84 protein-coding genes, 5 tRNA genes and 2 pseudogenes (1 of these 91 only partly in view) are annotated in these 115,343 nt (G+C 70.0%); 53 read left to right on the top strand and 38 right to left on the bottom strand.

The annotated features are described in order from the left end of the window. Positions 1-181: 181 nt before the first annotated feature. The 4 genes from OHA30_RS15400 (at position 182) to OHA30_RS15385 (ending at position 4,947) form a co-directional block, all read left to right on the top strand. Positions 182-1,483, top strand: a complete 1,302-nt coding sequence (locus OHA30_RS15400) for an aspartate kinase (protein ID WP_328914405.1) — start codon at positions 182-184, stop codon at positions 1,481-1,483. Positions 1,484-1,871: 388 nt separating this feature from the next. Beyond that, the gene (locus OHA30_RS15395) at positions 1,872-2,546 is read left to right on the top strand and encodes a SigE family RNA polymerase sigma factor (protein ID WP_405785578.1); all 675 of its coding nucleotides are present in this window, start codon (positions 1,872-1,874) and stop codon (positions 2,544-2,546) included. After that, positions 2,543-3,850, top strand: a complete 1,308-nt coding sequence (locus OHA30_RS15390; protein ID WP_328914404.1) for a hypothetical protein — start codon at positions 2,543-2,545, stop codon at positions 3,848-3,850. Before OHA30_RS15395 ends, OHA30_RS15390 begins: the two co-directional genes overlap by 4 nt. Before the next feature lie 98 nt (positions 3,851-3,948). Continuing rightward, the gene (locus tag OHA30_RS15385; RefSeq protein WP_328914403.1) at positions 3,949-4,947 is read left to right on the top strand and encodes an SURF1 family protein; all 999 of its coding nucleotides are present in this window, start codon (positions 3,949-3,951) and stop codon (positions 4,945-4,947) included. A 79-nt stretch (positions 4,948-5,026) separates the two neighbouring features. On the opposite strand, the gene OHA30_RS15380 is transcribed toward OHA30_RS15385, so the two are convergent. The 4 genes from OHA30_RS15380 to OHA30_RS15365 form a co-directional block, all read right to left on the bottom strand. Beyond that, positions 5,027-6,826 carry a S9 family peptidase gene (locus tag OHA30_RS15380; RefSeq protein ID WP_328917872.1) on the bottom strand — a complete coding sequence of 600 codons (1,800 nt, stop codon included), beginning with the start codon at positions 6,824-6,826 and terminating at the stop codon, positions 5,027-5,029. A 240-nt stretch (positions 6,827-7,066) separates the two neighbouring features. Further along, a complete protein-coding gene (locus OHA30_RS15375) occupies positions 7,067-7,564 on the bottom strand; it encodes a universal stress protein (protein WP_328914402.1) in 498 nt (165 codons plus the stop codon). Positions 7,565-7,747: 183 nt separating this feature from the next. Beyond that, positions 7,748-8,314: a TetR/AcrR family transcriptional regulator gene (locus OHA30_RS15370; RefSeq protein WP_328917871.1), complete on the bottom strand. Its 567-nt coding sequence runs from the start codon at positions 8,312-8,314 to the stop codon at positions 7,748-7,750. 240 nt (positions 8,315-8,554) lie between these two features. Next, positions 8,555-9,184 (bottom strand): GNAT family N-acetyltransferase, encoded by a 630-nt coding sequence (locus tag OHA30_RS15365; protein WP_328914401.1) that lies wholly within the window; start codon positions 9,182-9,184, stop codon positions 8,555-8,557. 60 nt (positions 9,185-9,244) lie between these two features. On the opposite strand from OHA30_RS15365, the gene OHA30_RS15360 reads away from it, so the two are divergent. The 3 genes from OHA30_RS15360 (at position 9,245) to OHA30_RS15350 (ending at position 11,403) form a co-directional block, all read left to right on the top strand. Continuing rightward, the gene (locus OHA30_RS15360) at positions 9,245-10,129 is read left to right on the top strand and encodes an NAD(P)-dependent oxidoreductase (protein ID WP_405786098.1); all 885 of its coding nucleotides are present in this window, start codon (positions 9,245-9,247) and stop codon (positions 10,127-10,129) included. A 136-nt stretch (positions 10,130-10,265) separates the two neighbouring features. Then, positions 10,266-10,868: a GNAT family N-acetyltransferase gene (locus OHA30_RS15355; RefSeq protein ID WP_328914400.1), complete on the top strand. Its 603-nt coding sequence runs from the start codon at positions 10,266-10,268 to the stop codon at positions 10,866-10,868. A gap of 199 nt (positions 10,869-11,067) precedes the next feature. Next, on the top strand, positions 11,068-11,403 hold the full coding sequence (locus OHA30_RS15350; protein ID WP_328914399.1) for a DUF952 domain-containing protein: 336 nt from the start codon (positions 11,068-11,070) through the stop codon (positions 11,401-11,403). 54 nt (positions 11,404-11,457) lie between these two features. Here the strand turns inward: OHA30_RS15350 and OHA30_RS15345 are convergent, their stop codons facing one another. Together OHA30_RS15345 and OHA30_RS15340 are read right to left on the bottom strand one after the other, a co-directional pair. Next, on the bottom strand, positions 11,458-12,012 hold the full coding sequence (locus OHA30_RS15345) for an SMI1/KNR4 family protein (RefSeq protein WP_328914398.1): 555 nt from the start codon (positions 12,010-12,012) through the stop codon (positions 11,458-11,460). 278 nt (positions 12,013-12,290) lie between these two features. Next, positions 12,291-13,301, bottom strand: a complete 1,011-nt coding sequence (locus OHA30_RS15340; RefSeq protein WP_328914397.1) for an ADP-ribosylglycohydrolase family protein — start codon at positions 13,299-13,301, stop codon at positions 12,291-12,293. 205 nt (positions 13,302-13,506) lie between these two features. Here OHA30_RS15340 and OHA30_RS15335 point away from each other — a divergent pair, with 205 nt between their 5' ends. Beyond that, a complete protein-coding gene (locus OHA30_RS15335) occupies positions 13,507-16,614 on the top strand; it encodes a DEAD/DEAH box helicase (RefSeq protein WP_405785579.1) in 3,108 nt (1,035 codons plus the stop codon). A 213-nt stretch (positions 16,615-16,827) separates the two neighbouring features. After that, positions 16,828-17,466, top strand: coding sequence for a hypothetical protein (locus OHA30_RS15330; RefSeq protein WP_328914396.1), 639 nt, complete (start codon positions 16,828-16,830; stop codon positions 17,464-17,466). A 376-nt stretch (positions 17,467-17,842) separates the two neighbouring features. Here the strand turns inward: OHA30_RS15330 and OHA30_RS15325 are convergent. Beyond that, a pseudogene (locus tag OHA30_RS15325) lies at positions 17,843-18,392 on the bottom strand (YciI family protein). Positions 18,393-18,552: 160 nt separating this feature from the next. On the opposite strand from OHA30_RS15325, the pseudogene OHA30_RS15320 reads away from it, so the two are divergent. The 3 genes and pseudogenes from OHA30_RS15320 to OHA30_RS15310 form a co-directional block, all read left to right on the top strand. Beyond that, positions 18,553-18,726, top strand: a pseudogene (locus OHA30_RS15320) (LacI family transcriptional regulator); the annotation flags it as partial. Positions 18,727-19,312: 586 nt separating this feature from the next. After that, positions 19,313-20,635 (top strand): hypothetical protein, encoded by a 1,323-nt coding sequence (locus tag OHA30_RS15315; protein ID WP_328914395.1) that lies wholly within the window; start codon positions 19,313-19,315, stop codon positions 20,633-20,635. 323 nt (positions 20,636-20,958) lie between these two features. Further along, complete coding sequence (locus OHA30_RS15310) at positions 20,959-24,246, top strand: type ISP restriction/modification enzyme (RefSeq protein WP_328914394.1); 3,288 nt, start codon at positions 20,959-20,961, stop codon at positions 24,244-24,246. Between the two features lie 12 nt (positions 24,247-24,258). Here OHA30_RS15310 and OHA30_RS15305 read toward each other — a convergent pair whose 3' ends face one another. Continuing rightward, complete coding sequence (locus OHA30_RS15305) at positions 24,259-24,486, bottom strand: hypothetical protein (RefSeq protein ID WP_328914393.1); 228 nt, start codon at positions 24,484-24,486, stop codon at positions 24,259-24,261. A gap of 354 nt (positions 24,487-24,840) precedes the next feature. Here OHA30_RS15305 and OHA30_RS15300 point away from each other — a divergent pair, with 354 nt between their 5' ends. Next, on the top strand, positions 24,841-26,496 hold the full coding sequence (locus OHA30_RS15300) for an N-6 DNA methylase (RefSeq protein WP_328914392.1): 1,656 nt from the start codon (positions 24,841-24,843) through the stop codon (positions 26,494-26,496). Positions 26,497-26,540: 44 nt separating this feature from the next. Here the strand turns inward: OHA30_RS15300 and OHA30_RS15295 are convergent, their stop codons facing one another. Genes OHA30_RS15295 through OHA30_RS15285 form a run of 3 tightly spaced genes read right to left on the bottom strand, consistent with a single transcriptional unit; the run spans position 26,541 to position 31,774 of the window. Further along, positions 26,541-28,676: a UvrD-helicase domain-containing protein gene (locus OHA30_RS15295; protein WP_328914391.1), complete on the bottom strand. Its 2,136-nt coding sequence runs from the start codon at positions 28,674-28,676 to the stop codon at positions 26,541-26,543. Positions 28,677-28,712: 36 nt separating this feature from the next. Beyond that, positions 28,713-29,963: an McrC family protein gene (locus tag OHA30_RS15290; RefSeq protein ID WP_328914390.1), complete on the bottom strand. Its 1,251-nt coding sequence runs from the start codon at positions 29,961-29,963 to the stop codon at positions 28,713-28,715. Continuing rightward, positions 29,960-31,774, bottom strand: a complete 1,815-nt coding sequence (locus OHA30_RS15285) for a DUF4357 domain-containing protein (RefSeq protein ID WP_328914389.1) — start codon at positions 31,772-31,774, stop codon at positions 29,960-29,962. Before OHA30_RS15285 ends, OHA30_RS15290 begins: the two co-directional genes overlap by 4 nt. An 826-nt stretch (positions 31,775-32,600) precedes the next feature. On the opposite strand from OHA30_RS15285, the gene OHA30_RS15280 reads away from it, so the two are divergent. The 6 genes from OHA30_RS15280 (at position 32,601) to OHA30_RS15255 (ending at position 41,252) form a co-directional block, all read left to right on the top strand. After that, positions 32,601-33,518: a sigma-70 family RNA polymerase sigma factor gene (locus OHA30_RS15280; RefSeq protein WP_328914388.1), complete on the top strand. Its 918-nt coding sequence runs from the start codon at positions 32,601-32,603 to the stop codon at positions 33,516-33,518. Between the two features lie 58 nt (positions 33,519-33,576). Next, a complete protein-coding gene (locus OHA30_RS15275; RefSeq protein ID WP_328914387.1) occupies positions 33,577-36,720 on the top strand; it encodes a helicase-related protein in 3,144 nt (1,047 codons plus the stop codon). Further along, positions 36,717-38,600, top strand: a complete 1,884-nt coding sequence (locus OHA30_RS15270) for a DUF1998 domain-containing protein (protein ID WP_328914386.1) — start codon at positions 36,717-36,719, stop codon at positions 38,598-38,600. Before OHA30_RS15275 ends, OHA30_RS15270 begins: the two co-directional genes overlap by 4 nt. Beyond that, a complete protein-coding gene (locus OHA30_RS15265; protein WP_328914385.1) occupies positions 38,597-39,709 on the top strand; it encodes an AAA family ATPase in 1,113 nt (370 codons plus the stop codon). The genes OHA30_RS15270 and OHA30_RS15265 overlap by 4 nt, the downstream gene beginning before the upstream one ends. A gap of 354 nt (positions 39,710-40,063) precedes the next feature. Continuing rightward, positions 40,064-40,762: a hypothetical protein gene (locus tag OHA30_RS15260; protein WP_328914384.1), complete on the top strand. Its 699-nt coding sequence runs from the start codon at positions 40,064-40,066 to the stop codon at positions 40,760-40,762. A gap of 205 nt (positions 40,763-40,967) precedes the next feature. Further along, positions 40,968-41,252 carry a DUF397 domain-containing protein gene (locus OHA30_RS15255; protein WP_328914383.1) on the top strand — a complete coding sequence of 95 codons (285 nt, stop codon included), beginning with the start codon at positions 40,968-40,970 and terminating at the stop codon, positions 41,250-41,252. Here the strand turns inward: OHA30_RS15255 and OHA30_RS15250 are convergent. From OHA30_RS15250 to OHA30_RS15235, 4 genes are all read right to left on the bottom strand, one after another. Then, a complete protein-coding gene (locus tag OHA30_RS15250; RefSeq protein WP_328914382.1) occupies positions 41,228-41,734 on the bottom strand; it encodes a hypothetical protein in 507 nt (168 codons plus the stop codon). The genes OHA30_RS15255 and OHA30_RS15250 overlap by 25 nt on opposite strands. Positions 41,735-41,803: 69 nt before the next feature. After that, positions 41,804-45,925 (bottom strand): Eco57I restriction-modification methylase domain-containing protein, encoded by a 4,122-nt coding sequence (locus tag OHA30_RS15245; protein WP_328914381.1) that lies wholly within the window; start codon positions 45,923-45,925, stop codon positions 41,804-41,806. Then, the gene (locus tag OHA30_RS15240; protein ID WP_328914380.1) at positions 45,925-48,879 is read right to left on the bottom strand and encodes a DEAD/DEAH box helicase; all 2,955 of its coding nucleotides are present in this window, start codon (positions 48,877-48,879) and stop codon (positions 45,925-45,927) included. The genes OHA30_RS15245 and OHA30_RS15240 overlap by 1 nt, the downstream gene beginning before the upstream one ends. Positions 48,880-48,919: 40 nt before the next feature. Further along, positions 48,920-55,276, bottom strand: coding sequence for a protein kinase domain-containing protein (locus OHA30_RS15235; RefSeq protein ID WP_328914379.1), 6,357 nt, complete (start codon positions 55,274-55,276; stop codon positions 48,920-48,922). A gap of 515 nt (positions 55,277-55,791) precedes the next feature. On the opposite strand from OHA30_RS15235, the gene OHA30_RS15230 reads away from it, so the two are divergent. The 5 genes from OHA30_RS15230 (at position 55,792) to OHA30_RS15210 (ending at position 61,109) form a co-directional block, all read left to right on the top strand. Beyond that, positions 55,792-57,054, top strand: coding sequence for a hypothetical protein (locus OHA30_RS15230; RefSeq protein ID WP_328914378.1), 1,263 nt, complete (start codon positions 55,792-55,794; stop codon positions 57,052-57,054). 175 nt (positions 57,055-57,229) lie between these two features. Next, positions 57,230-59,266: a nuclease-related domain-containing DEAD/DEAH box helicase gene (locus OHA30_RS15225; protein ID WP_328914377.1), complete on the top strand. Its 2,037-nt coding sequence runs from the start codon at positions 57,230-57,232 to the stop codon at positions 59,264-59,266. Between the two features lie 613 nt (positions 59,267-59,879). Beyond that, complete coding sequence (locus tag OHA30_RS15220) at positions 59,880-60,149, top strand: hypothetical protein (RefSeq protein WP_328914376.1); 270 nt, start codon at positions 59,880-59,882, stop codon at positions 60,147-60,149. 50 nt (positions 60,150-60,199) lie between these two features. Beyond that, positions 60,200-60,535 carry a hypothetical protein gene (locus OHA30_RS15215; protein ID WP_328914375.1) on the top strand — a complete coding sequence of 112 codons (336 nt, stop codon included), beginning with the start codon at positions 60,200-60,202 and terminating at the stop codon, positions 60,533-60,535. 307 nt (positions 60,536-60,842) lie between these two features. Further along, entirely contained in the window at positions 60,843-61,109 is a 267-nt protein-coding gene (locus OHA30_RS15210; protein ID WP_328914374.1) for a hypothetical protein, read from the top strand. 169 nt (positions 61,110-61,278) lie between these two features. Here the strand turns inward: OHA30_RS15210 and OHA30_RS15205 are convergent, their stop codons facing one another. The 3 genes from OHA30_RS15205 to OHA30_RS15195 form a co-directional block, all read right to left on the bottom strand. Then, positions 61,279-62,652, bottom strand: coding sequence for a hypothetical protein (locus tag OHA30_RS15205; protein WP_328914373.1), 1,374 nt, complete (start codon positions 62,650-62,652; stop codon positions 61,279-61,281). A 739-nt stretch (positions 62,653-63,391) separates the two neighbouring features. Continuing rightward, a tRNA-Pro gene (locus OHA30_RS15200) sits at positions 63,392-63,465 on the bottom strand. Between the two features lie 12 nt (positions 63,466-63,477). Continuing rightward, the gene (locus tag OHA30_RS15195) at positions 63,478-64,449 is read right to left on the bottom strand and encodes a metallophosphoesterase (RefSeq protein WP_328914372.1); all 972 of its coding nucleotides are present in this window, start codon (positions 64,447-64,449) and stop codon (positions 63,478-63,480) included. A 209-nt stretch (positions 64,450-64,658) separates the two neighbouring features. On the opposite strand from OHA30_RS15195, the gene OHA30_RS15190 reads away from it, so the two are divergent. After that, positions 64,659-65,117, top strand: a complete 459-nt coding sequence (locus OHA30_RS15190) for a GatB/YqeY domain-containing protein (RefSeq protein WP_328914371.1) — start codon at positions 64,659-64,661, stop codon at positions 65,115-65,117. A gap of 222 nt (positions 65,118-65,339) precedes the next feature. Here the strand turns inward: OHA30_RS15190 and OHA30_RS15185 are convergent, their stop codons facing one another. Beyond that, positions 65,340-67,703 (bottom strand): transglycosylase domain-containing protein, encoded by a 2,364-nt coding sequence (locus tag OHA30_RS15185; protein ID WP_328914370.1) that lies wholly within the window; start codon positions 67,701-67,703, stop codon positions 65,340-65,342. 384 nt (positions 67,704-68,087) lie between these two features. On the opposite strand from OHA30_RS15185, the gene OHA30_RS15180 reads away from it, so the two are divergent. Continuing rightward, positions 68,088-68,420: a WhiB family transcriptional regulator gene (locus OHA30_RS15180; RefSeq protein ID WP_033175459.1), complete on the top strand. Its 333-nt coding sequence runs from the start codon at positions 68,088-68,090 to the stop codon at positions 68,418-68,420. On the opposite strand, the gene OHA30_RS15175 is transcribed toward OHA30_RS15180, so the two are convergent. Then, on the bottom strand, positions 68,402-69,778 hold the full coding sequence (locus OHA30_RS15175) for an ArsA family ATPase (RefSeq protein ID WP_328914369.1): 1,377 nt from the start codon (positions 69,776-69,778) through the stop codon (positions 68,402-68,404). The two genes, OHA30_RS15180 and OHA30_RS15175, sit on opposite strands and share 19 nt — an antisense overlap. Before the next feature lies 1 nt (position 69,779). Beyond that, a complete protein-coding gene (locus tag OHA30_RS15170; RefSeq protein WP_328914368.1) occupies positions 69,780-70,949 on the bottom strand; it encodes an ArsA-related P-loop ATPase in 1,170 nt (389 codons plus the stop codon). Between the two features lie 116 nt (positions 70,950-71,065). Here OHA30_RS15170 and OHA30_RS15165 point away from each other — a divergent pair, with 116 nt between their 5' ends. From OHA30_RS15165 to OHA30_RS15145, 5 genes are all read left to right on the top strand, one after another. Next, the gene (locus OHA30_RS15165) at positions 71,066-71,230 is read left to right on the top strand and encodes a DUF4177 domain-containing protein (protein ID WP_328914367.1); all 165 of its coding nucleotides are present in this window, start codon (positions 71,066-71,068) and stop codon (positions 71,228-71,230) included. Next, entirely contained in the window at positions 71,227-71,694 is a 468-nt protein-coding gene (locus OHA30_RS15160) for a RidA family protein (protein ID WP_328914366.1), read from the top strand. Before OHA30_RS15165 ends, OHA30_RS15160 begins: the two co-directional genes overlap by 4 nt. A 1,170-nt stretch (positions 71,695-72,864) precedes the next feature. Continuing rightward, positions 72,865-73,716 carry an NUDIX hydrolase gene (locus OHA30_RS15155; protein ID WP_328914365.1) on the top strand — a complete coding sequence of 284 codons (852 nt, stop codon included), beginning with the start codon at positions 72,865-72,867 and terminating at the stop codon, positions 73,714-73,716. Further along, a complete protein-coding gene (locus OHA30_RS15150; RefSeq protein WP_328914364.1) occupies positions 73,713-74,546 on the top strand; it encodes an MBL fold metallo-hydrolase in 834 nt (277 codons plus the stop codon). The genes OHA30_RS15155 and OHA30_RS15150 overlap by 4 nt, the downstream gene beginning before the upstream one ends. Before the next feature lie 14 nt (positions 74,547-74,560). Continuing rightward, positions 74,561-75,814, top strand: coding sequence for a cytochrome P450 (locus tag OHA30_RS15145; RefSeq protein WP_328917868.1), 1,254 nt, complete (start codon positions 74,561-74,563; stop codon positions 75,812-75,814). 72 nt (positions 75,815-75,886) lie between these two features. Here OHA30_RS15145 and OHA30_RS15140 read toward each other — a convergent pair whose 3' ends face one another. After that, on the bottom strand, positions 75,887-76,678 hold the full coding sequence (locus OHA30_RS15140; RefSeq protein ID WP_328914363.1) for a diacylglycerol kinase: 792 nt from the start codon (positions 76,676-76,678) through the stop codon (positions 75,887-75,889). 194 nt (positions 76,679-76,872) lie between these two features. Between OHA30_RS15140 and OHA30_RS15135 the strand changes: the two genes are divergently transcribed. Next, on the top strand, positions 76,873-78,156 hold the full coding sequence (locus OHA30_RS15135) for an adenylosuccinate synthase (protein WP_328914362.1): 1,284 nt from the start codon (positions 76,873-76,875) through the stop codon (positions 78,154-78,156). A 99-nt stretch (positions 78,157-78,255) separates the two neighbouring features. On the opposite strand, the gene OHA30_RS15130 is transcribed toward OHA30_RS15135, so the two are convergent. Further along, positions 78,256-80,001 carry a serine/threonine-protein kinase gene (locus tag OHA30_RS15130; RefSeq protein ID WP_405786100.1) on the bottom strand — a complete coding sequence of 582 codons (1,746 nt, stop codon included), beginning with the start codon at positions 79,999-80,001 and terminating at the stop codon, positions 78,256-78,258. Positions 80,002-80,196: 195 nt separating this feature from the next. Between OHA30_RS15130 and OHA30_RS15125 the strand changes: the two genes are divergently transcribed. Genes OHA30_RS15125 through OHA30_RS15115 form a run of 3 tightly spaced genes read left to right on the top strand, consistent with a single transcriptional unit; the run spans position 80,197 to position 81,721 of the window. Continuing rightward, on the top strand, positions 80,197-80,322 hold the full coding sequence (locus tag OHA30_RS15125; protein WP_328914360.1) for a hypothetical protein: 126 nt from the start codon (positions 80,197-80,199) through the stop codon (positions 80,320-80,322). 14 nt (positions 80,323-80,336) lie between these two features. Continuing rightward, complete coding sequence (locus tag OHA30_RS15120) at positions 80,337-81,023, top strand: GntR family transcriptional regulator (RefSeq protein WP_328914359.1); 687 nt, start codon at positions 80,337-80,339, stop codon at positions 81,021-81,023. A gap of 53 nt (positions 81,024-81,076) precedes the next feature. Then, a complete protein-coding gene (locus OHA30_RS15115; RefSeq protein WP_328914358.1) occupies positions 81,077-81,721 on the top strand; it encodes a hypothetical protein in 645 nt (214 codons plus the stop codon). 46 nt (positions 81,722-81,767) lie between these two features. On the opposite strand, the gene OHA30_RS15110 is transcribed toward OHA30_RS15115, so the two are convergent. Then, positions 81,768-82,514: an SLATT domain-containing protein gene (locus OHA30_RS15110; RefSeq protein WP_328914357.1), complete on the bottom strand. Its 747-nt coding sequence runs from the start codon at positions 82,512-82,514 to the stop codon at positions 81,768-81,770. A 213-nt stretch (positions 82,515-82,727) separates the two neighbouring features. Here OHA30_RS15110 and purD point away from each other — a divergent pair, with 213 nt between their 5' ends. The 4 genes from purD to OHA30_RS15090 all read left to right on the top strand — a co-directional run bounded on the left by purD (position 82,728) and on the right by OHA30_RS15090 (position 89,647). Next, positions 82,728-83,984: a phosphoribosylamine--glycine ligase gene (gene purD, locus OHA30_RS15105; RefSeq protein WP_328914356.1), complete on the top strand. Its 1,257-nt coding sequence runs from the start codon at positions 82,728-82,730 to the stop codon at positions 83,982-83,984. A 1,108-nt stretch (positions 83,985-85,092) separates the two neighbouring features. After that, entirely contained in the window at positions 85,093-86,739 is a 1,647-nt protein-coding gene (locus tag OHA30_RS15100; protein WP_328914355.1) for a hypothetical protein, read from the top strand. A 370-nt stretch (positions 86,740-87,109) separates the two neighbouring features. Beyond that, on the top strand, positions 87,110-88,597 hold the full coding sequence (locus OHA30_RS15095; protein WP_328914354.1) for a N,N-dimethylformamidase beta subunit family domain-containing protein: 1,488 nt from the start codon (positions 87,110-87,112) through the stop codon (positions 88,595-88,597). 138 nt (positions 88,598-88,735) lie between these two features. Continuing rightward, complete coding sequence (locus tag OHA30_RS15090; RefSeq protein ID WP_328914353.1) at positions 88,736-89,647, top strand: phosphoribosylaminoimidazolesuccinocarboxamide synthase; 912 nt, start codon at positions 88,736-88,738, stop codon at positions 89,645-89,647. Positions 89,648-89,714: 67 nt separating this feature from the next. On the opposite strand, the gene OHA30_RS15085 is transcribed toward OHA30_RS15090, so the two are convergent. From OHA30_RS15085 to OHA30_RS15070, 4 genes are all read right to left on the bottom strand, one after another. Next, positions 89,715-89,790 (bottom strand) — tRNA-Gly (locus OHA30_RS15085). Positions 89,791-89,934: 144 nt separating this feature from the next. Then, a tRNA-Gly gene (locus tag OHA30_RS15080) sits at positions 89,935-90,010 on the bottom strand. Positions 90,011-90,069: 59 nt separating this feature from the next. After that, positions 90,070-90,141 (bottom strand) — tRNA-Gly (locus OHA30_RS15075). A 154-nt stretch (positions 90,142-90,295) separates the two neighbouring features. Beyond that, positions 90,296-90,613: a histone-like nucleoid-structuring protein Lsr2 gene (locus tag OHA30_RS15070; protein WP_328914352.1), complete on the bottom strand. Its 318-nt coding sequence runs from the start codon at positions 90,611-90,613 to the stop codon at positions 90,296-90,298. Positions 90,614-91,034: 421 nt separating this feature from the next. On the opposite strand from OHA30_RS15070, the gene purS reads away from it, so the two are divergent. The 3 genes from purS (at position 91,035) to purL (ending at position 94,298) form a co-directional block, all read left to right on the top strand. Beyond that, positions 91,035-91,280 (top strand): phosphoribosylformylglycinamidine synthase subunit PurS, encoded by a 246-nt coding sequence (purS, locus tag OHA30_RS15065; RefSeq protein WP_328914351.1) that lies wholly within the window; start codon positions 91,035-91,037, stop codon positions 91,278-91,280. Beyond that, positions 91,277-91,960 (top strand): phosphoribosylformylglycinamidine synthase subunit PurQ, encoded by a 684-nt coding sequence (purQ, locus tag OHA30_RS15060; protein ID WP_328914350.1) that lies wholly within the window; start codon positions 91,277-91,279, stop codon positions 91,958-91,960. The genes purS and purQ overlap by 4 nt, the downstream gene beginning before the upstream one ends. Positions 91,961-92,045: 85 nt before the next feature. Next, the gene (purL, locus tag OHA30_RS15055; protein WP_328914349.1) at positions 92,046-94,298 is read left to right on the top strand and encodes a phosphoribosylformylglycinamidine synthase subunit PurL; all 2,253 of its coding nucleotides are present in this window, start codon (positions 92,046-92,048) and stop codon (positions 94,296-94,298) included. A gap of 129 nt (positions 94,299-94,427) precedes the next feature. On the opposite strand, the gene OHA30_RS15050 is transcribed toward purL, so the two are convergent. The 5 genes from OHA30_RS15050 to OHA30_RS15030 all read right to left on the bottom strand — a co-directional run bounded on the left by OHA30_RS15050 (position 94,428) and on the right by OHA30_RS15030 (position 99,501). After that, positions 94,428-96,248: a hypothetical protein gene (locus OHA30_RS15050; protein WP_328914348.1), complete on the bottom strand. Its 1,821-nt coding sequence runs from the start codon at positions 96,246-96,248 to the stop codon at positions 94,428-94,430. Positions 96,249-96,419: 171 nt separating this feature from the next. Then, on the bottom strand, positions 96,420-97,880 hold the full coding sequence (locus OHA30_RS15045; protein WP_328917867.1) for an ATP-binding protein: 1,461 nt from the start codon (positions 97,878-97,880) through the stop codon (positions 96,420-96,422). Positions 97,881-98,046: 166 nt separating this feature from the next. Continuing rightward, entirely contained in the window at positions 98,047-98,265 is a 219-nt protein-coding gene (locus tag OHA30_RS15040) for a hypothetical protein (RefSeq protein ID WP_328914347.1), read from the bottom strand. A 190-nt stretch (positions 98,266-98,455) separates the two neighbouring features. Next, positions 98,456-98,671, bottom strand: coding sequence for a DUF397 domain-containing protein (locus OHA30_RS15035; protein ID WP_328914346.1), 216 nt, complete (start codon positions 98,669-98,671; stop codon positions 98,456-98,458). After that, positions 98,668-99,501 carry a helix-turn-helix domain-containing protein gene (locus tag OHA30_RS15030; protein ID WP_328914345.1) on the bottom strand — a complete coding sequence of 278 codons (834 nt, stop codon included), beginning with the start codon at positions 99,499-99,501 and terminating at the stop codon, positions 98,668-98,670. Before OHA30_RS15030 ends, OHA30_RS15035 begins: the two co-directional genes overlap by 4 nt. Before the next feature lie 438 nt (positions 99,502-99,939). Between OHA30_RS15030 and OHA30_RS15025 the strand changes: the two genes are divergently transcribed. From OHA30_RS15025 to OHA30_RS15010, 4 genes are all read left to right on the top strand, one after another. Beyond that, positions 99,940-100,875, top strand: coding sequence for a methyltransferase domain-containing protein (locus OHA30_RS15025; RefSeq protein WP_328914344.1), 936 nt, complete (start codon positions 99,940-99,942; stop codon positions 100,873-100,875). After that, complete coding sequence (locus tag OHA30_RS15020) at positions 100,872-101,156, top strand: hypothetical protein (protein WP_328914343.1); 285 nt, start codon at positions 100,872-100,874, stop codon at positions 101,154-101,156. Before OHA30_RS15025 ends, OHA30_RS15020 begins: the two co-directional genes overlap by 4 nt. A gap of 104 nt (positions 101,157-101,260) precedes the next feature. Beyond that, positions 101,261-101,800 carry a DinB family protein gene (locus tag OHA30_RS15015; RefSeq protein ID WP_405785580.1) on the top strand — a complete coding sequence of 180 codons (540 nt, stop codon included), beginning with the start codon at positions 101,261-101,263 and terminating at the stop codon, positions 101,798-101,800. Beyond that, a complete protein-coding gene (locus tag OHA30_RS15010) occupies positions 101,797-102,585 on the top strand; it encodes a hypothetical protein (RefSeq protein ID WP_328914341.1) in 789 nt (262 codons plus the stop codon). The genes OHA30_RS15015 and OHA30_RS15010 overlap by 4 nt, the downstream gene beginning before the upstream one ends. Before the next feature lie 183 nt (positions 102,586-102,768). On the opposite strand, the gene OHA30_RS15005 is transcribed toward OHA30_RS15010, so the two are convergent. Then, a complete protein-coding gene (locus OHA30_RS15005; RefSeq protein ID WP_328914340.1) occupies positions 102,769-104,289 on the bottom strand; it encodes an AAA family ATPase in 1,521 nt (506 codons plus the stop codon). A gap of 231 nt (positions 104,290-104,520) precedes the next feature. On the opposite strand from OHA30_RS15005, the gene OHA30_RS15000 reads away from it, so the two are divergent. From OHA30_RS15000 to purM, 5 genes are all read left to right on the top strand, one after another. After that, positions 104,521-104,724 (top strand): DUF4177 domain-containing protein, encoded by a 204-nt coding sequence (locus OHA30_RS15000; RefSeq protein WP_328914339.1) that lies wholly within the window; start codon positions 104,521-104,523, stop codon positions 104,722-104,724. Positions 104,725-104,828: 104 nt separating this feature from the next. After that, entirely contained in the window at positions 104,829-105,647 is an 819-nt protein-coding gene (locus tag OHA30_RS14995) for a maleylpyruvate isomerase family mycothiol-dependent enzyme (protein WP_328914338.1), read from the top strand. Positions 105,648-105,740: 93 nt separating this feature from the next. After that, the gene (locus OHA30_RS14990) at positions 105,741-106,091 is read left to right on the top strand and encodes a PH domain-containing protein (RefSeq protein WP_328914337.1); all 351 of its coding nucleotides are present in this window, start codon (positions 105,741-105,743) and stop codon (positions 106,089-106,091) included. Between the two features lie 115 nt (positions 106,092-106,206). Then, positions 106,207-107,724, top strand: a complete 1,518-nt coding sequence (gene purF / locus OHA30_RS14985) for an amidophosphoribosyltransferase (protein ID WP_328914336.1) — start codon at positions 106,207-106,209, stop codon at positions 107,722-107,724. Between the two features lie 61 nt (positions 107,725-107,785). Next, positions 107,786-108,853, top strand: a complete 1,068-nt coding sequence (purM, locus tag OHA30_RS14980) for a phosphoribosylformylglycinamidine cyclo-ligase (protein WP_328914335.1) — start codon at positions 107,786-107,788, stop codon at positions 108,851-108,853. Positions 108,854-108,951: 98 nt separating this feature from the next. On the opposite strand, the gene OHA30_RS14975 is transcribed toward purM, so the two are convergent. Further along, on the bottom strand, positions 108,952-109,218 hold the full coding sequence (locus OHA30_RS14975; protein WP_328914334.1) for a DUF3073 domain-containing protein: 267 nt from the start codon (positions 109,216-109,218) through the stop codon (positions 108,952-108,954). Positions 109,219-109,584: 366 nt separating this feature from the next. Then, entirely contained in the window at positions 109,585-110,727 is a 1,143-nt protein-coding gene (locus OHA30_RS14970) for a Leu/Phe/Val dehydrogenase (protein ID WP_328914333.1), read from the bottom strand. Positions 110,728-110,934: 207 nt separating this feature from the next. Between OHA30_RS14970 and OHA30_RS14965 the strand changes: the two genes are divergently transcribed. Together OHA30_RS14965 and bldC are read left to right on the top strand one after the other, a co-directional pair. After that, positions 110,935-111,780, top strand: a complete 846-nt coding sequence (locus OHA30_RS14965; RefSeq protein ID WP_328914332.1) for a hypothetical protein — start codon at positions 110,935-110,937, stop codon at positions 111,778-111,780. A gap of 586 nt (positions 111,781-112,366) precedes the next feature. Next, positions 112,367-112,573 carry a developmental transcriptional regulator BldC gene (bldC, locus tag OHA30_RS14960; protein WP_003949541.1) on the top strand — a complete coding sequence of 69 codons (207 nt, stop codon included), beginning with the start codon at positions 112,367-112,369 and terminating at the stop codon, positions 112,571-112,573. Positions 112,574-113,347: 774 nt separating this feature from the next. Here bldC and OHA30_RS14955 read toward each other — a convergent pair. Further along, positions 113,348-113,422, bottom strand: a tRNA-Asp gene (locus tag OHA30_RS14955). 149 nt (positions 113,423-113,571) lie between these two features. Beyond that, positions 113,572-115,343, bottom strand: the 3' end of a protein-coding gene (gene hrpA / locus OHA30_RS14950) for an ATP-dependent RNA helicase HrpA (protein WP_328914331.1). 2,224 nt of this gene lie beyond the right edge of the window; the window shows 1,772 of its 3,996 coding nt (coding positions 2,225-3,996); its start codon lies off the right edge, out of view; the stop codon is at positions 113,572-113,574.

The following is a 115,343-nucleotide window of genomic DNA, read 5'->3' as shown; positions in this document are numbered from 1 at the left end:
GGGCTCGTGCGGTGGGCCCGCCGCCGGGCGCAGGTGCTCCCGGTTCCGGGCGGGCGGCCCGCTCAGGGCCCCGCATGATCACCTTCTGAACCCCGCGTCTCACCATACGATACGACCAGGGCGTATCCGGACTGCTCGTTAAACTGGGCCGACCGCATCAACCCCTGAGCGAGGAGCGCACGTGGGCCTTGTCGTGCAGAAGTACGGCGGCTCCTCCGTCGCCGATGCCGAAGGCATCAAGCGCGTCGCCCGGCGAATCGTCGACACCAAGAAGGCCGGCCACCAGGTCGTCGTCGTGGTGTCCGCGATGGGCGACACGACGGATGAGCTGATCGATCTCGCGGAGCAGGTGTCGCCGATCCCGTCCGGTCGCGAGTTCGACATGCTGCTGACCGCGGGAGAGCGGATCTCCATGGCGCTGCTGGCGATGGCGATCAAAAACCTCGGCCACGAGGCGCAGTCGTTCACGGGCAGCCAGGCCGGCGTGATCACGGACTCGGTGCACAACAAGGCGCGCATCATCGATGTGACGCCCGGCCGGATCCGTACGGCGCTCGACGAGGGCAACATCGCGATCGTCGCCGGGTTCCAGGGTGTGTCGCAGGACAAGAAGGACATCACCACGCTGGGGCGGGGCGGCTCGGACACCACCGCGGTGGCGCTGGCCGCGGCGCTCGAAGCCGAGGTGTGCGAGATCTACACGGACGTCGACGGGGTCTTCACCGCCGACCCGCGGGTGGTCAAGAAGGCCCGCAAGATGGACTGGATCGCCTTCGAGGACATGCTGGAGCTGGCCAGTTCCGGTTCGAAGGTGCTGCTCCACCGCTGTGTGGAGTACGCCCGCCGTTACAACATCCCGATCCACGTGCGCTCGTCGTTCTCCGGACTGCCGGGCACCTGGGTCAGCAGCGAACCCCCGCGGGGACTCGAATCAGCCCAATCAGCACAAGGGGACAGGCCGATGGAGCAGGCGATCATCTCCGGAGTCTCGCACGACACGTCCGAGGCCAAGATCACGGTCGTCGGGGTGCCGGACAAGCCGGGCGAGGCGGCGACGATCTTCCGGGCCATCGCGGACGCCGAGATCAACATCGACATGGTGGTGCAGAACGTGTCGGCCGCCGCCACCGCGCTCACCGACATCTCCTTCACGCTGCCGAAGGCCGAGGGGCACAAGGCGATGGAGGCGCTGACCAAGGCGCAGCCGGTGATCGGCTTCGACTCGCTGCGGTACGACGACCAGATCGGCAAGATCTCGCTGGTCGGGGCCGGGATGAAGACGAACCCGGGCGTCACCGCGACCTTCTTCGAGGCGCTGTCGAACGCGGGCGTGAACATCGAGCTGATCTCGACATCCGAGATCCGGATCTCCGTGGTCACCCGGATCGACGACGTGAAGCCGGCCGTCCAGGCGGTGCACTCGGCCTTCGGGCTGGACAGCGACAGCGACGAGGCGGTCGTGTACGGCGGCACCGGGCGCTGAGCCCGGTGTGCCGGGGGGCCGCGGGGCGGATGTCCGGATGCTGAGCCCCCCGGACAGGGGTTCGGACCGGGGGCCGGGCTGGGGTCCGGCGGGGCTTTCGTGGGCCCGCCCAGGTGAACCGGGTCGGACAAGAGGTCTGGACCGCTTGATTCCGACTACTGGAACGTTGGACAATTTCGCTCCCCCGCGGCTGCAACCGACCGTCGCGCGGGAGCGTCTTTGTGTCAGCGCACTGCCCTATGGTGCTGCACACCGAACGTGACTCGGGGGAGCGTCGGTGCGAATGGGGCGTTGAGGAAGAGTTGGTACGCATGGCGATATGTGACGCTCCGCTGGGCGAAGCGTCTTGCGCGTACAACCCTGACGGGGGGACGGGTGTCCAACAGGCGTGGCGGAGGCATTGGGCATCGAGACGACATTCGGACGCCGGGGCGGCACGGTCCTGCCCCCGCGGGTCCCACGACCTCGTACGACCGGCGGCGCCCAGGGTGGTATCCCGGTGATCGCTCCCTGGCCGGTCAGGGTGGCCACCGTTTCCGACAGCGAGGGCACTGATCCCGTGCGGGCAGTCGGCACGACGGTCGACCACCTCACCGAGACCTATCGCGCCCACTACCGCTCACTGCTGGGGCTGGCCGCGCTGCTGCTGGACGACACGGCCTCGTGCGAGGACGTGGTCCAGGAGGCGTTCATACGGGTGCACTCGGCGCGCAGCCGGGTGCGTGACCCCGACAAGACCCTCGCCTATCTGCGGCAGACGGTGGTCAACCTCTCGCGGTCGGCTTTGCGCCGCCGCATCCTGGGCCTCAAACTCCTCTCCAAGCCCATGCCCGACATGGCGAGCGCGGAGGAGGGGGCCTACGAGATCCTGGAACGCGATCAGCTCAAGGCCGCCATGCGCGGCCTCCAGCGCAGACAGCGCGAGGTACTCGTCCTGCGGTACTTCGCCGACATGACCGAGGCGCAGGTCGCCGAGACCCTGGGGATATCCCTCGGCTCGGTGAAGGCATACGGTTCGCGAGGCCTCGCGGCGCTGCGCGTCGCGATGGAGGCGACGACATGACCACCCCCAACACCCCCGACGACGCACACGGTATGGACAAGCAGAACCCAGTCGACTCCCGCTCCGACGCCGCCCCGCTCGACGGCCCGGCTCCCGGTGACGCGACATCCGGTGACGCGATGCCCGGTGACCACACCCCGGGCGACGGCGCCGGTGCGCCCGGCAGCGCCGAAGCGCGCGGCTCGCGGGCGGACGGCCAGGACCCCGGCGACCCCGTCATCCCTGCCGGCCCCGTCGACGCTGACGACTTCGCCGACCTCGACGACGCCTACGCCGCAGGGCTGTACGGCGAGAGCGCCGAAGAGGCGGCGCTGCGCTCGCTCATGCGGGACGCCGTCCAGGGCATCCAGGCGTCCCCCACCGCGCTCGACCACCTCCGGCACGCCATTCCGCTGCGCCGGCAACGCCGCAAGCAGGCGCTGCTCGGCACCGCCGCGGCCCTGCTGCTCGCGGGCATGGCCATCCCCGCGGTGATCCGCGCCGCGGGCAGCCCGGGCCAGACGACCGCCGCGCCGGTCAACGTGGCCAGCTCCCACGCCACCCGGCCCGGCGAGGACGGCCACACCGGCCCCTGGGGCGACTCCGGCGCCCCCTCCGGCAGTACGTCCACCCCCGAGGCCGGGGCCGTGCCAACCGTCACCGGGGACATCAGCGGTCCGACGGGTACGCCCACCACGCTGCCCGACACACCGCCGCCGGTCCCCGACTGCTCCAGCGCCCAGCTCGGCCAGGGAGCGAGCCGGGCCGCCGCTCCGGACTCCGGCGGCCGGATCTACGGCTGGTTCCGCGTCGCCAACGTCTCCGACACCCCCTGTACGGTGCCCAGCGGCGGGGTGGTGCAGGCCGTGGCGCTCGGTGCGGCCGACCAGTCCCGGATCCAGGTCGTCGGCCACGTCGCGGGCGACCCCGCAGCCGGGCTTCCGCCTTCCGCCACGGAGAGTCCCGTGCTCCTGAGCCCCGGCCAGGAGTACGAGGTCGACTGGGCGTGGGTTCCCGCCCAGGCCGGGCCCGGCGGCTGCCCAGTTCCCACCAGCCCGCCCGCCTCGGCGACGCCGACGACCACCGCGACGGCGACCGGCGGCACGGACCAGGACGGCACCGACCCCGGATCCGTCACCGGAGCCGACACCCCGCAGTCGGGCGGCGCCACCTCCCCTCCACCGCAGCCGCCGAGCGTCGCCCTCAACCACACGCCGGCCGCGGGCGCGCCCGAGGTCGTCGGTCCGGTCATCGAGGACGCGTGCGCCGGGACCGTCTACACCGCGGCTCCGATGGCGGCGTCCAACAGCACACCGCGGCCGTAGCCGGCGCCGGGCGCCCGTCCGTGCCCGTCAGGTCGCGCGGGTCCGCCCGCACGGGTCCCGGTTGCGGAGTCCGAGAGCCGTCCCCGTACCGTTGAGGCGTGTACCGGTTCCTGCTCACCCCTCGCTGGCTGGCGGTCAGCGTGCTCGCGCTGCTCGCCGTGCCGTTCTGCGTGTTCATGGGGAGCTGGCAGCTGAGCAGATTCGAGGTACGCGTCGACCAGCACAAGGCCGCCAAGCACGACGAGCGCGAGAACGCCGTGGCCACGCCGGTGCCGCTGAGCCGCGTGCTGCCCGACACCCGGGCCCAGGTCGGCGCGGACGACTCCGGCCGACTGGTCAGCGCCACCGGCCGCTACGACGCCGGGCGTCAACTCCTGATCCCCGACCGCACACTCGACGGCCGTGACGGCTTCTACGTCCTCACCCCCTTGCGGGTCGGCGGCGGCGCCGCGCTTCCCGTGGTCCGTGGCTGGCTGCCCGGCGACGCCTCCGCCGCCGCGCACTCCGGTTCCGTGCCCGCCGTGCCGACCGGGCAGGTCACCGTCACCGGGGCCCTGCAGTACCCCGAGACCACGGACACCAGCGGTGTGAACGCCCGCGGCGCGCTGCCCTCCGGTCAGCTCGGCATGATCAGTGCCGCTTCTCTCGTCAATGTCCTCCCTTACTCCGTCTACAGCGGCTGGATCACCGCCGCCCATCCTCTGGCGCCACTCAAGGCGGTGCCTCCGGCGGCGGCGCCCAACAGCGGCCTGGACGTCAAGGCGTTCCAGAACCTCGGCTACACCGGGCAGTGGTTCGTCTTCGCTGGCTTCGTCGTCTTCATGTGGTTCCGCCTCGCCCGGCGGGAAGCCGAGGCGCGGGCCGACGCCGCGCTCGGTCTCCTACCGGAGGACGGCCCCGCCGGGGGCGCCGCGGCCGACGCGGACGCCGGAGCCAGCATCGGCGCCGATCAGGACGGGGGCCCCGAGGGCGGGGTCGGTCCTGAGCCGGAGTCGGGCGATGACTCCGGCACCGAGGCCGACCCGGGGGCCGATCCCGCTACCGACCCCGGGGCCGATCCCGGCCGGGAGGTCGGCCCGCCCGCTCGCGTGAGCTAGCCGATCGCGCCGCGCTGCCCGTGGCGCTTCCGGCCGCCCGCGCCATGCCGCCCGTGCCGCCGGCCTCCCCTCGTGGCGGCTAGTCCGCGATCGCCGCTCCCACGTGACGCAGCGCGAACGCCAGCTCCAGCCGGACCTGCTTGATCCGTTCCTCCACGACGAGCGAGCCGTGGCCCGCGTCGTACCGGTACACCTCGTGCGGCTTGTCCAGGGCGCGGAGCCGCTCGACGTAGTTGTCGATCTGGCGTATCGGGCAGCGCGGGTCGTTCATACCCGCGCTGATGTAGACGGGGGCCTTGACCTGCTCGACGTAGGTGATCGGTGAGGACGCCTCGTAGCGGTCCGGGACCTCCTGCGGTGAGCCGCCGAAGAAGGTGCGGTCCAGGGACTTGAGCGCCTCCATCTCGTCGGCGTAGGAGGCGACATAGTCCGCGACAGGGACCGCGGCTATGCCCACCGTCCACGCGTCCGGCTGGGTGCCGAGGCCGAGCAGGGTCAGATAGCCGCCCCACGAACCCCCGGTGAGCACCAGCTTGGCCGGATCGGCCAGACCGGACGAGACGGCCCACTCCCGCACCGCCGCGATGTCCTCCAGCTCGATCAGACCCACCCGGTGCTTGAGGGCGTCCGTCCATTCGCGGCCGTAACCGGTCGAGCCCCGGTAGTTGACCCGGACGACCGCGAAGCCGTGGTCGAGCCAGGCGGCGGGCCCGGCGGCGAATGCGTCCGAGTCGTGCCAGGTCGGGCCGCCGTGGATCTCGAAGACGGTGGGGAAGGGACCGCTCCCGTCCGCCTCGTGACCCGCCGGCCGCTGTACCAGGGCGTGTATCCGCCCTCCCGGGCCGTCCACCCACACGTCCTCCACCGGCACCGAGTCCGGGGCCCGCAGCCCGGGGGCCTCCAGCACGACGACGCCGGTCGTGGACCGTACGACAGGGGGACGTTCGGCCGACGACCACAGGTACTCCACGCTGCCGTCCGGCCGCGCGGTCGCCCCGCCCACCGATCCCGGCGGGGTGTCCAGCGGGGTCAGCGTGCCGTCCGCCAGGTCGTAGCGGAACATCTCGCCGCGGGCGTGGAAGTCGTGCACCACGAGCAGCGCGGAGCCGTCCGGATACCACTCGGCGTGCACGTCCCCCGGCAGGTCCACCGCCAGCGCGGTCTCCTCGCCGGTCGCCACGTCCCAGATCATCGGCAGCCAGCGGTCCGTGCGCTGGTGGCCGACGAGCAGGCGCGTGTCGCCCACGACGGGTGCGAAGCCGAGGCAGTCCAGGCCCAGTTCGCGTTCGCCGCCCTCGGTGTCGTCCAACTCGGCGACCGTCGAGCCGTCCTCGACCCGGACGACCCGCAGCGCGCTGTGCATCGCGTCGCCGTGCTCGGTGTGCTCGATGACGACCAGCGTGCCGTCCTCCGAGATGTCACTGACCCCCGCGGACTCCGCGTGCCGGTAGATCTCGTACGGAGTGCCGCCGTCGGGCGGCACGACGTGCACGGACGTGCCCTCGTCGTCCGTCGAGCGGCCGATCACCGCGAGCCCGCCGACGCCCAGTACCAGTCCGGCCGGGTAGGAGGGGGCGAGGCCGGGCGCCGCCGGTATGTCCTGACCGCCCGCGAACGGCTGCCTCATCCAGACCCCGAACTCGTCCCCGTCGGTGTCCGAGAACCACCACACCCATGTGCCGTCCCGGCTCAGGGTGCCGTCCGTCGTCCCGTTCGGCCGGTCGGTGACCTGTCGCCGCCCGCCCGTCGTCCGGTCCCACGCGTACAGCTCGTACGTGCCCGTCACGTTCGACACGAACAGGCTGTGGTCCGGCGCGTCCTCCGCCCACTCCGGCAGCCCGACGCGAGGCGCGCGGAACCTCTTCTCCCACTCCGGCATGGCGCCGGTCTCCCGCATGGACCCGTCGGCGGGTCCGGTGATCTCGTTCATGCCCCCATGATGCTCCGCCGCACGCACATTCGGTGAGGTGTGCTGTGCAGCCTGTGGATAACTTCTCGAAGTCGCAGGTCACACCAGCCCCGATGCCCGCCCGGTCCCGGTTCGGCCTCGATCCCGGATCGGCCCGCCGGCCCCGGCCCCGGGCTCAGCGGCCCCGGCCCAGGGCTCAACCGCCCGCTTTCAGCCCTCGACCTGGTCCGACTGCTCCGCCGTTCCGCGCACGACCACGACCGGGCACGTCGCGTGCACGGTGACCGTATGACTGACCGACCCGAGCAGCGTCGCGCGGAACGTGCCGCGGCCGCGTACGCCCACCACGATCAGCTCCGCTCCCTCGCCGCGGTCGAGGATCGCCTGGGCCGCGTTGCCCATGACGACCACTTCGGTGACGGCCTTGGCCTGCTCCGGCGGCAGCGTGGCCTGGACCGCGTCGGACAGCGCCTGGGCCGCGGGCGCGCCCAGGTCGACGTCCTGGGGAAGGCCGGGCATTCCGCCCCAGCCGTATGCGCTCGGGAGTTCCCAGGCGATGACCGTTTCGAGCGCGGCGCCGGTGAGTTGGGCCTGGCGGGCGGCCCAGCGCAAGGCGTGCAGCGACGGCTCGGAACCGTCGACGCCGACCACGATCCTCCCGTGCTCCATCGCCGATTCGCTCGTCGGTGCGGAGGTGGGGTCGGTCATGGCGCTCTCCCTGCGGTTCGAGGTGCGTACGGCGTTCCGTACGCGAAGGTCCGCGCGCGGAACCTTCCACGGGTCCGCTCGACGGTCCTTCGTGGTTCGGCTGCCCTCGGGTTCGCGGCGCAAACCCGCAGATGAACGACCCCAGATGCCTCCCCAGGGCCTGCCCGCTCGGCAGCCCGCCTTCTAGCCGTGAGGAACGACCGCGCCCCCGTCCAGCAGCGGGCCCAGCTCCGCCGCCACCGTTGTCAGGGCGCGTACGTCCTGCTCGGACCGGGAGATGAGGATGGCCCCCTCCAGCGTGCTGATCATGAGCGTGGCGAGCGCCGGGGCCTTGGCCTCCGGCACGCCCATGCCGGTCAGAGCCTGGGCGACCGGCTCGTTCCAGGTGGCGAACGCGGCGGCCGCCGCCGCCCTGGTCGAGCCGGCGGATTCCGCGCAGTCCACAGTCGCGGCGGCGACCGGGCACCCCGCGCCGTATCCCAGCGTCCGGAACTCGTCGCTCCACTGGCGCACCATGGCGGCGAACAACCCGCTCGGCGTCGGCTCGGGCATCTCGGCGACGAACCGGGCGACGCGCTTGGCGGCGTAGCGGCCGGCCCAGCCGACGGCCTCGTTGACCAACTGTTCCTTGCCACCGGGGAAGTAGTGCTGGAGCGATCCGCGCGGCGCCTTGGCGTGTGCGGCGACATTCCGCATACCGGTCGCGGTCACCCCGTCGCGCCGGATGAGCTGGGCCGCGCTGAAGACCATGCGCTCGCGGGGGCCGTAGGTACGGGGCTCGGGACCGGGATCGGGCTCGGACCCGGGCTCGGGTGATCTTTCGCCGCCGGCCCGGTGCTCGCGCGTCCCGCTGCTGCGCGTCCCGCCGGCGAGCGCCGCAACCTCGTCCGACGTGCCGACGAGCGCCGCGTCATCCGCCCCGCTCTCGCGTGGTTCCCGCTCGGAAGCGGTCATCACCCACCTCCTCCTAGCCCATGCGATCGGCTTTTCCTACGGGCTCGGACGCGTGGTTCCGCGGCTCGCGTCGCCGCCCTGTGCCAGCCTATAGATCCCGGTCAGGCCGTCCCGGGTACCGGAGGAACTCTCCAGTTCCAGACGGCGGGACAGCGTGGCCAGCAGCCCGGACCTGCCCGGCAGTACGCATGCCGACACCCGTACGATCCCGCGTTCACGGGCCCGGGTGAGCAGCGTGTCGACCATGGCGGCGCCCGCCCCTTGCCGCTGCCAGGTGTCGGTGACGAGCACCCCGAGCTCGGCGACGCCCGGATTCTCGTCGGACTCCGCCACGAGCCCCGCCAGTCCGACGAGGTGCGACCGGTCGTCGCGGTACGCGACCACGGCGTCGTGCACATCCGGCCGGCCCGCCAGCACGCTGTCCAGGTACTCACGGGGGAACGCGCGGAGCCGTCCGAAGAAGCGCAGCCGGACGGTCTCCTGGGAGCAGCCCGAGAACAGGGAACCCAGGGCCGCGCGGTCGGACGGCAGGGCAGTGCTGATACGCCAGGGGCCGATTGCTTCGGCCGTGGCCTGAGCGGCCTCCGGCACCGGCCCGGTCACAGGCCCCGGTCCTGGCGCCAGCCTGCCCACCAGTTCCGACGTACTCACTATGACGGTGGTCATAGCTCCATTATTATGACGACTGTCATAGACGGCAAGGTCAACGATGGTGGTGGCGTGCGCATGCTGGATGTCGGGTTTCTGGGTCTCGGCGTCATGGGACAGCCCATGGCACTCAATCTGGCCCGCGCCGGGACGCCCCTCGTCGTCTGGAACCGGACCCCGGGCCGGTGTGAGCCGGTCCGCGCGGTCGGCGCGAAGGTGGCGAAGAGTCCCGCCGAGGTCTTTGACCAGGCCCGCGTCGTCGTCCTCATGCTGGCCGACGGCGAGGCCGTCGACTCCGTGCTCGGCCGCGGCACCCCGGACTTCGACGCCTTTGTCGCGAACCACACGCTCGTCTCCATGGGAACGACCTCGCCCGCCTACTCGCGCGGTCTCGAAGCCGATGTCCGCGCGGCGGGCGGCGCTTACGTCGAGGCCCCTGTCTCCGGTTCGCGCCGGCCCGCGCAGGACGGGCAGTTGGTGGCCATGCTCGCCGGGGAGGAATCGGCGGTGGAGGACATACGGCCGCTGCTGCGCCCGATGTGCCGGGAGACGTTCGTCTGCGGAACGGCCCCGAACGCGCTGCTGATGAAGCTCGCGGTGAACCTCTTCCTGATCACGATGGTCACCGGCCTCACCGAGGCGTTCCACTTCGCCGATCGGCAGAAGTTGGACCTGCGGCAGTTCCTGGCCGTGCTCGACGCCGGACCGATGGCCAGCGCGGTGTCCCGGATGAAGGCCCCCAAGCTGCTGGCGGGCGACCTCTCCGTCCAGGCATCGGTCGTGGACGTACTGAAGAACAACCGGCTGATCGCCGAAGCCGCCAGGGAATCCGGCCTCGCGTCCCCTCTGCTGGACATCTGCCACACGCTCTTCGCCGAGACGGTGGCGCGGGGCCACGGCCGGTCCGACATGGTGGCGGTGCTCCGCGCGATCGAGGCCCGTACGGACGGCGGTGGCCGCTGAGTTCGCGGCGCGGGTTGTCCACAGCCGGAGTTATCCACAGGCTGTGGCCTCCGCCCGAGCGGCCCGGACCGCGTACGCAATAAGCTGCAAGCGCCGTACGGGCAGGATCACTTGAATCGGAAGGGCGGGCAGGGCGATGGGCGTGGCAATTCGCAGGGCCGGGCAGGACGACCGGGAGGCCGTGACCGGGCTGCTTGACGAGGCGTTCTTTCCGGACCAGGTCAGCAGTTGGGTCTTCCCCGACGAGGCGGACCGGCGGCGCGCCCACGCGGGCCTGATGGGGGCGTTCGTCGACGCGGCCCTCGCCGAGGGACACGTCGACATGGCGGAGGACGGTACGGCGGTGGCGCTGTGGCTGAGCGTGCCCGCGGGGCACGCCCCGGACCCCGACGGTCCCGCGCAGTTCCGGGAGGCGATCGACCCGGGGAACGAGCGCGTCGAGCAGATCACCCGGATTCTGGACGAGGCCCACCCCAAAGACCGGGCGCACGAGTACTTGATGATGATAGGTGTGTCCGCGGAGCGGCGAAGCCAGGGTGTCGGCACGGAGTTGATGAACCCCGTCCTCGCGCGCTGCGACCGGGAAGGGCTCTCGGCCTACCTGGAGGCGAGCAGCGAGCGCAGCCGGGCGCTGTACGAGCGCCTCGGCTTCACCTACCTCGGCCGTACGATCGACCTCCCGGACGGCCCCCACATGTGGCCCATGTGGCGTGACCCGCAGCCGGGTTCGGCGCTCTGACCTCTCGGCGGACGAACTGTCAGGGCCCGGGTACGGGGCCGCGTACGTCGCGGGGCCGGCGGGGCCGGAGGTCGGGGTCGGCGTACCGCTCCGGGGGAGTCGGCCGACGTACGGCCGGTGCCGTCACCCGCTACGGCACCGGTCGGTGTACGCCACGGCCGTGACCCCGCCACGGCACCGCCAGCCGTACCGTGGGGCCATGGCCGAACTCCTGCACCTCACCGAACGCGCCCTGTGGGATGCGGCTCGCGCGAGCGGACAGTACGAGATGTCCACGCGCGGCCGCACCCTCCAGGACGTGGGCTTCATCCACTGCTCGCTGCGCCACCAACTGCCGGGCGTGGCGGAGTTCCTCTACGGCACGTACACGGGCCCGGACGACCTGGTGGTCCTCGTCATCGACGAGAACCGCCTCTCCGCTCCGGTCTGTTACGAGCCGTCCGCCCCGGGCGCCGAGGACTTCCCCCACATCTACGGCCCTCTCCCGATCGAGGCCGTGATCGCCGTGGAGCCCTGGCCGAAGGCGAACGCGTAGGGCGGCTCAGCCGTTCGCGGCCCGGACCTCCACCGGACGCGACCCGGTATGGGCTCAGTTCCGCGCCGCGAGCCGTTCGGCGGCTTCCGGCCAGGGGACGGGACCGGTGGAGCCCTCGGCCGAGGCGGCTTCCTGGTCCCACCAACCGGTGCCGTCCAGCCAGGAGTCGAGCCATTCGGCGAGCGACGGCGCGTCCCGGAACCAGGCGTGGGTCCAGTCGTCCTCGACGGCGTTGGGTTCGAAGAGGAGGACGGGGGCGTGCGGCTGGAGGCAGTCCACGGCCGCGTACATTCCGCAGCCCCAGTCCAGGATCGGCAGCACACCTCGCGGCCAGTGCGGTGCCGGTTCCGCCGGGGGCGCGGGGCACTCGCTTGCGTAGTCGGACACCGCGGTCCGCCCCTCCCCGACGAGGGGGAACACTTCGTAGTCGGGGCCGAAGCCGCCGTTGGCGACTTCGCGGTAGAGCCGCACCAGCAGCGGCGGCAGGGTGAAGCCGAGCGCCCGCTCCGCTTCGGCGACGGCCGGGGCGTCCGCACAAGCGGGCAGCGCCTCGGATTCCTCCGCGGCCCGGGCGCGGATCCGGCGTATCAGCTCATCGTGATCGTTCACGCTCCCGATCCTCGCAGCCAGGTGCGACACAGCCCCCGCCCGCCGGGCCTCAGCTCGTTCGCAGCCCGCGGTCCGGGTCGGCCGGGTCCGGCAGCGGTCGGCCCGCCAGGGGGAGAACCGCGCCAACCGGCACTGGCACGCCGAGGTCCGCGAGGCGGCGCTGGAGCTGTCGACGGCGGGGGAGTAACGGGGGCCATCATGGCCGATGGACGCCGCCTGCTCGGGGCAGCACCCTAAGGCGACGAGATCCGGGCCGCCGACACCGAGGCGGTACGAGGTCAGGCGTCCCAGGCCGCGCCCAGGGCCAGCAGTCGGTCGCGGTACTCGATGTCGCGTACCCACTCCCGCGGCCACGCTTCGGCGCCATGGTGGGCACCGGCGAACGCCCCGGCCAGAGCGGCGATGGAGTCGGAGTCGCCGGAGGAGTACGCGGCCCGCCGGACCACCGCGGGCGGGTCGTCGGGAAGCAGCAGGAAGCAGTACAGACCGGTGGCGAACGCCTCCTCGGCGATCCAGCCCGCCCCGGTGGCCGCGCACGGGTCGGCCTCCGGGTCGGGGGAGCGGAGCGCGGCCTCCAGACGTTCCAGCGCGGCCAGGCACTCGTCCCAGCCGCGAGTGGCGAAGGACGCGCGGTCCGGATCCTGCGCGTGCTCGGCCAGATCCCCCAGCCAGTCGGCGCGGTAGCGGCCACGGCTCGTGTGAGCGTACTCGCGGAGCGCGGGCAGCAGTTCGACGGGCCGGGTACCCAGTGCCAGCAGCCGGACGGTGTGCGCGGTCAGGTCGCTGGCGGCCAGCGCGGTGGGATGGCCGTGGGTGAGGGCCGACTGCAACTGGGCCGCACCGGAACGCTGCTGCTCGTCCAGCCCCGGGATCAGCCCCAGCGGCGCGACCCGCATGTTCGCCCCGCACCCTTTGGAGCCGACCTCGCTCGCGTCCTGCCAGGCACCGCCGAGGCTCAGCGCCTCGCAGGCCCGTAGACAGGTCGTCCCCGGCGCGCGGTTGTTCTCCGGCGAGAAGCACCACTGGACGAAGCGCTCGCGAACCGGTGGCTCCATCCGGGCCGCCGTCAGCGGTCCTTCGGCCAGCGCTTCGAGCAGCCCTTCGCCCAGGGCAAGGGTCATCTGCGTGTCGTCGGTGACATAGGCCCGCCCCGAGGAGAGCGGTAGCGGCATGGCGCGCCAGGGGCCGCATTTCGCGGCGATCGCCGCCATGGTGTTGAACTCCGTCGGAAAGCCCATGGCGTCTCCGATCGCCAAGCCCACCAATGCCCCCGTCGCCGCCTGCTTCACGCCGGCCCCTCCCTGACTGCCCCGGTCCCACAGATGTATCGCAACCGGGCGGGCCGGGACGAATTCTTTGTGCGGTACGCCGGCCGTACCCGCGGGAAGCCGGGTGAGTGCGGCCGCGGGGGTGTGTCAGTGGCGGCGGTTAGCCTGGATGTGCCGGGGTCGGGAGCGGGCGGCTCCCGGGACGTCGGACGGACAGGCTCCAGGAGTGGGTGCGGTGGCAAGGCGCTATGCGGCGGGAGCGGGCGCCTCCGCCGGTCCGATCGGCGCCGACGACGTATCGCCGCTGGCCGACGCAGACGAGCCGGCCCGCGTCGACGGGCTGCCGGAGCCGGCGGTCGTGGACCGGCGGCGGCTGCTCGCGGCGCTGCCGGAACTCGCCGCAGGTGAGGCCGCCTTCCTCCCCGCCGACCCGCCTCGGCGGGGCCGCGTGGCGTTCTGGACGCCGGGCGGCGAGCCGCCCGACCTGGGGGTGGAGCCGGGGGAGCTTGCCGTGGTCCGTACGGAGGGGACATCCGTGCGGCAGGAGACGGTGCCGGCCGTGAGCGTGGCGGTGGAGCAGGCCGTACCGCTGCTGACCCGTTGCCGGGCGCTGGGGGCGAGCGGACGGGCGTCGGCGGGCATGGCGTTCTGGGGTGCGGCGGCCACGACGGGGCTGAGTCTGCTGGCCCGGGGGCGGCTGCTGCCGGAGACGTCCCCGGCAGGCTTCGACGCGTGGCGGGTCGGGCCGCTGGACGCCGCGGACCGGGAGCGGCTGGACGCCCTCGCTGCCGCCATGCCTCCCGAGGCCCGGGCCGTATCCCTGCCGGGCCGGTCGCCGCTCGCGCTTCCGGCAGCCGAGCCGCTGCTGCTGGCATTCCTGGACGCCATGGCCGACGCGCTCACCCGTACGCCTGCTGCCCGGCACCTGGCGGCGGGACCGCAGTTCGCGGCCGCCGCGCCACAGCGTGCGCCACACCGCGCGCCGCGGCCCGTACCGCGGCCCGCGCCCGAGCAGCACGTCCGGGCGGCCGAGGTCGCCGTCGGCCGTGACGCCGGCCTTCAGGTGTCGCTGCGGGTGGAGCCGCCGCGCGTTTCCGGGCCGGGCGTTTCCGAGCCGCGCGTTTCCGGACCGGACGTGTTCGGGCCGGGCGGGGAGCCTTGGGGCGACGGGGAGGCCGACGCCGGTTGCTTCCGCGCCGTCGTCCAACTGCGCAGCCCGGCCGACCCGACGGTGCTCGCCGATGCCGCGGACCTGTGGGCGGGTACGGCCTCCGCGCCCCAACTCTTCGGCCCCCAGGCTCGGGCCGACACGTTGCTGACGTTGCGCCGGGCCGCGCGGGTGTGGCCGCCCGCCGCCCGGCTGCTGGATGCCGCCGCCCCCACTTGCCTTGAACTCTCCGACGAGGAAGCGCGGGAACTGCTGGGCGAGGCCGCCGAACGGCTCGCGGCAGCGGGCGTACCTGTGCACTGGCCCAAGGACCTGGTACGCGGATTGACCGCCACGGGCGTTCTGGAACCGGCCCGCAAAGGCACGACGTCCTCGGCCGCGTCCTTCCTGTCCTCCGGCGGGCTGCTGGACTTCCGGTGGCGGGTCGCGCTCGGGGACGAGGAACTGTCCGAGAACGAGTTGGAACGGCTGGTCGACACCCATCGGCCGGTGGTACGGCTGCGCGGCCAATGGGTCGTCGTGGACCGGGAGTTGGTGCGACGTCTACGGAAGGCCGTACGCACGGGGGCTCGGTCGCTGACGGCGATCGACGCGTTGGGCGCCGCGTTGACCGGCAGCGTCGAGGTGGACGGCGAACAGGTCGAGGTCACCGCGAGCGGCGTGCTGGAGGATCTGCGTGCCCGGATCGCCGACCCCGAGGCCCGCACCGCGCGGGAGCCCCAAGGTCCGCCGAAGGCCCTGGCGGCGACCCTGCGCGGCTACCAACTGCGGGGCCTGAACTGGCTGCACCGGATGACCTCGCTCGGTCTGGGCGCGTGCCTGGCGGACGACATGGGCCTGGGCAAGACCGTCACCCTTATCGCACTCCATCTCCGCCGCCAGGAGCGCAAGGCCACGGCCGGTCCGACCCTCGTGGTCTGCCCGGCCTCCCTGTTGGGCAATTGGGAGCGCGAGATCCGGCGTTTCGCGCCGACCGCCCCCGTACGCCGCTTCCACGGTCCAGGCCGCGACCTGGCCGGCCTCGACGACGGAGCCGCGGGCGGCTTCGTCCTGACGACGTACGGGACGATGCGCCGCGACGCCGAACGCCTCGCGGAACAGCCCTGGTCGCTGCTCGTCGCTGACGAGGCCCAGCACGTCAAGAACCCGTACGCCCACACCGCCCGTGCCCTGCGCGCGATTCCCTCTCGTGGCCGGGTCGCGCTGACCGGCACCCCGGTGGAGAACAACCTGTCCGAACTGTGGGCGCTGCTCGACTGGACCGCCCCGGGACTGCTGGGCACCCTTTCCTCCTTCCGCGACCGCTACGCCAGGGCCGTCGAGGGAGACCGCGACGAGCACGCCGCACGTCAACTGGCCGCGCTCGTACGCCCGTTCCTGCTCCGCCGCCGCAAGTCCGATCCCGGTGTGGCGCCCGAACTGCCGCCCAAGACCGAGACCGACCAGCCGGTGTCTCTGACGAAGGAGCAGATCTCGCTGTACGAGTCCCTGGTACGGGAGTTGATGGCCGAGATCGAGGGTGCGGACGGAATGGCCCGGCGCGGGCTGGTGATGAAGCTTCTCACCGGCCTGAAGCAGGTGTGCAACCACCCGGCGCAGTACCTGAAGGAGCCGGATACCGCGCAACTTGTGGGCCGGTCGGGAAAGTTGGAACTGCTGGACGAACTCGTGGACACCGTGCTCGCGGAAGACGGGTCGGTGCTGGTCTTCACGCAGTACGTGGCCATGGGCCGGTTGATCGAACGCCATCTCGCCGACCGCGGCGTGGATCCCTTGTTCCTCCACGGGGGTACGGCGGTCAGGCGGCGTGAGGAGATGGTCGACGCGTTCCAGTCCGGCGCCAAGAGGGTTTTCCTGCTGTCCCTCAAAGCCGCCGGGACCGGCCTCAACCTGACCCGCGCTGGCCATGTCGTCCACTACGACCGCTGGTGGAACCCGGCGGTGGAGGACCAGGCCACCGACCGCGCCTACCGCATCGGCCAGACCCGGCCGGTGCAGGTCCACAAGCTGATCGCCGAGGGCACGGTCGAGGAACGGGTCGCCGACATGCTGCGGCAGAAGCGTGAACTGGCCGACGCCGTACTGGGATCGGGCGAGGTGTCGCTCAGCGAACTGAGCGACGGCGAACTGGCCGAACTGGTGGCCCTGCGCGGCCGGCGGCGATGACCGGTCTCCGGTCGTCCGCCATCGCGGCGCGGCCGGCGGGTCCGCGACCTCGCGGGCAGACCGGCCGCGCCCGCCCTCGCGCCCGCGCCCGCGCTCGCGCCCGCGCCCTGCGCCGCGACGGATACTGTCGTCGGTCTCGCGGGCGTCTGCCGCGGCATCGAACCGGTCGGTGGCTGAGGGACGTTGCACACGGTGTTTCCGAACGGGGCCTGGATGAGCGCTACGGGCGTGTGGATCGTTGGCACCGTGCCGGACGAAGCGGTGGCGGGCATTCGGCGTGAGTTTCCCCGACTCCCGTTTGTGGGCTGCCTTTCGCCGCGCTTTCCCGAGGATCTGACCTGGTGGCGTGAGAAGAGCAGTGGTGAGCAGTTCTTCGACCTGTCAGATCCCCGCCGACCCGTACCGACTGCCTCCGCCCTTCGCTTTTCGGCGTTCGTCGAGAACAGCCGGATCACGGTCGACGCGGTGGAGAGGATGAAGGACGCGGTCATGGACCTGTTTTCGCAGGAGGGCGGGGAGGGGCTGTTCTGCGCCACCGCTCGGAAGGCCAGCCCCGCTGTGGCTCTGGCCTATGCGCTGGGGCCGACCGAGACACTGCAACTCCCCGGTTGGTTCGGCGACTTCCTGCTCAGCTCCGAGCAGGTGCTCACCGCCCTGCCGAAGGCGGAGAACGCACTCGACCTCACCCGAGACCAGCGGGCCGCAGTCGTTTCCCGCGCACGTGAGTGGATGACGTTCATGGGGGACGACCCTGACCACGACGCCGAGCAACTGATCGACGGTCCACTGAAGGTGCTACGCAGCGCCGCCCGCACGGGCAACGCCGTCGCGGGACAAACCCGCTGGTACTGAAACCGGGCCGACATCCGGCGACCCGTACAGCGAGGCTTCTGGAACGCACGGCACGTCGGCCCGGTCGCGGGTGTCGGCGCCTGGGTGGGGATCGTGAATTCGGTGACGGTGGCGGTGGCGGTGGCGCTGTCCGGTTCGTTCGCCCGCGGCACCGTGCCGTCCGGGTCGAGCGTCGAGCGGCCGACGCCCGCGCGGGTAGCGTCGGCGGAGTTTCCGCCGCGCCGCCGACACGGGAGCCGCAACCTGTGACCGCGACGGCCAGCGTTGCCGTTCCCGCCGTGAGCGAGGCGTTACGAGACCTGGGGCCGCTCAGACCCCGGACGCCGAGCGATCCGAAGGGCTTCTGCGGGACGACGGCCCGGACGTCCTCGGTTCATCACGGGCGTCCGCCGAACTGCCAGTTGTGCACGTCGATGTCGGCGTACCGGTCCGGGGTGAGGACGGCGCGTGCCGTGTCCGGATCCGGCGCCCTGACCAGCGCCGCCGTGCCCAGCCAGGTCGCGCCGTTGTCGGACAGTAGCGGCCCGTAGGCAATCAGTTGGTCCCGGTCGGGCGGCACGGCGAGGTCGGGCGCCGGTCCCCGTGCCGAGGCCGATCACCAGGTAGCGGTTGCCACCGGTCCGGCCGCCGGGGAAGTTCCACATGGTGCGCCCCAACGTGTTGCGCCACCGGCGCAGCAGCACGTCCCGGTACACGCCGGCCTGGTAGTTGGGCTCGTCGAAGGCGAACGCGCGGGCGGCGGCGATATCGGGCAGGTCGAGAATGTGCACGCTGCCGGTGGGTGTGTCGCCGTCGCCAGCGAGGGTCGGGCCCCGCGCGATCATCCCATCCGCGTACCGGTCCATATACGACCAATGCTCTTCCGCGAGCTCGTCGCGCAGCGCTACGGAGCCGGGCCGGTCGCGGTGGTAACAGAGGAACTCCATGCCCGTAGCGTCTCTTGAGGAGCTGACCGGGCCGAGCGGGTTTCATCCGCGGCACCAGACCCGCGCGCCGGCAGCGAGTGCTGGGTGCGGGACGCACTGGACGGGTCAGTTCCTCCAGGGCCGAGGCTGCTGATCATTCGCTACGCCCACGGGCCGCATCGCCACGTACGAGTGTCGGCTGGTCCCGCTGCTTGCCGAGCCCTGGCCAGGTATCCCGGCCCGGGGGAGGGACACTGCACAGCGCGCACAAGCCTGCTGGGTGCCCGTCACCCGGGGGCTGACACCCCACGGGCTGCGGCGCACCCACAAGCCGATCATGGAAGAGGCCGGGACGCCGCACTCGGAAGACGCCGACCGAGATCACCCCCAGCTGACACCCAGCGCACGCCAGAAACGCGATCAGGGCCGGCCGCCCGCAAGGGAGACCTGGCCCTGACCTGCTGTTTTGGAGCCGGGGTGGCGGAATTTGAACCCACGGCCCCTTCGTCCCGAATGCGGTCGGACCAAGATCGCTAGCTAGGCGTTCGGCGTTGCTGCTGGTCAGAGGGTTGGGCTGAGTGGCCCGGAGCTGTGCCGCAGGGGCTTGGGGAGCGGGTCGGCTCCCAGATGGCTCCCAGGGAATCCGACTGACCTGCTCGGTTGGGCCGACCGCGCAGGGATGCCTGACGATTCGCGTCGCAGCGGGGGAGCCTCGCACGTCAGAGCTTCACGATGACGACGCGCCTCTCCGTAAAGCCGCCGCATGCGTCAGCAATCTGCAGGGTCGGAGGTTCAACCCGTGGCTGGGACGGGACCCACCGCCGCGCCAGCCGGTGGAGCATGGGCGTGGTCCCCCAGAGCGCGCGGCGACGTCGAGAACGACCTTTCCTGGAACCGGTGTTGATCGCCGTCGGGGTGTCCAATGGTCATATGATCCGATCGTGGGAATCGCTGACGTCACCCGTGACACCGTGCTGCAGACACTGGCGGAGTACGACGACCTCGGCAGGGAGGTGTTCCTCGCCAAGTACGGTTTTAAGCCCGCTCGAAGCTACTTCATCCTGCACAACGGTCGTCGGTACGACTCGAAAGCCATCGTCGGTGCGGCCCACCGTCATGCGAATGGTGAGGCTTTGCGATCGGCAGACTTCTCCGGAGGCGCTTCCACCGTCGTCCCGGTGCTGACCCGACTCGGTTTTCGTGTCGAGGGGCTCACAAAAGGTGAAGAACCCACTAACTCGGGCTCTTTGGCCCGTCTCCTGATCTCCCCATCGTTCGGCAGCCCCGAGTCGCGCCAGCACTGGAAAGACACGCTGGACCAGCCGGTTCAGTTCACCGAGTTTAAGTACGCGGATAGGTTGACTGACGACCAGCGGGACCGCCTAAAAGAGCTCCACCCGGACGGGAAGGCCCGATTCTGGGGTGCCACGGCAGCCCACGACGGCAAGATGACGGAAGTCTCTACGGGCGATGTCGTGCTTTTCACGGGGAAGAGCCGTGTGCTTGCCATCGGCGAGATCGGGGCGATCTTCCAGAACAGCTCCTTCGCCGACGCGATGTGGCCCCCGAAGCCGGGGGGCCGGAGCTGGCACACGGTCTACAGCCTACGTCAGTTCGTCCTGACGGAGATTCCTTACACCACGTTGAGCGCTCTCCTTGGCTACAAGTCCAACTTCATGTACCCCGGGCAGTTGGTGCTGTCCGGTGAGCAGGCTCGGGCAGGGATCGACGGTCTGCTCATCACCACCACGACTGCTCTGGAAGAAGCCGGTGCTGCGGTACCGCCCGCTTGGCTCCGCGAGTTGCCGGTGGAGCAACAGCACACTCGCTCTGGGACGATTGAGCGACCTGCTCAACAATTGCTCTTCAACCGTGACGAGGCGGCATTGGTCATCGAGTTCTGCGGCACGCTTACCGATACGACGGTGACTCGTTTCTCCAGTGTGGGGGGCATCTGTGACATCTATCTGAATGGTCCTGGGGGACGTGAGCTCATCGAGGCGAAGTCCCATGTCGGGCGTAGCTATGTGCGCGAGGCGCTGGCCCAACTGCTTGACTACGCACGGTACGTTCGCGGTGGGATCGGCCGTCTTTCAGCGCTCTTCCCCGAACCTCTCGAGCCCAAGGAGCGCGATCTGCTCCACCACTACGGGATCGACATCATCCATCGGGTTGCCCCGGGCGTCTTCGAACGACTCCCCGCTCCCGATGAGGCCCGTGAGCGGATGCGGGACTTGTGGGAGCGGCGCGAGATGACGCAGTGACGGTGGCCTTTAGACGGAGCTGGCTACACGCGTCATCACGCCGATACTCGTGCTGAGCCGGTCGGCGACCGTGCACCCTGCGGCATTCGCTGCGCATATGGTTACGGACTCATCTCTCGAGGACTTGGCGCGTCAGAGTCACAGCGTGAGTACAGCATCGCTGGTCGGCCCCGTCATGCCCGCAGGGGGTAGGTCGGTCAGCGTGACGTGGTCGGCGCGAGATCGTGTTGACCATCTGTCTTCCCCTGTTGACCATACGTAGATAGCATCAGCGCCCTGACTTGATCCTTGGGGGGAAGATGTCAGGGGGGTTAGATAGCTGGTTGCTCGCTGCTGTGGCGGAGTTCGGACGTGCCTGCAAGGTCAAGCTCTCGGGCGGCGGTAGTCCGGAAGCCGCCATCCGTGCACCGCTTGAGGCGCTGCTCCAAACCGTCGGCGAACACCACGAGCAGCACGAGGTCTCCTGGCACGACGAGTTCCGTGTCCCTGATCTTGGCGTCCGACCCGACTACGCCATCCGCGCGAGCGGCGAACTGGCCGGCTACATCGAGCTCAAGAAGCCGGAATTGTCGGTCGACCCCGACACCTTCGGCAAGAGCAACCGCGAGCAGTGGGAAAAGCTGCGGAACCTGCCCAACTTGCTGTACTCCAACGGAACCGAGTGGCGACTGTTCCGCGACGGGCGGCAGCTCGGCGAGACGGTCTACTTGACAGGATCGCTCCGCTCGGCGGGCGAGAGTCTGGCGCCCGTGGACCCGGGTGCGCTGGATGCGCTGCTGAAGCAATTCCTGATGTGGAAGCCGCCACCCATCAAGGGCGTCGCCCGGCTTGTGCAGCATGTCGCTCCGCTCTGCCGGTTGCTGCGCGCTGCCGTCCTCGAGCAGTTGTCAGCCGAGGCCCGATCGTCCAAGAGGGACGACGATGTCCGCGCCCGGCCGTTCACAGGACTCAAGAACGACTGGCGGCGGATGCTGTTCCCGTCCGCAGACGACGCGACCTTCGCCGACGGCTACGCCCAAGCAGTCACCTTCGCCCTGCTGCTCGCCCGTTCCGAGGACGTGCTCCAAGACGGAATCGGCCTCCACGACATCGGTCGCCGTCTGGACGCCGACCACGCCCTCATGGGGAAGGCCCTCCAACTCCTCACCGACAACGTCAACGAGCGGTTCACCGTCACGTTGGAACTGCTGCGCCGCACCATTGCCGAGGTGGACTGGCCGGCTATCCGCACAGGCAACCGTGACGCCTACCTCCACCTCTACGAGCACTTCCTGACGAACTATGACCCGGTGCTGCGCCAGCGGAGTGGCTCCTACTACACCCCGCACGAGGTCGTTCAGGAGATGGTGCGTCTCACCGAGGACGTGCTTCGCACGCGGCTCGGCCAGTCCGATGGGTTCCGCAGCGACGGCGTTCGGATCGTTGATCCCGCCATGGGCACCGGAACCTTTCTCCATACGATCATCGAGCGAGTGGCCGAGCAGGCCGCCGAGCGCTCCGGACCTGCAATGGCCGCCGACGCGATCTCGCGCCTCGCCCCGCGGCTCTACGGGTTCGAGATGCAGATGGGACCGTTTGCCGTTGCGGAGTTACGGGCCTCCGATCTGCTCAAGCGGTACAAGACCCCGCTACCTGACGGAGGACTCAATTTCTTCGTCACCGACACGCTGGACAACCCGTTCGTCGAGGAGGAATACCTGGCCTCCACATACGATGCCCTGTCCGAGTCCCGACGGCGAGCGAACAACGTCAAGGCCAACGTCCCCGTGACCGTCGTGATCGCCAACCCGCCCTACGACGACAAGGCCGAAGACCGCGGCGGCTGGGTGGAGAAGCGCACTGACCGGGCCGAGGTACCACTGCTCGACGCCTTCCGCTACCCAGGTAACGGGCGTTACGAGCACGTGCTCAAGAACATGTACGTGTATTTCTGGCGTTGGGCCACCTGGAAGGTCTTCGACGCGGACGACGGCGAACGCCACGGCGTGGTCTGCTTCATCACGCCCTCAGGCTGGGCCACTGGTCCTGGCGGCCGGGGCATGCGGGAGTATCTGCGCCGCACCTGCGACGAGGGTTGGATCATCAGCCTGTCGCCGGAGGGCCACCGCTCCGACGTGGCTACGCGCCCTTTCCCTGGCGTTGCGCAGCCATTGGCGATCTCCATATTCGTCCGCAAGGCGGGAGCCGAACGGGGCGAGGACCACCGTGCGAGGGTGCACTACCGAGCCCTTGCCGGCCGCCGGGAGGACAAGTTCGTCCAGTTGCATACGGTGCAGATCGATGACGACGGCTGGCGCGACGCACACTCCCGCAGCCCACGGCCGTTCACGCCCCTTACCCAGTCCGGTTGGGAGGACTTCCCAGCGCTGGACGACCTGTTCCTGTGGGGCAGTCCCGGTGCGAAGTCCAACCGCTCGTGGGTGAGTGACCCATCGGACGACGTACTTCGTCGACGTTGGACCACGTTGATACGGGGCGGTGACCCGACTCTCAAGGCCAAGCAATTCAAAGAGACGCGAGATCGCGATCTGAACGCCAGGAGGGAGCCGTTACCGGGCCAGCCCGCCCACCTCCAGTCGCTGGCGCAGGAGACCGACGTCCGCCCAAACCTCATACGCATCTCCCTCCGCAGCTTCGACCGCCAGTGGCTGATCGCCGACAACCGAGTACTCGACTACCCACGGCCCGACTTGTGGGCGTCTCTCCAGGCAGGGCAGATATTCCTCAACCAACAGTCCTCCCACGAGATCGACTCCGGCCCTGCGGTCGTGGCTACGCACCTCGTCCCGGATACGCACCACTTCAACGGCCGTGGAGGCCGGATCCTGCCGCTCCTGCATCCGGACGGGTCGCCGAACTTGCCGCCCGGACTGCTCGCCTACCTGGCGCGCGCAACGAACCAGGACCGAGTCACGGCCGCAGACCTCGCCGCTTACGTCGTGGCTGTGGCCGGCCACGACGCCTTCACACAGAGGTTCGCCGAGGAACTACTAACGCCAGGCGTACGCATACCCCTGACCCGAGACGGAGCACTGTGGGCCCGTGCCGTTGGACTCGGGCGGGAAATCCTGTGGGCCTCGACCTATGGCGAGCGTTGCGCCGACCCCGCGCTCGGACGGCTCCCCGGTCAGGTGCAGTTCGCTTCGGGAGACGCGCGGCAGGTGCGCTACCTGACGCCGATCGGCAGCCGTATCCCTGATCGACTGGAGTACGACGCAGCGACACGAACGCTCCACATCGGGACCGGATCATTCGCTCCCGTTCCCGACGCCGTGTGGTCCTACGACGTTGGCAGCATGAAGATCGTGAGCAAGTGGTTCGGGTACCGGAAGTCTTCTCCGACCAGCAAGCGGACGAGCCCCCTGGACGACATCCACGCACAGCGCTGGCCACACGAGTGGACCACAGAACTGATCGAGTTGCTTTCCGTCCTGCGTCGTCTCGCAGATCTTGCCCCTGCCCAGGGCGAACTTCTCTCGGAGATCCTGGTCGGCCCCGTGATCGCGGAGACGGAGCTGACGACGGCCAGGGTGCTGCCTGTTCCGGCGGCAGCCCGGAAGGCGCGGCATACTGCGGTCGATGCACTGTTCAATGGACACGCGATGACGTAGCTCTTCTGCATTTCACTGGGCTTCGTCCATACCGGTCAGCGCTTCCGACAACGAACACGAGCCGTCCGCCAGCCTGCGAACGGCTCGTGCGAACGCAGGGGCTGCCGCTTCCCTTATCTCGGACAGTTGGGCGATCTCGCTCAATCTCTCCCGCGAGGACTCGTACAGGGCCCGGAAGTGGACCGCGGCGCCAAAATCCGTAAGCTGAAGCGCGCTGTCCGCCAGATCCGCCAGCTTCATCCAACGGAGGGTTGGCAGGTCGTCCCGGGCTTGATCTGCATCGAGGCCGTCCGAGGTCAAGGCCCGGGCAAAGGCCTGTCGGTCGCTGGAGTCGGGTAGGGGCCCCGCCGCCAGGCGTGCGAGGAGCCGCCACTGTGTGTCTGTGAGATCCACGTGGGGCAGGGGTGCAGCAGAGTGCATGAGGTCATGCCTAGCACGCCGCTACGACAGTAGTGCCAGCGCCGATCAGCTATGGAGCGGGTAACGCAAGGACCGGGCCACCCAGAGCGCACAAAAGACAATGTCGAATGTGTGTGTATTCTGTCAACGTATCCCATTCTCGAAGGATGGTGACACTCCGTGTACGCTGGGAGCATGACGGACAAGGTTGCTTCCTCGGCCGGCCCTCTTGTCACCGGTTCTGAGATCGCTCGGCTGGCCGGAGTCACACGGGCCGCTGTCTCCAACTGGCGTCGGCGCTATGACGATTTCCCCGCACCGGCGGGAGGTGCTGCGAACAGTCCGCTCTACTCGCTCACCGAGGTCCAAGAATGGCTGGACAAGCAGCGCAAAGGCCAGGAGGTGTCCCCCGAGGTCGAGTTGTGGCAGTGCATGCGGGCCGCCTACGGGGAACAGATGATCGTGGGCCTGGCACAGGTGGCCGGTGTGCTGGCTGGAGAGCATGATTCGGGGCTGCCGGACGATGTCGCTGGCCGACTGCAGACGCTCACCCAGGCTGAAGCGCCCGTCGACCTTGTGAACGGCCTGACCGAGCGGTTCATGGACTTCGCGCGGCGCGCGGGCTCGGACCAGGTGACCTCCGAGCGCGTGGTCCGCGCAGTCCGTCACTTCGCTCCCCCGCTGCCGGTCGGTGCCACCGTTTTCGACCCCGCTTGCGGAATCGGGGCGCTGCTGTTGTCCGTCGGCTCGGAAGCGGGGCTGCGCTGCTGTGGCCAGGACCTGGATGCTGACAGCGTCCACTTCGCACAGCTCCGAGCCAGAATTATGGGGCGATCCGAAGTGCGCGTTGTGGCAGGCGATTCCTTGCGCGCAGATGAGTGGTTGGACCTGAAGGCGGGCCTGGTCGTCTGCGACCCCCCAGCCGGCGTGACCGAGTGGGGACGGGAGGATTTGTTGCTCGACTCTCGTTGGGAACTCGGTACCCCGTCCAAGGCCGAAGGGGAGCTCGCGTGGCTCCAGCACGCCTATGCTCACACCGAGCCCGGCGGTCAGGTTCTCATGGTCATGCCAGCCTCAGTTGCTTACCGCAGGGCTGGCCGACGCATTAGGGCAGAACTCGTGCGACGGGGCATCGTGCGCCAAGTCGTCGCTCTGCCTCCGGGGACGGCGACATCCCATGCGCTCTCCGTCCACCTTTGGTGCCTGCAGCGTCCCGAGAAACCTGGGGCTACGGGTACGAACCACTCCGTGCGTATGATCGATCTGACTGGCAACAGTCCCGATGGGACTCTGGAACCACGTACCGACCAGGTCGCGGACGTGCCGTTGATCGAGATCCTCGACGACGTTGTGGATCTGACGCCCGGCAGTCATCTTCGTACTCGGCACCGCAACTATCCCGGTGAATACGCTGTCCTGCGCAGGCAACTCTCGGAAGAAATCCGCCAGCTTGCCATGATTCTGCCCGAGCTTGCGCCCGGCGGCGGACCGGGGTCGCTGGAGGGCACCACCGTCAGTGTCGCGGATCTCTCGCGTGCAGGACTCGTCGCGTATGACGGCTCGGAACCGGTATCGGCCAGCGAACAACTCGACACGGACTACCTGCAAGGTTTCTTGCGCAGCTCGGCCAATGCTCGCCGATCCACAAGCGCCAGCGGGACCTACCGCTTTGACGGCAGAGGTGCACGTATCCCCCGCATGGGCATCGACTTGCAGCGTCGGTACGGCTCGGCCTTCCAAGCACTGTCCGCGTTCGAGGAAGGAACGCGGAAGGTGGGCGAGTTGAGCCGGCAGCTCGCCGAAGTCGCCCGTGACGGCCTAGTCTCGGGCGCCCTCACGCCCGAGCAGTAGGGGACTGTGCGCGACGCTTCGGCTGGGTACCTGCACGGATCTATTCAGGTAGCGCGTGGCAGGAACGGGCTAGGGGAGCCGCTCCACGTCACGCTCAGGGCTTCGCGAGCGCGAGTGCAGGCGACGAAGAGGAGGCACCGCTCGCGTAGCAGATCGGCATCGTGCTGCAAGGCGTCCGCCTCACGTGGGGTGACCTCACGGGCGAAGGGAATTGTGCCGTCGCTGACGCCGAGGACGGACACTGCCCGGAACTCCAGGCCCTTCATCGCGTGCATCGTCGCCAGTCTGACTCCCTCGCTATCCTGCGCCACCTGCCCCTTAACTCTCAGTACCGGGATTCCGGCAGCCTTGAGTTTGTCCTCGGCCGCGTCCAGGGAGAGGTTGAAGCGTGCGCAGACGCCGATCTCACGCGGCGCTAGACCCTCGTCAAGCAACGCTCGAATACGGTCGACCAGGCGCTCAGTCTCCTCCTGCCGAGTCGCGTACCCCTCGGCCTGGGGGCTGCGCCCATGTAGGAGGGAGCGGTATCCCGCTAGTGAGTCCGCGCCCTCGCCTTCGAGCGTCTCGACGGTCACGGGCGCGAGGAGCCGCGCCGACCAGGCGAGGATCTCTTCAGTGGAGCGGTAGTTGACACGCAGTCGGAAACTACGGCCGACTGTGGGAACACCTAGGGAACCAAGCGATACGCGGGAGTCGTAGATCCGCTGGTGAGGGTCGCCGGTAACGAACAGGTCGTCGGGACCGGGAGCCACAGCGGCGCGCAACACGCGCCACTGTGCGGGGTGCAGGTCCTGGGCCTCGTCGACAACGACATGGGCGTACGGAGCTTGCTCATCGATGAGGAGTTCTGCAGCGTCGGCGCAGATCCGCAGGTGTGTCGTCTCGCCGCGGTCGCGCAGCAACTGTTCGAACCTCTCCACGCCGCTCCATACTTCCCGTCGACGCGCCGGGCCGAGACCAGTGCCGCGGCCGCGACGGCTCGCGCTGAAGTAGGCGTCAAGATCACGGATGTCCTGGCCGAGGACGACGTGCCGGTACTCCTGGGCCAGGAACTGGCTGGTGCACGGCAGATCGAGCTGCTTGACGGCCTTCTCCCACAGCTGCCGTTGTTCACGGTCGCCCATGGGTTTGGGCGCCGCCGCCGACTTCGCGCGCACGACGCCGTTCGCATAGGCATCGACTGTCGTCACGTCCACTCTGGCCAGCAGCTTCTCGTCATCCGCGAGGAGCAGGCTGAGCAGGTCACGAAGCCCGGCGGCCAACGCGTTCGTGTATGTGGTGAGCAGAATACGGCCGTCCTCGGAGCGCTCGAGCAGGTGCTTGACCCGATGCAGCGCCGCCACCGTCTTGCCCGTACCAGGCCCGCCGGTGACCTGGACAGGGCCCCCGTACGAGGTGCGGTAGGCGACACGCCGCTGGGAGGGATGGAGGAACACCCGCCAGGCATCGAACGGCTTCTCGAGGATGTCCTCCAACTCCTGCGGCCCGCTGATGAGGCGGATGCGTGCCTGGGTGTTGGCGATCACTGTGGCCAGGTCCTCGACCGGCTCCGCGGGAGCATCGGTGGGCCGACGGACGGCCACGACGTCCCTGTAGACCTCTTCGGGGCTGAACCCTTCAGCGAGGTACTGCAGTACCTCCAGCTGATCTTCCGGAAGGAGTGTGGAGAATGCCTCCAGCTGGGCCTTGTCGACCAGTGAGCGAGCGGCGCGCAGTACCTGGTCGTCGATACCCAGCTCGCGCAGCGTGCCGTCGGAGACACCCGCGAACAGCAGCCGGGGGGCCGTACGTGCGGCGGTCTCGTACAGGGGCGTCAGCTCGTCCAGGGCGACGGCATTGCGCACTTCCAAGGCCCTGGTCGCAGAGTTGGCGCTGAACAGGCGCTTCGCTGCCCAGGAATAGGCGTCGTCGTGCGGCAGGACTTTGACCAGGAGGAACATATCGCTGCCGTCGTCGGGTGCGAGGACAACGCCCCGCCAGAAGTCGGTGATCCGAATGGTCCGGATGCGCGGGTCACGGGCGTTTTCGACGGACTCGAGGTGCAGACCCTTGTCCGCATTGAGTTCGGCGGCGCTCAACGACTGAAATTTCGCCATGGCCTTACGCACTCCGGCTCGGACGGGCTTCTCCTGGGTGTCGTAGCCGTCCCAGAAGCTCTGGGCGAAGGCGAGCCGGGGCATGAGGTCCCCTCCCTCTCTCTACCTGATGGTTTTTCATCATTGCGGGTGTGGACCGGCTCCGGCCAGCCGTCCCGCGATTCTCCGGAGGGCCGACAGGAGCTGTACGGGTTCGCGGGAGAGGTCGAGGCTGTGTTGGTACAGCCGCACTCCCCGCCCGTCCGCCCCCGTCGTCGTTCCGCGCACCTCATGGAAGCGCTCGGGCTGCCGTCCGGCCGCGTACACAAGGTGCGCCTCGCGCAGACCGAGCACAGTGGCATACGCGAGCGCCTGGTACAGGTCGGCGTTGAGTAGTCCGTCTGCCTTCTCGACCTTGTACTTGGCGTCGACGACGGCAAGCACAGCGCGACCGTCGCCGGTGCGGACGACGAGATCAGGGCGCACCCGCACGAGACCTGCGGTGTCGAGATGGTGGGGGTCCTGGAGGTGCGCTGTCAGGCCGTGCTCCTGAAGGGCGGTACGGAGGCCGACCGTGACGAAGTCCTCGAACAACTTGTTCATGTCGAGCAGGAAGCCGTCGATGCTGAGCGGGTCGGCCCCGAACGGCCGGTGTTCGGGCGAGTTGCCGCGTAGGACGGCCTCGGCCAACCGCAGTGCCGGTTGGTAGCGGGAGTTCAGGCGCGACGGCAGCCAACGTGGCAGCTCGTGCCCCCGTACCAGTGGCAGTGCATCGGTGAGACGTGCGCGGTGGTGGGCGAGGCGTCGCCGGACGGGGCCGGGAACGCCCGGCAGCCGCAGCAACTGTTCTGTGGCAGCCCGCAGAATTCGGTTCTCGGCCGTGTCGGCGGTGTAGGCGTCATAGGCGATCTCCAGGGGCGGCGTTCGGCCGAAGTGGCGCCGGATCTGCTCAGCCTCACGCAGCCGCCCGCGCACGACCAGTGCGGACTCCTCGACCTCTCGGTAGCCCTGGAGAATCCCCTGCCGCAGCGCTCCGTCGATCTGTCGCTCCACGGCATGGGCGAGTGCGGGGACGACATCGTCGTACGCACCGGTATCGACCGCGCCCTCCCGGCTGTCGCGCCAGGCGCGTGCCGGGTCGAGACTGAACCCCAGGAGGAAGAACAGCCGGTTCGCAGGAGTTTTGGTTGTGATCCGTACAACTAGGCCGCCGGGCATGCGCACGGCGCCAACCCGGCTGCCCGCGCGCAGCAGCCAATGGCCGTCCCGGCGGGGATCCGGGGTTGCACTTTGCAGGATGCCGGACGCGGCAAGGGCTCGTCCCGCCTGGGAGTCGAGCGGGACGGAGACCGCTGGGCTGTACTCGCGCAGTGTCACCTCGGTGGCGGTCATGGGCGCTGTTCGCGCAGTGAGTCGAGGCCGTAGCGGGCTGCGATGTCGAGGCCCTCGCCGTAGTGATGCTCCTCGAGTAGCGGCAGGATCTTCGTGCGCCAGGTTCGTTCGAGACCGCGCTCGCGGAACACGCCCGGCTTCATCAGATACGAGGGGCCGATGGCGAAGTCGGCGTCGTCGATGCGGGCGTTGAGGGCGTTGAGCAGGCGGGCGGGTTCCTGGCTTCTGCCCTCGCGCGTGAGCCACCGCCCGAGCAGCCCAGCGGTCGGCTCGGCGCGCGGGGACAGCTCGACGAAGGCGAAACGGCGCCTCATCGCCGCGTCGACCAGGGCGATCGACCGGTCAGCGGTGTTCATCGTGCCGATCACGAACAGATTCGGCGGCAGCGCGAAGTCATCCCCGGAGTAGGTGAGACGGACGGACTTCGTCCGGTACTCCAGGAGGAAGTACAGCTCGCCGAAGACCTTCGCCAGATTAGCGCGATTGATCTCGTCGATGATCAGGAAGTAAGGGATGTGCCGGTTGCCCTCCTGGGAGGCGAGATCGGCGAGTTCCCGCAACGGGCCGGCCGTCAGCCGGAAGGCGACCTCCCTCGTTTCGGGGTCCTCCACGGGCCGGAACCCCTCGAAGAAGTCCTCGTAGGCGTACGAGGGATGGAACTGCACGATCTTGACCTGTTCCGGACCGCCGCCGAAGTACTCGGCCAGCTTCATCGCCAGATAGGTCTTGCCGGTGCCCGGCGGGCCATAGAAGACCAGTTGCCGTTCGTCGATGAGCAGTTCACGCATCTCCTCCAGCCAGGAGCCGTCGTGCACGAGGAGGTCCGCGGCAAGCGCCCCGGTGGGGTGCGGCAGGGACAGCTCCCGCTGCGCGACCGGGCGCTCACCGTTGCCGTCGGTCGACGCCGGGTCCGTACGCTCCGCAGGTCCGCCGAGCCCGTCCAGTGCCTCCAGGACGCCGGTCAGGTCGACGACGTCATGCTGAACGGACAGCCTCTGCTGGACCTCCTCCGGCACCTCCTCGTACGGATGGCTCCGCGACTGCCAGGCGACAGTCCTCCGCAGATTGGACAGCCCGTCCGGCGACGAGGTCTGCACGGCCTCCCCGGTGATCCGGCCGAGGTGCAGCTGGCCGTCGCTGATGGCGGCCACCGTGTCGCCCACGCGCATCTGCGTCAGGAACGCGTGCAGTTCGTCGACGAGACCCCGCTTCTGGCTGTACGAGGCCGCGCCCTCGTACCCGCCCTCCACGTAGCGGCGCAGCTCGCTCTTGGTCGGATCGGGCTCCTCCAGAGGCGGTAGGTGCGCGCCCGCGAGCGAGACGAACCCCTCCGTCAGCCACAGCTGCCGCACCAGGTTATGCCCGGAGACGTTGGAGCCGCGCACCAGCCAGGCCTTGCGCGGGGCGCGCCAGCTCAGGGCGAGGAAGTCGGCGAGCGGATGGCCCTCCGCAGTGCGCCAGGACTCCGGCCCGGACGCGTCGTAGCCGTATACCAGTGCTGCTGCGGCGGAGGGAGAATTGCACTCGATGTCGCGGGTCGCCACCCAACGCGCCGGCGCGTGCGGCCGGTTGGGGTTGACCGGGGCGTCCACGAGCGCGCCGCTCGCGCGCAACTCCGCACGGTTCCGGCGACCGTACTCACCGAGCCCGGGCCGCGCGTCTGCGTCCACCGCCGAGCCCGCCGTGAGGAGGAACTTGTACGAGCCGTTGCCGCCGAACTCGTTGAGTAGAACCCCGCGCGCCTCCCCACCGTCCTTGGGAAGCTTGATGCGGAACTCGGGAGCGCCGGGGAGACGGTCGGGTTGCGACATGGGTGACCTTCCGTGCAGGGGCAGGCCGAGAGAACATCGCGCACCTTACCTGTTGACACTGTCAAGAGCCTACTTCATTCCATTTGTGTTGACAGCGTAAACGGACTTCTTTAATCTGTCGGAGAGTTCGGTCGGCTTCTACGGCCGGAACTGGCTCATGGCCGCCGGAGGGGGCGTTATGGGTGGGGAGTCGACGGCCGAGGCCAAACGGCGCACGGTCGAGGCGGAGTTACCGTTCGTCATCGAAAGGCTGAAACGCTGCGCGTCTCGTGCAGGTGCTGTCAGTCCACGGGCCTTCGCCCTGGAAGCGCAACGACTCGGGCTCACGACCGGCGAGCAGCAGCGAAGGCTCCGCAACGGCCTCGCAGCTGTTGGCATTCATGTGAAACCCGCGCGCCGGCGGCCGGTGAGCCCGCAGCCCTTGGTGGTCTCCGAGCTTGAGGTGCGGGTTGTTGCCCAGTCGACGAGGTCGGTCCAGTCACTGACCGCGCCTCGTGAAGCCGGCGAACCTGAGCCCACGGCGAGTGCGGTAGCCAGGCGCTTGTCCCAGGCATGTCGCATGCTGGCCCGTTACGCGGACGTCGACGGCACCGTCAGCAGGCTCGCCCACGACGGTGTGGCACGGCTCCACGGCCTCAACCCTGACGAAGTGCGTGAGCTGACCTCCCGCTTCCGGATTACCCGACCCGGAACGCCATATGTGCCCACCGAGACGGTGGAGCGTAGTGAGAGCCACCCCCCCGGGTCTGCACCTGCGCCGACGCCGAGGGCCACACATGTGCGGGCGCCGAACGGCAAGAGGTCTCTACGAGTTACTCCTTCCGCCGTGGACGCACACTTGGCCGACTCCGTTCGCGCCGCCCGCGCCGTTCTGGAAAAAGACCGGTGGCGACGGGACCCGGCCAAGGTAGTGCTCAAGGCGGAGGAGGAGGTCGGCCTGGCCGTTCTCATGCGTGGTGGTACTGACCTTCTCGGTCGCGATGTCCCGGCGGACGAGATCGCGGCGCTGCCCCACGAGGGCGACAGGTGGCGCGCCTACGAGTGCCTTGTGCGACACAACCAGCTGCTCGTGTGGAAGATTGCGCAGGGCTACCACGGGCGCGGACTGGACATCGAGGACGTCGTTCAGCACGGGAGCATCGGACTGCTGCGCGCGGTGCGCAAGTTCGACGCCACCAAGGGCTTCAAATTCTCCACCTATGCGACGTGGTGGATCAGGCAGAGCATCACTCGGGCCATTGCCGACGAGGGCACCTTGATCCGACTGCCCGTGCACCTCCACGAAAAGGTGAGCAAGGTCGCCATGGCCGAGCGCAAGCTGCTCGGGGAAGGCCGGGCCAGGACCGTTGAGAACGTGGCCTACGCCACTGGCCTTACCTTCGCGGAAGTGGAGAAACTGCGCAGGATCAGCCGGCCCACCGACTCCCTGGACCGGATCATCGGTGACGACACCGCCCTCGGTGACCTGGTTATCGGGCCGAGCCGACTGCCCGGACCCGTCACCGTGCTGATCCGCAAGGAGTTTCTGGCGCGTCTACGGCATGTCCTGCAGCATCTCACCGTGCGCGAGCGACACGTCGTCATCCGGCGCACCGGGCTCGACGGTGACCAGCCGGACACGTTGGAGGACATCGCGACCGTGTTCGGCGTCACCCGCGAGCGCATCCGTCAGATCGAATCGAAGGTGAAGTGGAAGTTCCGCGGTCAGCTGGAACGCCACGGGCTGATGCCGCCGCCCCGCTGAACCGACGAATCCGCCGCCGACTTTTTCGACGCACACCCTGATCCGAAGGAACCCGCACATGGACCCGCGTCAAGAGCTGGTCGGTTACCTCTCCCGGCAGCTCGTTGGACCAGCCGGCGGCGACGACGAGGTGCTCGACGCGCCGCCGGACCGGCAGTACCTGATGGGGACGCTCTACCCGCAACAGGCGGACCTCCAGCGGCAGCTCGCCCTCGCGGCAGACGACCCCGACGCACCCGGCGCCGAGTCGGACGCCCCCGACGTGGACCCGACTCCCGATCCGGTGCCCGAGACCAACAGCTGGCTGCCCGCTTCCCTCGGGCTCAGCTTCTACACCGATGCCGTGCGCGTCGAGGTGTGTTGCGCCGCAGCCCGCTACGAGACCTTGAGGAACGAACCCGGACACGGGCGGCGCTGGCGCCGCGTCCCCCTCTCACCCGAGACGCACACTGTCGGCCCCGACCGGGAGACCGTGCCCGTTCTCGACGGCCGTGCGGAGATCCGTCTGCGCCGCCGCTCCTACGGCGACGGCACGCTGGTCACCGTCGCCTTGGTCAACACCGCCCGCCACGACGGTTCCGACGGCAAGGCGCCGAGCTGGGACGACATGTTGTTCCAGTGCGGGCTGACGGTGAAGCCCGCCGACGGCGCCGTGCTGCCGTATCCCAGTGTCCGGCTCGCCAGCCGTGACCCCGAGGAACGCGAACTGCGCCTCCAGTACCGGCACGTCGTCACCCACGCCGTCGGCCACGGTTGCGCTGTGCGCGAGGCCCGTGGTGACGACGGTGCCCTCGAACTCCTCGCCTGCGAAGCTCTGCCGATCGCAGAGGTGCCCCCCATCCGGGCCGGCGGCCCGATCGACGCCCCCGCGCTCGTGATCTCCCACCTGGCCGACCCGGCCGTCAGCACCGACCAACTTCACGAGGAGCTTGCCGAGTTCGCTGCGTCGTATCACGCCTGGTATGTGGGCCAGCGATCTGTCGAGGTGCCGGCCTGGGGGCAGGATGCGGCGGAGCGGATCCTCGGCCTCATCCACCAGGCGGTCACCCGCATCGAAGCGGGTGTGCGTACCCTCTGCGACCCGAACCGCCCCGAACTCCTCAACGCCTTCCGTATTGCCCAGCGCGCCATGTTGTTGCAGATGCGGCATTCGGCTCCCGACCAGGCCGGCCAGCGTCGTCGCCGCTCCGAACCCGTGGCCATCGACCCGCCCGTCGACTCCAAGGCCACCTGGCGTCCCTTCCAGCTCGCCTTCTTCCTCCTCTCCCTCGACGGTGTCGCCGACCCCGAGCACCGTGACCGCGGGACCACCGACCTGATCTGGTTCCCTACCGGCGGCGGGAAGACTGAGGCTTATCTGCTCCTGGCCGCCTTCGCCATCGCCCTGCGCCGGATAGGCGGCGAAGGCGGCGGGACCGCGGTGCTCAGCCGCTACACCCTCAGCCTGCTCACCACCCAGCAGTTCCAGCGTGCCGCCACCACGATCTGCGCCCTGGAAAGCCTCCGCCGTAGCGAACCCGGCCTCGGTCTCGGCGACGAGCCGATCACCGTTGGCCTATGGGTCGGAGAGGCCACCACTCCCAACAGCTTCCAAGCGGCCAAGGACACCTTTGACCAGCAGCGTGAGGCCACTCACCCCGAAGATGTCTTCATCCTCGACCGCTGCCCGTGGTGCGGTACCCGCATCCTGCCGCCGACCCACTCCAGCGTCCGCTCCGACTACGGAGTCCGGGCCGAAACCGACGACTTCGCCTTCTTCTGCACCCGCGACGAGTGCGCCTTCCACGATGTGCTGCCTGTTGCCGTCGTCGACCAGCACCTCTACCGGCACCCGCCCACCTTTGTCCTGGGAACCGTCGACAAGTTCGCCCGGCTCGCCTGGGAACCAGACTCGGGGTGTCTCTTCGGTGCCGGCACCGGCAACCCGCCCCCGTCCCTGATCATCCAGGATGAGCTGCATCTGCTGACCGGACCGCTCGGCACCACAGTCGGTCTCTACGAGGCGGCCATTCTGGAGCTCTGCACCGGCCCGAACGGCCGCCCGCCCAAAGTCGTCGCCGCCACAGCCACAATCCGGCGCTCCGCCGAACAGGTCCGCGCCCTCCACCACCAGGACGTCCAGCTCTTCCCGCCGCCCGGGCCCGACGCCCGCGACAGCTTCTTCGCTGTCCCCGACACCGGCCGCCCTGGCCGGCTCTATCTCGGCGTCATGGCACAGGGCCACACCGCGGGCCGTGGCGCGGTTGCCACCACCGCTGCCATGCTCCAGGGCGTCCACCAACTCCGGGAGGAGCACCGCGACGACTACTGGACGCTGGTCGCCTACCACCACAGCCTGCGGGAGCTTGGCCGTACCGTCACTGCGGCCGGCGACGACATCCCCGCGCAGATCCGGGGCCTCGACGAGGGTGTCGGCGTACGCGAGTTCCGCGACGGCGACGTGCAGGAACTGACCAGCAACCTGAAGCGGGCAGAGCAGCCCATCCTTCTCGAACGTCTCGAAAAGCCTTGGACGGATCCGCAGTCCGTCTCTTTCCTGCCGTGCACCAACATGCTCTCCGTCGGCGTGGACGTGAAGCGGCTCGCCTACCTCCTCATGCAGGGTCAGCCCAAGACCACAGCTGAGTACATCCAGGCCACCAGCCGCGTCGGACGCCACCACGTACCCGGACTCGTCGTCACCTACTTCAACGCCATGCGCCCGCGCGACCGGTCCCACTACGAGACCTTCATGGACTATCACCGGGCCCTCTACCGCCATGTGGAGCCCGCGAGCATCACCCCCTGGTCCGTGCCCGCACGCCGCCGGGCGCTGCATGCTGTGCTTGTCATCCTCGTCCGCCACCGGCTCGGTCTGGCTGCTGAGAACCAGGCTGGTCGCATCACCCGTCACAAGGACGAGGTGGAGCGGATCGCCGACGCTCTCGCCGAGCGTGCCGCCGTCGCAGAGGGCGGCGCCACGAGCGCCGACGCCGTACGCGCCGAGGTCCGCGACGAACTCGGCTACCTCCTGGACGATTGGTACCGACAGGCCGGGACGGCCGCGGCGGAGGGCAAGACCCTTTACTACCGCGGCCAGGGAAAGGGACAGCACAACCTCCTCAAAACCTTCGAGCAGCGATACGGCCTTTGGGAAACCCTCAACTCCATGCGCAGTGTCGATCGCGAGTGCCAGATCACCGTGACGGGAGCAGGAAAGTGAAACGCAAACTCCGGGTCCGCCAGGCGCAGACCGTGCTGCCCTTCGGCGTCGGCGCCGTCCTCGACGTTCAGGGCGAATCCTTCGTCGCCGCTGGCATCGAGACCTGGCCGCAACTGAAGACCCCCGTCCCCTCCGAACGACTCGCTGCCCGACTGAAGGTCACCGGCTTCTTCGCCGCACCGCACACCCTCAATGACCGCTACGACCAGCTCGACCGCCCCGGCGTTCCCTATGTGCGCTTCCCTGGCTGGCTGTTCTGCGGCTCCTGTCGGGCCATGGTCCGATTCCTGCGCGAGAACGAGAAGCCCGGTGAGCCGCCCGTTTGCACGTCCTGCGCCATCGCACCTCGCCTCGCCCCGATGCGGTTCGTACGTATATGTCCGGACGGACATCTCGATGACGTGGACTGGTGGTATTGGGCCCATTCCCGGCTCAAGCCCGAAGAGCGGACCTCATGCTCCGAGTCGGGGCATGGCTGGAGGGCGCGCCGTCTCAGTTTTCGGGTAGCCGACCGCGCCTCCGGACTCGAAGCCCTCTCGGTGCGCTGCGGGGCGACCGGCGGAGGAGGCAAGCCGTGCGGCGCCGAGCGCGACTTGCTCGACATCCTCGGGCCCCAGGGCGGGCGCTGCTCGGGCCGCAACCCTTGGCAGCCCTGGAACGGGGACAGCACCTGCGGCCAGCAGGTCCACATCGTCCAGCGCACCGCCGGCAACGTGTACTACCCGGTCGTCTACTCCGCCCTCGACATCCCTCAGTCCGCCGAACCCCCGCGGGCGGAGCAGGACGCGGCGGAGGCCGTCCGCAGCCATGCGTACTGGCCGATCCTGCTGGGCGCACTCGGTACGGGTCGAGCTGATGCCTTCCGCGGCATGATCAAGGAGGACACCGACGCCCCCGACAGCCTCATCGACCAACTCGTCGCCGAGGCCACGGGTGCACCGGCGATGCCGTCCGGCGGTCAACCGGACTCCGAAAAGATCGACCTGAGCCGCGACGAGTGGTACGCCTTCGATGCTGTTGAACTTCCGGAGCCTACGAAGGAGTTCGCGATACGCCGAAGTGATCTCGGTCTTGCCGGTGAGACCGAGGAGCCCTGGGCCACCCTCGACACACATATCGACGGCATCATCCTCGCCGACCGCCTCCGCGAGGTGCGGGCACTGACCGGGTTCCGTCGCCACTCCCCGGGCGGCACCCTTGTATCCGCCGACACCAGTGGGCGCCTGCGCTGGCTGCCCGCGACGCAGGTCTACGGCGAGGGCATCGTCCTCACCCTCGACGAGCAGCGCCTGGCCGCCTGGGAAGGAGACCCCCGCATTCAGCGGCACGTCCAGGGGATCCGTACGGACCTCGACACGTCGTTCCGCGACGAACAGCTCGCCGAGACCGTGGGCAGCGAACTCTCACCCCGCTTCCTGCTCCTGCACACGCTCGCCCACCTCCTCATCCGCCAGCTCTCCTTCGACTCCGGCTACACCACGGCAAGCCTGCGCGAACGCGTCTACGGGCGACCCGGGTACGGCCAGCACGGACTGCTGATCTACACGGCTGCCGGCGACGCGGAAGGCACCCTCGGCGGTCTGGTCCGGCAGGGCGAGGCCCCGCACTTCGCCGAGACCCTCGTCCGGATGCTGGAAGCCGCCGCCTGGTGCTCTGCCGACCCACTGTGCGCCGAGCACACCGGACAGGGCTTCGGAAACCTCAACCGGGCCGCCTGCCACGCCTGCTCCCTGCTGCCTGAGACGAGCTGCCAGACCGGCAACACCCTGCTCGACCGCGCCCTGGTCGTCGGCTCCGCCGGCGTCCCCGGCTACTTCGCCGACGTCCTCACCGCGAGCCGCGAGTACGCGGTCGCCGTCGCCTTGGGAGGACACTCGTGACCACTGCGAACCCCCCTGTTCTCCACCCCGACCTCACCCCGGCCCAGCGCGACTGCCTGGACGCCCTGCCACTCACGGGCAACCATGTCGTCAGCGGTCCGCCCGGCAGCGGCAAGAGCCTGCTCGCCGCGCATCGCGCCGTCCATCTCGCCCTCACCGGCCACCCCACCTTGCTGCTGTCGCGCTCCAACCTCCTTCGTCAGCTCCTGGGCGACACCCTCCAGGGCATCACGGTCCCCGGCGCACCCGTCGAAGCCGCCACCGTTCACAGCTGGATCCTGCGCCGCTTCGGCCGCGACACACCGCGCACCGAGGACGGGTGGTTCGACTGGACGGCCCTCACCCACCGAGCCGCTGCCACCTTCGGCGAGACCGACGCGTCCACACCCCACCTCATCATCGACGAGGGCCAGGATCTGCCGCCAGGCTTTTTCCGGCTGGCCCGCCTAGCCGCCGCCTCGGTCACGGTGTTCGCCGACGAGTGCCAGCGCCTCACCGAGGCGAACTCCACCCTCGCTGAGATCACCGACGCCCTCGGTCGCTCCACCGGACGCGTCGAGGTCGCCGGCAACCACCGCAACACCCGCGAGATCGCCTCCCTCGCCGAGCACTTCCGCACCGGCGGACCCGTGCCCGACATGCCTTTCCGTAGCGGCTCTCTTCCTGTCATCCGCCACTATGCGGGCGTCAAGGCCCTCGTTGATGACATCGCCGCTATGGCCGGGGCGCAGCCGCGCCACCGCGTCGGTGTCATCGTCAACTCACTGCACACCGCGGCCGACCTGATGCGACGCCTCGAACGCGCCGGCCTCGCCCAGGAGCCCCAGCTCTACAGCTCGGCGGCCACCTCCGGCCGCTACCGCGACCTCGACCTCGCCCGCCCCGGCGTCGTCCTCGTCCACCGCGCCAGCGCCAAGGGCCTCGACTTCGACACCGTGGTCATCGCCGACACCGAGACCGACGCCGCCACCGATCCCACCGCGGCGTCCCTGCGTATGGCCTACTACGTCATGATCACCCGGGCGCGTGAACAGCTGGTGCTCGGCTGGCAGGGCAGCCAGCTGCCGAGGCACTTGGAGGGGCTGCAAGGGTGGGTGACTATGCGTTGACGGCTCGACTAAACAGCCGCTTTCGTCGCATCATGTTGCGGCGATGACGCTCGCTCGTCTGAGGCCAGCCCGGATGTCCGCTGGCCTGCAGCGGAGAAGGTTCACCAGCGGGACATCGCGTCAGCTCATCAACCATCCGTAACTGCTGGCGTGATGGCCGGTGATTTGACTGTCGGGCACAGGGTTCGCTCGGTGCGGGCAAGCGTTGACTCTTTCCCAAGTTTACTGAATGTCTGACAGGTTGGTTAGGCCCCCGCGGAGGTCGAACTCGTGGAAGTCAGGCTTGGGGGGTCGGCGGCGAACTCCAATGGATTTCTGCATACAACCGAACGAGCAGTGCAAGGTGCCGTCATCGTGAGGCGCAACGGACCTGTAGGGGCAGTAATGAATCACGCAGGGGACGAGCTCGAACCGTCTCGGATCCAGAAGGCCGTCGAGGCCATCGTTATCACACCGGAGGCGGCCACTGAGCTAGTAGGCGGTTATTATGCGACTTTCCAGGAAAAGTTCAAGCGGAAGCCCGAGAGTCTGGAGGACAAGCGTCGGATAGCCGCCAAGATCATCGGCCGATACTCCAAGTTTTCGGCAGCTGCCGGGGCGGTCACCGCAGCCCCGAGCGTAATTCCGGGGGTCGGGACGGCGGTCGCAGTCCTGGGTGGCGGTGTCACTGATATCGCCGTTTCACTCAAGCTCCAGGTAGACATGTGCATGTGCCTGGTTGAGGTGTACGAGACCGAGCAGAACAGTGAGGATAAGAAGCACCTCGCCTTCGTGCTCGCGTTGGCAGGTTCTGCAGAGCAGATGGCGGCGAAGGGTGGCAAAGCAGCGATCCAGAAGATCGCTGAGAAATTGGTCTACCAGTACCTGCGAGGGCCCGCCTTGATCACGATCAAGCAGTTGTTCAAGCGGGTGTCTATCACATTCACCCAGAAGTCGGCGGCGAAGGCGATTCCAGCCGGCGTAGGTGTCGCTTTCAGCGGTACAACCAACTACGTCCTGACGAGGGTGGTGGGAAAAGTTGCCGTGGCCATCCTGGCCAAAGATGTGAAGTAGCAACGCTGCATCTTCCGACGGCTACCAACAACTGCGGAGAGTGTGCCCTGTAGCTGGCCCAGCTGAAGACCTCCGGCTGTCACCAGTCCGAACACGTCGCGATGGCTTGTTGTGGGTCTTCTTTCATGAACGCCAGCTTCGCGCAGGGTTATCGCGATGTGCCAGTCCTGTTACTCGTACATCGGCGATGTACGAGTAAGCAGCGATGACCGAGTCCTTGAAATGGTTCAAGTCCAGCTACAGCGGCAGCGAGGGCGGAGCCTGCGTCGAGGTGGCCGCGCACGCGCGGGTCTCGAGGGCCCCACCTTCACTTTCGACCCTTCCGCATGGTCCGCGTTCACGACGTTCGCCGCCCCACGGGACGTACCGAACTAGTAGCCCCATCTGCCGGGAAGATCTCAGGGTGTGCTATCCGGAGCTGGACTGCCGGGGCGGTCGGCGCACCCGCGCGGTTACAGCTCTGCCCTATGCTTCGTCGGTGGGGGCGTAGCCGGGAGCGGCACGGTTGATCTGGCGATTGCCGAGGTCAGGTGCTGGCGTGGGCTTTGGCTTCTGCCTGGCTTGTGCCGTGGCCTTCTTCGCGGCCGACTTCTTGCTGTTCGCCCGCGCGGCGCGCTTCAGCCTTTCCTTGCGGGCGTTACTGGCGGCCGGCGTGTTGCGTGCCTGGAACTTCTTCCGCAGCAGCGAGAGTTGCTCGCGCTCCTGTTTGGTCTGGTCGGCGGGAAGCACGTTGACGAGTGCCCGAGCGTGGCTGAGCATGTAGCGCGCCTGTTGCCAGCGCTTGGCGTTGATCGCCGTGCGTATCTCTCCGATGGTCTGCCGCAGCGCCTTGAGCTTCCCATCCTGCCGCCGGGGCAGAGGAAATTCGGCCCCACTCCCACGCCGCTGCCCGACTGCACGGGTAACCCAATCGGTGCCCGAGGACAGTATGACGACCGAGCGCGGGTTGCTGGTCTGACTTCGACGTACCACCGGGTTCCCCTCCCTTAAGCGACCTCGCCCTGGGCGGCCGGCGGTTGCGGCTATCCGGGGGTGGTGGCGTCAGCCGTGACGGGGCCCCTGGCCGGGGGGCGGGGTGAGCGTGGAGCGATAGCCGCCGGGCTCGCCCTCGGTGAGCGGGTTCTCCAGAGTCAGGCCAGCGGCGGCCATGCGGTCATACTCGGCGAGGATCAGCGCCTTGGTGCGGTACGTGCCGTGGGCCTTGATGTCGTTGTCGCGGGTGACGTTGAAGGTGTCCATGATGTAGGCGGTGTCTTCGCGGTCGATCCCGTAGAGGTGGAAGAAGAGGGCGTCCAGTTCGGCCCGGATGACTGCGCGGCGATCGGGGTCCCAGCGGAAGGGGTCGCCGGGGTCGCCGAGGTCGCGGGCGAAGGGGGCCATGTCGTGTGCGGTGTAGACGAGTTCGAGGACCCGAGGCACGAGGCTCATGGCGTGTGGGGCAAGCTGGCCAGGCCCGAGGAAGGGGAGCTGCTCGAACTGGAAGAAGTTCAAGTTGGTCCCGCCAAGCTTCTGACGCAAGACGTAGTCCAGAGGCAGGGCGGCAGAGTTGGCGTAAACCAGGCCCGCTTGTTCATCCTTGCTGAGGAGCAGAATGTTGCCTGAGTCGCCCAGCCCACCTTTGGGGAACATGAAGGTGATGGCGGTGCGCTCATCCGAGGACCGACAAATCTTGCGGAACCCCAGCACCCAGTTCCGGGTCCAGCCTTTGCCGCTGAGTCGCGTAGTGACGCCGGCCTCCTCGATCTCTGTGCTGTTCTTATCGGACTCGCCCGTGGGAACGTCCTGCTCCGGAACCCAATAGCGGGGTAGCGGGGTGGCGGCTGGATCCTGATGCTGGTCGACGGTGAGGCGCGGCAGCGTGCCCACTGCGAGCTGCTTCTCCGTGGCACCTTCGTACGTGGAGAAACGGTGGTCGTAGTGGTGCAGCATCTTGGCCTCGTAGAGCGGCAGTAGGCGCTCCTCACCGCGCACCAGCACGTTGCCGTCCAACTCCCAGCCCGCTTTGAGGAGGTCGTCGAAGGTCTCGCTGTTCTGGGCATCGGGGCGGAAGAGGTGGGAGTCATTCGACATGTGGAACATCGTCATGAAGGTGATGCCCCACGGGTTGCCGACCGCACCTTTAGCCTCCTCGATGAGGACCGGGACACGTCGGTAGATGCCGAGGGTGATCTCGGCGTCTCGTGGCTCACGGAAGACGGGGCACGTGCCAGTGTTCGGGTTGAGGAGTTGGATGTCGCGGCCAGTCAGGTGGTAGGCGCGCTCGGTGATCTGCGCGACCTGGCGGAGCCGGAAGGCGATGGAGATTGGAGTGTCCGGGGAGCCCGAGCCTGCCATGCAGAACAGGGCGAAGTTCACGCGGTGGTCAACGCCAGGGAAGATCCGCTCTTCGTTCTCGAAACCGTAGAGCGCGACCAAGTGCCCCTTCGTGACGAGGTCCTTGAAGAAGAACTGCGTGGTCGCATCCGTCGCGATTCCCGTCGGAACGATCACGCCGGTCCGGCCGCCCGGCCCGGTGAGCGTCCGATCCGTCTCGGCGAAAACCGCGTACGTGTTGATGTCGCCGCGCCCGTTCAGGGGGAAACGGTTGCTCATGCGGAGGAAGTGGCTCTCGCCCTCCGCGCGGCGCTTGGCTGAGCCGAACTCGGCGAATAGGCGTGCCCCGTCCGGGTCGTTGCGCAGGGCGGCGATAAGCTTTTTGCGAGCAGCGGCGTTTGTGGCCTCCGCGATACGCGGGTCGCGCTGCGCAAAGAACTCCTGTTCCTGGAGCTTGACCCGCTCCCACGGCGGGTTCCCCACCACCGCGGCGAAGCCGCCGGCCCATCCCGTCCCCGGCTGGACCCCGGTGCCCGACTCCGGGACGGCGAACACCTCCGGGAACTCCAGGTGCCAGTGGAAGAAGTGGTACTGGTCGCGCAGCCGCAGGATCTCGGCGTGAGTGACGTCGGGGACGGCCGCCTGGTCGCGGGAGCGCAGGGCGCGGAAGACCTGGTCGGTCGGGGCCTCGGGCGCACCCTCGTGCTTGGGCCAGACGAAGGCCGCGCACCACGCGTCGGCGGCGTGCAGGTCCTGGACGTACACGCTGGACTCGACGTATGCCCGGTACGCGTCCTCCTGGGCGCGGACGTGCTCCAGGAGGTCGGCGCGGGCGGTGGTGATCCGGGCCAGGGAAGTGGCGTAGTGCTCGTTGCCGGGCAGCGTCTCCGTGTCGAATGCCAGCTCGTCCTGGCCGCGCCGCTGGGACTTGTTGCGCTTGACGAGACCGGCCGCGTACTTCTTGTCGTCGCCCTCGATCGGCTTGAACGCTTCGTCCGGAACGCCGCCTACCAGCAGCTTCGGTGTCGCGCCGATCAGGCCGTTGCCGTGTCGGATGTGCGCGTCCAGGAATCCCAGTGCCTTGCCGGGCTCCAGGGCTTCCAACCACAGGGAGACCTTCGCCAAGTCCACAGCCATCGGGTTGAGGTCGACGCCGTAGATGCAGCGGGCGACGACCTCATGCAGGGCGTGTCGCACGGCGTCGACCGTGGGCTCCGGGTTGCGCTCGCGGACCGATGCCACGCGCTTGGCGATGCGGCGGGCCGAGGCAACCAGGAAGTGGCCGGAACCGCAAGCGGGGTCGCAGACGGTTAGGGACAGTAGCTCGGAGACGATGTCGTCGGCCGGGTCGGCGTGGCCCGCCTCGGCGGTGATCTTCTCGCCGCGCTTGACCGCGTCGTCTATCACCGGGTCGAGCGTCGTATCCAGTAGGCACTCGATCAGTGACGACGGAGTGTAGTAACTACCCGTTGTCTTACGGCTGTTCCCCGCGACCTCGATCAGTTCGAAGCTGCGGTCCGCCGCCGAGTGCTTGGGCTCCAGCTCCAACAGGGACTCGTAGACCGAGCCCAGCTCCTCCGCGTCCAGGTGGCGGTAGTCGACGGGGCGCCAGCGGCGCGCGCCCGAGTCGCGGACCTGGGCGAGGTGGCGGACGGCGGTCAGCAGCGCCTCGTTGGACAGCTTCAGGCCGTCGAGTGGGGTGTCGGCGTCCGCGTGGGAGAAAAGGCCGCCAAGGCCGGGCAATCCCAGTTCGGGGCGGCCACCCTCGGCGCCGAGGGCAGCCAGGACGATGCGCAGGGCCTCGTACTGGTCGCCGTGGGCCGTGCCCTGGCGGCGGCGGGCCCGCTGACGCAGCCGGGCCGAGGAGAAGTACCTTTCGTACGCCTCCCGTTGCCGCTCGTCGGCCTCCGGGTCGAGCAGAGCGTCGCGGTCCTCGGCGACGAAGACGAATAGCAGACGGTAGACCAGGCGCAGCAGGGCGTCCCGAAGTGCCTTCGGGTCGGTGTCCTCGCGCAGCCGGGCATTGTCCGGGTGGCGCAGGAAGCCGGTGCCGAGCGTCGTCAGCGCGTTCTGCACGCCCAGGCGCAGCTGGTCCAGGGCGCGGGCGCCCGAAGTGACGGCCTCGCCGCGCCACTTCTCCAGCCAGCACCCCGACGCTGCCGCCCCTTCCGGCACCGTGAACCGGGACGCGTGCAGAACTGCGTAGAGCAGCACGAACTCGCTGAACAGCTCACCGTCGAAGATGGCCTCTAGGTCGAACTCGACGTACGCGGCCGTCGCGAAGGACGACGAGTCGCGCAGCAGCCGCAGGCGGCGGCCGTTGGTGAGGACCGCCCACAGGTGGGCCTCGGTGCGGTTGAGGCAGTCCTGGAGCATGGACTGCGCGGGGAGCTGACCGGGGGCCGGTCGCTTGTCGAGTTCCTGGTTCCAGGGGATCAGGTGGACGAGGGCCGGGCCGTGGCGGTGGGAGACGGGGAAGCGCTTGTCCGGGTCGGAGTCGGCGGGGATGCCGGCTGGGCCGACTTCTGACAGCGTGCCGAAGTCCAGCTTGCGGAAGAGCTGGGCGAGCCAGTCGGTACTGGCCCGGCCGGTCGGGTCGGCGGCGGGCGCCCCGGTCGTGGGATCGGAGGGCAGGGCTGAACGCAGGTCGCGCCAGAGCGGCTTGAGGTATTCCCAGGCGCGCTCGGCCTCGTCCCGTACGGGTACCGACGCGGGCAGGCCGTAGTCAGCTGGCCTGGTGCCCGGCAGGTTCCGCGCCTCGGCGATGCGCAGCAGCATGTCGGAGGGGAGCAGCCCGCCGACCGTGGTGACGGTGGTGAAGGCCAGAGCGGTACGGGTGGCGGCGGGCATCAGGCTTCGGCTCCGGACACGGTAGAGGCGGCGGGGGCGGCCGGCGGCAGGTAGACGTAGACACCGAGAACGTCGGCCGGCTCCTGTGGGACGACCGTCAGGCCGCGGACGATCTCCTGTCCGGCCCTGCGGACCCGGCGGTGCGAGGCGTCGAGTTCCGCGGCCAGATCGGTGCCGTACTCGGTGAGGTGAGCGGACAGATCCGGCAGGCCGTCCAGGGCGCGGGCGATGTGGTTGCGGGCCAGCTGCTCGTGGGTGTTGGCAGTTGCGCGGGCTGCGAGGAGGGCGGTGGCTGCGTCGTCGTCCAGCCAGCGGGCGCGTGACGGCATGCCCTCGTAGGCGAGCAGGCGGGCGTCTTCGGCGACCAGCTGCCGCTCGCCGGTGCGGGAGGGCAGGGTGAGGTGGAAGCGGTAGCGGACCAGCAGGAGTGTGGTGCGGGTGACGACCGCGTCCGTGGTCACCACACCACAGCGGCGGGCGGGCCGGGGGCCGGCCGTGTTCGCGTCCAACGCCGAATCCAGGACGTAGGAGGCGATGGCTCCGATCGCCGGGTCGGTGCGGACGAGGGCGGCCTCGCCGCGGCCGATCGCCGGAGTGGTCCGGAACGGGATCTCGCGATCCTCCTCGACGAGTCGGCCGCCGAGTGTGGCGGCGAGCGCGTCGCGGAGGCCGGCCGGGGCGCCGCCAGGCTGGGCGGTGAAGTCGCCGCTCCCGTCGCGCGGGTCGCGGACCAGCGCGTCCAGCTCGCGCAGCGCCTCCAGAGCGAAGTCCCTGACCTCTTCGGCGCCGCCGAGCGCTGTTCGTACGGCGGCGACCTCGCGAGCCACTTCCTCCGGGTGGATGGCGCGCTGGGCGTACTTGGAGCGGGAGGTCCGCTCCCGCTCGGCGGCCGAGCTCCACTCGCGCTCGATCCGGTCGAAGGACTCCTGGTGGCCGTCCAGGTCGAACAAACTGTCCTGGCTTCCCTGCCGTCCGTGCAGCAGCAGCCACTCCACGAGGGCGTCGGTAACGCCGGAGGCGGTCTCGTCGGGCACGGACACGGAGATGCCCAGGTCCTTCTTGATCTGCCGGTGCTTCTGGAACAGCACCTCCAGGACCTTGCCGTCGATACCGTTGTCCTCGCCGAACATGGTGATGACACGGACCTGGTCGCGCTTCTGGCCGTAGCGGTCGACGCGGCCTTCGCGCTGGTCGTGGCGGGTCGGGTTCCAGGCCAGGTCGTAGTGGACGACGGCGTCGAAGTGGTGCTGGAGGTTGACGCCCTCGGACAAGCAGTCGGTGGCGATCAGCACGCGGCGGGCGGCCGGGTCGCCGACCTCCCCGGCAGACTCGGCGGCGAGCTGCTCGATGCGCTCCAGCCGCTGCTGTGGGGAGACGGTACCCGTCACAGCGGCGATCCTGGTCTTCTTGCCGAGCTTGCCGTCGAGCTGCTTGGCAAGGTACTCGGCGGTGGGGATATAGCGGCAGAAGACGATCGGGTTGTAGCCGTCGGTGATCAGGTTCTTCAGATGCCGGGTGAGTGCCTTCAGCTTCGCGTCCTGGGCCGGTCCGACGAGCTTCTCGGCCCGCTCGGCGAGTTCGAGCAACCGGGCACCCGCGTCCTCCGACTCGGCAGCGCCCGGAGCGACGTCCATACCTTCCAGTCGGTCGTTGTCCGTGGAGTCGGCGGCCACCAAAGAACCCAGCGCGTCGGCTTCGTGCACGGTACGGGCGGCGGCGGACTCGGAGCGGGTCTTCAGCGTCTGCGCGGCGGCGGCCGGCGAGGAGACCATCGAGCGCAGCAGCGCGATCACCGACCACCAGGCGATACGGGCCTCCCGCTGGCCCTGCTCGCCAGCGGCCTGGACGCGGTCCCTGGCGTAGGCGATGGCGTCGTCGAGCAGCGCCCGGTAGTCGGGGGTCAGCTTGTACGGCTCGTCCTTCGTCCAGCGGTCGGACGGGAAGGCGGTCCGCTCGGCGAGAGAGTCGTCGGCGAGGCCGTCCTCCCTGGTGAGGTATTCGCGGACGTCGGCGCGCTTGCGGGCCACGAAGTGCTCGGCAAGCCTGGCCCGTCCGGCCGGGGAATCCAGATCCAGAGCCGCCAGTTCGGGCCGCACCAAGCCGAGCAGGTTGCGGAAGGCGGACTCCTTGCCGGAGTGCGGGGTCGCGGTCAGCAGCAGCAGATGACGGTCCGCCTTAGCAGACACCTTGCGCAGCAGCTCGTAGCGGAGCTGGTTCGCGCCAGATGACGCGCCACTCTGTCCGGCGTCGTCAGCGGCCACGCACGTGTGGGCCTCGTCGACGATCACCAGGTCGGGGCAGTGCCGTACGAAGTCCTCGCGGTGGCGGGTCGACTTGATGAAGTCCGTCGAAATGATCGTGAACGCGTGCTTGTCGAACAGGGACTGGCCCAGCTCCAGACCGCGCTCCAGGCGGGATACCGTGGAGGCCAGGACCAGTTCGGCGTCGATGCCGAACTTCTCCCGCAGCTCGCCCTGCCACTGCTCGGCAAGTGCGGGGGAGCACAGCACCGCGAGCCGGGTCGCCTCACCCTGCGCGAGCAGTTCCTTGGCGATCAGACCCGCCTCGACCGTCTTACCGATGCCGACGTCGTCCGAGATCAGCAACCGCACGGTACGTTGCCGCAGTGCCATCAGCAGCGGGACCAGCTGGTAGGCGCGGGGTTCCACTGCGATGGACGCCAACGAGCGGAACGGGCCCGCCCCCGACCGGAACCCGATGCGCAGCGCCGTGCGCAACAGACCGGCGGCCCGCTGATCCCCCAGGTCGTCCGGGCTCGGCGCCGCGAACTCGGCTGGATGCACGTCCTCGAACGCGGGGAAGACGGCCGCGATGTCGTCCTCGCTTCCGCCCAGCGGACGCAGCACCAGCATGTCGGGGGCGCTCTCGGGCAGCACCACCCACTCGCGGCCGCGGGCCGCAACCAGCGAGCCGGCTGTGTATGTGAGGCTCATGAAGTGTCTCAGTTCCTAGAGGTCGGAGCCAGCGAGGCGATCAACGGATGGTGAAGTAGGCGGCGTTGTTGTCCGTGATGGCGTCCCAGTCCGCGTCCGTCGGGAACCGCAGGACATCCCAGCCCGCGTCCTCCAGGCGATAGCCGGCCTCGATATCGCGGGTGGAGTCGGGTGTGTGACCGGGGATGTCGACGAACACGGCGAGGTTGGCACCGTCCAGATTGAAGACGAGGTCCGGGCAGGCACCGGCCACCTGGACGAGGACGTTGACTTCGTCCGGCAGCCGGTAGCCCTTTGCCTTGAGCCAGCCGACCATGTCACCCCGTGCGACGAGGGCCGCCAGATCCGCCTCCAGCGAGCTCAGCGAGGACGCCGGGGCGACGCCGGGGTCGGCGTTCGCGCCGGCGGCTGCCGGAGCCAGCCTGCGGAAGTGCTCGCTGCGGGATTCGCCGCGGTCCTCCCGTTCGGTGTGGGCGCCGGCCAGCCGCGACAGCAGCGGCCGTGCGGCGTGTCGGCTCAGCTGGCGGTGGTGCGCCTGGTTGGCGTAGGTCAGCAGGCAGGCGTAGCAGCCGCGGGCGCACTTCTCGTGGTCCGTCGGCCCGCCTTGGTCCTCGCCGGTCTTCGCGTCGAAGTGGCAGATATCCAAGGCCGTACGTGCGGCCTTGGCGAGGGCCTCCTTTTCGTGCTGGATCCGGCGCAGGACACCGGCGCCGCCTTCGGCAGCCTCGGTGAACAGCATGCGGCGGCGCGGGCCGTCGTCCGGAGGCAGCAGCTCCGCGGTCAGCTCGGAGTCCTCCAGTTCGAACGCCGCCGCGATGCCGCGCTCCAGCGCGTACAGGAACGACAGCGCCACCGGTTCGGGCTGCGGCTCGTCCAGGGTGACCACGAGGATGTTGCGGCGGTCCTCCACATACGGCAGGACCCGCTTCTTGCGGTGCTTTTCGTTGCCGCCCTCATCGACGACCGGCATGCCGGTGCCCTCGATGGCGTCCGCGGCGGCCCGGTCGTTGAGCCAGCGCCCGTCGCCGAGGTCCAGCCAGTAGCCGTCCGGCTCGCCTTGCTTGTCGCGGACGCGCCCGAGATTGGTGATGCGGACCGTCGCCGAGTCGCCGTAGTCGACATCGAGGACAGGACTCCCGTCGGCGTCACTCACATGAGAGGTGAGGCGTCCTGTGCGGGCACCGTGGTCCTGGAACGCGTAGGACGTCTCAAGGCGGAAACCAGCCCGGCGGCGCTCCTCCTCGTCGGAGGAGATCCGCTCGCGCGGTGTGGTGTACACGGTGTGCATGTGCAAGAGGCCAGTGCGCTTGCCCGTCAGCGGCTCCCCGCACATCGCGCAGATGTCGGCTCCGACCTTGACGTCGTAGTGGTAGCCGCAGCCGTCGCAGCGCCGGGCCTCCGCCGTTGCCAGGTCGCCGGACGCGTCCGGCGGCAGCTGGACCCGGGTGACTTGGTACCGGGCGCCCTCGTGATAGATGAGTGCGCCGGGGCCGAACTCGCGGATCGCGAGAAAGCGCGGGCGCTGCAGGTAGTCGCCGTCGGCGTTACGGCGGTTGCCGGAGCGCGGGATGTACGCGGCCAGCGGAAGACGCGGGAAGCTGTAGCCGGGCAGGAACCCCTCGGATGCCAGATAGCGGTACGGATTGAAGTCACTCATCACCGACTTGCTGTCGGTGGATCGGTTCAGCAGCAGGTTCGTCTGGGTTTCCGCCTCGCGGCGGCGGGAGCGCGCCCGGCCCTGCTCACCCGGAGTGAGGGTATGGTCGACGACGCGCCTGTTCTGCTCGTACTGGTCGATGACGGCGGCCCGGAACAGCTGGCGCCACCGGTCGAACGAGGCGTCGAACTTGTTCGGGGCCCGCTCGATCCGGTCCTCGATCCATTCGTCGTACCACCAGGTGGTCGCCTGGAAGTCCGCGATCAGCGGGCTGAGGACGGAGCGGGCGGCAGCGACTGCGCGCCGACGGGCATCCTCGTCCAGAGACAGGTCACGGATGTGGTGGAGCAACGGCAGCGGCATGTGGGGGTCGGGACGGTCGCCGGTCTCCGGGTCGTAGGCGACGTCGACGATGTCGGGGATAGCGGCGCCCAGCTTCATGCCGGTCTCCGCCAGCCAGATGCCTTGCAGGTGGGAGCGGACCAGGTCCTCGTTGGCAAGGTCCAGGCGCGGCGGAGCCACCTGCCCGGACACCATGTCCTGGGAGCGGCGGAAGTAGTACTGGTCGTGACTGTTGCCTGTCGCGCAGTATGTGGCCACCAGCGCGGGCTGGCCGCTGCGTCCGGCCCGTCCGGACCGCTGCGCGTAGTTGGCTGGGGTCGGCGGCACATTGCGCATGAGCACGGCGTTGAGCGAGGAGATGTCCACGCCCAACTCCATCGTCGGCGAGCAGTACAGCAGGGGCAGTTCGGCGTTCCGAAACTGCCTCTCGCGCTCCAGCCGGTCCTCCGGCGTGACCTGCGCGGTGTGCTCCCGCGCGAACAGGCCGGCCAATTCGGCCGCGGCGGTCTTGTACAGGTCGCGGAAGAACGGGTTGACGCGGGGACCTTCACCGCTGCTGTACGTGCGCGCCAGAGGGTCGACCGCACCTCGCTCGCCGTTGCCGGCCCGCCAGATCAGGGCGGCGGCCGACACCCGGTAACCGATGCGCTTGTCCGTTGCACGGCGGCGGAAGGCGGGTCCTGAACGTTCGGGGGCCACCTCCACCTCGTTGACCAGCTGCGCATCCCGCAGCACCTTCAGCAGGTCCTCAATGACGCACTGGACGTCGTCCTTTGGCAGGTCGCGAAGTTCCGGCATGTTCCGCCGCAGATACTTGCCGAACTTGCCAAGGGCCGACAGGAACAGCGCGGAACGCTCCATACCCGGCCGTGAGCCGTACGGGTAGGCGGTGCCGACAGCTGGCCGGTCGCTCTCGCCCAGCACCCACGGTCCGGTGAGGCGTTCCTCGCTCGCCCGTTGCAATGTGTCGAAGTCGTCCCGGAAGTACTGCACGTCGATGGCGAGGGCGCGCCGCATGAAGTCGAGCAGCGTACGGGCGACCTCCTCGCGCAGCGCCGGGTCGGCGCCCCGTAGCACGGCGTGGGCGGACTGCCAGCGCTCGGGCTTTTCGGCGATCCAGTGCAAGTCCTCGTAATCGATCCGCAGCAGCCCCGTCTGCTCCAGGTTCGGCATCGTGACGCGCCACCCGCGCTCCAGGTCGCGGTAGAGGCGGAACCCCACGAGATCACGGAACGCCTTGACCGCCCGCCGCTCCATGGACGGCGCCAGGTCCGTACCGGCCGCGTACTCGAGCGGCGAGAGCCCCATCACCCCCGTAACAGCCTCGGCGAGGTCGTCGTGGTGCAGCCCATCCTCGCCCGCCCGTACCGCGGCCTGGTACAGCGCGCCACGTAGCTGCGTCACCTGCGCGAAGTCGTTGAAGTGGCCGGCCTGCAGTGAAGCGTCCTGCCGGTTGTCGACGAAGGTGAGCAGCTTGCGCGCCTCCTTACTGAGGCTCCCCGCGGGCACCGCCCGCAGAGACTTCACGATCGACGCGGAGATCAGCGAGGCGGCCGATGAGCGCCCTTCCTGGTCCAGGGTGGCCAGTTTGGCGAAGTCGCGGCCTCGGGTCTGCTCGTAAGAGACCTGGCAGTGCACACAGAAGAGGAACGGCGCCGGGACGAATGCCGCCACCAGCCCCTCGACGGACTCGTTTCCGAATGCGTCCACGATGACGCGCTTGGGCACCCGGGGCCGGTACGACTTCTTGACGACCGTCATGCCCTGTGTGTCCGGCTCCAGCCATGATTCCGGCAACCGCCGGTCGTCCACGGCCTTCTGCGGATCGGCCGGCCACTCGTAGTCCTCGCCGGGCATGCCCAGGTACAGGTAGCCCTCGCCGTCGCGGCCCCCTGAGGCGGAGGTGTTCCGGCGTGGCTCATACCGGAATGTACCGCCCTCCTCGGCACGCCAGACGGTCAGGTACTCCTGGCCGCACTCGCGGCAGAAGGCCAGGGGGAACAGCAGCTTGCCGTCGCTGTCCGGCTGCTCCAGCTGGTAGGTGCGGGTCAGCGGCCGGGTGAGCGGATCCTCGAGCGTCGTGTAGACGGTGTCGCCCTTGGAGAGAAACTGGTGCAGTCGGAACGCGAACAGCGGTCGTTCCGTCACCGGATGCTTGGCCTGCGAACCCGCCTCCAGGGTCGTCCGGATTGCCCCACGCACGGCCTCCTCGGCCACCCCGGACTGGGCGCTGAGCTCGGCCGCGGCCGTCTCGATGGTGACAGGGGAACAACGGCGTAGCCGCTCCGTACCCTCCTCGCGCTCCAGACCGAATCGGGACTCGATCCAGCGGGCGAGCGGATCCTTTGTCAGTGCCTCGTACGAACGGGGAGATGCCGGCACCCGCAGCCGCTCGGCGGGCACGTGTGCGGGGGCCTCCTCGGTCGCACGGACCAGGGTCTCCCCGATGACCCGCTTCGGCAGTAGCGTCGTTCCGAACAGCCGCCCGGCGACCTTGGCCACCTCGCGTTGCTGTTCCTCCCAGGTGCCTTCGGTGGACATGGTCGCCGAGGTGCCGATGCACTGAAGGGCCGCCGATGCCCGGCAGGCCTCACGGACCCGCCGAATCAGAAACGCCACGTCTGCGCCCTGTCGGCCCCGGTAAGTGTGCAACTCGTCGAAGACGAGGAACTGCAACCCCTCGGCCATGCGGATCAGGCTGGAGCGATCGTCCGGCCGGGTCAGCATCAGCTCCAGCATCACGTAGTTGGTCAGCAGGATATCTGGAGGGTTTTTGCGCAGCTCTCGGCGCTGTTCGTCGGACTCCTGGCCGGTGTAGCGGGCGAAGGTGACCGGCTCGCGGCCCGCTCCGAAACCGTGGCGCAGATACTTTTCCAGCTCCATCAGTTGCGAGTTGGCGAGCGCGTTCATCGGGTAGACGACGATCGCGCGTACCCGACCTCCCGCACCCGGCCCCGCCGCTTGACGCTCCTTCAACACTCGGTCCACTATCGGAACGATGTACGCCAGCGACTTGCCCGAACCGGTACCCGTGGTGAGCACATAGGAGTCGCCCGCCTGCGCCGCCTCGACAGCCTCCCGCTGGTGGCGATGGAAGGTCAGCGGTCGGCCGTCCGGACGGAGGGAGGTCTCCTTCTTCCCCGCCTGGAAGATCTCCGCGCACCGGGGATGCAGCACCCCGTCCCGCACCAGGTCGGTGACCTGCCCGCCGTCGGCGAAGAACGGGTTCAGCGACAGCCACGGATCGGGCCACTGCGACTTCGCGGCCAGGTCCTCGTTGACGAAGCCCTCAATACGAGCGTCCCGTACCACCGTCGCGCTCTTGGTGAAGTTCTCGTACTCCCTGACCAGGTCGGCGTGGATACCGAAGACGTCCATCGCCTCCGGCAGGCGCGGCTCCCTGCGAGGCGCGGGCGCGGGCTCGGCGGGGGCAGGCTCGGGCAGCAGGGCGCGCAGCCGCGCCACCGGGTCCATCACTTGCCAGTGCGGAGCGAGCAGGGCGGCCGTGTCGTCCGACGCGAACGCGAGGGGGACCAGCACCTCGCGGACCAGTGCGGCGTTCTCGGGTCGCAGTTCGGCGTCCTTCTCCAGGAGACGGTCCACAAGCCGGACCAGCTCGGACGGCAGATCCGGGCGTACGAGGGTCAGCTGCGGCGGCTTCGCGTGCTGGTGCTGCTCGGACAGCTCATAGGGGGTCTTGGCGGAGAACGGCGGCTGTCCGATCAACAGTTCGTACATGATGCAGCCGAGCGCGTAGAGGTCCGCCAGGGCGGAGACCCGCTCGGCCCGGAACTGCTCAGGCGCCATGTAACGGGCCGTGCCGATGCTGACGCCCGTGCTGGTCAGGCGCGTCTGGTCGGGATCGTCGACGATCGAGCCCATGCCGAAGTCGAGGACTTTGACGGTGCCGTCCTGGGTCAACATCACATTGGCCGGCTTCAGGTCGCGGTGGACGACTCCGGCCGTGTGCGCGGCCGTGAGACCGGCGGCGATTTGCGCCCCGATCGCGGCGGCCCAGGAGACCGGGAGCTGGGGCTCCTCGTCGATAAGGTCTGCCAGCGGATGGCCGTCCAGCAGCTCCATGGCCAGGTAGGGCAGTCCGCTTCCACCCGGCGTCTGGTCCACGCCGCCGCCGATCAGCAGGGTGAGGTTGGGGTGTCCCTGGGACAGCATCCGCATGATCCGCACTTCGCGGCGGAAACGGTCCACTTCTTTCCCGGGGCCCGAAGCATCGACCGCGACACCGGTCCTGCCGCGCAGTACGGTCTTGACGGCGACCTCGCGGTGCGGGGAGTTCGGGGCTGCTTGGAGGTCCTCGGCGCGGTGCACCTCGCCCATGTTCCCGCGCCCCACGATCCCCGTGATCTGGAACCGTCCCGCGATCGTCTCCATGCCCATCGGCCCTCCCCATCTGCCTCGTCCGAGCGCAAGGTGGCTGTATCCCCGCGGGGAGTGTACACCTTCTGGTATCGAGAAGAGTGGCAGCATTGCGTTGACGTTGTCAACGGGATAGTGCGGGTCGTCATGCAGTGCTGCGTTGGTACTGACGCCCACGTTGCTGTCGTTCAGCTCCCCGACTCCTCTTTTGGGGTCGTACCGCCTGGGCGCCCAGTCGACGGCCGCACCGCGGCGGCGTTGGGCGCATGGATGACATCACCCCAAGTCGTCCAGGACCGGTGGGGAGCAGAGGCAACGCATCAGTGAGATGAAGCCCGCCAACGCCCCGAGGCGAGTAGCTGCGCCTGGCTGAGGTCGAATGTGCGCTGGGCGCAGGTGTTTTCAGAAAGCGAACTCATCGGGATGCGGGATAAACAAGCTGGCAAGCAAGGAACTTGATCCTACTGCCGCACGGCGGCCGACCGCGGGAACCCGCTAACCCTGCCAATGTCAGTATCCCCTTCTACCATTGAGGGATGGCTAACGGCGTGTGGCACACCCGGTATGGCATAGAGATCAACTTGTCGCTGCCTGACCTCGGTTACCCTGGGCGACCCGACCTGCTCCGTGAGATCACCGCGAGCGTCGCCGAGCGCGACCCGCGACTGCTTGAATGCCTCGCACATCACCGCGGGGAGAAATGCCTTTCGGAATCGGGCGGCAAGTCGCCCTGGATGTTCGTCCGCCGTGGCCGGGTCGGCGGCAGCCGGCCTCTGGTCGCCTCCCATCTACCGGTAACCCACAAAGAGACCCCGGCGGAGAGCGCACAGCACAAGGCCACGAAGGACAGGGTCGTCGACACCGCCATCGAGTTCGGCCTGGAGGCCGAGTCCGAGGTGGCCACGGCCAACCGGCGGAGTATCTCGGATGCCATCGTCACCGGGCCCGACGGCCTACGGATCGGGTGGGAGATCCAGTACCACCATCTCAGCCCGAGCAGCGTGCACCGGCGGTCGGCCAACGCCGTGGACCACGGGATCACGCCGCTGTGGGTCGCCAAGGACCGCACCGCGTCCCTGATCGACCGGGCGCCGTGGGTCCGTGTCGACGACATGCCCTGGAAGGACATCGCCGATGGCAAGGAGATGCTGATCCGCGGTGGATACCGGCACCTCCAGGTCTGGAAGTGCGTGCCGAGCAGCGAACGCCACTGCCTCATCAGCGAGGGGGCCGGTCACTGCGGGGCCATGCACGCGGACTGGTTCGTGCCGGCGCTGTGCCTGCCGGAGAAGAGACCGGTGCACGTGGAGGACCTGGTCCTGCAGAGCGCCACGGGCGAGAGCGTTCCGGTCTACGTGCCGAACCGTGGCGGCGGCCGTGCCGGCCGTCACATGTGGGTGTCGGCCGACGACCGCGCCATCTGGGAGGAGTTGGTCGGGGAGAAAACACTCCCGCCCGAGGCCCCGGCCCAAGAGGACGACGATCGGATCACCTTCGCCGAGCTGGAGCTCGACCGCACTTGCCGCGCCGGGGAGGACGGTTGGTTCGCCGACGACGCTCGCCCGCTCCGCGATCTCGGCCAGTCGACCGGAGGCTTCACCCTTCCCCGATTGCCTGTCCAGCGGCCCCGAGACCCCTTGCGGGTCACCGACGTGGAGCGTGTCGCGGCGTCGTACGCGCTGGGGTGCCCGCCGTGGGAGCTCGGGCCGTGCTCCGGGTGCGGTCAGCTCATGCGCAGGTACGGGCGGTTCGCCGCCATGTACTGCCGTGTCTGCCGCCATGTTCTCAACGGCCGGTAGCGGGAAGCTACGCCGGGGTGGCCGCTTGCCGAGCCCAGGGCTCGGCGGACGGCTCGGCCTGCCGGCGCTATTGCGCAGCGTTCTATGATCGTTGCGCCGTGTGAAAGGGGTGGGGGCCGTGGGGACGGGCGGATCGGTGGGACGAAGGGCTCAGGAGGCGCGACGCCAGGAGCGGTTGCTAAGAGAGCAGTGGCAGGCCGCGCGGCACGAAGCCCGGCGGTGGGAAGGCGCGAGCGAGGAGCAGCGGCAGGCGGCCGCGCAACTCCTCACCTTGACCGGCCGGGCGGGCTGGCGGCTTCTCGTGGACCGCCATTGGCCGGGCAGGCAGGCGGCGAACGTGTACATGCTGCTGATCGGCCCCGCCGGCGTCTTCGTGATCGACGTCAAGGACTGGCGGGCCGACCCGCTTGTTGTCGCCGGCGGACTCGCTTCCGCCGGTGAAGCGCGTAACGACGACGTTCAGAGGCTTCTGGGGGTGACGCGCACGGTCGAGGATGCGTTGGCGGAATTCGGGATGTCTCCTGTGGCCGTGCAACCGCTCATGGTCTTCGCCGGGAAGCAGGTCGACGCGGCGTCGTTGGGAAGAATCCATCTTCTCGGGGAGCGTGAGGTCGGTCCATGGCTCCTGGCCGGCAGTCGTCGGCTCCTTCCGCCCATGGTGCGAGCTGTCGCCGAACATCTGGAGCGGACCCTCCCGGAGTACGAGAACTCGTCGGTCTCGGAGGCCGCGCTGCCGGCAGGCGCAGGGGCACCTGACGCCGAACCGCTCGGGCTCTTTGACATCGAGGCAATGCGGAATGCCGCCCTCGACGAGGCGATGCGCGCACCCATCGAGCGGTGGATGACGTTCCTCCACCCCGACCAGGTCGCGCTGGTCCGCCGCAATTGGGCGGGGCCCGCCAGGATCAGTGGCCCGGCCGGTACCGGCAAGACGGTGGTCGCCCTGCACCGCACGGCCCACCTGGCCCAGCGCACGACGGGCCGCGTGCTGTATGTGACGTTCGCGAGCAACCTGCCACGGGTCCAGCAGACGTTCCTGTCCTCCGTGGCCCCGCACGTCGCGAACCGGGTCGATTTCCACAGCCTGCATGCCTGGGCCTTCGACTACCTGCGAGCACGGGCCGTGCAGCTGAACGTGAACGGGGAGAAGGCGGAGACCGCATTCAGCCTGGCGTGGAAACGCGTGGGCCGCGAGAGTGCTCTGGCCGAGCTTGTCCCCCAGCCGCAGTACTGGCACGACGAGATCGCGTACGTCATCAAGGGCCGCGGCATCACGACCTTCGCCGACTATGTCGCCGTACGGCGGCGTGGCCGCCATACGGTGCTGCGAAGCCGCCACAAGGAGGCCGTTTGGGCCCTCTACCAGGCATACGAGTCGATCCGTGCGGAACGCGGGGTGCATGACTTCAACGACCTTCTCTCCCTCGCGCTGGCAGAAGTGCAGGGCGGCGCCATACCGCCGTACGCCGCGGTGATCGCCGACGAGGTGCAGGACCTCACACTCGTCGGAGCCAGGCTCCTGCACGCCTTGGTCGGTGACGCGCCGAACGGGCTGCTGCTGGTGGGCGACGGCCAACAGGCCGTCTACCCCGGTGGCTTCCGGCTGTCCGACGCGGGCATTGAGGTCCGCGGGGACCGAGGCCAGGTGCTGCGTACCAACTACCGCAACGCCAAGGAGATCCTTGACACCGCACTGGAGGGCGTCGCGGGGGACTCCTTCGAAGACATCGACGGCGTACGCCTGTCGGGAAGGCGCGACGTCGAACTCATCCATCACGACGGCGTGGTGGAGCGGGTCGAGCGGTCGACGTCTGAAGAGCACGACAAAGCGCTGGTCGAGGTATTGAACAGCCTTGACGCCGAGCAGCAGGCGGACTCAGCCGTGCTGTGCTCGTCCAAGCGGACCATGGACCACTACCAGTGGCTCTTTGCCCAGTTCGGCATTCCGGTCTTCCTGCTGGAGCGTTACGACGGCCACTCGGTGCCCGGCGTAAAGCTCGGCAGCTACCGCCGTTCAAAGGGACTGGAGTTCAAACGGGTCTACCTCCCGCGATGGGACACGGCAGTGCCCACGGGCGAAGGGAGTGCGGAGGCCGCCCGCGAGCGTCAGGAACTTGCCCGGCGCCAGCTCTTCGTCGCGATGACGCGCGCCCGCGATGTCCTCTGGCTGGGCAGCGTGTCGGAAGCGGCGAACGCCGGGAACTCGGACTGAGGTCGACCTCCTTTGTGCTTTGGCCTGCATGAGGACGTGGGTGCCGCTCGTGCGCCAGCATCGGCGGCGTTGAGGTCGATTGCCAGTTGCGGCAGCGACAGGGCCGGGGAAGTAGTCCGTGACAACGGCCTACGGGTAGCGGCGGGTCAGAGGCGGTCCTGGACCCGGCGGCGGTAGTTCAGATCGCCCTTCATGGGCGTCAGCATGGCGGAGCGAAGTCCTCGCTGAGGTTGGCGGGCAAGTCCATGTACGGGAAGGGTGCGCGAGAAGGACAAGGCGGCTGCTGGTGACTGCTTCACGCGGCCGCTCTTCCATGCGGGAGGCGTGGCAGGATGCGCCGGTCATGCGATCGGTGATGAGGCTGGGCGAATTTTGCCAAGGCTGCTGGTCGCCCCAGTTCGTTAATTTGGGAACGAAGTGGAGCGGATGAAGAGCGATGAGCGACAGGTTGGGGGTCCGTCAGCCGGAGGCTGCCGGACCCTGGTGATCAGTGTTGTCCTGCGGGCTGTGTCAGACCTCCGTGGAAGGCTCCGCAGTATCGACTCGGGAGTGTGGAGGGGTGGTTGAGGTGTGGAACGAGGGAGACATCTGGCGGCTTCGCCGGGGAGAGGAGGTGGTCGGCGAGATCCTCGTTGAGGAGGGCGACTTCCCCTGGCTGTCCGGGCGCTTCGTGCCGACGGCAGGCTTCGCCGAGGTGAAGCCGCTGTTCGAACGTGAACTGGCGCTGACCGAAGAGGAGGACCGGGACGAGTGGGACTCTGTGGTTGGCGAGATCAACGTGAAGCTCCAGCTTGTCGCACCGGCGGGGCCGGTGGCTGAGTTCTTGCTGCATGTCGAGGGCGAACGGGCCTGGTTCCGGTGGATTGACGATCCAGTCGACTGACTGGTGTTCCGCCGGTGATGTAGGGCCGGCCCGCGCGAATTAGGGTGCGGATGTGCGGCGCCCTCTGGTTCTCTTTGACCTCGATGACACCCTTGTGGATCGGCGGGGAAAGCTCGCCGACTGGGCTGCTGGATTCACGGCCCGGCACAGCACACCACGATGTCGAGGTCGGACTTCTCGGTTCGGCGTTCCATCACGACGCTGCCGCCCAAGAACGCTGCTCTTGCGTCGGCATGGTGTTCTTCGACAACGGCCCGGCTGCGCGGGATGGGCATCCTGGTCATTCCCGCGAGTCGCATCCGGCGAAGGCGGGCTGGGGCGCTGACCGGTTCCGCTGGGAGGAGGCGCTGGAACTGCTCGGCCCCACCGTGGACGTGCGGCGGTGATCACTCTCTCCGGGACGGTGTTTCCCGCGCTCCAGGGCGTGATGGGTTCTTCGGGTCTCGGCTGCGAAGCAGGGCTCCGCTCTTCCGCTCACGGGTCGCGGCCAGGCACGTGTTGCCGCTCGTCTCAGCTCGGAGCGGCTTGACCTGTCCATCGCTCGTGTTTCCACGGCTGGTTAACGCCGGACCCGTCCGGAACCGGCGACTGGAAGCTGTTCGCGGATTTCACGTACACACTCCTCGACGGTCCGGCGCGCGGTATCCACCCACGATGTGGTCCCGTGGCCAGGCCTCGTAGGCAAGGTCCTTGATGTCGGCCCAGGAGGGCATTGGCAGACCCGGGATGCGCACGGTGCGCCCGGTTGCTCCGCCGTCGGTGCTCGGCCGGATCGGAGCACACCATCTTGACCTCGGCGAACAGCACTTCCAGGTCGTTGGCCAGGCCGAGTCGGCCGCCGCGGGAGGCAGCGATCGGGTTGACGCACTCGGCGATCACGTCGAGCCCCTGCCGCAGATGGTCCGCGGCCAGCGCGTGCGCGACGGTGTAGCCGACCGGCTCGGGCGGCAGTACTGGTGACTTTGCAGCCTTCCAGAGCCCGCCATCGAGGGCATCGCCGCAGATCAAGGGCTCGCTCGCGCCGTTAAGTCAGTGGTATTGCATCTAGATGGGCTTCCGCAAGTGGGTGCTCAAGGCCGGAGAGCCGGTTCCCGTGGCGGGAACCGGCCCTCCGGGCGTGGGGACGGGGTCAGTTGACGGTGAGCGCGGCCGTGTCGTTCGATGTGTTCGTGTCGAACGCCGGGTGCCCGGCCGGGCCCCAGTCCATGGAGACGGAGCCCTGGGCGCCCGGGATCACCTGGTCGACGCGCAGGGTGAGGGAGAAGTCCGTGACGGCGCCGGCCCTCGAGACGATGCTCTGACTCGAGCAGTAGTACCCACCGCCCTGCTGATGGCAGTTGGCGGAGGAGCTGACGGGCGATGTGCCCGGCGGCAGTTGGACGTCGACGATGCCGACGATGTCGCCGCTGCGGTAGAAGATGGTCGCGGGACCGTTGTTGGTCATGGCGAAGTCCAGCGTCACGGTGTCGCCCTCGGCCGCGGTGGCGCTTGCGCCGGTCACCGAGAAGTCCGCCGTGTTGGCGGCCTGCAGGCTGGTGATGCGGTAGTTGCCGTGCGTGCCGCGCTCGGACAGCGACACGACGCCGGACGGCGCGTCGTTGGCGGCTCCGGGCGTGATGACCTTCAGCGTCAGCTGGCCGCCGGCGCCCTGCGCCCACTGGTGCCCCGCGGCCGACTGCTGGATGCCAGGGTCACCGGTCGGCGCGATCATCGAGTCCAGGTAGGTGTAGTACGCGGTCGATTCGACGTTCAGCCGGACTGCCGGCGCGAGCGCGGCCTTCTCCCCCGGCAGCACCTGTCCAGGGATGGTGCACAGCGCCATCTCCGCCACCATGGGGCCGCCATCGGCGCTGTACTCGCAGTTGGCGAAGTGCTTGGCGAACCCGATCCCGGGTGACGCCCACAGCAGCACCTGCGTGCCGTCCGCAGCGCGGTCGCCGATGTTGGTGAAGCGCACCGGCTCGTTGACGGTCGACCCGACCGCCAGGTCGGTCAGGTTCGTCGGCTGGGCCTGGTTGTAGGCCGGTCCGCCGATCTCCACCGTGCCCTGGCCGCCGACGATCGCCGCGTTGTTCGCGGTGCCGCTGATCGTGTAGCCGCCGGACGACCCGACCGGCGCGCCGGCCTTCGCCTTCACGGTCATCTGGGTCTCGGCGCCGATCGCGCCGACACCGGTCAGGTCGTCGTAGTAGAACAACTCCCCGCAGCTGGCGACGTGCTGGACCACCGTGCAGTTGCCCGAGAACGTCACGCTCGCGATCTTGGAGAGCTTCGTCACGTCGATCGTCAGCGTGGCGCTGGTGCTCAGGCTCTTCGCCGTGGTCGCGAACGAGAGGTAGGGCATCGCGGTCTTCGATACCCCGGCCAGGATGGCCGGGGAGACCGCGACCGGCGCGATCTGCTGGAGGGCGATGACCGGCTGGTCGTCTGCCTGCGCCGGGACGGCGGCGACCCCGGTGAGCGCCAGGCCCATCGCCGCGCCGACGACTGCGGTCAGCGCCATGGCACGGCGATTCGGACTGTGTTTCATGCGGTTCCCCCCACATAGAGTTCACAGGGTGTGCGCAGGACAGGCTAGGCACCGGCAGCTGGAGTTGACCATTCCGGTCTCGCGCCCGGCGGGGCCAAATCCGGCTGATCCAGCATGAACACCCTGCGGCTTTGCGGACATTTGACGAGCGCGTAAGAGTGCCCTGACCTGAGGCCTTCGCTCCGGCTGCCCGGCCGTTCCGGTCCACTGCGCCGTGGTACTTGAACTCGATGGCGTGCGGGTTGAGGGGCCGATGCAGAGGACGTCTAGGTATTCGGCGTCGGTGGCGTCGGGTGCGTTCTGGCGCACTTCCAGCCTGGACTGGATCTTGGGCGCCAGTTCCCACAGCACGCGCGCGAAGCTGTGCTGGAGGTCCGCTTCGGAGTGGAAGACGGGTCGGTTCTGCCGGAGCTTGGCCACATGACCTCGGTCAGCGGTACTTCTCCGGCGATGAGAGTTCCGGACGTCGTTACGGCCCCCGAACCCTGTTCCGCTGATCTGTCCTGCATGTGGCCTCCCCCGGGTTGGCAATCCGTGGGGGCGACCGTAGCGCCGTTGCTCGGGCCGTCTCAGGCGTCCTGCCCAGCCGGGCCGCTCCCGCCCGGGAGCCGGATGTGAAGGTTGGCTTCCAAATGGCTCCCAAGACGCCCCCGGGAACGAATCAGGGCCCCGATTCCCGGAGGAATCAGGGCCCTGACCTGCTGCTATACCGTCGGGGTGGCGGGATTTGAACCCACGGCCTCTTCGTCCCGAACGAAGCGCGCTACCAAGCTGCGCCACACCCCGGTGCAACGGGGTTTACTTTAGCGGACCCGGGGCCTGAGGAGAAATCCGGTTTCGGGGGGCCGGGGTCAGGGTGAGGAGCGTGGCCTCGGGAGGGCACGCGAAACGGACCGGGGTGAAGCGGTTCGTGCCGCAGCCCGCGGAGACGTGGAGGTAGGACGTCGAGCCCGTGGCCGTATGGGTGGACAGGCCCTTCACCCGGTCGGTGTCCAGGTCGCAGTTCGTGACCAGCGCGCCGTAGAAGGGGATGCAGAGCTGGCCGCCGTGGGTGTGGCCGGCCAGGATCAGCGGGTAGCGGTCGGCCGTGAAGGCGTCCAGGACCCGCAGGTAGGGGGCGTGGACCAGGGCCAGGTTGAAGTCGGCGTCGGGGTCGGGGCCGCCCGCCACCGCGGCGTAACGGTCGCGCTTGATGTGCGGGTCGTCCAGGCCGGTCAGGCCCAGTACGGGGCCGTGGTCGAGCTTGAGGCGGCCGCGGGAGTTGCTGAGGCCGACCCACCCGGCCGCGTCGAAGGCGTCCCGCAGGTCGCCCCACGGGTTGCGGATGACGCCGTGCGCGCTGTGGCTCTTGCCGTTGAGCCCGTGCTGACCGCGGGCCTTCTCCGCCAGGTAGCGGCCCGGATTGCGGAACTTGGGGCCGTAGTAGTCGTTCGAGCCGAAGACGTACGTGCCGGGGAACTCCATCAATGGGCCCAGCGCGTCCAGCACTTCGGGTACGGCGGTGGGGTCCGACAGGTTGTCGCCCGTGTTCACCACGAGGTCGGGACGCAGTCCGGCGAGCGACTGGAGCCAGCGGCGCTTCTTCTTCTGGCCGGACACCATGTGGATGTCGGAGAGCTGGAGGACGCGGATCGGCCGCATGCCCTCGGGCAGCACCGGGATCTCCACGCGTCGCAGGCGGAAGGACCGCGCCTCGAAACCGGCCGCGTACGCCACACAGGCCACGCCGGCCGCCGTCACACCGAGAGGGATTCCGTATCGCGCGCGCATGCTCCCATCGTGTCAGAGTCCGGACGGCGTCCGTGCCATAGGCCGCCAAGGTGCCACGGTGACAAGGCGCCCAAGACGCCAAGGTGCCGAGGAGGGGCGGCCAGGGAGGGTCCCCAGGACTCCCCTCCGCACTCCCAGGGGCGGCCCCTGGGAGCCCCCCCGCGCTTAATGCGGCGCACCCGTCTCCTTAGGGTGCGAAAATCGGCCGTATGACCACCACCCTCAAGCAGCGACTCCAGGACGACCTCACCACGGCGATCAAGGGCCGTGACGAACTGCGCTCCGCCACCCTCCGCCTCACCCTCTCCGCGATCACCAACGCGGAGGTCGCGGGGAAGACGGCCCGGCAGCTCTCCGACGACGAGGTGCTGAAGGTGATCGCCAAGGAGGCGAAGAAGCGGCGCGAGGCGGCGGACGCCTTCGCGCAGGGTGGACGTGCGGAGTCCGCGAAGCGTGAGCTGGCCGAGGGCGAGGTGCTCGCGGAGTACCTGCCGAAGCAGCTCACGGACGAGGAGGTGGCGGAGATCGTACGGTCGGCGGTCGCGGAGTCCGGCGCCACCGGCCCCCAGGCGATGGGCGCGGTGATGAAGGTCGTCAACCCCAAGGTCGCCGGGCTCGCGGAGGGCGGCCGGGTCGCCGCGGAGGTACGCCGCCAGCTGGCCGGCTGAGCCCCCGACGGCACCCCGCACCCCCAGCACATGTAAGGGGCGCCCCACCCTGTGAGGCGCCCCTTACCCATGTCTTCGCTCCGGCCGATACCTCCCGGCCGCCAACCGCCGGCCGCTACCTCCCGGCCGTCACCTCAGGCCAACCCGCCGACCCGCCGGAGCCGCCGACCCGCCAGCCACCCGCCGACCCGCCAGCCGCCGGCCCACCACCCGCCGGACCCGCTATCTCGTCCCGCCCGCGTCCCCGCCGATCGCCCCTGACGGCAGCGTGAACGGCGGCTGCTCCCCGCCCCCCGTCGACCCGTCCGTGGTCGTCCCCCCGCCGGTCGCCGCGCCGTCGGTCGTCCCGCCGCCCGCGGTCGCCGCCCCGTCGACGCCGCCGACCGTGCCGGTGGTGCCGCCGGTGATGGCCCCGTTCGTGGCGCCCATCACCGTGACGCCCCCGGTCTGGTGCCCGTGGCCCGGGCCGTGGTACTTGCCGTCGTCGCCCGGCTGGGTGCCGTCTCCCGGATCGTTCGTCGGCGGCGTCGTGTTCTTGTCCGGCACGTTCAGCGGCACGGTGACGAAGCTGGGCGAGGGCTGGCCGTCCAGCGCGCCGCTCACCGCGTCCTTCCAGATCGGCGCGGGGCCGTCGGCGCCGTAGACCTTGTCGTAGTAGTGGCCGCCGATGGTGATGTCCATCATCTTGTGCTTGCGCTCCGGGTCGCCCATCCACACGGCGGCGGCCATGTTCGGCGTGTAGCCCGCGAACCAGGCGGCCCAGCGCTCGTCGGTCGTACCGGTCTTGCCGGCCGTCTCGCGTCCGTCGAGGTTGGCCGCCTCACCCGTACCGTCGTCGACCACGCCCTTGAGCATGGTGTTGAGGGTGTCGGCGGTCTTCTGGGACATCGCCTGCGAGCAGATCGACTTCGGCACGTTCAGGTGCTTGCCCGTCGAGGTGATCACCGAGTTGATGACGATCGGCGTGCAGTAGACACCGCGGTTGGCGAAGGCGGCGTACGCGGCCGCGATGGTCAGCGGCGAGACCTCGTTGGAGCCGAGGGTGAGCGAGGCGATCTGGTCCAGCGGCTTGCCGTCGGCCCGCCCGACGCCCAGCTTCTCGGCCATCTTCACGATCGGGCACAGACCGACGCTCGCTTCGAGCTGGAGGAAGTACGTGTTGATCGACTTCTTCAGCGCCTCGGGCATCGCGTAGGGGCCCTCTTCCGAGGGGTCCTCGTTCTTGGTCGGCGAGGGGTCGTGGACCGTGGCGCCGTCGCAGTTGGTGACGTCGGGGTAGTCCATCTTGTTCGGCGAGGGGTACGTCTGGTCCGGCTTGTACCCGGCCTCCAGGGCCGCCGCCGCGGTGATCGGCTTGAACGTCGAACCGTTCTGGAAGCCGAGGCCACCGCCCATCCGCTGGTCGACCGAGAAGTTGATCTGCGTCTCGTGCGTGCCGAAGCCGTACGGCCTGCTCTGGCCCATGGCGACGACCTTGCCGGTGCCGGGCTGGACCAGGGTGACCGCGGCGGCGATCTTGTCGCTCTTGTAGACGTGCTTGCTGATGCCGTTGAGCACCGACTTCTGCGCCTGCGGCTGGAGCGTGGTCCTGATGGTCAGACCGCCGGTGTTCCAGGTCTTGGCGCGGGCTTCCTTCGTCTTGCCGAAGGCGGCGTTCTGCAGGAAGGTCTCGCGCACGTAGTCGCAGAAGAAGCCGGCGCCGTTGACGGCGGTGATGCAGCCGTTCTTCGGCGAGCTGATCTTGAGACCGAGCGGGGCCTTCTTGGCGGCCTCGGCCTGGGCCGGGGTGATGTCCTTGAGCTGGGCCATCCGCGCGAGCACGATGTTGCGCCGCTTGAGCGCCTCCTGCTCGTCGTTGATGGGGTCGTAACGGCTCGGCGACTGCACCAGACCGGCCAGCAGGGCGGCCTCGTTGAGGTTCAGGTCCTTGGCGTGCTTGCTGAAGTAGCGCTGCGAGGCGGCCTCGATGCCGTACGCCTGCTCGCCGAAGAAGGTGATGTTGAGGTAGTTCTCCAGGATCTTCTTCTTGCCGAGTTCCTTCTCGACCTGGATCGCGTACTTCATCTCCTTGATCTTGCGGCCGACGGTCTGCTGGGTGGCCTGGGCGACCTTGTCCGGGTCGTCGCCAGCCTCCTCCACGAAGACGTTCTTCACGTACTGCTGGGTGAGCGTGGAGGCGCCCTGGGTGCCGCCGTCGGAGGCGTTGTGGCTCATCGCGCGCAGGATGCCCTTGAGGTCGAGGGCCCCGTGCTCGTAGTAGCGGGAGTCCTCGATGTCGACTATCGCCTGGAGGATGTTCGGGCTCATCTTCGTGATCGGGACGACCGTGCGGTCACGCGAGTAAACGGTCGCGATCAGACCGCCGTTGGCGTCGAGGATCTTCGACGCCTGACTCAGCGGGGGCGCCTTGAGTTCCCCGGGGAGGTCGTCGAAGCCCGAGGCCGTCCCCTTCGCCGACAGGCCGAGGGCGCCGGCGGCCGGCAGGGCGATTCCCGCCAGGACCACACCGGCGAGCACGCTGACACCGAGGAACTTGGCGGCTTGCTGGGCTGAGGACAGCCCCCCGCCCGAACGCTTGTGAGCCATGAAGGCAGCCTACGTGGCGATTCCCCGGACGTGCGCCCATCTGTTCGCCTACTCTGTAACGGACAGGGCGCGATCGTCGGGCGCAGCTCTGTCTCCCGTAGTCACTCTTGTGAGTGATGAGAACTGCCTGAAATTCGGCATATGTCTGGGGACTTGCCCCCTGCGCCGCGCGAACTGCCGCCTTTTGTCCCATGAATCCGGTTTGTCGTCACTCACTCCGTTGGGTGATCTGCCGGGCACGCATAGTCCATTCGGGCCATGCAAGATTGGGCCTGAAAGGGCTGTTGCGCCGCGCCTACCTTCCGTAACGTCCTCAACTGGCGACGGTGAATATGCCGTTTGCCGCCGTGGGGGAGCCTCGATTCGGGAGAGGACGGCGCCAGCATGAGCAGCTGGGTAACCGACTGGAGCACGCAGGCCGCGTGCAGGACGACAGATCCGGATGAGCTTTTCGTCCAGGGTGCGGCCCAGAACCGGGCCAAAGCGGTGTGCACGGGATGCCCTGTGCGGACCGAGTGCCTGGCGGACGCGCTCGACAACCGGGTGGAGTTCGGTGTGTGGGGGGGTATGACCGAGCGTGAGCGCCGCGCGCTGCTGCGCCGCCGGCCCATGGTGACGTCCTGGCGTCGCCTGCTGGAGACGGCCCGTACCGAGTACGAGCGCAGCACCGGGCTGCTGCCGCTCGGCGACGAGGACGACTACGCGGCGGCCGGCTGACCGCCCGCCAGCCGTTCACCGATCGCCCGCAGCCCCTCCAGGTCGTGCACGTCGCCGGGCAGCGCCGTGACATCGACCATGGGCACCTCCGGGTGCACGGACACAAAGCGGTCGCGGGTGCGTCGTTCACGCGCGACCACCTGCATACGTTCGGCGTGCAGGCGCAGCAGTCCGGCGGCGAGGATTTCCGTACGGTCCTGGTGGTCTCCTTCCGTACGGTCCGGGGTGCCGTCGCGGGTACCGCAGTCAGCTTTCCCCGGGGATAGATCCACAATGCGGTCGGCGTGAAGATTTTCCGACCGGCCGCCCTCGGATCGGCCGCCCTCGGACCGGCCGCCTTCCGACCGGCCGCCCTCCGCAGGGTCGCCGCCGTCGGTACGGTCCTTGGCGGCCGCTGCCTCTTCCGCCGCGTCCGCGACCGCGTCCTCCAGGGCCTCCGCCGCGGCCAGCGCGCGCTCGGCGGTGAGCCGGGCGGCGTCGCTGCCGTGCACCCGGTTGAGTACGAGGCCGGCCAGTGGCATGTCCTCCGCGGCCAGGCGCTCCACGAAGTACGCCGCCTCGCGCAGCGCGTCCCGCTCCGGCGCCGCGACCACGAGGAAGGCCGTGCCCGGGGCCTGGAGGAGGCGGTATGTGGCGTCGGCGCGGGTGCGGAAGCCGCCGAACATCGTGTCCATGGCGGCCACGAAGGTCTGCACGTCCCGCAGCAGCCCGGCGCCCATCACCTTGCTGAGGGTGCCGGTCATCATCGACATCCCCATGTTCAGGAACTTCACCCCGGCCCGGCCGCCGACCTTCGCCGGGGCCATCAGCAGCTTGATGAACCTGCCGTCGAGGAAGGAGCCGAGGCGCTTGGGCGCGTCCAGGAAGTCCAGCGCGCTGCGGCTCGGCGGGGTGTCGACGATGATCAGGTCCCAGGCGTCCTGGGCCCGCAGCTGGCCCAGCTTCTCCATCGCCATGTACTCCTGCGTGCCCGCGAAACCGGCCGACAGCGACTGGTAGAAGGGGTTCTCCAGGATCGCCCTGGCCCGCTGCGGATCCGAGTGCTGGACCACGACCTCGTCGAAGGTCCGCTTCATGTCGAGCATCATCGCGTGCAGGGTGCCACCGGCGGACCGATCAATTCCGGCCACCTCACGTGGGGTGTTGTCGAGTTCGGTCAGACCCATCGACTGGGCGAGCCGCCGGGCCGGGTCGATGGTGAGCACGACGGCCGTACGGCCCCGCTCGGCGGCCCGTACGCCCAGCGCGGCGGCGGTCGTGGTCTTGCCGACGCCGCCCGATCCGCAGCAGACGATGATCCGGGTCTTGGGGTCGTCCAGCAGCGGGTCGATCTCCAGCACGGGACTCTCCAGGCTCATCTCAGACCTCGGCCTCGTCATCGCGGTCATCGCGGTCGTCTCGGTCGTCTCGGTCGGCGGCGGGGCCGGCTTCCGACGGTTCGCCGTCGTCGTACGGGCGGCCCGCGGGCGGCGGCGTCGCCACGGCCTGCTTGCGCAGGCTCTCCGCCAGCCGGTAGAGCCCGCCGAGGTCCATGCCCTCGCTCAGCAGCTCCAGCTCCCGTACGGGCAGGCCGAGTCCGCCGATCTCGGCGCGCTGCTCGCGTTCCAGGACCACGCGCTCGGCGTGCTCATGGGCCTGGGCGAGCAGCGGCTCGACCAGGCGTTCGGCGACGCCGCCGCGCCGGGCGCCGCCCAGGCCCGCCTGCGACAGCGCCTTGGCCACGGCGGTACGGCGCTTGGCGGCTCCGTTGGCGGCGCCCTTGCCGCCGGCCGCCGCGCCCAGGGCCGCGCCCGCCTCCGTGACCTGCGCCAGCTCGGCGTCCCCGAGCATCACCGGCCGGACCATGTTGACGATCACCGCGCCCACCGGCAGCCCGGCCGCGCGCAGCTCGGCGACCCCGTCCATCGTCTCCTGGACGGGCATCTCCTCCAGCAGCGTCACCAGGTGGATCGCGGTCTGCGGCGACTTGAGCACGCGCATCACGGACTGGGCCTGATTGTGTATCGGGCCGACCCTGGCCAGGCCCGCGACCTCGTCGTTGACGTTGAGGAAGCGGGTGATCCGGCCGGTGGGCGGGGCGTCGAGCACGACCGCGTCGTACACCGGCCAGCCCGCCTTGTCCTTGCGGCGGACGGCCTCGCACACCTTGCCGGTGAGCAGTACGTCCCGCAGGCCGGGGGCGACGGTGGTGGCGAAGTCGATCGCGCCCAGTTTCCGCAGGGCGCGGCCGGCCCGGCCGAGCTTGTAGAACATGTCGAGGTAGTCCAGCATCGCCAGCTCGGCGTCGATGGCCAGGGCGTGCACCTCGCCGCCGCCGGACGCGGAGGCGATCCTGCGCTCCGCGTACGGCAGCGCGTCGGTCTCGAAGAGCTGGGCGATGCCCTGGCGCTCCTCGACCTCGACGAGCAGCACGCTGCGGCCCTCCGCCGCGAGGGCGAGGGCCAGCGCGGCGGCGACCGTGGTCTTTCCCGTGCCGCCCTTGCCCGTCACGATGTGGAGCCTGACGGCTGATGACTGTTGAGGGCTCACCCTTGCGAGCCTAACCACTAGGCGGCCCGGCCACTCGGGTGGCCGCCCGGTTGGGGTGCGCGGGCGGCGGGGCCGGACCGGGGTGGAGGGCGTCGGCGAGGCACTAAAGTCGCCGTATGGCGAAGAAGTGGGAATACGTGACGGTGCCGCTGCTCGTGCACGCGACCAAGCAGATCCTCGACACCTGGGGGGAGGACGGCTGGGAGCTCGTCCAGGTCGTCCCGGGTCCGGGCAACGCCGAGCAGCTGGTGGCGTACCTCAAGCGGGAGAAGCAGGCATGAGCGGTACGGTCGAGTCGCGGCTGGCCGAACTCGGGCTGACGCTGCCCGAGGTGGTGCCGCCGCTGGCCGCGTACCAGCCGGCCGTACGGTCCGGGGCGTACGTGTACACGTCGGGGCAGCTGCCCATCGTCGACGGGAAGCTGGCCGAGACGGGCAAGGTCGGGGCGGAGGTCGACCCGGAGCGGGCGAAGGAGCTGGCGCGGATCTGCGCGCTCAACGCGCTCGCCGCGGTGAAGTCCGTCGTCGGCGATCTGGACCGGATCGCGCGGGTCGTCAAGGTCGTCGGCTTCGTGGCCTCCGACCCGGGCTTCACGGGCCAGCCGGCCGTCGTCAACGGCGCGAGTGAACTCCTCGGCGAGGTGCTGGGCGAAAAGGGCGTCCACGCCCGCAGCGCCGTCGGCGTCGCCGTCCTCCCCCTGGACGCCCCGGTAGAAGTCGAACTCCAGGTCGAACTGACCCCGTAAGACCCCCTGCGGGGCCGGCCGAGGAAATCAAACCCGCCCGCCCCGCCGCCCGCAGGGCGGGTTGCCCCGGCAGCCGCTGGGACGGCGGGGATGTTGGGCGGGCGGCCCGCTGTCATCCGGCTGGGGCGGAGCCCCAACATCCCGCTGCGGCGGTGGGACGCGAGATGGCGTGTCCCGGCGGTGCCGAGCTGCCCGCCGGGCGGGCCGTGTGCTTCGGCTTAGGCCGGACCCCCGATTTCCGCCGCGACGGCGGGACGCGGGACGGCGTGTCCCGGCGGTGCCGAGCTGCCCGCAGGGCGGGGCCCCCGGCAGCCGCTGGGACGGCGGGGACGTTGGGCGGGCCGCCCGCTGTCATCCGGCTGGGGCGCAGCCCCAACACCCCGCCGCAGCGGTGGGACGCTGGACGTTGTGGTTCGGCGGTGCCGAGCTGCCCGCAGGGCGGGGCCCCCGGCAGCCGTCGGGATGGCGGGGATGTTGGGCGGGCCGCCCGCTGTCATCCGGCTGGGGCGGAGCCCCAACACCCCGCCGCGACGGTGGGACGCGGGATGTTGTGGTGCGGCGGTGCCGAACTGCCCGTGGGGCGGATGTCCCCGGCAGCCGTCGGGATGGCGGGGATGTTGGGCGGGCCGCCCGCTGTCATCCGGCTGGGGCGGAGCCCCAACACCCCGCCGCAGCGGTGGGACGCTGGACGTTGTGGTTCGGCGGTGCCGAGCTGCCCGCAGGGCGGGTTGCCCCGGCAGCCGTCGGGATGGCGGGGATGTTGGGCGGGCCGCCCGCTGTCATCCGGCTGGGGCGGAGCCCCAACATCCCGCCGCGGCGGCGGGACGCGGGATGTTGTGGTGCGGCGGTGCCGAACTGCCCGTGGGGCAAATGTCCCCGGCAGCCGTCGGGACGGCGGGGACGTTGGGCGGGCAGCCCGCTGTCATTCGCCCCGGGGGCGTAGCCCCAAATCCGCCGCGACGGCGGGACGCGGGATGGCGGGGTCCGGCGGTGCCGAGCCGGCCGCAGGGGCGGGGCCCGGGGGGCCCACGGCGGTAGCCGTCCGTCGTGCGCCCGGGGCGCAGCCCCGATTTCCGCCGCCGCGGCGGGTCGTGGGGCGGCGCGCCGCCGTACCTCGCCCAGGCCGGGGAGGCCCTCGTATTGGCGGGCGCGGCCACGTAGCCTTCGGCCATGACCTCGACGAATGGATCGGGACCCCTCGCGACCTGGGCCGAACGGCTCCAGGCGCTGGCCCGGGGCGAACTCAGCCCCGTCGCGCCAAGGGCAGCGGCCACCGTACTGCTGCTGCGGGACACCCCCGCGGCCGCGGGCCCGGCCGTACATCTGCTGCGCCGCTCCGCCTCCATGCCCTTCGCGGCCGGCGCCTACGCGTATCCGGGCGGCGGCGTGGACCCCCGCGACGAGCAGCCCGTACGGTGGGCCGGCCCGTCCCTCGACGCGTGGTCCGCGGCACTCGGCGTACCGCCCGCCCAGGCGCAGGCCGTCGTGTGCGCGGCCGTACGCGAGACGTTCGAGGAGTCGGGCGTGCTGCTCGCCGGGCCCGACGCCACGACCGTCGTCGCCGACATCACCGGCGACGACTGGGAGGCGGACCGCGCCGCCCTCGCCGGCCACAAGCTGGCCTTCGCCGACTTCCTCGCCCGCCGCGCCCTCGTCCTGCGCTCCGACCTGCTCGGCCCGTGGGCCCGCTGGATCACTCCGGAGTTCGAGGAGCGCCGCTACGACACCTGGTTCTTCCTCGCCGTGCTCCCCACGGGACAGCGCACCCGCGACGTCTCCGGCGAAGCCGACCGCACGGTGTGGATGCGTCCCGCCGAAGTCGTCGAGGCGTACGCCCTCGGCACGATGACGATGCTGCCGCCGACCATCACCACCCTGCGCGACCTGCTGCCGTACGACTCCGCCGCCGCCGCACTGGCCGCGACCGCGGGCCGCGACCTGACCCCGGTGATGGCCAAGGCCGCGCTGGACGACGCGGGCCAGGTCGTCCTGAGCTGGCCGGGACACCAGGAGGCCCGATGACCGCCGCGACACCGCCGGGCCGCCCGCAGGCCGTGATCGGCGGGCAGGCCACCGCCCGCGCCCTGTGCGTGCTCGCCCCGAACCCCTCGCCGATGACCCTCGACGGCACCAACACCTGGATCGTGGCCGAGCCGGACTCCCCGCTCGCGGTGGTCATCGACCCGGGCCCGCTGGACGAGGCCCATCTCACGAACGTCGTCGCCACCGCCGAGCGCGCGGGCAAGCGGATCGCGCTGACCCTGCTCACCCACGGCCACCCGGACCACGCGGAGGGCGCGGTCCGGTTCGCCGAGCTGACCCGTACGCCCGTACGGGCCCTGGACCCGGCGCTGCGGCTCGGGTCGGAGGGGCTGGCCGAGGGCGACACCGTGACCACCGGCGGTCTGGAGCTGCGGGTGGTGGGCACCCCCGGGCACACCTCGGACTCGCTGTCCTTCCATCTGCCGGCCGACCGCGCCGTGCTGACCGGTGACACCGTGCTGGGCCGCGGCACCACCATGGTCGCGCACCCCGACGGCCGGCTCGGCGACTATCTGGACTCGCTGCGGCGGCTCCGGGCCCTGACCGTGGAGGGCGGCGTGGACACCGTCCTGCCGGGGCACGGCCCGGTGCTCGACGACGCCCGCAGCGCCGTCGAGTTCTATCTCGCCCACCGCGCCCACCGCCTCGCCCAGGTCGAGACCGCTGTCGAGTCCGGCCTGCGCACCGCCCCCGACGTCGTCGCCCACGTCTACGCGGACGTGGACCGTACGCTGTGGCCCGCGGCCGAGCTCTCGGTCCTCGCCCAGCTCGACTACCTGCGTGAACACGGATTGATCGAACTGCCATGAACGCCGAGAACGCCATGAACGCATCGCACACCCCCGGCCCGACGAGCGCGACGAACACCGCCTTCGATCCCTGGTCGCCCTCCTTCGTCGCCGATCCCTACCCCGCCTACGACGAGCTGCGCGCCGCCGGACGGGCGCACTACTTCGCCCCGACCGACCAGTGGCTGATCCCGCACCACGACGACGTGAGCGCCCTGTTGCGGGACCGCCGGCTGGGCCGGACGTATCTGCACCGCTTCACGCACGAGGAGTTCGGCCGCCAGGCGCCGCCGCCGGAGCACGAGCCGTTCACCACGCTGAACGGCAACGGGCTGCTGGACCTGGAGGCACCCGCGCACACGCGTATTCGCCGCCTGGTGTCGAAGGCGTTCACCCCGCGCATGGTCGAGCGCCTGGCGCCGACGGTGGAACGGCTCGCCGCCGAACTCGTCACCGCCTTCCGCGCCGACGGCGGCGGCGATCTGCTGGCCCGGGTCGCGGAACCGCTGCCGGTCGCCGTGATCGCCGAGATGCTCGGGGTGCCGCCCGCCGACCGGCCGCTGCTGCGGCCCTGGTCGCAGGGGATCACCGGGATGTTCGAGCTGAATCCGACCGAGGAGGCCGCGCGCCTGGCGGTCACCGCGAGTCTGGAGTTCTCCGCCTATCTGCGCGAGCTGATCGCGGCCCGCCGTACCGACCCCGGCGAGGACCTGATCAGCGCGCTGATCGCCGCCCAGGACGAGGGCGACAAGCTCAGCGAGCAGGAGATGATCTCCACCTGTGTGCTGCTGCTCAACGCCGGCCACGAGGCGACCGTGAACACCACGACCGTCGGCTGGCTCACCCTCTTCCACCACCCCGACCAGCTCCAGCGCCTCTACGACACGGACACGCCGGACGCGCTGCGGGACGGCGTCGAGGAGATGCTGCGCTACGACACGCCGCTACAGATGTTCGAACGCTGGGTGCTCGACGACATCGAGATCGGCGGGACGGTCATCCCGCGCGGCTCCGAGATCGCCCTGCTCTTCGGCTCGGCCAACCGCGACCCGGCGCGCTTCGAGGACCCCGACCGCTTCGACGTCACCCGGCCCGCCGACGGCAACCGCCACCTCACCTTCGGCGCCGGCATCCACTTCTGCCTGGGCGCCCCGCTGGCCCGCCTCGAACTGACCTCGTCCTTCCGTACGTTCCTGCGCGACGCGCCCGGCCTGCGGCTGGTCGAGGAGCCGAAGTGGCGGCCGGGGTACGTGATCCGCGGGGTGGAGGAGCTGCTGGTCACCTGGTGAGGCCGGCCGGCCGGTGGGCCGGGCACCCGATACGTCGCGGCCCCGCCCCGGCTACCTCGGCCCCGCCCCCGGCTACCTCGGCACCGTCAGCCGCCAGGCCGACGGCTCCACCGTCCACGTCCGCGTACGGACCGGGCCGGTGATCGCCGAGTCGGCCCGGTAGCGGAAGTCGCGCCCCGAGACCGTGATCGTCCGCGCCCGGGCCCGTACCTGGTCCGCGCCCGGGCTGCGCCGTACGAACACCTCCGCGAAACCGGTCGGCGCCGTCCGTACCGACACCTCCTGCACCGGCTGGTCCAGGTCGGCGAGCAGCACCCCGTCGGCCTCCACCCGCAGCCGCTGGAGGCGGGGCGGCGCGTTGCCGTTGACCGGGATCGGCGAGGTCAGGGTGCGGACCAGGGAGCGGGCGGTCTTCTCGACCGGCGTCCACCAGTGCGCGGCGGTCTGCGAGGAGGGCGCGCCGCAGGGGATGCTGAGCGCGCCCAGCACGATGCCGCCGCTCTCGTCGACCAGCAGGTCCAGTTCGCGTTCGAAGCCGTCCAGCACGGCCCGCGCGGCCGCGGGCACCTGGTCCGGCACCCCGAGCGCGTGGGCGAGGGAGGAACGCGGCCCGATCGGCACCAGGGAGACGGGCGAGTCGTGCAGCGTACGGTCCCGGTGCAGGGCCCGGACCGTACGCAGCAGCGCCGCGTCGTCGCCGAGGACCACGGGGTGCCGCCGGCCCCGGTGGGCCAGTGCCCGCTCCGCCTCCTCCGCGGATTCCGGGAGGGCGATCTTCACGGAAACCGCGCCCGCGCACAGCACATCCCTGGCGATCCGTACGGATTCGCCGTCGGTGGCGCGAGCCACGGGGTCGATGACCACGAGCAGGGGATACCCCCGGACGGAGTCTGCGGGAGGATGCCCAGAAGGCTCGGCCGACACCTTGGTCCTTCCTCAGGTAAAATCTCGGTGCAAGAGCCCCTTGCGCCTTTGCGTCAGGGGCTTCGTCTATTCCGGGGCAGGTTCGACGGCTCTCTGCACGTTGGACATGCCCCGCCCGGAAGGGGTGTACGCCTGTGCCCGCACTTGTGCTGCTCGGTGCTCAGTGGGGTGACGAGGGCAAGGGGAAGGCCACCGACCTGCTCGGTGGCTCCGTGGACTATGTGGTGCGTTACCAGGGTGGCAACAACGCCGGCCACACGGTGGTCGTCGGCGACCAGAAGTACGCACTGCATCTCCTCCCCTCCGGAATCCTGTCACCGGGATGTGTCCCGGTCATCGGAAACGGTGTCGTCGTCGACCCGGCGGTCCTGCTCTCCGAGCTGAGCGGACTCGACGAGCGCGGCGTCGACACATCCAAGCTGCTGATCAGCGGCAACGCCCATCTGATCACGCCTTACCACCAGACCCTCGACAAGGTGTCCGAACGCTTCCTGGGCAACCGGAAGATCGGTACCACCGGGCGCGGCATCGGCCCGGCCTACGCCGACAAGATCAACCGGGTCGGCATCCGGGTCCAGGACCTCTTCGACGAATCGATCCTCCAGCAGAAGGTCGAGGCGGCGCTCCAGGACAAGAACCAGATCCTGGTCAAGATCTTCAACCGGCGGGCCATCACCACCGAGCAGGTCGTCGAGGAATACCTCGGTTACGCGGACCGGCTCAAGGGTTATGTGGCGGACACCACGCTGATCCTCAACAACGCCCTGGACGAGGGCAAGGTCGTGCTCATGGAGGGCGGGCAGGGCACGCTCCTCGACGTCGACCACGGCACTTACCCCTTCGTCACCTCGTCCAACCCGACGTCCGGCGGCGCCTGCACCGGCAGCGGTGTCGGCCCCACCAAGATCACCCGGGTGATCGGCATCCTCAAGGCGTACACAACGCGTGTGGGCTCCGGACCGTTCCCCACCGAACTCTTCGACGAGGACGGGGAGAAGCTCCGTACGATCGGCCACGAGTTCGGGGTCACCACCGGGCGCAACCGGCGCTGCGGCTGGTTCGACGCGGTGATCGCCCGTTACGCCACCCGGGTGAACGGCCTGACCGACTTCTTCCTCACCAAGCTGGACATCCTCACCGGCTGGGAGCAGATCCCGGTCTGTGTCGCCTATGAGATCGACGGCCGCCGCGTCGACGAACTGCCGTACAGCCAGACGGACTTCCACCACGCCAAGCCGGTCTACGAGTACCTGCCCGGCTGGTCGGAGGACATCACCAAGGCGAAGACCTTCGCCGACCTGCCGAAGAACGCGCAGAGCTACGTCAAGGCGCTGGAGGAGATGTCGGGGGCGCCGATCTCGGCGATCGGTGTCGGACCCGGACGGACCGAGACGATCGAGATCAACTCGTTCATCTGAGGGAAGCTCCCGCTGAGCACAAAGGCGCTGAGGTAAGCCCCGCTCTCCCTGGAGGGCGGGGCTTACCCGTCGGCCCTGTCGGCCGACCCGTGAGCCGGATCAGCCGACCTTCTCGTACGTCAACGGGGACTTGCCCGGGTCGATGTTGTCGCGCCGCAGATGGGCGGGGTCGACCAGGGTCAGGGTGGTGGCGTCGCCGGGCGAGCACGAGCCGGCCGGCTCGCCGCTGGTGACCTCCGAGGGGCTGAGCGCGACCGGCGGCCCGGCCGAGGTGACCTGCATCCCCCAGGAGCAGGTGTACGTCGGGCTGTCGCCCTTCAACTCCACCGAACCGTCCCCGTGGATCATCAGGGTCCGCGTGTTGGCGCCCTGGTCGGTGGTGAACACCGTCCGCCAGGTGCCGATCATGGCGCGCGGCACATCGGCGTTGTTGAGGTCCATGTCACCGGTGGCGGTGGCGGTCGGCTCGGGGTCGCCGGTCGGCTTGGGGTCGTCCGTCGCGGCGTCCGTCGGCCGGCCGGTCGGACGCGTGGGCGCCGTCGGGGTCGGCCCCGCGTCCGTGTCCCCACCCTTGCGCAGGGCCACGAACACCGTCGTCCCGCCCGCGACCACCGCGACCAGCACGATGGCGGCGATCAGCACCCCGCGCCCGCCGCGCCGGACGGGCGGCTGCGGGGGTGCCGCGGGCGGCAGCGCGTAGGGATTCGGACCCGGGCCGGGCGGTGCGTACGGGCTCGGCCCAGGACCAGGCCCCGGCCCGGGACCGAGCCGCGGTGAGGACGACGACACATAGGCGGGGGAGTACGCGGACGGCGGCAGCGCCCTGGGCACGACCTCGCTCGGCGGCGGCCCAGGAGCGGGACCGGGACCGGGATCAGGGCTGGGATCGGGCCCGGGGTCGGCAGGACGCGGCGCGGTGGGCGCCTCCGCCTCGAGTTCCAGCAGCCGTACCGCCTGCCGCCCGAGCTGTGCCACTATCGCGCCCGGCAGCCACAACTCGCCGCCGGCCCCGCCGGCCCCCGTACCGCCGACCTCGCCCAGCAGCGCCCGTACCCGCGCGAGCGACGGCCGTGCCTCGGGCTCCTTCGCCAGGCAGGCGGCCACCAGCTCGCGCAGCCCGTCCGGTACGGCGTCCAGGTCCGGTGACTCCTGCGTGATGCGGAACATCTGCGCGTGCACCCCGCTGGTGGCCGCGCCGAAGGGTTGCAGCCCGGTGGCCGCGTAGGCGAGCACCGAGCCCAGACAGAAGATGTCGCAGGCCGGGGTGACGCGGTCGCCCCTCACCTGCTCGGGTGACATGAAAGCCGGTGATCCGACCATCGCACCGGTGAAGGTGAGCGAACCGTCGGCGACCGTCTCCAGGGCGCGGGCAATCCCGAAGTCGATGACCCGGGGACCGTCGATGGTGATCATCACATTGGACGGCTTGAGGTCGCGGTGGACCAGACCCGCCGCGTGGATGTCGGCCAGCGCGTGGGTGAGCCCCGACGCCAGGACGCGAACCGTGCTCTCCGGCAGCGGTCCGTACTCCTTGGCGACGACCCGCTGCAACGAGGGGCCCGCGACATAACCCGTCGCGACCCAGGGGATCTCGGCCTCGGTGTCCGCGTCGAGCACCGGCGCCGTCCACTGCCCGCCGACCCGCCGGGCGGCCTGCACCTCGCGCCGGAACCGGATGCGGAACTCCTCCTGGGCGGCGAGTTCCGCGCGGACCAGCTTCACGGCGACCGTACGGCCGCGGTCGGAGCGCGCCAGATAGACCCGGCCCATTCCGCCAGCCCCCAGGCGTCCCAGCAGGCGGTACGCGCCGATCCACCGCGGGTCATCAGGTCGCAGATCGTCCACGGCACCCACGCCCCCTTCTCCGGCTCGCCGGGCCCCCGCAGACCCTTAGGCCGAAGAATAGGGGTCCGAACGCCGGCCGGTCAGGGTCGGTCCGCCATGGCGGCGAAACGACGAACCTGCGAACACCCTCGCGCATATCCGTATGACCCTCGCCTATCGTGTGCGAGGGTCATATGCCTGTACGACCGTAGGTCTGTGTACGGCGGGTACGGCATGCCCGCGCCGCGGCGGACGTCGCGGCGCCCGGCGGCCCCCACCAGCGACAACCACACGTACGACCAGTACACCTACGACCAGCACATTCACGGCACGACAACGTAGGACAAGGAGGCGGTATGCGGGAGGGCGGCGGATCACCGGTGCGGCGCAGCAGTCTGCGCCAGCAGATCGCCGACGCCCTGCGCGACGAGATCCTCACCGGCCGGCTCCAGGCGGGCCGCCACTTCACCGTCAAGGAGATCGCTGAGACCTACGGTGTCTCCGCGACCCCCGTCCGCGAAGCGCTGGTCGACCTGGCCGCGCAGGGACTGCTCGAAGTCGAGCAGCACCGCGGCTTCCAGGTGCGCCTGTTCACCGCCGCCGACTTCCGCTCGCTCACCGAGGCCCGGACCTTCGTGGCAGAGGCCGCCTTCCGGTGGATGGCCGACCACGGCATCGGCGAGATACCCGACGACGCCATCGCCTCCGTACGGCGCCGCGCCGAGGCCGCCTCCCGCGCCGCGCGGGTCGGCGTCCTGGATGTGTTCATCGGCTGCGACCTGCGCTTCTGGCGGGAGTTGGCGGCGATCGGCGGCAATCCGCACATCTGCGAGTTCCTCGACCGGGTGCGCATACAGACCTGGATCTACGCCGTCCCCCATCTGCGGGCGCTCGCCGACCTCGCGGGCGTGTGCTGGTCGGAGCATGTGGCCCTGGTCGACGCGGTCGCCGCGCGCGACACCGCCACCGCTCGGCAGCTCACCACGGATTACCACGTGCACACCCGGGTGTTGATCGAGAAGCTCGCCCTCGCGCGCTCCTGACGTGACCCGCGCGGGCGAATTACGCTGTACGCCCCCGACCGGATGGAGTGTTCGTGGCCTGCGACTTGTGGCTTGTCCCTCTTGTGGACGTGCTCTGCCACAGCCCGGAAAACCCGTTCTCCGAGGAACTCGCCCGTTACGACAAGGCGTTGAACGACGCGGGACAGCCGTCGATCCCCGTCTACAACTACATGCCCGGCCTGTCCGGGGATGTGGCGCCCGTCGCCTGCTTCGACTACGACGCGCTGCACTTCCTGCGCCGCGCCTACCTGCTGAGCCTCCAGGGCCTTGAGGTCACACCCGTCGACGCGCTCGGCGGGGACTACGAGCAGCTGCTGGAGATGTTCGAGGCGACCGCCCAGCGCTCCCACCTCGTCTGGCACTACGACCACGCGGGCGCGTATGTCCCGCTGGACTTCCCGCAGCCGGTCGTCAACGACGAACTCCTCGAAGGCGGCGGCCCGTTGGGCTCCAGCCACGGGCTGCTGCGCGAACTGACGCTGGTCGCACCGGTGATCGGCATCGACCCGGCCAACCCGCCGCCCGCGCCCGTGCCGCCCGACCACCACACCACCCTCGAAGAGCCCGCGGCCGTCCAGGGCAGCGGCCCCTTCGCCCGCGAACACCACGTCTGGCTCGGTCTGCACGCGGCCGCGACCCGCTCCCTGGGTCAGGGCTCGATGATCGTCTTCAGCTGACCGGCGCCGCGGTACGCGTCAGCGCCCACCCCGCCGGCGGGCGCCGCTACCTCGGCCCCTCCGGCGGGCGCTGCCTGGGCATGTTCGGGCGGGTGCTCGGGTGCGCGAGACGGGGGCCCGCCGGGGGCTCGGCGACGCGGGTGGGCCACCACGCGGCGGACTGCGTACGCAGCGACGCCCCCGCCGCGCTCGCGCCGAAGTCGACCATCCAGTCCGACGTCTCCATCCGGACCAGGTCCGCGACGTCGTCGCAGAAGCGGCGCAGGATCGCCAGACAGCGCTCGGCGGCCTCCGCGGCCGTGCCCTCGGTGGGCCCGAGGACTTCCCGTACGCTCTCCGACGCCCAGTCGAAGCGCAGCACCTCAAGACGCCGCTGCACCGCCTGCGCGGTGGCCACGTCCCGCATCCAGCCTGAGGTCAGCCCGAGCACCCGGTCGACGGCCACGCACACGCCCGCGCAGAGCAGCGCCACGTACCCCCAGCGGGCCAGGGAGTCCACGCCCCCCGCCAGCTGGACCAGCGGCAGCCCCGCGGCCGCCGACGCCGAGACGGCCGCCCCCGCGCGCAGCCCGCGCGCCGCGCGCCGCTTGCCCACCCGGTCGCGCAGATACCAGTCCGCGGTGCGCAGCGCGCCCTCCTCCGCCCAGCGGTACAGCTCCTCAAGGCGCTCGGCGGGCTCACCCCAGTCGCCCAGCGGGAAGGGCAGCGCCCGCAGGTCGTGCCGGTCGTGCAGCGCCCGCCGTGGGGGCTCCTCCCGAGGGGCCTCCTCGGGAAACATGTCCGGCTGGCTCACTGCACACTCCCTCGCATGGCTCATGACGGCTACCGGATGACGGCAGCCGGGCCGGTGTGAAGTTCTCTTCTTACCGCCGAACGGCTGAGGGTGGGGTGGGGATCCCAGGATTCACGCCCTCGAGTGCCATGTGATCAGGTATAGACCGCCGCTTTCGGTCCCCCGAAAGAGTGAGGTTCGGCCCCTCACCCCGCGCCCACTACCCTGGTGCGCGTGAAGGTCCTTGTCATCGGCGGCGGCGCCCGCGAACACGCCCTGTGCCGTTCCCTGTCCCTCGACCCCGACGTGACCGCGCTGCACTGCGCACCCGGCAACGCCGGTATCGCCGAGGTCGCCGAACTCCACCCGGTCGACGCCCTCGACGGCGCCGCCGTGGCGGACCTCGCCGCGACGATCGGCGCGGACTTCGTGATCGTCGGCCCCGAGGCGCCGCTGGTCGCCGGGGTCGCCGACGCGGTACGGGACAGGGGCATCGACTGCTTCGGCCCCTCGCGAGAGGCCGCCGCGCTGGAGGGTTCCAAGGCGTTCGCCAAGGACGTGATGGCCGCCGCCGGGGTGCCGACCGCGCGCTCGTACGTGTGCACCACGCCCGAGGAGATCGACCGCGCGCTCGACGCCTTCGGGGCGCCGTACGTCGTCAAGGACGACGGGCTCGCGGCGGGCAAGGGCGTCGTCGTCACGGACGACCTGGCGGCCGCGCGGGCGCACGCGGTGGCCTGCGACCGTGTGGTGATCGAGGAGTACCTCGACGGCCCGGAGGTCTCGCTCTTCGCGGTGACCGACGGCGAGACGGTCGTACCGCTCCAGCCCGCGCAGGACTTCAAGCGCGCGCTGGACGGCGACGAGGGGCCCAACACCGGTGGTATGGGCGCGTATTCGCCGCTGCCGTGGGCCGACCCGAAGCTGGTCGACGAGGTCGCGCGGACCGTGCTCCAGCCGACCGTGGACGAACTGCGGCGCCGCGGCACGCCGTTCGCCGGGCTGCTCTACGCGGGGCTGGCGATCACCTCGCGCGGGGTGCGGGTCATCGAGTTCAACGCGCGCTTCGGCGACCCCGAGACGCAGGTGGTGCTGGCCCGGCTCAGGACGCCGCTGGCCGGGCTGCTGCGGGCCGCGGCGACCGGGCAGCTCGCCGAGTTCCCCGTGCTGCGGTGGACCGAGGGCGCGGCGGTGACGGTCGTCATCGCGTCGTACAACTACCCGGACACCCCGCGCACCGGCGACCCGATCAGCGGCCTCGACGAGGTGGCCGAGAAGGACGAGCACGCCTACGTGCTGCACGCGGGCACCCTTACGGAGGACGGCGGGCGGATCGTTTCGGCGGGCGGCCGCGTGCTGTCCGTGACGGCCACGGGCGCCGACCTGTCCACGGCCCGCGAGCGCGCCTACCGCGCGGTCGACCGCGTCGGCCTCGACGGCAGCCACCACCGCAAGGACATCGCGGCGAAGGCCGCCACCCCGACGCTCTGACCGTCGCCCTCCGACCCGGTCGATGCCGTCTCCCCGCCGGACCGCACGCCGACTGCCCCTGCGGGTGCTGGGACGCCTCCGGCGTGGTCGTCCTGTTGACCTCGGCGGTCTGCGGCTGGGGTCGGCCGCTGACCTCGGGCAGGCTCCCGGGCCGGGCCCCGGGCCCCGGGCGAGGCCGCACGGACGGCCCCAGCCCGGTCGGCCCCCGGGCTGAGGCCGGTTGACGCGGCTCGGCGCCTCGGCCGTCGGCAAGACACGCCGATGACCTCCCCCATGGACGGCCCCTTGCCCTCGGCGTGTCTCCGACAGGGCCGGCACGTGGCCTGGCCGACCACCACCTGCACGTTCCCGGCCTCCGGAGGGGGGTCCGTGCCCGCCCCGGCCGGGTCGTCGGTGGGGCCGTCGGCTGTCGGCGGGACATGCTCGCTCCCGCGTGGGCCCGGGGCCCAGACGGGTGCTTCGGCCCCGATCTCGGCCGGATGCCGGTGCGTCCGCCACCTGCACGTTCCCGGTCTCCGGAGGGGGTCCGGGCTCCGCCCCCGGCTGGGTCGTCGGTGCGGCCGTCGGCCGTCGGCGGCGGACGGTTGGTCCCCTGGGCTCCGCTTCCGGCCGCGTCGTGGGCGCGGCTGCCAGCTGTCGACGGGACATGCTCGCCCCCCGCGTGGGCCCGGGGCCCAGACGGGTGCTTCGGCCCCGATCTCGGCCGGGTGCCGGTGCGTCCGCCACCTGCACGTTCCCGGTCTCCGGAGGGGGTCCGGGCTCCGCCCCCGGCTGGGTCGTCCGTGCGGCCGCCGGCCGCCGCCGGCCGACGGCGGCGGGAATGTTCCGCCCCCCGCGTGGGGGCGCGCGTCGCTCGGACGGACGCACTTTCCCGCCGTTTGCGCGGCCAAGCGCAGCGGCGAGGGTTCTCCGGCGGAATGCCACTCCAAGGAGTGATGGCTCGGCCATACGGCTGACTCCCCCCTGACGCCCAACTATGGTGCCCGGAAGGCGCACCGCGGGACATTGCGGCAATCAGCCCTCCGGCATTGCGATGTCAGTGGGCGGTGCGACAGTGGGGAGAGGCCGTCACCGGGGCGGCCCCACCAGCGCAGGGGGTGAACCGCCGATGGCCGGAGAAGCAGGTGAGGCGTTCGCGCGGACCCGTGCGCTGGCGGTGCTCCGGGTCCGCGGTGCCGCCCTCGCCGCCGTGCTGCTGCCGGCCGCCGCCGCGGTGGTGCTGCACGCGGGCGGCGCCTTCGGGCGGATGGGCCCGGCGTGGAACGGCGTGCGCTGGGGCGTGACCGGGGGCGCGCTGGTCGTACTGATGGTCGCCGCCGCCGTCGCGGCCGTGATCGTACGGGCCAGGCCCGCCGTGAGCCCCACCGTGCCGGTGACCCAGTCCGCCGCACCCGACCTCTACCTCATGGTCCGCGACCTCGCGGACCGGCTCCAGGTGCCGACCCCTTCGGCGATAGAGCTCACCCCTGACTGCGACAGCTGGCTTGAGGACCGCAGGCCGGCGGCGCGGAAGGGCAGGCCGGAGCGCAGGCCCGCGCCCGTGCTCGTGATCGGCTCGCCCTTCCTGTGGTGGATGCGGGTCGGCGAGCTGCGGGCCCTGCTCGCCCCGGTCGTCGCGGGCACAGGACCGGCCGCCGACCCGGAGATATTCGCGGCCCGGCGTTTCCTGCGCGGGCTCGACGCGGCGGCCGGCGTCGCGGAACAGGGCGGGCGCGGTGCCGGCCGGGCCGTGCTGCGGCCGGTCTACGGCTTCCTCGGCTGGGTCACCCGGCTGCTGCTGCGCGGCTGCCGGGTGCACGCGGCCGAGATGGAGCGCGGGGTCGCCGCCTCCGCCTCCGAGCGGGCCCAGGCGGTGGACTACGGGCTGCGGATCGTCGCCCAGGAACAGGTGGGTCTTGCCTACGCGGGATGGGACCGGCTGCTCACCCGGGTCGCGCTGCCCGCCTGGCGCACCGGGCGGTGGCCGTCCCGGCTCGACGCGGGGGTGGTCGCCGCGCTGACCGAGCTGTCCCGCCGCGACAAGCTCGCGGACGGCTTCGAGACGCGGCTCACCGAGCGGCCCGCCTGCGACCTGCTGGAGGAGCCGGGCACGGTGGACGAGGCCGTCTCCCTGCTCGCCGCCCGGATCTTCCACGGCGGCCCGGGCCGGACGGCGCCCGGCTGGCAGCCGGTCAGCTGGGGGCGCTACCCGGAGGAGGTCGTCGACCGCATATGGCGGCGTGAGGCGGCCCGGCTGATACGGGTGCTCGACGAGGTCCAGCCGCCCGTCGCGGCCGCCCCCGCCCCCACCCCGGTGTCCGGGCGCCGCGCGCTGCTGCTGGACGGCCGGCCGGCCGCCGGGGGCGCGACGCTCGACCGGGTGATCGAACGGCTCGTCGCCGGAGGCGCGGAGGAGTTGGCCGCGCGGCTCGGGGCACTCGCCGCCCAGGAGGAGGCGACGCGGCCCGCCGCCGTGCCCGGGTCGACCGGGCCGGTCGGAGAGGCGCCGGTGTGCCGGCTCCAGCCGCCGCGCACCGGACGGGAGCTGCTGGCCGACCACGTCACGGCGGCCATCTGCTGCGCGGTGGTCGACACGGCGGGCGGCACGGCGGGGCTCGACTGGCTCGACGGGCCCACGCTGTACGTCGCCGGGGCGCGCAGAACGGACTTGGCGCGGCCGGTGCGGATGCTCGTCGAGAACGGGGACTCCGCCGCTCTGCGCACATGGCTCTCGGCGGTGGGCGCGCGAGCGGAGAAGCGGCTGCGGCTGCCGTAAGCGGCCCTCAGGCGCCGGGCGGGCCGGTTTGGTGCCCTGTTCCGGCGGGAGGGGCGTACGCGGGCGTGACCGGGCGCAGTGCCCTTCCACACCCGACGGACTGATCCGGGCGCGGCCGGGCCGTGGCCCGGCTCAGCCCGGACCGACCGGAGGGGCGTACGCCGGGCGGACGCAAAGACGGGAAAAAAGCCGGACGGGCTCGAAAAATGCAGAGGATACCCGTCCTGGGTGCGGTTGTGGACGAAAAGACCGCCTTCGGGGGAATCCGCTGTGAGAAGGCCACGAACCGTGACCACAGAGGTGCTTTCTGTGATCTGCTGGTGGGAGAAGCCGCATGGTTGCACCGGGTTGTCGGCGGGAGGGGCGCGGGATGAGCATGGGCGAAGTACGGCGCTGGGAGTCGGGGGCGCTCGCACACGGCGTGTCCGACCCGTTCGGACAGGGCCCGCTGCCCTGGCTGCGCGGAGAGCCGCAGTATCTGGAGCATGAGGGCCAGGTCATCCCCTGGTACGTCGACCTCGCCGCGAGCACCGGCAAGGCCCCCCGCAAGCCGCACCTGCCGGGCCCCCGTACCGCCGACGACGTACGACGGCAGATCAAGGGCTTCGCGGCCAAGGGCGCGGTCTCGCCGGGTGAGGCGATCGACTTCCGGATCACCGTGGACCCGCCGCAGGAGTTCACCGTCGACATCTACCGGATCGGCCACTACGGCGGCGACGGCGCCACCCAGGTCAGCGCCAGCCCCCGGCTCTCCGGCATCGCGCAGCCGGCCCCGCTCGCCGCGGGGCGTACGGTCTCCTGCCACCACTGGTGGCAGTCCTGGCGGCTCCAGATCCCGCCGTACTGGAAGTCCGGCGCCTATGTCGCCGTCCTCACCACGGCCGACGGCTACCGCAGCCATGTGCCGTTCACCGTGCGGGATCTGGAGGCCACCGCCGATCTGCTGCTGCTCCTGCCGGACATCACCTGGCAGGCGTACAACCTCTATCCGGAGGACGGCCGTTCCGGCGCCAGCCTCTACCACGCCTGGGACGACCACGGGCGGCTGCTGGGCGAGGAGGAGGCCGCCACGACCGTCTCCTTCGACCGCCCCTACGCGGGCGCGGGCCTGCCGCTGCACATCGGGCACGCCTACGACTTCGTCCGGTTCGCCGAGCGCTACGGCTACGACCTCTCGTACGCCGACGCCCGCGATCTGCACGCGGGCCGGGTCGACCCCACCCGTTACCGGGGCCTGGTCTTCCCCGGCCACGACGAGTACTGGTCCCGCCCGATGCGCCGGGCCGCCGAGGCCGCCCGCGAGGCCGGCACCTCGCTGGTCTTCCTCTCCTCGAACACCATGTACTGGCAGGTGGACCTCACCACTTCGCCGACCGGCGACCCCGACCGCCTGCTGAGCTGCCGCAAGCGCCACGGCGAGCCGAAGAGCCGTTCGGCGCTCTGGCGCGACCAGGGCGAGCCCGAGCAACTGCTGCTCGGCGTGCAGTACGCGGGCCGGGTCCCGCAGCCGTCCCCGCTGGTCGTGCGCAACGCGCAGCACTGGCTGTGGGAGGCCACCGGGGCCGCCGAGGGGGACGAGATCGCCGACCTGGTCGCGGGGGAGGCCGACCACTACTTCCCGCGCGTCCCGCTGCCCGAGTCCACCGAGCGCATTCTGCTGGCCCACTCCCCGTACGAGTCCACCGACGGCCGGCGATGTCACCAGGAGACGTCGCTCTACCGGGCGCCCAGCGGCGCGTATGTCTTCGCCTCGGGCACCTTCGCCTGGTCCCCGGCCCTGGACCGGCCCGGCCATGTCGACTCCCGTATCCAGCGCGCCACCGCCAACCTGCTCGATCGCATCTGCAAACGGGACTGACCTCGCGGCGCGACCGGCCCGGACCCACGCCCGACCCCCGCGCACGACCGACCCCCGCCCACCGGCGGGCCCGCACGCGCCCCGCCGGGCCGGGTGCGCGAGAATCGGGAGCTGAACCGCCGAGTGGGGAGGACACCCATGTCCGGATTCGTCGACAAGCCCGAGCCCGTCCAGGTGCCGGGCCTTGTGCACCTGCACACCGGGAAGGTGCGCGATCTGTACCAGAACGCGGCAGGTGAGCTGGTGATGGTGGCCAGCGACCGCATCTCCGCCTTCGACTGGGTGCTGCCCACCGAGATCCCGGACAAGGGCCGCGTGCTCACCCAGCTCTCCCTGTGGTGGTTCGACCAGTTCGCGGACCTCGTGCCGAATCATGTGCTCTCCACCGACGTGCCCGAGGGCGCCCCCGCCGACTGGGCCGGCCGCACCATGGTGTGCCGCCCGCTGCGGATGGTCCCGGTGGAGTGCGTCGCCCGCGGCTATCTGACCGGCTCCGGGCTGATCGAGTACGAGCGGGACCGTACGGTCTGCGGTCTGGCGCTCCCCGAGGGCCTGACGGACGGCTCCGAGCTGCCCGCGCCGATCTTCACCCCCGCCACCAAGGCCGAGGTCGGCGAGCACGACGAGAACGTGCCGTACGAGGAGGTGGCCCGCCAGGTCGGCGCCGAGACCGCCGCCCACCTGCGGCAGGCCACCCTCGCCGTCTACGGCCGGGGCCGGGACGTCGCCAGGGAGCGCGGGATCATCCTGGCCGACACCAAGTTCGAGTTCGGCTATGAGGAGCGGGACGGGCAGGACACCCTGGTCATCGCGGACGAGGTGCTGACCCCGGACTCCTCGCGCTTCTGGCCCGCCGACGTCTGGGAGCCCGGCCATGCGCAGCCGTCGTACGACAAGCAGTTCATCCGCGACTGGCTCACCTCGGACGTCTCGGGCTGGGACCGCCACAGCGAGCAGCCGCCGCCCGCGCTGCCCGAGCAGATCGTCGAGCAGTCCAGGGGCCGTTACATCGAGGCGTACGAGCGGCTGACGGGCACGCCCTGGTCGTAGCGCCGTCCCATACTCTTCGCGGGAACGACGAAGGCCCCGGTCGTGTTGACCGGGGCCTTCGTCCTGCTGGAGCGGACGACGAGATTCGAACTCGCGACCCTCACCTTGGCAAGGTGATGCTCTACCAACTGAGCCACGTCCGCAGGTCGTGCGGATACTGTACCCGATCCCCCCGGCGGCCCCGAAACAGCTTTGCGAGGCCCGCTGCCCCGCTCGTCGGCGCCGGCCTTTACCCGCCGTGGGAACGACGAAGGCCCCGGTCGTGTTGACCGGGGCCTTCATCTTACTGGAGCGGACGACGAGATTCGAACTCGCGACCCTCACCTTGGCAAGGTGATGCTCTACCAACTGAGCCACGTCCGCATGTGCTTCGACCACTCTACCCGATCCGGGAAATCTCCCGAACCGGGCGGAGCGATCAGAGCGGGCGACAGGAATTGCACACTGCGCCTCCCCCCTGGAAGGGGGGCGCTCTACTACTGAGCTACACCCGCGTGACCTCCGCTGACCTGGCCTTTTCGGCCCTGCCCTCGGCGTGAGCACCACATTAGCGGAAGGGTGGGGGTGGCTGTCCAATCGGCACGCACGGCCGGGTCGCGGTCCCCCCGCGCCCCCGGCCGCGCGCCGGTCGGATGCCCAACCGCCCGCTCAGCCAGCCTTGTTGAACGCCTCGTAGACCTTCTTGGGGATGCGGCCCCGGGCGGGGACCTCGAAGCCGTTGGACTGCGCCCAGGCGCGCACGGTGGCGGGCGTCGGCGCGATGGGGGTGCGCTTGTAGGCGCGGCCGGAAAGGGTGCGGCGGCGGCCGGCCTCCACGTAGGGGGCGAGTTCCTTGCGCAGCTTGTCCGCATTCTTGGACGAGAGGTCGATCTCGTACCACTGCCCGTCGACGCCGAAAGCGATGGTTTCCTCGGCTTCGCCGCCGTCCAGATCGTCGGCGAGGGTGACCAGTACGCGTTGCGCCATGGGAATCGGTCCTTTCGTACGCCATCGGCCGGGGCTCACGACGGGTCCGGTACCGGTGCCGCGGAGGGGTCCGGCCTTGTGCCGCCGGTGCCGTCCCCCGCCGCGGCCGGGCCGCTCGGTCGCGGGACGGGCCGACAAGTCGGTGTCGACAAGTTTTCTTTTGTGTGAGACATGGAATGAGGCAGGCAGCTGAGATACCTGATGTGGGTGTTAATTCCCGCAGAACGCTCGGCGCAAGCCTCTTCGCTCCCGGGACCCTATGTTTTCCGCCGGGGTTTCCCCAGGTATTTCACGGGTCGATACATAAATGTGATCCATGATCTCTCGTGGACGGATCGGACTCCTCCACATATCTACTCGCGTAGATTTCCGCACCCGGTACGCTGGGAGAACCTCACGCACCACACCACCGGGAGTGCCAGTGGCCCGCGTCGTAGTCGACGTCATGCTCAAGCCGGAGATCCTCGACCCCCAGGGCCAGGCGGTGCAGCGCGCACTGCCGCGCCTGGGCTACGACGGGATCTCGGACGTCCGCCAGGGAAAGCGCTTTGAACTGGAGGTCGAGGGTCCGGTCGACGACGCCGCCCTCGCCCGCATTCGGGAGATGGCGGAAACCTTTCTCGCCAACACCGTGATCGAGGACTTCCATGTAAAGGTGGAGTCGTGACTGCGCGCATTGGTGTCGTCACATTTCCGGGAACACTCGACGACCGCGACTCGCAGCGCGCCGTACGTGTCGCGGGCGCCGAAGCCGTACCGCTGTGGCACCGTGACAAGGATCTCAAGCAGGTCGACGCGGTCGTTCTGCCGGGCGGGTTCAGTTACGGCGACTATCTGCGGGCGGGCGCGATCTCGCGATTCTCGCCCGTGATGGAAACGATCATCGAGCAGGCGAAGGCCGGAATGCCGGTTCTGGGTATCTGCAACGGTTTCCAGATCCTCACCGAGACCCATCTGCTGCCGGGCGCGATGCTCCGCAACAACGAACTCCACTTCGTCTGCCGCGACCAGAAGCTGCGGGTCGAGACCAGCGGTACGGCCTGGACCGCGGACTACGCGGCCGGCCAGGAGATCTCGGTCCCGCTGAAGAACATCGACGGCCGCTACACCGCGGACGAGCGCACGCTGGACGAGCTTGAGGCCGAGGGCCGGGTGGTCTTCCGCTACCTCGACGTCAACCCCAACGGTTCGCTGCGCGACATCGCGGGTGTCTCCAACGCGGCGGGCAACGTGGTCGGTCTGATGCCGCACCCCGAGCACGCGGTCGAGCCGCTGATCGGCACGGGCGGGACCGACGGCCTCGGGTTCTTCACCTCGGTACTCAAGAAGTTGGTCAACGCGTCATGAGCCTTGACGCCGGAACAGCCGAGGGAGCGACTGAGCGCCCTTGCTCACGACTCCCTCACCCCAGCGCGCGAAGGAGCGACCGAGCGTGACCCTCGACACAGTCAAAAATGCCGCGGACACGCCCGAGGCGGAGCAGCCCTGGAAGGAACTCGGCCTCAAGGAGGACGAGTACACGCGCATCCGCGAGATCCTGGGCCGCCGCCCGACCGGTGCCGAGCTGGCGATGTACTCGGTGATGTGGTCGGAGCACTGCTCGTACAAGTCGAGCAAGGTGCACCTCAAGCAGTTCGGCGAGAAGGCCCCCCGCAACGACGCGATGCTGGTCGGCATCGGCGAGAACGCGGGCGTGGTGGACGTCGGCCAGGGCTACGCGGTCACCTTCAAGATCGAGTCGCACAACCACCCGTCGTACATCGAGCCCTACCAGGGCGCGGCCACCGGCGTGGGCGGCATCGTGCGCGACATCCTCGCGATGGGCGCGCGGCCGGTCGCGGTGATGGACCCGCTGCGGTTCGGCGCGGCCGACCACCCCGACACCCGGCGGGTGCTGCCCGGCATCGTCTCCGGCGTCGGCGGCTACGGCAACTGCCTGGGCCTGCCCAACATCGGCGGCGAGGTCGTCTTCGACCCCTGCTACCAGGGCAACCCGCTGGTCAACGCGCTGTGCGTGGGCGTCATGAAGCACGAGGACATCCACCTCGCGCAGGCGTCCGGCACCGGCAACAAGGTGATCCTTTACGGCGCCAGGACCGGTGGCGACGGCATCGGCGGTGTCTCGGTGCTGGCCAGCGAGACCTTCGACGCGACCGGGCCCTCGCGGCGCCCGGCGGTCCAGGTCGGCGACCCGTTCCAGGAGAAGCTGCTCATCGAGTGCACCCTGGAGATCTTCCGCGAGCGTCTGGTCGCGGGCATCCAGGACCTCGGCGGCGCGGGCCTGTCCTGCGCGACCTCGGAGCTGGCGAGCGCCGGCTCCGGCGGGATGCGGGTCGACCTGGAGACGGTGCCGCTGCGCGACGCGACGCTCTCGCCCGAGGAGATCCTCATGAGCGAGTCGCAGGAGCGGATGTGCGCGATCGTCGAGCCCGACAAGGTCGAGCGCTTCCTGGAGATCTGCGAGAAGTGGGACGTCATCGCGACCGTCATCGGTGAGGTCACCGAGGGCACCCGGCTGGAGATCTTCTGGCACGGCGAGCAGATCGTCGACGTGCCGCCGCGGTCGGTGGCGCACGAGGGCCCGACGTACAACCGCCCGTACGCCCGCCCCGACTGGCAGGACGCGCTCCAGGCCGACGACGCGGGCAAGCTGCCCCGGCCGTCCTCGGCCGCGGAGCTGCGCGAGCAGGTGCTGGCCGTGGTCGGGTCGCCGAACCAGGCGTCGAAGGCGTGGATCACCGACCAGTACGACCGCTTCGTCCAGGGCAACACGGTGCTGGCGCAGCCGGAGGACTCCGGGGTGATCCGGATCGACGAGGAGACCAACCTCGGCGTCGCGATCGCCACGGACGGCAACGGCCGGTTCGCCAAGCTGGACCCGTACACGGGCGCGCAGCTCGCGCTGGCGGAGGCGTACCGCAATGTCGCCGCCACCGGGGCGAAGCCGCTGGCGATCTCGGACTGCCTCAACTTCGGTTCGCCGGAGGACCCGGCGGTGATGTGGCAGTTCGCGGAGGCCACCCGCGGTCTCGCCGACGGCTGCCTGGTGCTGGGCACCCCGGTGACCGGCGGCAATGTCTCGCTCTACAACCAGACCGGTGACGTGGCGATCCACCCGACGCCGGTGGTCGCCGTCCTCGGTGTGATCGACGACGTGAACCGCCGTACGCCGATGGCGTTCAAGGACGAGGGCCAGCTGATCTATCTGCTGGGCGACACCCGGGACGAATTCGGCGGCTCGGCCTGGTCGCAGGTCGTCCACGACCACCTCGGCGGGCTGCCGCCCGCGGTGGACCTGGAGCGGGAGCGGCTGCTGGCCGAGATCCTGATCTCCGGTTCGCGCGACGGCATGATCGACGCGGCGCACGACCTGTCCGACGGCGGGCTGATCCAGGCGGTCACCGAGTCCTGCCTGCGCGGCGGGATCGGCGCACGGCTGGTCGTCCCGGACGGTCTTGACGCCTTCACGTTCCTCTTCTCGGAGTCGGCCGGCCGCGCGATCGTCGCGGTCCCGCGCTCGGAGGAGTTGCGCTTCACCGACATGTGCGGGGCGCGGGGGCTGCCGGCCACCCGGATCGGCGTGATCGACGGCGACGCGATCGATGTGCAGGGCGAGTTCGCGCTTCCGCTGGCGGAGTTGCGGGCGGTCCACGAGGCGACGATTCCGGCGCTGCTGGCGGGCTGAGCCCGGGCGGCAGCGGTACTTCGCGTCCGGCGCGCTCGCGTACCGGCCGCTCGCGTATGACGAAGGGGGTGCCCCCGGGTCCAACTGGTCCCGGGGGCATCCCCTTTGTGCTTATGTGCGTGCTGCGGGTCAGCGCACGTCCACGTAGTCACCGGCGCTCTCGGCGTCCACGTAGGAGCCGTTCGGCGTGAACCACACCGCCGTCCAGGTGCCGTCCTTCTTGGCCGTGAACTTGTGCGTGAAGTGGCCCTTGGAGTTGGTCACCGCGGAGCCCATGTACGTGTACGACTTCTTCCCCTTGGGGAGGAAGTAGATGTAGACGCGCTGCTTGGACCAGGTCGCCCACTTGGTGCCCTTGGCGGCGGACAGCCGGGAGAGCGTGCCCACCGTGGTGATGGTCCGGCCCTTGCGCACCGGCTCCGGCGAGGCGTTGAAGCCGGTGATCCGGGTGTCGGTCCGGGAGAAGTGCACCGAGTTGCTGTAGCCGGCCAGATAGTCGGTCTGCGCCGGGTAGTACAGCCGCCAGTAGCCCTTCGGCGTCGCCACTCCGCCGTCGAGCTTGAAGTTGCCCTTGGAGTTGGCGTTGAACCAACCCAGGGTCTTCCAGCCGGACTTGCCGTTGGCGGACTGCTGCACGTAGATCTTCTTGCTCGCCGGGAGCTTGCCGTTGCTGGAGGTCAGGCTGCCCTCGATGTGCAGCTCCGAGTACTCGTTGAGCCAGCTCGTGCACAGGCACAGATACGTCTTGTTGACGACGTCGACCTTGAACGCGGACTTGGCGTAGGTGAGATACGGGTTGGTGCCGTAGTTCTGCGTCTCGACCAGCCAATTGCCGTCGTCGGACGGGAGATACGGGTAGCTGATCGTGAAGCGGCCCTTGGCGTCCGTCTTCGCGGTGCCGTAGTACGACATCACCAGCCCCACGCCCGCCGGCGCCGGGTGCCAGGCGCCGGCCGACTGGTACTCCACGACGCCGGAGACGGACACCTTGGTGCCGTAGTTGATTTTGACGCTGGTGTGGTCCAGCCGGATGCGGGTCGGGCTGCTCGTGGCGAGCAGCGTGGCGCCGTCGACCGTCGTCAGGTCCTCGGTGCCGTTCCCCCGCCGGAACCAGAAGGAGACCTCGACGGCGACCCCACCACCGAAACGGTACGGGTCCGGTGTCCCGGTGAAGGTGTAGTGACCGGCGGCGTCGGTCGTGGTGGTGAGGTCGATGTCCGCCGCATGGAACGAAACGCTCTGGCCGACCAGCGGCGAGGTCAGCCCGGTCGCCGGGTCGAAGAGCGAGATGGTGCCCTGGGCGGTGATCTTCGGGTGGGCCGCGTCCAGTGTGCCGGGCGTGATCGAACGGTTCGAGAACACCGGCCGCCGGTCGAAGAGGATCGAGGCGGCGTCCGTGACGTCGGTGACGTCGCCGTCGGCGTCCCGGACGCTGAGGCTGACGGAGTACGTGCCGTAGCCGGTCAGGGCCGAGAGCCGGGCCGAACGCCACACGCCGTCGGTGGCGGTGCCGGAGAGCAGAGTGAAGTCGGTGACGTTGGCCCGGCCGGCGTCCCCCGAGGCGTCCACCGGGGACAGCCGCGCGGTGATGGCGGTGATGGGGGAGTCGGAGGCGGCGGCCACGTCGAGCAGTCCGCCGTCGCCGGGGGCGGAGTGGACGGCGCCGATGACCGGGGCGCTGCCGTTGCCGGGAGCACCGGTCTCGGAGGGCGTCGGTACGGGGGTGGTGGGTGCGTCGGTGGGCGCGGTGGTCGGCGGGTCGCTCGGGTCGGGCGCGGGCGGCGCGGTGGTCGGCGGTGCGGTCGTCGGCGGTGCCGTTACGGTCGGCGTCGGGCCCGGCGTGCCGTTCTCCGCGTACGCCGAGGTGGCGACGGCGGTCGGCAGCGCGAGCAGCGCGGCGCCGAGGGCCGCGGACACGGCGGCGGACACCAGGGCGCGAGTTCTCAGCAAGTGGTTTCCCCCCACGGGACAAGCGGCGTCCCTCCGGGGTGCCCCGGGAACGCGCGCGGGATGTGCGGTCGCTGTGAACCGCACGCAACAGCCGAACACTAGTGCCCCCGGGCAAACCCCAGCCATCCCCTTTCCCCGCGCTACCCCTCACCCCCGACGCTGTCCGGCGCCTCACCCCCCCACGCCGTACAGCCTCCCGACGCCGACCAGCACGATCCCGTCGTCGAGGGCGGCCGTCTCGGTCAACTCCTCGCTGAATCCGGCGCCGCCGTAACAGACGAGCTTCGCCGTCCCGGCGCCCGGACGGCCCTGGGCCGCGAGGAGTTCGCGGATGCGGCGCAGCCGGTCCAGATGGCCGGCGCCCATTCGCTCCCCCCACTTCACCTCGCCGATCGCGAGAATCGGCCGCCGGTCGTCGGCGTCGAGCCCGAAGGCGACGACATCGACCTCGTAACTGCCGCGCCGGACCGGATCGTTCACTGTGCCGGACCCCACCCGGTTGACGTAGGCATCCCCGAACAGGCCGTCGGGCGCCATGTGCCGGGTCCAGTGGCGGCAGATGTGCTCGAAGTGCGGTCCCATGACGTTGCCGAGGAATCGCGCCTGGCTGCGCTGCCACAACAGGCCCGCGTCGCGGGTGTGTTCCAGGTCGGACCAGATCGGGCGCATGACCGCGTGGTAGAAGGTGATCAACGGCTCGGCGATACGGAACCGGGTCCGGTTGTCCTTGAAGACGTCCGGTTCCCGGGTGATCAGCCCGCAATCCTCCAGGACGGTGAGTGAGTGGGCGAGGTCCCCCGACTTGCGGCCGATGTAGGAGGCGATGCCGCCCCGGCTCGCGTTTCCGGCCGCAATGGCCGCCAGCACCGAGTGGTAGAGCCCGCCGTCGTTCAACTCGGCCTCGTCCGCCAGCAGATAGCGCGCTTCGCGGAAGAGCGGACTGGCCGGGGACAGCACGGTCCTGACCACCCACGCGTCGAAGTCGCCGGGGCCCGCGGGCGTGTCGTCCCGGGCGTACTCCCGGCGGTAGGCGGGCGTTCCGCCGACGATCGCGTTGACCTTCACGGCGGTGGCCGGATCGTCGATCCCCCAGAACTCCGCGGCCAGTTGGTGGTCGAGGGTCGGCACGACGAGTTCCAGCCCGGCGCGACCGCGCAGCGGTGCGTTGCCGCTGAGGAGTCGGCCCATGAACGACATGGCAGAACCGCACAGCAGCAGGCGGGACCTGCTGTTGTCCCGCTCCGCGCGCAGCGGTGCGAGGGCGTTCTGCACGATGGACGGCAGGCGTGGATTCGCCTTGACCAGATACGGGAATTCGTCGATCACGACGGGTACGGGCCGGTCGCGGCCCAGCGCCAGCAGCGCGTCCACGGCCGCGTGCCAGGAGTCGAACGAGAACGGCGCGGGGGAGCCCAGGTGCTCCGCGAGCGCTTCGCCGATGTGCCGCAGGGACTCCCCGTCCACGGCTTCGTCGGCGGCGAAGTAGAAGCCGCCGGTCGCCTGGCAGAGCGCGCGCAGCAGGAAGGTCTTGCCCTGCCGCCTGCGCCCGGACACGACCCCGAGCGTCGCCCCCGGGCGGGTGTCCGTCGCGAAGTCCGCCAGCGCCCGCCACTCGAAGTCCCGGTCGAACATCTCGTCCGGCCTGACCGGCACCGTCACCATGAACCTCCGCTGGAGTTGTTGTAACTCCACTTATGATAACTCCACCTATGCAAATTCTTGCTCAGTGACCATCTGGTCACGGTGTGAGTTCGGAGGCGTTGCGCCAGGTGTGGAGGCGGGTCATGAAGGCGGCGCCTCACGCATCCGCGGCGAGGCGGGCCGGGGCGGCGGGGAAGCGGCGCGGCGAGGGGGCGGCGAGCGCGGGGAACCAGTTGCCGAGGGCGGCGGTACGGACCTCGACCCGTTCCGGGCCCGGCTCACGGGAGAGGGCGACCGCCTCGTGACCGGCCCCGATCGGCAACGGCACGAGCTGCCGGCCGACCACCCCGGTCGCACCCACGATGACCACACGCATGAGGACTCCCTCCGCCCGGGGCGACCCCCCCGTGGGCACCCCGCTCTCCGCTGACGCCCTCTCGACGGCCGGGCGGCCCGCCGCGTGACACTCCCCGACGTGACGCCGGTCACTGTCCTCGGGGGCGCAGCCAGCCGCGGGCCGTCGGGTGTGGTCAGTCGGCGGCCCGCCTTCGCGGTTGTGTCCTCGGTCAGACGGTAGGGAAGTCGCCCGCCTTCACGCCGTTGATGAACGAGGCCCAGGCGGCAGTGGTGAAGACCAGGGCGGGACCCTGGGGGTTCTTGGAGTCCCGTACGGGCAGCACGCCGAGGCAACCGTCGGCGACTTCAACGCACTGCCCGCCATCGCCGTTGCTGTACGACGACTTACGCCATCGAACGGGACCGAGTTCGTGTGTGGTGCTCATGACGCGATGTACTCCTTTGCGACCGATTCGATCAGGCTCAGCGATGCCTCGGGAGACAACGCGAGGGCCCTGACGAAATCGTAGGCTTGGGTATACCTCGTGACCATGGCCGGACTGTCCAACAAGTGTCCTGACAGGGCCGCTTCGACGTACACGGCAGGTGGCGCGTCCAGGAAGGTCATCAGCGTCACTTCGCTGCCCAGGAGCGGATGAGCGCCCACCTCGTCAGGGATCACCTGTACGACGGCTCGCCGCGTACGTGCCACTTCCAGGATGTGAAGGAGCTGTCCGTGCATCCCCTTCCGGTCGCACACGGGCAGCCGTAGCACGGTCTCTTGCAGGGCGAACCACAACTGCGGTGTTGTCGGGTGCTCCAGCAGCACAGCACGTTCGAGCCGGGTGCTCACCATTTCCCGGACCTTCTCCTCCAATCGGAGCGGATCAGAGGCGCGGAACAGGGCCTGGCAGTACGCCTCGGTCTGGAGCAGGCCGGGAATCACCTGGCCCGAGAACTGGCAGATGCCCGATGCCTTCGCGAGCAGGTCGACCACGTCCGCGAAGTACTCCGCGTGCTTGGTCGCCTTGAGCACCATGCGGCACAGCCGCTCCAAGTGACCGCCCGTCTCCAGGACGGTGTCCATCCGTTGGGACAGGTCCAACTGCGGCCTGCGGATGGCCGACTCGATCTGGCCGATGTACGCGCCGGAGCAGAAGACGCGTTCGCCGAGCCGGTCCTGGGAGAAGCCCGCGTGCTCGCGTACGCGGCGCAACTCGGCGCCGTAGAAGGTCTGGGGGGAGTCGTAGGGGTTGAGGTCCTTGGAGTGCGCCATGGTGCAACGGCCCTTCCTGGGAGGCGGAAGCTAGTACTGCGCCGTTGTCAAGACTAGCTGCGTAGTGCGATGCTTGCCTGACGGAAAGTGATATCGAGTGGGCCGGAGGAGCGGTGGGTGATCGATGAACGGCGTGGACGACAGTCCCCGACTCGAACATGCTGCCGTTCGTTCTCCACCTCGACCATGGATTCCCCTCTCGTGCCGGTGGACCTGACCGACGCGGCCTGACCCGGGCCCGTTCGCTTTTCGGTGGTGCGGCGCCCGGCAACGGCCGCCGCACCATCCGTTTGGCGAATTCCTGTTCCGTCTGCTGTCGCCCAACCCGCGCGCTCGGGGCCTGCGGTTGCATATCGATCTATACGCGAAAGTCGCCGAGTGGGAATCCCGCTGGGGAGGACCGCTTGTCGCAATCGCGGATTACCTCGAAGGGGAGAAATGACAGGAAACCCGGAAGGCGGCCGGCGCCTGTGGGAAGCGCGCGTCGGTCTCGTACGGCGAATGGAACGAGGCAGCGTCGTCCTGTCGGCCCGTCTGGCCGAGGCGTTTCTCAACGTACCGCGGCATCCCTTCGTCCCGGCCTTCTATCGCAGGGACGGTCCGAGGTTCACGCCGTGGCGGGGCATGGACGAGGACGCCGATGCCTGGGTGGCCCAGGTGTACACGGACGACTCGCTCATCACCGAGGTCGACGGGGTACACGCGGAGGAGGCCGGGCCGGAAGGCGTCACCGGGGTCCCCACCTCCTCCTCGACGGCCCCGAGCCTCATGGCCGACATGCTCGACGCCCTCGACGTGCGTAACGGGTCCCGTGTTCTCGAGATCGACACGGGCACTGGATACAACGCGGCGCTCCTGTGCCATCTCGCCGGGGCGGGGACGGTCACGACGGTGGACCGGACAGAGCGGCTGACGTCCACGGCTCGGGACCGGCTCACGGCATTGGGCCTCGCGCCCGAGGTGCGCCATGCCGATGGATCGGAAGGGCTGCCCGGATCGGCATCTTTCGACCGCGTCATCGCCACGTGTTCGGTGCGGCGTATTCCGGCGGCGTGGTGGGACCAGTGCGCGCCCGGAGGGCTGATGGTCGTTCCGATCAAAGGTGCCCTCGCGGGCGGAATGGTCGCCCGGCTGCAGAAAATATCCGACGGTACGGCCGACGGCCGGATCATGCACACCCCGGCCGCATTCATGCCTCTTCGGTCCGGTCGGTGGGAAGCATCGGAAATTCCCGTGAACCGGGAGAGAGCGAGTCGGGTATCGGAATTGTCCGGGAGCGTGCTGGACGACTGGACCTTCTCGTTCTTCGCTCAACTGCACATGACCGCGACCACGGTTCGTGAATACGGACTGATGCCGATGGCGCCCATGTGACGACCCTTTTCGATCCGGCGGACGGTTCGTACGCACGTATCGCCGACAACAGGCCGGGATCCGGTGCCGAGGGTGCCACCGTGGTGGCGGCCGGGCCACGGGATCTCTGGGAGCCGATCGAGACGGCCCGCAGCCAGTGGTTGAGCCTGAACAAGCCGCGGCGTGAGTGGTTCACCATCAGCGTCACCCCGGAGCGTCAGACCGTCGGATACGTCACGCCGGACGGACGGGTTCTGCGCTGGGATCTCCTGCCGGTGGCCACCTCGGCAGCGCCCGGCTGAGCCGGATCCGCCGGAACAGCAGGAGGCCATGGGGCCGTCCTTCCGGGGTCGGCGGGTGCGGTTGTCCGGGGTATGGGGGAGGCAGGCAGACTGGGGGCCGACGGATGGTCGGACCGGGAGGGGTACGCACAGTGAGTACGACGGATGAACGGGTCGGGCCGCCCGCCACTGGTGGCGAGCGGGAGACGTTGCGCGGGTTTCTCGACTACCACCGCGCGACGCTCGCGATGAAGTGCGACGGGCTGTCCGACGAGGAGCTGCGGCGCCGCTCGATGCCGCCCTCGACGCTCAGCCTGCTCGGTCTGGTCCGCCACATGGCCGAGGTCGAACGCATCTGGTTCCGCCGGGTCATCAACGGCGAGGACGTGCCGGTCGTCTGGTCGCCGGACGGCGACCTCCAGGTGGCCTACGACGCGACCGGCTGCTCGCGCGAGGAAGCCTTCGCCGCCTGGCGGAACGAGGTCGAACACGCCCGCCGGATCGAGTCCGACGCCCCCTCTCTCGACGCCGTCGTGCGCAACCCCCGCTCCGGAGAGGACGTTTCCCTGCGCCTGGTGATGAACCACGTGATCCAGGAGTACGCCCGCCACAACGGACACGCCGACTTCCTCCGGGAGGGGATCGACGGCACGGTCGGCGCGTGAGCGCGACGCCACCGGCGGTCACGGTCGGCCGGGCGCGGGCCGCCGCGACCCGCTGGGTGGCCGAGCACGCCGCGGCGGAAACCGGCTACCGGGGCGCGTACTTCAGCGGCTCCACGGTCGGCGCCCCGCCCGACTCGCTGCTCGCGCCGACCTCCGACGTCGATGTCGTACTCGTCCTCGAAGCAACCGAGTTGGCGTCCAAGCCGGGCAAATTCCGTGATGAGGGCGTCCCGTTGGAGGTCTCGTACGTCCCGTGGGCCGAACTCTCCTCCCCGGAAGCCGTCCTCGGCTCCTACCACCTGGCCGGCAGCTTCCGTACGGACGCCGTCATCGACGACCCGACCGGACACCTCCGGGCCCTGCACACGTACGTCGCCCCGCGGTTCGCCGACCCGGAACACGTCGAGCGCCGCTGCCTCGACGCCCTCGGCCGGACCTTCGACGCGACCGCCGCCGTCGCCCGGACGCCGTTCCTCTTCAGCAGCGACATCACCGCGGCCGCGCGGCCGATCGCGATCGACGGCAGCCGCGCCCTGATCGACCGCGGCGACCACCGCGAGGCCGTCTTCTGGATCCTCGCGACCTACGCCCGCTGCCAGACGATCCTCACGGCGGACGCCCCCGCGCTCGCGGCGGACCTGGAACGGCGATTCCGCGCGGCCACAGCGGAGTTGGCGAGCGTCCCGGACGCGCAGTCCCTCCCGGACCGCGCGGCAGCGGTCACCGCCTTCCTCCCGGACCTGTGGACCACGACCCAAGCAATCCTCGCAACGCCGAGGGACTGACCGAGACCCGCTGTACGGTCGGCGACGGCGGGGCCCTATGCAGAGGCCCGGACCGAGGCCGGCGGGCGGGCGGATCTGCTCGCCGAGGTCTGGGGCGCGCTGGCCCCCGAACTGCGGGTGGCCGCAGCCACGTTCACCCCCGGCGCACTCGCCGACGCGTCGCTCCACCACCGGTAGCGCCGGTCATCCGCCGCCGTCCACCGGCGCGTCCCCGTACAGCGCCGCGAGGTCGATCAGCAGCAGGTCGCGGCGGGCGGCCGCCGCGCGCCGTACGTCGGGGTGGAAGCCGTGCAGGGAGTACAGCGCCAGGACGGCGTCCTCGGTCCGGTGGCCGAGGTCCGTCAGGAGGCCGCGGATGTGTTCGAGCCGCTCGACGTCGTGCGGCCCACGCGGCTGGACCGTGGCCTTGGCCTCGCCGATGAGGGTGATCCGCGCGTGGGCCGACTGGGGACGCGTACCGGGAGCGAGGGCGAGGACATCGACCTCGTGCTTCGTACGGGCTGCCGGATCGGGCACCTCGGTGGCGCCCACGGCACCGATCCGCACGGCGGTCTCCTGCGGCGCGTGCGCCCGGGTCCAGGTCCGGGCCAGTTCCTCGAAATGCGGGCCGAGGATTTTGGAGTGAAAGGTGGGGCGCGACTCCTGCCAGGCATCCGCCGCCCGACCGTGTTCGATCATCCCGACGAGTGGCAGGGTGATCAGCTGATTGAAGCGGATCACCGGGTCGGCGACGGTGATCACGGGGTTGCGGGCCTTGAGCAGATCCTGCTCCTTGCGCAGATATCCCGTGGACTCCAGCACGTCGAGAGGCGCGGCCACGGCCGAGCGCGGACGTTCCAGCAGCCCGCCGATCCTGGCCGGGGTCGTCGCGCCCTGGGCCACCGCGGACAGCAGGTCGTAGTAAAGGGTGCGATGAGTGATCCGCGGGTCCTCGCGCAGCAGGAATTCGGCCTCGGACCGCGAGTAGAGGGCGCGGCCGGGGTCGAGAAGCGTGCGCTGCACCCATCCGTCGAACTCCCCAGGGGTCTGCGGCGCCGCGCCCGGCGCGAGCGGCCGGTATCCGGGGGCCCCGCCCAGACACGCGTCGACCAGCACGGCGGTCCCGGCGTCGGCGACCTGCCAGTGGGCGCGGGCGGTGCGGTAGCCGAACGCGGGCAGGCGCAGGTCGAGCACCGCCCGGCCGCGCAGCGGTTTGCTGCCCGAGAGCAGTTCGCTCATCACGCTCATCGCCGAACCGCACAGAACGATCCGGCCGCCCGGGCCCCGGCCCGACTGCGAGCGGTCGTAGAGCAACTGGAGCAGGCCCGGGATCTCCGGGGAGTGCTGGAGCAGATAGGGCAGTTCGTCGATCACCAGCAGAGGCGCCCCGGGCACGCGGTGCACCACGTCCAGTGCGGTGGACAGCACTTCTTCCCATCCGCCCAGGCGCAGCGCCGTGGCCGGCACCCCGGCGTGCTCGGCCACCGCCTCGCTGAACCGCCGCAGGGCCGGCACCCGGCCCTCTTCCTGCACGGCGGCCAGATAGAGCCCTCCCGCCGCCTGGGTGAGCGCTTCCAGCAGGAACGACTTCCCGTTGCGCCGCCGCCCGGACATGATCGCCAGGCGCAGCTGGGGAGCCGGATCGGCCACGAACTCCCGCAGCAAGGCCCACTCGCGGTCGCGGTCGAGTACCCGGGAGGGCTTGACGAGGTCTTGTTCAGGCATGGGGGTCCGAATCTCGTTCAGGCTGGCCTATACAGAATCCGTTAAGGTTGACCTTAACAAACCACAGCCGTCGTAGCCGGGGCGCGGGGCGGCGCGTCCGATGAGGCAGGGCGGGCCTCCGTGGGGGGAGGGCCGTAGGCGGCGTCGGGCGCTGACTCGTGGGGGCTTCCGTGGTTGGGTGGGGCAGGCATACGTATGACCGTAGGAAACACACAGCGAGGGGCTCGGTCCATGTACGAGTACAAGGTCGTCACTTTCCGCGAATCGCTCATCGGCGACGCTCTGGACAGCGACAAGCTGGAGAAGACGCTCAACAAGCACGCGGGCGACGGCTGGGCGCTCAAGGCCATCACCGCCGCCGAGGTGAAGGGCCGCATCGGCCCCGGCGCCGTCGAGGGCCTTCTGCTCACCTTCGAACGCCCCCGCCAGGGCTGACCCCCGCGAACCTTCCGCCGCGAGGACGGACGAGGACGGACGAGGGCGAACGAGGGCGGACGAGGACGAACACAGCGGCCGGGCGCGGCGGTTACGCTCAGGGCATGCCGCCCGAGAGCCGCCGCCGCGCTCGCACCTATGACGCCGACCGCACCTGGCAGGCGCTGCTCGCCCAGGTCGAACACGTACGACACGCCGTACGGGAACTGACCCCCGCGCAGTGGGCGGCGGCCTCCGGACTGCCCGGCTGGGACGTACGGCTGCTGGTCGCGCACATCACCCGGCAGATCGAGGCCGTACGGACGCTCCTCGACGAGGACCCGCCGCCCCGGACGTCCCCGACGCGCACCCGCCTCACCGACCTCGACACCTGGGCGCTGTCCACGGCCGCCGTCGCCGACCTCCTCGACGCCTCCACCCGCCGGGCCGCCGAGGCCACCACCGACCCCGTCGCCGCCCTTGACGCGGAGGCGGAGCTGCTGGCCGGGCGCCGGGCCGAGGCGCTGAGCGCGGACCGCCTGCTCGCCCACCCCTTCGACGGCATGCGCGCCCTGGACTTCACCGTGACCCGCCTCGTGGAGCTGGTCGTGCACAGCGACGACCTCGCCCGCGCGACCGGCGTGGACATCCCGCTCGACAGGCACGCGCTGGCCGCGGTCGTCCGTCTGCTGGCCGACGCCCTCGCCACGAAGGCCCCGGGCAACTCCGTCGAGGTCCGGGTCCCGCCCTACGCGGCCGTCCAGTGCGTCGAGGGCCCCCGCCACACCCGCGGCACCCCGCCCAACGTGGTCGAGACCGACCCGCTGACCTGGATCAGGCTCGCCACCGGCCGCATCTCCTGGAGCCAGGCCATCGACGAGGCCCGCGTCACGGCGAGCGGCGACCGCGCCGACCTGGGCCCGTATCTCCCGGTCATGGGGTGAGGCGGCGATGATCGCGAACGGGCGCAAGGCGATACGTCACACCTGGGGCCCGGCCTTCTCCTGTGGTACCTCGCCTTGATTTCGATCATGATCATGCCGGGACTCGTCATGGAGGACATCCACCGCTTCTCCTGGCGGCTCGTCGGCATGCAGGTGCTCGGCTTCGGGGGCTACTTCTTCTTCTTCTTCTTCGCGATGCTGACCTCGGCCGCCTGGCGGATCACCGCCACCCCCGAGGGCCTGCGGGTCCGTACCGCCTTCCAGGCCCGGACCGTGCCCTGGGAGGATCTGACCCGGGCGGAGGCCAAGGTCGGCTCTCTGATCCTCACGCAGTGCGGCGGCAAGCGCGTCACGGTCGGTTACACAGTGTTCCGACGGGTCCGCCCGATGGCCGCCGAGATCACCACGCTGATCCGCGAACCGGCCCTTCGTCCGATCGTGTGACGGCCAAGGGCGTACGTCACATGCCCTTGTGCCCCAAGGCACTACGCGCATAGCGCCCTGGAATGCGAGGGTCCCTCGTTCGGACGATGGGCAATCCTGCCCTAGACTCGTCATCGTGCCTCGTGGTGACGGACGACTCAGCCACGACCTGCTCCCCGGCGAGAAGGGCCCCCAGGACGCTTGCGGCGTCTTCGGTGTCTGGGCCCCCGGCGAAGAGGTCGCCAAGCTCACCTATTTCGGGCTGTACGCCCTGCAGCACCGTGGACAGGAGTCCGCGGGAATCGCAGTGAGCAACGGCTCCCAGATTCTGGTCTTCAAGGACATGGGCCTGGTTTCCCAGGTCTTCGACGAGACCTCCCTCGGCTCCCTGACCGGCCATATCGCGGTCGGTCACGCCCGCTACTCGACCACCGGCGCCTCGGTGTGGGAGAACGCCCAGCCCACCTTCCGCGCCACCGCCCACGGCTCGATCGCGCTCGGCCACAACGGCAACCTCGTCAACACCGCCGAACTGTCCGAACTGGTCGCGAAGCTGCCGCAGGGCAACGGCCGGGCCACCAAGGTCGCCGCCACCAACGACACCGACCTGATCACCGCGCTGCTCGCGGGCCAGGTCACCGACGACGGCACCGCGCTGTCCGTCGAGGAGGCTGCCCACCAGGTGCTGCCGCGGCTCAAGGGCGCGTTCAGCCTCGTCTGGATGGACGAGCACACCCTCTACGCCGCCCGCGACCCCCAGGGCATCCGCCCGCTGGTCCTGGGCCGCCTCGAACGCGGCTGGGTGGTCGCCTCCGAGACCGCCGCCCTCGACATCTGCGGCGCCAGCTTCGTCCGCGAGATCGAGCCCGGCGAGCTGATCGCGATCGACGAGAACGGCCTGCGCACCTCGCGTTTCGCCGCGGCCGCGCCCAAGGGCTGCGTCTTCGAGTACGTCTACCTCGCCCGCCCCGACACCGACATCGCGGGCCGCAACGTCTACCTCTCCCGGGTCGAGATGGGCCGCCGCCTCGCCAAGGAGGCACCGGCCGACGCCGACCTGGTGATACCGACCCCCGAGTCCGGCACCCCGGCGGCGGTCGGATACGCCGAGGCCAGCGGTATCCCGTACGGCTCGGGCCTGGTGAAGAACAGCTACGTCGGCCGTACGTTCATCCAGCCGTCGCAGACCATCAGGCAGCTCGGCATCCGGCTCAAGCTCAACCCGCTCAAGGAAGTCATCCGCGGCAAGCGGCTGGTGGTGGTGGACGACTCCATCGTCCGCGGCAACACCCAGCGCGCCCTGGTCCGGATGCTGCGCGAGGCCGGCGCCGCCGAGGTGCACGTGCGGATCTCCTCGCCGCCCGTGAAGTGGCCCTGCTTCTTCGGCATCGACTTCGCCACCCGCGCCGAGCTGATCGCCAACGGTATGACCGTCGAGGAGATCGGCACCTCGCTGGGCGCGGACTCGCTCGCGTACATCTCGCTCGACGCGATGGTCGAGGCGACCACGATCGCCAAGCCCAACCTCTGCCGGGCCTGCTTCGACGGGGAGTACCCCATGGAGCTGCCCGACCCCGAGCTGCTGGGCAAGCAGCTCCTGGAGACCGAGCTGGCCGGGGGCGCGGACGCCGCGGACGCCCTGCGCCGCCCGTAGGGCTCACCAGGACCTCGCCGGACCGGCCAACCGTACGAACGACACGAAGGTTCCCCCAGCTATGTCTGAGACAACCGGTGCCAGCTACGCAGCCGCAGGCGTCGACATCGAGGCGGGCGACCGCGCCGTCACCCTGATGAAGGAGTGGGTGCGCAAGGCCACCCGCCCCGAGGTGGTCGGCGGCCTGGGGGGCTTCGCCGGGCTCTTCGACGCCTCCGCTCTCAAGCGCTACGAACGCCCGCTGCTCGCCTCGGCGACGGACGGCGTCGGCACCAAGGTGGACATCGCCCGGCGGATGGGCGTCTACGACACCATCGGGCACGACCTGGTCGGCATGGTCGTGGACGACCTGGTGGTGTGCGGCGCGGAGCCGCTGTTCATGACCGACTACATCTGCGTCGGCAAGGTCTACCCCGAACGGGTCGCCGCGATCGTCAAGGGCATCGCCGAGGGCTGTGTGCTGGCCGGCTGCGCGCTGGTCGGCGGCGAGACCGCGGAGCACCCCGGGCTGCTGGGCGCGGACGAGTTCGACGTGGCGGGCGCGGGCACCGGCGTGGTCGAGGCGGACGCCGTGCTGGGCGCGGACCGTATCCGTACGGGCGACGTGGTGATCGCCATCGAGTCGTCCGGACTTCACTCGAACGGGTACAGCCTCGTTCGGCATGTTCTCTTCGATCGCGCGGGATGGGCGCTGGACCGGGAGATCCCGGAGTTCGGCCGCACCCTGGGCGAGGAACTGCTGGAGCCGACCAGGATCTACTCGCTGGACTGCCTCGCGCTCACCCGTACGGCCCAGGTGCACGCCTTCTCGCACATCACCGGCGGCGGACTGGCCAACAACCTGGCCCGGGTGATCCCGGACGGGCTGCGGGCCACCGTGGACCGCTCCACCTGGACGCCCGCGCCGGTCTTCGGTCTGATCGGCGAGGTCGGCGGGGTCGAGCGGCTGGAGCTGGAGAAGACCCTGAACATGGGCGTGGGCATGATCGCCGTTGTGCCCCAGGAGGCCGTGGACGTCACCCTGGCGGTCCTCGCCGACCGCGGTGTGGGTGCCTGGGTGGCCGGCGCCGTCACGGCGCGCGAAAGCGGCGCAGCGGCCGTGGAGCTGATCGGCGACTATGCCGGCTGACCAGCTCTCCCATGGGCTGCTACGCCCGGTACTGCCCGTAGGCGACGACGAAACCCGGTCCGGGGCGGGCCCCGGACCGGGTCAACGTGATGGCGGCGTCAAGCGCGACGGCGCTGCGACGAGGACTGCTGTGACGGGGACTGCTCGTCCTCGTCGTCCTCGTCGTCGTTGTACCGATCCGCGTACTGAGCGTACGGGTCGTCGTCCAACTCCTCGTCATCGTCCTCGACAGGCTCCGGATTAACCGGCCTCGACGGCGATGCGCCCAGCTCTTCGGCCAGACGTGAGAGATCCGTGCCGCCGCTGTTGTACTTCAGCTGGCGGGCGACCTTCGTCTGCTTGGCCTTGGCCCGGCCGCGCCCCATGGCTCGACCCCCTCAACGGCGGGGCTCGACGGCCCCGAGTCTTGACACGCGTTCATGAATCGGAGCGGCCTCCCCGGAGAGAGACCGGCCCGTAGGCCCTCAACGGTACCTGCTTCCGACGCCACACGGTACGCCGCCCGCACGAAGCGCGTCGGAACAGGCGTCATCGACGGCCCTGTCCTGCCTGGTCAGACCCGATTTTACCTTCTTCTAGCGCGAACTTGCTATCGGGCCGTGCTGTCGGTCACGCCAGTCGCGTCAACCCCGCCTGTACCGCACCGCCGGAGGGCGGCTTCGGCACCCGGAATCCACCCGGAAAGCGCCCGGCGACCGCCCGGAATCCACCGGGCGGTCGCCGGGCGGCCGTCAGGAGGCGTCCGGGCGCAGCCAGCGCGCGGCCGGGGTCCGCTCGGCCATCCGCTGCTCCGCGAGCCGGTCGGCGGCCACCGCGGGCGGCACCCCGTCGGCCTTGGCACGATCGAATATGGCCAGCGTCGTGTCGTAGATCTTCGTCGCCTTGGCCTTCGCCCGGTCGAAGTCGAAACCGTGCAGCTCGTCGGCGACCTGGATGACACCGCCGGCGTTCACCACGTAGTCCGGCGCGTAGAGGATGCCGCGGCCGGCCAGGTCCTTCTCGACACCCGGGTGGGCCAGCTGGTTGTTGGCGGCGCCGCAGACGACGGTGGCGGTCAGCGCGGCCACGGTGGCGTCGTCCAGCGCGCCGCCGAGCGCGCAGGGGGCGTAGACGTCCAGCGGGGAGCGCACCAGGACCTCGGCGTCGACGACGGCGGTGACCTCGGGGTGGCGGGCGATGATCCGGTCGACGGCCTCGGCGCGGACATCGGTGATCACGACCTCGGCGCCGTCGTCGATCAGGTGCTCGACCAGGTGGTGGCCGACCTTGCCGACGCCGGCGATCCCGACCCGGCGGCCGCGCAGCGTCGGCTCGCCCCACTGGATCTTCGCGGCGGCCCGCATGCCCTGGAAGACACCGAAGGCGGTCAGCACGGAGGAGTCCCCGGCGCCGCCGTTCTCGGGGGAGCGGCCGGTGGTCCAGCGGTTCTCGCGGGCCACCACGTCCATGTCGGCGACGTAGGTGCCGACGTCGCACGCGGTGACGTAACGGCCGCCGAGCGAGGCGATGAACCGGCCGTAGGCGAGCAGCAGCTCGTCGGACTTGAGGGTGTCGGGGTCGCCGATGATGACGGCCTTGCCGCCGCCGTGGTCGAGCCCGGCCAGCGCGTTCTTGTACGACATGCCGCGCGCGAGGTTGAGCGCGTCGGACACGGCCTCCTCGTCGGAGGCGTAGTCGTGGAATCGGGTGCCGCCGAGGGCGGGGCCCAGGGCGGTGGAGTGGATCGCGATCACGGCCCGCAGGCCGGTGGTGCGGTCCTGACAGAGCACGACCTGCTCGTGCCCGCCCTGCTCCGATCGGAACAGCTTGGCGAGGACGTCCTGCGTGGAGCGGTCGTCGGTCTGACGTACGTCGGTCACGGTGGTGACTCCCATAGTCCAGTGGTCCCATTGGGTCGGGTGTCGCGCCCCCCGTACGGGTGGCGGGAGGATCGATGGGCTCAGGGTAGGCCCTGGCGCCCCGATCATGGAGGGTGGTCGGTCAGGCCCGTCGGCGGTGTGCCGGCAGTGGCCGGGATCACCTCCCGCGGCGCCGGGCGCGTGGGACGATCGTGGAGTCGGTACGGCTGCGAGGGAGCGGGTGTGGGCGGTTCACCGGTACTGGTCCCGTACGCGGCGTATTTGCGCGTCTACGAGCCACTGGCGGCCTTCCCCGAGCCCGAACGCACGCACTGGTACCGCTACGCGGCCGCGGACCCTGTACGGACCGCACAGGACGAACTGCGGCAGTCGCTCGCGGACCTGGTCCCGGTGCCGCCGGTGGCCGTCCCGGTGCACGAGAGCCGGGAGGCGTACGTGGCCGTGATCGGCGGCGTCACGCACGTCTGCCCGTGGCGGACCCGGCTGCGCGGCTGGCTGGCGCTCGAACAGCTCGGCGGGCTGCTGCCGGGCCCGGTGCTCGACGTGATGCTGCCGCCGGTCGTACGGGAGCAGGCGGCGGTCGACCACGAGACGTGGCGGGAGCGGAATCCGGACGCGCGGCCGTGGATCCGCTCGGCCACCTGGCATGTGCCGGTGCGCTGGTTCGCGCTGGTCGCCGACGACGAGCGGGAGTACGAACCGGCGGGCGCGGGCGAGTCGAAGGAGCCGCTGCTGCGGTACCGCACCCCGATGGTGCAGGCACGGCGTCGGGTGGCGCGGGCGCTGCGGGTGCTCAAGGACTCGCTGGAGGAGGGCCCGTTGATCGACGGGCTGATCGATGTCGGGCGCTGGCTGGAGGAGTTCCACCCGCGCTCGCTGGTCGAACTGGACTACGGCGGGCTGGTCCACGCGATGGGCGACGAACGGCTGGCGGCCGACCACTCGGCGGCGGACGTGGCCGAGGGCCTGGCGGCGCTGCGCGCGGGGGACCCCGGGGCGGCGGGCGCGGCGTACGAGCGGCTGACCGAGCGCTGGCGGGCGGTCCGCGAGCTCCAGTTCGCGAGCTGAGACGTACGCCGGGCGGCCGGCGGCGGACGCGGGTGGGTCTCGTCACGGGGTGGAGCCGGCGCGGTGTTACGGGTGGGGCCTGTGGGGCGGGGGTCGCCGGTCTCTCGCTGTCGGGCATCTGACGGACTGTTGTCTCCTGGTGCGTCTGGTGTTGTCTCCTGCCCGGTTCGATGCCGCTGTTTGCCCTCGCTAGTGGTGCTATTGGCCCAAGCGTGACGCAGAGCACGTAACCGGACTCTTGCCTGCATCACCATCTGTCATGCCAAAATGGGACATCGGGTCCGTCTCGGACTCGATTCGAAGGTGGGGATGTGGCAGGTGATTGTGCTGTGACTGATCGTCACGTTGGGGTGACTGTCCGCTATGGCACGGTCCATCGGCTTCCGTCGAGGTTCAACACCTGAGAGGGCAAATCCATCGGTTTGGCCGACGCGGCTGGACGGATGGTGTAGTTGTAGTGCCGAGGACAAGCCGTTCGTCCTATTACCGACTCGGCCCGCGTTCCCTCATTTCGGGCAACGCGGGTCAAGGTGCAGAATTTAGAGGAAAGAACCGCGTTGGTTCGGTTCTCTCGAGGAGGCCGCTCATGACCGCTCGCACCCCTGATGCCGAGCCGTTGCTTACCCCTGCCGAGGTCGCGACCATGTTCCGCGTCGACCCCAAGACGGTCACGCGCTGGGCCAAGGCCGGCAAGCTCACGTCCATCCGCACGCTCGGCGGCCACCGTCGCTACCGCGAGGCGGAGGTCCGCGCATTGCTTGCGGGCATTCCGCAGCAGCGCAGCGAGGCCTGACAGCCCTTTTGGGCGGCTTATGGGGCCCCCACCCCAAACGTCGCCCGTCCCGACGGTCTTCCCGCCCCAACGGGGACACCGAAGGGTGAGCACGCTCAGCAGTACCGCTTCTTTGTGAAGCACACAGGGTTTACACAGCTTTACCTGTTCTACCAGCTTCACCGGGATCGCATCGGACTCCGCCGGGTCCGATGCGGTCCCTTTTTCATGGTTTCGCTCGCGGGAGTGACGGGGTCTGTGGGGTCACCGGGGCTGCTGTTCGTCAGTGCCGGAGTCGTCCTCGGGGACGTGCAATTGCACATATTAAATCGAGAGTGCTCCGGAGGGGTCCAGGTTCCCCGGTTTTCCGAAGAGTTGTAGTGACTCCCGTCACATGTGGTGGTCTTGTGGATCTTGGGAAGGTTGCGGTAATGAACTCCACCGCGTGATCAGGGTATTGAAGTGGCCGGGGAACCGCGTGCTGCGACCCGCGGGCCGGGCCTCCGAGTGCCGGACTCGCGTACAGGTCTTGTGCGCCGTAACCGCTTGCCGGAGGCGTGTGCCGAAACTGCCTGTCGGGACCGCGTGCAGGGGGCACGTGCCGGGGCCGGTGCGGAATCCGCGTTTCGGGCAACGAGAAACGGCCCGCTCCCGTTTCCGGATGCGAGCCGTCCAAGCAATGCGGTCCCGACGGGATTTACCGTGCCTGATGTGCGGCTGCGCCGCGGGCGCGGCCTCCGTGGAGGACGCAAGTCGGCCCGCGTCCCCTGGGGGGCGCGGGCCTCTTGTATGGTGCGGTCCTGACGGGATTTGAACCCGCGGCCTCCACCTTGACAGGGTGGCGAGCACTCCAAACTGCTCCACAGGACCTGGTGTCGCAGCCGCCTTCCGCGCGGTGAGCGCCTGGCTGCGAGACAGACTCTACAGCAGCTCAGGGGGTGCGGTCGAACCCGTTCGCGGGCTGCGCCGGGAGGCGGGCCGGCGCCGTACCCCCGCCCCGGCCCCGGCCGCTCGGCGGCTCAGCCCCACGCCTCGTCCAGGGCCTTGAAGATCCGCTTGTCGGACACCGGGAACGCCGTGCCCAGCGCGTGTGCGAAGTAACTCACCCGCAGTTCCTCGATCATCCAGCGGATGTCCCGTACCGCGGCCGGCACCGGCCGTCCCGGGGGCTGCGCGGCCAGCAGCTCCGCGTACTCCGCCTCGATCTCGTGCACCTTCTCCATGCGCGTGGTGTCCCGCTGCACGGCGGTCGGCATCTGCTGGAGCCGGCGGTCGACCCCGACCAGATACCGCAGAAGGTCGGGCAGCCGCCGCAGACCGGTTTCGGTCACGAATCCGGCGTGCACCAGGGCGGCGAGCTGACGCTTGACGTCCTGGAGGTTCGCCACCAGCACCAGGCTGGTGGTGTCCTTCAGCCGGCGCTCGCACGACTGCCAGGCGGCCAGCACCTGCTGGACCTGCTGCACGCTGCGGGCGGTCAGCTCGACCAGATCGGCCCGTACCGCGTCGTAGAGCTTGCGGTACGCCTCCTCGTCCCAGGCCGGCCCGCCGTGCTCGGCGATCAGCCGGTCGGCCGCCGCGGTGGCGCAGTCCTCGAACAGCGCCTGCACACTGCCGTGCGGATTGCGGGACAGCGCCAGCTTCTGCTGGTTGGACAGCCGGTCGGCGGCGAACTTCGCCGGGTTCACCGGCACGTTGAGCACGATCAGCCGCCGGGTGCCGCGCCACATCGCGGCCGTCTGCTCGGCCTCGGTGTCGAAGAGCCGTACGGCCACCGTCGCGCCCTCGTCGACCAGCGCCGGATACGCCTTGACCGGCTGCCCGGCCCGGCGCGTCTCGAAGGTGCGGGGCAGCGTGCCGACCGTCCAGTCCTTCAGCCCGGTGCGCTGCTCGACCGAGGCCAGTGCCGGGTCGGAGGCGCTTTCGAAGGCCCGGGTGATGGCCTCCCTGGTCTTCGGCTTGAGCCGCAGCCTGAGCGCGTCGAGGTCCTTGTCCTCGGCGATCTTCCGGCGCCGCTCGTCGGTCACCCGGAAGGTGATCTTCAGATGGTCCGGAATCCTCGCCGGGTCGAAGTCCTCCGCGGTGACCGGCACACCGACCATCCGCTGCAACTCCCGTGCCAGCACGGCCGGCAGCGGGTCCGGGCCCGCCACGACCCGCTCCAGGAACGTCCTCGCGTAGTTCGGCGCGGGGACGTAGTGCCGGCGGATCGGCTTGGGCAGCGAGCGGATCAGCTCGGTCACCACGCTCTCGCGCAGGCCCGGGATCTGCCAGTCGAAGCCGTCGGACGTGACCTGGTTGAGCACCTGGAGCGGGATGTGGACGGTCACACCGTCGGCGTCCGCGCCCGGCTCGAACTGGTACGTCACCCGGAACTTGAGCGCGCCCTGCCGCCAGGAGTCCGGGTAGTCGGCCTTGGTGACCGCCTCCGCGTTCTCGTTGATCAGCATGGAGTGCTCGAAGTTGAGCAACTCCGGTTCCTCGCGGCGGCGGTTCTTCCACCAGGAGTCGAAGTGGGCTCCGGAGACCACCTCTTCGGGCAGCCGGGCGTCGTAGAAGTCGTAGAGCGTCTCGTCGTCGACGAGGATGTCCCGGCGCCTGGCCCGGTGTTCCAGCTCCTCGACCTCGCCGAGCAGCTTGCGGTTGTCGTGGAAGAACTGGTGGTGGGTGCGCCAGTCGCCCTCGACCAGGGCGTTGCGGATGAAGAGCTCGCGGGAGACCTCGGGGTCGATCCGGCCGTAGTTCACCTTGCGCTGGGTGACGATCGGGACGCCGTAGAGCGTCACCCGCT

Origin of the sequence: Streptomyces sp. NBC_00223 (assembly GCF_036199905.1) — a bacterium.
Taxonomy (GTDB): Bacteria; Actinomycetota; Actinomycetes; order Streptomycetales; family Streptomycetaceae; genus Actinacidiphila.
The sequence above is the reverse complement of the archived record's forward strand: the minus strand, read 5'-3'. Positions and strand labels throughout refer to the sequence as shown.

Bases quoted from the DNA above. Each gene is read 5' to 3' on its own strand.
- OHA30_RS15190 (WP_328914371.1), top strand. From the start codon at position 64,659: ATGACCACCACCCTCAAGCAGCGACTCCAGGACGACCTCACCACGGCG.
- OHA30_RS15185 (WP_328914370.1), bottom strand. From the start codon at position 67,703: ATGGCTCACAAGCGTTCGGGCGGGGGGCTGTCCTCAGCCCAGCAAGCC.
- purM (WP_328914335.1), top strand. From the start codon at position 107,786: ATGTCTGAGACAACCGGTGCCAGCTACGCAGCCGCAGGCGTCGACATC.
- OHA30_RS15000 (WP_328914339.1), top strand. From the start codon at position 104,521: ATGTACGAGTACAAGGTCGTCACTTTCCGCGAATCGCTCATCGGCGAC.
- OHA30_RS15095 (WP_328914354.1), top strand. From the start codon at position 87,110: ATGAGCATGGGCGAAGTACGGCGCTGGGAGTCGGGGGCGCTCGCACAC.
- OHA30_RS15245 (WP_328914381.1), bottom strand. From the start codon at position 45,925: ATGCCCGCCGCCACCCGTACCGCTCTGGCCTTCACCACCGTCACCACG.
- OHA30_RS15230 (WP_328914378.1), top strand. From the start codon at position 55,792: ATGGCTAACGGCGTGTGGCACACCCGGTATGGCATAGAGATCAACTTG.
- OHA30_RS15370 (WP_328917871.1), bottom strand. From the start codon at position 8,314: ATGGTCTTCAGCGCGGCCCAGCTCATCCGGCGCGACGGGGTGACCGCG.
- OHA30_RS15375 (WP_328914402.1), bottom strand. From the start codon at position 7,564: ATGACCGACCCCACCTCCGCACCGACGAGCGAATCGGCGATGGAGCAC.
- OHA30_RS15300 (WP_328914392.1), top strand. From the start codon at position 24,841: ATGACGGACAAGGTTGCTTCCTCGGCCGGCCCTCTTGTCACCGGTTCT.
- OHA30_RS15365 (WP_328914401.1), bottom strand. From the start codon at position 9,184: ATGACCACCGTCATAGTGAGTACGTCGGAACTGGTGGGCAGGCTGGCG.
- OHA30_RS15100 (WP_328914355.1), top strand. From the start codon at position 85,093: ATGGCCGGAGAAGCAGGTGAGGCGTTCGCGCGGACCCGTGCGCTGGCG.
- OHA30_RS15210 (WP_328914374.1), top strand. From the start codon at position 60,843: ATGTCGGCCCAGGAGGGCATTGGCAGACCCGGGATGCGCACGGTGCGC.
- OHA30_RS14995 (WP_328914338.1), top strand. From the start codon at position 104,829: ATGCCGCCCGAGAGCCGCCGCCGCGCTCGCACCTATGACGCCGACCGC.
- OHA30_RS14990 (WP_328914337.1), top strand. From the start codon at position 105,741: ATGCCGGGACTCGTCATGGAGGACATCCACCGCTTCTCCTGGCGGCTC.
- OHA30_RS15330 (WP_328914396.1), top strand. From the start codon at position 16,828: ATGAGCGCTACGGGCGTGTGGATCGTTGGCACCGTGCCGGACGAAGCG.
- OHA30_RS15160 (WP_328914366.1), top strand. From the start codon at position 71,227: ATGAGCGGTACGGTCGAGTCGCGGCTGGCCGAACTCGGGCTGACGCTG.
- OHA30_RS15290 (WP_328914390.1), bottom strand. From the start codon at position 29,963: ATGACCGCCACCGAGGTGACACTGCGCGAGTACAGCCCAGCGGTCTCC.
- OHA30_RS15240 (WP_328914380.1), bottom strand. From the start codon at position 48,879: ATGAGCCTCACATACACAGCCGGCTCGCTGGTTGCGGCCCGCGGCCGC.
- OHA30_RS15165 (WP_328914367.1), top strand. From the start codon at position 71,066: ATGGCGAAGAAGTGGGAATACGTGACGGTGCCGCTGCTCGTGCACGCG.
- OHA30_RS15215 (WP_328914375.1), top strand. From the start codon at position 60,200: ATGTGCGGCGCCCTCTGGTTCTCTTTGACCTCGATGACACCCTTGTGG.
- OHA30_RS15030 (WP_328914345.1), bottom strand. From the start codon at position 99,501: ATGGCGCACTCCAAGGACCTCAACCCCTACGACTCCCCCCAGACCTTC.
- OHA30_RS15025 (WP_328914344.1), top strand. From the start codon at position 99,940: ATGACAGGAAACCCGGAAGGCGGCCGGCGCCTGTGGGAAGCGCGCGTC.
- OHA30_RS15155 (WP_328914365.1), top strand. From the start codon at position 72,865: ATGACCTCGACGAATGGATCGGGACCCCTCGCGACCTGGGCCGAACGG.
- OHA30_RS15360 (WP_405786098.1), top strand. From the start codon at position 9,245: ATGCTGGATGTCGGGTTTCTGGGTCTCGGCGTCATGGGACAGCCCATG.
- OHA30_RS15120 (WP_328914359.1), top strand. From the start codon at position 80,337: ATGCGGGAGGGCGGCGGATCACCGGTGCGGCGCAGCAGTCTGCGCCAG.
- OHA30_RS15255 (WP_328914383.1), top strand. From the start codon at position 40,968: ATGACCGAGTCCTTGAAATGGTTCAAGTCCAGCTACAGCGGCAGCGAG.
- OHA30_RS15090 (WP_328914353.1), top strand. From the start codon at position 88,736: ATGTCCGGATTCGTCGACAAGCCCGAGCCCGTCCAGGTGCCGGGCCTT.
- OHA30_RS15205 (WP_328914373.1), bottom strand. From the start codon at position 62,652: ATGGCGCTGACCGCAGTCGTCGGCGCGGCGATGGGCCTGGCGCTCACC.
- OHA30_RS15175 (WP_328914369.1), bottom strand. From the start codon at position 69,778: ATGAGCCTGGAGAGTCCCGTGCTGGAGATCGACCCGCTGCTGGACGAC.
- bldC (WP_003949541.1), top strand. From the start codon at position 112,367: ATGACCGCTCGCACCCCTGATGCCGAGCCGTTGCTTACCCCTGCCGAG.
- OHA30_RS15180 (WP_033175459.1), top strand. From the start codon at position 68,088: ATGAGCAGCTGGGTAACCGACTGGAGCACGCAGGCCGCGTGCAGGACG.
- OHA30_RS15350 (WP_328914399.1), top strand. From the start codon at position 11,068: ATGGCCGAACTCCTGCACCTCACCGAACGCGCCCTGTGGGATGCGGCT.
- OHA30_RS15035 (WP_328914346.1), bottom strand. From the start codon at position 98,671: ATGAGCACCACACACGAACTCGGTCCCGTTCGATGGCGTAAGTCGTCG.
- OHA30_RS15005 (WP_328914340.1), bottom strand. From the start codon at position 104,289: ATGCCTGAACAAGACCTCGTCAAGCCCTCCCGGGTACTCGACCGCGAC.
- OHA30_RS15390 (WP_328914404.1), top strand. From the start codon at position 2,543: ATGACCACCCCCAACACCCCCGACGACGCACACGGTATGGACAAGCAG.
- OHA30_RS15285 (WP_328914389.1), bottom strand. From the start codon at position 31,774: ATGTCGCAACCCGACCGTCTCCCCGGCGCTCCCGAGTTCCGCATCAAG.
- OHA30_RS15195 (WP_328914372.1), bottom strand. From the start codon at position 64,449: ATGCGCGCGCGATACGGAATCCCTCTCGGTGTGACGGCGGCCGGCGTG.
- OHA30_RS15145 (WP_328917868.1), top strand. From the start codon at position 74,561: ATGAACGCATCGCACACCCCCGGCCCGACGAGCGCGACGAACACCGCC.
- OHA30_RS15015 (WP_405785580.1), top strand. From the start codon at position 101,261: ATGGTCGGACCGGGAGGGGTACGCACAGTGAGTACGACGGATGAACGG.
- OHA30_RS15275 (WP_328914387.1), top strand. From the start codon at position 33,577: ATGGACCCGCGTCAAGAGCTGGTCGGTTACCTCTCCCGGCAGCTCGTT.
- OHA30_RS15305 (WP_328914393.1), bottom strand. From the start codon at position 24,486: ATGAAGCTGGCGGATCTGGCGGACAGCGCGCTTCAGCTTACGGATTTT.
- OHA30_RS15380 (WP_328917872.1), bottom strand. From the start codon at position 6,826: ATGCCGGAGTGGGAGAAGAGGTTCCGCGCGCCTCGCGTCGGGCTGCCG.
- OHA30_RS14975 (WP_328914334.1), bottom strand. From the start codon at position 109,218: ATGGGGCGCGGCCGGGCCAAGGCCAAGCAGACGAAGGTCGCCCGCCAG.
- OHA30_RS15235 (WP_328914379.1), bottom strand. From the start codon at position 55,276: ATGGGCATGGAGACGATCGCGGGACGGTTCCAGATCACGGGGATCGTG.
- OHA30_RS15355 (WP_328914400.1), top strand. From the start codon at position 10,266: ATGGGCGTGGCAATTCGCAGGGCCGGGCAGGACGACCGGGAGGCCGTG.
- OHA30_RS15040 (WP_328914347.1), bottom strand. From the start codon at position 98,265: ATGCGTGTGGTCATCGTGGGTGCGACCGGGGTGGTCGGCCGGCAGCTC.
- OHA30_RS14970 (WP_328914333.1), bottom strand. From the start codon at position 110,727: ATGGGAGTCACCACCGTGACCGACGTACGTCAGACCGACGACCGCTCC.
- OHA30_RS15070 (WP_328914352.1), bottom strand. From the start codon at position 90,613: ATGGCGCAACGCGTACTGGTCACCCTCGCCGACGATCTGGACGGCGGC.
- OHA30_RS15295 (WP_328914391.1), bottom strand. From the start codon at position 28,676: ATGCCCCGGCTCGCCTTCGCCCAGAGCTTCTGGGACGGCTACGACACC.
- OHA30_RS15150 (WP_328914364.1), top strand. From the start codon at position 73,713: ATGACCGCCGCGACACCGCCGGGCCGCCCGCAGGCCGTGATCGGCGGG.
- OHA30_RS15045 (WP_328917867.1), bottom strand. From the start codon at position 97,880: ATGTTCGACCGGGACTTCGAGTGGCGGGCGCTGGCGGACTTCGCGACG.